Genomic DNA, 112805 nt, shown 5'->3' on the forward strand with positions numbered 1-112805 from the left:
CCTCGTGGCAGGCGCACTCCAGTGTGTACCCGGTGATCACACGCCAGGAAGCGCCGGGCTTCCCGCGCGGCGCCCAGCTGCCGCCGTGGGCGCGCGAGGTCTGACTAGCTGACCGCGCTCGCCGCTGTCAGACAGGCTTCGGCGCCGACGCACGTGGTCATCGCGCGTACCGAAGCTCGCAGCTGGGTGAGGCGGTCGGCCGGCAGCGAGCCGGCCAGATTGCGCAGCTGGTCCGGGTCGGCGCGGCGGTCGTAGTACTCGCGGGTGCCGTCGACGTACTGCACGTAGGTGAAGTCCGCGGTCCGGATCGCGTCGTACGACGGCGGGATGTTGATGCTGTCGTGTTCGTAATCCGGGTCGGCCGGGTCGGTGGCCGGGTCGCGGTGCTCGATCAGCGCCGCGGTGCGCCAGCGCGCCGGTGTCTCGCCGGCGAGCAGCTGCCTGAGGCTCTGCCCGTCCACCTCTGCGGGCGCCGGCTCGCCGGCCAGGTTGGCGAAGGTGGGCCGCAGGTCGGTGTTCTCCACGACGGCCTCGACGTTCTGCCCGGCCTTGACGCCGTGCCCGGCCACGATGAGCGGCACGTTGACGTCGGTGTCGAACGCGGTCTGCTTGCCGGAGGGCAGCGTGTACTCGCCCATGTGGAACCCGTTGTCGGACGCGAAGACCACGAGGGTCTCGTCGGCGACGCCGGCCTTGGTCAGGGTGTCGCGCAGCGCGCCGAGCATCCGGTCCACCGACTGCACCGACTGGGCCCGCTTGCGGAACTCGACGTCCATCCGGGCCTTCTGTTCCGCGTTCAGCCGGGGGTGGCCGGCGAGCCAGGCAGGCGCGTCCGCAGGCAGCCTGTCGTACGCCGCCGTCCGCGGAATCGTCAGCCCCGGGAACAGTTTCGCGTCCCGTGGCGCCGGGGTGAACGGAGCGTGCGGCGCGTACGTCGCGACCTCCAGCATGAACGGTGACCCGGTCGCCGCGGAGGCGGTGATGAAGCCGGTCGCCTTGGCCGACAGCACGTCGGTGAGGTACTCCTGCGGCTTCTTCCCGTACTTCTTGACCGTCCCGTTCTCGTTCAGCGCGTAGATGAAGTTGTCGTACGCGTTCCCGCCGGCGAACCACTGGTCCCAGCCCGGCGGCACATAGGGTTTGCCGCCGTTGAAGCTGGTCGCCGGCAGGTACTCGTTGAGGTACTTGCCGAAGAACCCGGTGCGGTACCCGGCCGCTTTCAGATCGGTCGCGAACGTCGAACTCTCCTGGCCACGGCTGTGGAAGAGCCGGAAACCGCCGTCCGACCCGTGGTTCTTGTAGATCCCGGTGTTGTGCGGGAACTGTCCCTTGAAGAGCGACGCGCGCGACGGGCAGCAGAGCGAGTCGGTCACCGTGTAATTGGTGAACGTGGTGCCGTCCTGCTGCATCTTGCGCAGGTTCGGCATGTACCGCACGAGGTTCTTCGACAGGTCGTCGGTGAGCACCAGCACGATGTTCGGCTGGGTCGACGCCGATTCGATCGCCGCCGGGCCGGGCTGGCTCGACTGGCTCGCCGGGAGGGCGGACGGGCTCGCCGTCGTCGGGGAGGCGGCAGTGGTGGTGCACGCGGTCGCGGCCAGAAGCGCGGCGGCCACGGCGGCGACGGACAGCGCGCGGCGGGAACGAGAAGACATGTGGTGCGGTGACTCCATCCGAGGAAGGGGCGACCACCGGAGGTTAGTCGTCCGGAACGCCCCTATGACCGGTGGTTGCTTACCTCCTGGTGAGATGATCTTTAAGAATCCCTCAACGGAGGCCTTCCCGGCCCGGAATCGATGGATAGTCGCATCCATGTTCGCCATCGTCGCAGTCTGCGCCCAGCCACGCCCGCGCCGCGTCCGCCCGCAACGGCCATCTCGGCCACGGCTGCCGCTGCGGCCACCGCGTACGCCCCGCCGAAGCGGCATCTGAACAGCGGTTTCCTAACAAAAAGGCGGCGGCTTCCCTGAGGCTGGAACGCGAAACACAAGGAAACTGCGTCGAAACGATCCGTGGTTAGCGTCTGCTCCTTCTTGAGGGAAAGTGAGCATCGCGTGACCGCGTACATAAATCGGCGTGCCCTCCTCCGCGGCGGAGCCGGCCTGGCCGGCCTCGGCATCTCCGCTGCCCTGCTCGCCGCGTGCGGCGACAGCGACGAGTCGTCCTCCACCGGCGGAGATTCCGGTGGCGCGAAGGACCTCGGCGCCCTGAACTACCAGCTGTCGTGGATCAAGAACGTCGAGTTCGCCGGCGCCTACATCGCGGACACCAAGGGCTACTACAAGGATGCCGGCTTCAGCTCGGTCAACCTGATGTCCGGTGGACCGACGGTCAGCCAGGACGCCGTGGTCGCCTCCGGCAAGGCGCTTGTCGGGATCTCCTCGCCGGACATCACCGCAGCCGCGATCCTGAAGGGCGCGGACCTGGTGATCCTCGGCGCCCAGTACCAGAAGAACCCGTTCGCGATCGTGAGTCTCAAGGACACTCCGATCAACACGCCGCAGGACATGGTCGGCAAGAAGATCGGTGTGCAGGCGACGAACGAGCCGGTCTGGAACGCGTTCCTCAAGGCCAACAACATCGACCCGGCGAGCGTCACCAAGGTGCCGGCCCAGTTCGACCCGACCCCGCTGGTGTCCAAAGAGGTCGACGGCTGGTTCTCCTTCTTCACCAACGAGCCGAACCTGCTCAAGACCAAGGGGGTCGAGACCGCGGTCATGCTGCTGAACGACCACGGTTACCCGATGGTCTCCGAGGTCTACGTGGTTAAGCGCTCCAGCCTCACCTCGGACCGGGACAAGCTCAAGGCGCTGCTGATCGCCGACATCAAGGGCTGGACCGATTCGCTCGCCGACCCGGCGCTGGGCGCGAACCTGGCCGCCACCAAGTACGGCAAGGACCTCGGCCTCGACGAGAAGGAGCAGGTGCTCGAGTCCGAGGCGCAGAACACCGTCGTGCAGACCGAGGACACCAAGGCGAACGGCCTGTTCACGATCACCGACGCGCACGTCGCGGAGACCATCGCGACGCTGGCGCTGGGCGGTGTGACCATCACCAAGGAGCAGCTCTTCGATCTCTCCGTGATCAAGGAGGTCTACGAGGAGAACCCGAACCTGAAGGCGGCGTCCTGAGCGAGTCCGACCGGGGGATCGTGCTGCGCAAGCTCACCAAGCAGTTCACGATCCGCCGGTCGACTGTCACCGCGCTCGACAACGTCGACCTGGACACTCCGGCCGGCGCGTTCGTGGCGCTGCTCGGGCCGTCCGGGTGCGGCAAGTCCACGATCCTGCGGATCCTCGCCGACCTCGATCGCCCCACCTCGGGTGAGGCCTTCGTGCACGGCGAGGATCCGGCCGCGACCCGGCGCAACCACCACCTCGGCATCGCGTTCCAGGACGCCGCACTGCTGCCGTGGCGGTCGGTGAAAGCCAACATCCGGCTGCCCCTGGAGGTCAGCGGGGTGAAGGTGGACGACGCCACGATCACCGACCTGATCAAGCTGGTCGGTCTGGAGGGCTTCGAGGAGGCCCGCCCGTCCCAGCTCTCCGGTGGCATGCGGCAGCGCGTGGCGATCGCCCGCGCGCTCGTGGTGGAACCGCGGATCCTGCTGCTGGACGAGCCGTTCGGTGCGCTCGACGAGATGACCCGCCAGCGCCTCAACCTGGAACTGCAGCGGATCTGGAGCGAGCGGGCAACGACCACGCTGCTGGTCACCCACTCGATCGCCGAGGCGGTGTTCCTCGCCGACACGGTGGCCGTGATGAGTGCGCGGCCCGGCCGGATCGTGGCGCAGGTGGACATCGACCTGCCCCGTCCGCGTACGCCCGAGATGATGCGCACGGCCCGGTTCCACGAACTTGAGGACCAGCTGAGCGCGCTGCTGTTCGGGAACGGCGAATGAAGTCCCTCAAAGGCGCGGCGGGCCTGCTCGGCCTGCTCGCCGTCTGGGAGCTGCTGGGCCGCACGGTCTTCGCCGACAGCCGTGCGGTGCCACCGCCCACCGCGATCCTGGCCCAGCTCGGCACCGACGGCTTCGGCTTCTACTGGCCGAACGCCGAGGCGACCCTGCGCGAGGCCGGCCTCGGCTGGCTGTGGGGCAACGCCATCGCGATCGTGCTGGCCGTGCTCTTCGTGCAGATACCGCTGATCGAGCGGGCGCTTCTCCAGCTCGCGCTCGTCAGTTACTGCCTGCCGGTGATCGCGATCGGGCCGGTGCTCGCGGTGCTGTTCAGCGGCGACACCTCCAAGGTGATCCTGGCCGCCATCTCGGTCATCTTCACCACCCTGGTCGGCGCGCTGGTCGGGCTGCGCAGTGCGGACGCGACAAGTCTCGACCTGATTCGCGCGTACGGCGGAGGGCGGTGGACGCAGTTATGGCGGGTGCGGCTGCGCGCCTGTCTGCCGAGCCTCTTCGCCGGTCTGCGGATCGCCGCGCCGGCCGCGATGCTCGGCGCGATCATCGGTGAGTACCTGGGCGCGGAGTCCGGACTGGGAGTCGCGATGATCAATTCGCAGCAGAGCCTCGCGGTCGAGCGGACGTGGGGGATCGCCCTGGTGGCGACGGCACTCTCCGGTCTCGCGTACGCGCTGACCGGTCTGGCCGGCCGGCTGCTCACCCCGTGGGCGCCCCGATGAAGGCGGCATGGAAGTTCCTCAAGGGGCTCGGTGGCGCGCTGCTGTCGGTCGCGGTCATCTGCGGTGTCTGGCAGCTGCTGGTCAAGGGCCTGGAGCTGGACCCGTTCCTGACCCGCGGCCCGATCGACGTCTGGAACTTCGTGACCGATCCGGCCAACGGGGCGGAACGCGAGCTGCTGTGGGAGGCCTTCAAGGTCACCGCGGTGGACGCGCTGCTCGGCCTGGCCTTCGGTACGGTGGCGGCCCTGGCGACCGCGATCGCGTTCGCGCTCTGGCAGGGTGTCGAGCAGACGCTGCTGCCGGTCGCGATGGCGCTGCGCGCGGTGCCGCTTGTCGCGATGACCCCGCTGATCGCGCTGATCTTCGGGCGCGGACTGGTCGCGGTCACCGTGATCGCCGGGATCGTGACCTTCTTCCCGGTGCTGGTCAACGTCTCGCTGGCGCTGCGGGCGGTCACCCCGTCGTCGCTGGATCTGATGCGGGCGTACGGCGCTTCGGCTTACAGCACCCTGTTCCGCGTACAGCTGCCCGGCGCTCTGCCGGCGCTCTTCGCGGCGTTGCGGGTGGCCGCGCCGCTGGCCCTGGTCGGCGCCTTGCTGGCCGAGTGGCTCGCCACCGGCAAGGGTCTCGGTTACCTGATGCTCGCCTCGGTGACGACGTTCGAGCTGGACCGGATGTGGACCGGCGTGACGATCGTGACCGTCGCGTCGATCGTGCTCTACACGCTGATCAGCTTCGCCGAGCAGCTCACCCTGGCTCGGTACGCCCCGGAGCGGACGGGACGCACCCTGTAGGTATCGACAGGTATCGTGGTTGGGGTGACACGGGGACTTGAGGTCGACTTCATCGATCCGGAGTTTCAGGCGGACCCGCACCCCACCTACGCGGCGTGGCGCCGGACCGGCCCGGTCCGGCGCACCCGGCTGCCCAGCGGGCTGAGCGCCTGGGTGGTCACGCGTTACGACGACGCCCGCCGGGCGCTGGCCGACCCGCGCCTCTCCAAGCAGTCCGCTTTCTCGGTCGGCTCGTCCGAGGCGGCGAACCGGGCGGCAAGCCCTGCCTCGATCCTTTCCCGGCACATGCTGGCCGCTGATCCGCCCGACCACACCCGGCTGCGCCGCCTGGTCTCGGCCGCCTTCACGGCCCGGCGCATCGAGAGCCTGCGCCCGCGGATCGAGGAGATCACCCGCGATCTGCTGGACGCGATGGAGGGCAAGGACCAGGTCGATCTGATCGACGCGTTCGCGTTCCCACTGCCGATCCAGGTGATCTGCGAGCTGCTCGGTGTGCCACCGGACGACCGGGACGCGTTCCGCGACTGGTCCAATGTGATCGTTGCCGGATCGCAGTCCGGCGACCGGCTGGAACCGGCGATCCGCGCCATGGTCGGTTACATCCTCGCCCTGATCGCCGAGCGCCGCGCGACCCCCGGGACCGACCTTCTCTCCGGGCTGATCCAGGTACGCGACTCCGAGGACCGGCTCACCGAGTCCGAGCTCTCCTCGATGGTCTTCCTGCTGCTCATCGCCGGCCACGAGACAACAGTCAACCTGATCGGCAACGGGACCTACCTGTTGCTCCGCGACCGCGACCAGTGGGAACGGCTGCGTGCCGAGCCGGCGCTGCTGCCCACCGCGATCGAGGAGTTCCTGCGGTTCGAGGGACCGGTCGAGACCTCCACGTTCCGGGTCGCCACCGAGGACCTGGAGATCGGCGGGGTCACCGTGCGCGCCGGCGACCCGGTGATCGTCGTGCTGCTGTCAGCGAACCGTGACGAGGCTCGTTTCCCCGACGCCGGCGTGCTGCGCCTGGACCGCACGCAGAACCCGCACCTGGCGTTCGGCCACGGCATCCACTACTGCCTCGGCGCGCCGCTGGCCCGGATGGAGGCGCAGATCGCCTTCACCCAGCTGATGACCCGCCACCCGGATCTACGGCTGGCGATCGCCGCGGAAGACCTGCGGTGGCGGCCGGGTCTGCTGTTGCGCGGGCTGCACGATCTGCCGGTGTCGCTCTGGACCTGGCATGATGGCGGCCGTGTCCGTCCCTCATGATCCGTACTACTCGCCGACGACCAAGCTGCCCGGGGTCAAGCCGCAGGGCGCGAACCAGCGTCTGAAGATCCTGGGTGCGGTCACGGCGGCGACCGTGCTGTTCGTGACGGTCGCCGTGGCGATCATTTCGTCCGGCGGGGACGACGACCCGGAATCACCGGCCGTGCCGATCGCCGCGCCCAGCGTGGTGATCACCGAGGACGCGCCGCTCGACGAGCCTTCGGCGGCCCCGACGAGCACGTCGCCCACGCCGAAACCCCCGACGGCCGTGCCGGCCGGCCCGGCCGAGCTGGTGACCCAGCTGGCGACCGTGGTGCGAGCGTTGGAGAAGCGCGGCGAGCTGGACCGTAAGGGTGCGGAAGCGCTGAACCGGCGCCTGGAGCAGCTGAAGACCCGGCTTCGTAAGGATCCGGAGAAGGCCTCCCGCAAGCTGGCGGAGTTCGTCAAGAAACTCGCCGACCTGCGCGAGGACGAGGACATCAGCGAGGCCGGCTTCCAGACCCTCGCGGCCGGCGCCACCCAGATCGGCGCGGCCCTGCCGTCAACCAGGGACAACTGATCCCCGGATAAGTTCGGCCTTCATCGGTACGCACAACCGGGCCAGACTGGTCACATGGATCGAGAGCAGCTGGCCGACTTTCTCCGGACTCGCCGTGAGGCGCTCCAGCCGGAGGACGTCGGGCTGCCCCGGGGCGCACGACGGCGGACCGGTGGCCTGCGCCGCGAGGAAGTCGCGTCGCTGGCCGGGATGTCGGCCGACTACTACGGCCGGATCGAGCAGCAGCGCGGCCCGGCCCCGTCCGAGCAGATGCTCGCGGCGCTGGCCCGGGCCCTGCACCTCGGACTGGAGGAGCGGGATCACCTGTTCCGCCTGGGCGGCCACCCGGTGCCGCAGCGGGCGTTGCGCGACGACCACATCAGCCCCGGGGTGATGCGGATCCTGGACCGGCTCGACGACACCGCGGCGATGGTCATCTCCCGGTGGGGCGAGACGCTGGTGCAGACCCCGATGGCGGTGGCGCTCGTCGGCGACGAGACCCGGTTCACCGGCCTGGCGCGCAGCGCGTGGTACCGGTGGTTCGCCGAGCCGGAGTGCCGTCGGATCTACCCCGAGGAGCACCATCCGAGGCACGCGCGGATCCTCACTGCTCAGCTGCGGCGGGCGTACGCGGCCGCGCCGGAGAGCCGGGCCGGCGAGATCGTCGAGGCGTTGCTGGCGGTGAGCCCGGAGTTCACCGAGATCTGGGCCGATCACGAGGTCGGCCTCGCGCACACCGACCGCAAAACGCTGCTGCACCCGCAGCTCGGCCCCCTCGACCTGTACTGCCAGAACCTGCTCGACCCGGACCAGATGCAGACCCTGCTGGTCTTCACCGCGGTGCCCGGCTCAGCGAGTCACGAGAAACTCCAGCTCCTCACCGCGGTAAACGCTTAAATCCGCAATAACAAACAGAAAGGCATCACCATGTCCGAAATCGCCCTGATCACCGGTGGCAACCGCGGACTCGGCCGGGCCACCGCCCTCGCCCTCATCGACGCCGGCGTCGAAGTGATCTACACGTACCGCGGCGACCCCGGCGAGAAGATCGACGCCGTCGCGCTGCCGCTCACCGTCGGCGACCTCGGCGCGTACGACGCGTTCGCCGACTCGCTGCGTCAGGTCCTGGCCGACCGGTTCGGCCGGACGGACTTCGACTTCCTGGTCAACAACGCCGGCGTCGGCGCGGCCGGCTCGATCGCCGAGACCTCGGTCGAGGCCTTCGACGAGATGCTGAACGTGCACTGGCGCGGCATGTTCTTCCTGACCCAGAAGCTGCTGCCGCTGATCGCCGACGGCGGCCGGATCGTCAACCTCTCCACCGGGCTGACCCGCTTCACCGGCGAGGGCGTCTACGCGGCCTACGCCGCGATGAAGGGCGCGGTCGAGGTCTTCACCCGGTACCTGGCGAAGGAGCTCGGCCCGCGCGGCATCACCGCCAACGTGGTGGCGCCCGGGCCGGCCGGCACCGAGTTCGGTGGCGGCGCGCTCCGTGACAACGAGCAGGTGCGCGCCCACATCGGCAGCGTGACCGCGCTGGGCCGGGTTGCCCGGCCCGAGGAGATCGCCGCGGCGATCGCGACGATGCTCGGCGCCGGCGCCGGCTGGATCACCGGCCAGCGCGTCGAGGCCTCGGGCGGCATGCTGCTCTAAGCGATCTCGAGCTGGGCCATCCGCCGGATCTCGGAGATCTGCTCGACCGCCGATTCATTGGCCAATTCGGACAGTCGCTCGTCCACACCACTCTTCAGAAGATCGCCGGCCATCTGCTGTGCGCCCTTGTGATGCTCGGTCATCATGGACACGAAGAGGCGGTCGAATCCGGCGCCGGTGGCCGCCGTGAGAGCCGCGATCTTCTCCGGACTCTGTCCGCCCGGCATCGTCGAGTGGTCGTGGCCGGGATCGGATTCTGGCTGGTTCCGGTCCTTCAACCAGGACTTCAGGTAATCGACTTCGAGTTTCTGGCCGACGCTGATCCGCTCGGCGAGCCGCTTCAGCGCGCTGTTGCCGGCTCGCCCGGGCGCCAGGTCGGCCATCGCCACAGCCTGGTCGTGGTGGGCGATCATCATCTGCACGTACGCCACGTCGATCGAGTTGTACGCCGTCCCGTCGGGCGCCTTCACCTGATCAGAATCGGACACTGCGGCCGATTCTCCCGGACGGCCCGGCAGCAGCACCGGAACCGGCGAGGATGAGACGGCAGACGACTGAGCCACGGGCTTCCTGTCGTCCGCTGAGCAGGCGGCCAGAGCGATCCCGGCGGCGGCGACGGCCGCGAGGGCGACGGCCGCCCGGCTCCGTGTGTGTCGGCGATTCATTGCTTCCTTTTCGGTAAGGGTCCCCAACTCAACATTCGACAGCTATCGTAACGACCGATATCGCTGTCACCGGGGGTGCTCGCGACACGACTCGCGGTGTGTCGTCGGTGGCTCCGTACCCGGAAGGAGCTCCATGAAGCACCCTGCCCCACGAGGGCGGTTCAAGCGCCTGTCCAGTATTGGTGCTGCGGCAGTCCTGCTCAGCTTCCTGGCCGTAGCGCCCGCCCAGGCCGCAGTGGCCGACATTCCGGCGGTTGACGAGATCCGCAGCAGTTCCAACCTCAAGCAGATCGCCAACATCCCGAAGGCCGCCCCGTTCGCGGCCGAGAACTCCCTGAACTCGGACTGGGCGTTCCAGGGCAAATACGCGTACGGCGGTAACTACAACGGGTTCACCGTCTACGACATCAGCAACCCGCGGAAGCCGTCGGTCGCCGCCGTCGTGGTCTGTCCCGGCGCGCAGAACGACATCTCGATCTGGGGAGACCTGCTCTTCCTGGCCACCGACGCGCAGCGTTCCGACGACTCCTGCGCGAGCACCTCGGTGCCCGGCACGTCGCCGGCCGAGACGCCGCGCTGGGAAGGCATCAAGGTCTTCGACATCAGCAACCCGAAGAGCCCGCAGTACGTCGCCGCGGTGAAGACCGACTGCGGTTCGCACACCCAGACGATCGTGCCGGGCAAGGGCCGCGACAAGTCGGTATACCTGTACGTGTCGTCCTACAACCTGTCCGGCGCCAGCGTGCCCAACTGCGCGCTGCCGCACGACAAGATCTCGATCGTCAAGGTTCCGCTGAAGAACCCGGCCGCGGCGGCTGTCGTCGCCACGCCGGTGCTCTTCCCGGACGGAGGTTTCCCCGGTGACGCCGACGGCTACCCGACCACGGGCTGCCACGACATCACGGCGTACCCGGAGAAGGACATCGCGGCCGGCGCGTGCATGGGTGACGGCGCGATCTTCGACATCTCGAACCCGGTGGCGCCGAAGGTGCTCACCACGGTCCGGGACACCGAGAACTTCGCGTTCTGGCACTCGGCCACGTTCAACAACGACGGCACCAAGGTCGTCTTCACCGACGAGCTGGGCGGCGGCGGCCAGGCCACCTGCAACCCGGCGATCGGGCCGAACCGTGGCGCGGACGCGATCTACCACCTCAAGGGCAAGGGCAAGAAGGTCTCGCTCGAGTTCCAGAGCTACTTCAAGATCCCGCGGGAGAACGCCGCGACCGAGAACTGCGTGGCGCACAACGGCTCGCTGATCCCGGTCAAGGGCAAGGACATCATGGTTCAGGCCTGGTACCAGGGCGGCATCTCGATCTGGGACTTCACCAACTCGAAGAACCCCAAGGAGATCGCGTACTGGGAGCGGGGCCCGCTGAGCACCGAGCGCATGATCACCGGTGGTTCGTGGTCGGCGTACTGGTACAACGGCTTCATCTACTCCAACGACATCCAGAAGGGTCTGGACGTCCTGGAGGTGAGCGACCGCCGGATCGACAAGGCCGAGCGTGAGCGCACCTGGCAGTTCAACGCGCAGACCCAGGACAACTACCGTCGCTGGTGATGTGTCGTAGCTAGACCGGGGGGATCGTCCGTGAGGGCGGTCCCCCCGGCTTTTCTGGCCTTCTTCCGCTCGTACATGAGCGCGTCCGCCTCGCGGAGCAGGCCGTCGCCCTCGCCCGGTGTTCCGGTGGCGACACCGACGCTGGCGCCCACGCTCAGCCACTGGCCGGAGACCATCATCGGCTCGGCCACCACCGCGGCGATCTGCTCGGCCAGGTTGGTGGCCTCCGTCTTGGCGGTGCCGGGCAGCAGCACCGCGAACTCGTCGCCGCCCAGCCGTGCGGCCAGCTCGCCGGCGCCGAGCATCCCGGTGAGCCGCTCCGCGACCGTCTGGAGCACGATGTCGCCGGCGTGGTGCCCGTGCCGGTCGTTGACCTGTTTGAAGCCGTCCAGGTCGATCAGCAGCATGCTGACCGTGCCGGCCGCCGACTCCTGAAGCCGGCGGTGCAGCAGCACCCGGTTCGCCAGCCCGGTGAGCGCGTCGTGGCTGGCCTGCCGGCGCAGCTCGTCGTGCAGCGCCCGGGTCTCGGTGGCGTCGCGGGCGTTGAGTACCACCCCGCCGACGCTGGGATTGTGCTGCATGTCGGTGCTGACCACGTCGAGCCACCGGTGTGAGCCGTCCGCGTGCCGCCATCGGACCTGGATCGTGACGCCGTGGCCGGGCCGCGCGATGAGCTGCTTGGAGAGCTCGCTCAGGCCGGCGAGGTCGTCCGGATGCGTACGGTCGTAAAGGTTCGTCTCCAGAAGCTGCTCCGGCGTAAGGCCGAGCACCCGCTCAGCGGCCGGGCTGGCATAGCCGATCTTCCCGAGCGGGTCGACAACGAGCGTCAGGTCGGAGGTGTTCTGCACCAGGGCCCGGAACCGCTCACGCTGCTCGTCGAGCTCGCCGAGCAGGCGCTCGTTGTCCCGGAATGCCACCAGCTGCCGGCCCAGCACCAGCGCGGTGATCACCACGACGCCGATCGCGACGCCCCAGAGCCGGCTGTCGATCGTCCTCTCCCGCAGCGACCAGACCAGCAGAAGCTGGGTCGCGACCACCGCGAGGTACGGCAATCGGCTCGACCGCGGACCGAGAGCGCCGGGCAGCCGTGGCGTCAGCAGCCCGGCCTGGAGCTGCTGCAGGCGCAGCGCCGCGGTGGTGAGCACACACGGCAGCAGCTGCACCACGGTCATCAGCCCGGGCCCGGGGTCGCCGACGAGCCCAGTGGTGATCGGAGCGGCCAGCGCGGTGCCGGCCACGCCGAGCGCCGCCGCGGAGCCTGCCAGCCGGGTGAACGGCGCCGTCCCGCTGAGGATCAGCTTGAGAACTCCGAACGCGATCAGCAGCATCACGCCCGCTGTGGCCGAGGCGGCCCAGCGGTCCGAGTCGTACCGTCCGCCGAGCTCCTCGGCGAGCAGGAAGTACCAGAGGAAGACCGCGACGCCGGTGAGCACGGTGGCGGTGTCGAACCAGAGCCGCAGACGCTGCCGCCCCGCGCCGCCGAGCGGGTGCCGCAGCGTGGCCACGACCACGGTGGCCATCCCTGCGACCACGAACGTCGTCTGCACCAGGCTGATCCGGGTGGTCCCGGGGTTCGCGACGACCATCAGGCACTGGTACGTGTCACCGATCGCGCAGGACGCGCAGGCGATCATCACGACCTGCCAGAACCGCCGGCCGGCCGCGGGCATCTCCGGATGCCGGGCCAGCCGCCACGCGATGTACGCCATCAGCACGTCCAGCGCCGCCTGGATCACCCAGGGCATGGTGGTGCCGCCCGGTCCGGCCAGGAACCACGGGGCGAGCAGCAGACCGGTCGCCAGGAGCGCCAGCAGAACCGGGTCTCTGACCGCGGCGCGCATCTGCATGATCGCTCCTGTCCGAGTGCCCGGATGGCTTCCGGTCGATCTCCACCATCGGCGGGACAGGCGCGAAACTGAGTGATCCTCTCCGCGCGGGATCTATCCGATTCACGTAGCCGGATCGGGTGACCGTCCGGCGCGCCAAGATCGGACTTTTGGGTCTAAATCGGTACTTTCGTCCCATGGCCACGACACACCGCAGCGTTCTGCTCCGGTCGTTGCCTGTTCTGCTGGCGCTCGTTCTGGCCTTCTTCACTGCACCGGCCTCTGCCGTGCAGCGCCCGAGCGCGAACAGCATCTCCGCCTCCTCCACGGCGGATCAAGCGGCGGTTCAAGCGGCCTCCGCCGACGCGTGTGACGCTCCCGCGCGTACTCAGGAAAGTTCGGTTCGCACCTGCTCGGCCATCGCGATCGTGCGCGTTCTGCGCGCTCAGACCGTCGCCGGCGCCGCCGGCTCGCGGGCACCGCCCGCTTCTCTCGCCTGACCCTTTTCGGACAGCGTGCTGCGCTGGCCGTGGGTCGACGCATGCCAGGGGAGAGCGGGAAACGCGAAACGAGCGGACGGAACCGAACCATGAACATCGTTGCTGAGATGCTGACCCAACCGGCCCCGATGGCGATCTGGGCAGCACTGATGCTGCTCACACTGCCGGCTCTGGTGGTGCTGGCCAGCCCGCACAACGTGCGCAACCCGGGGCGCGCCCTGATCGACACGGTGGGCTTCCTGCGCCGCCGCGCCGAGAAGCGCGACGAGCTGCGCCAGCGGCGCCTCGACGAGGCGGTCCAGGCGGTGCGTTATGCCGACGAGATCCAGGTCGCGGCCGATCAGGCCGGGTACGCCGCGCAGCGCTGGCAGGGGCACTGGGAGGCGGCCGACGCGGCGGTGGACGCGACCTGGGAGGCCTGGCAGGCCGCGGACGCGCGCTGGGCCAGGGGGCGGGCCACGGCGGCCTTCGGCACGCCTTACGCGGCCAGGACCACCCATGAGTACGCGTACCGCGAGCGCTTCCTGCACCGTGCCGTTCAGGAGGCCGCCGGCCGTGGCGAGCTGCCCGCCGAGGCGGTCGCCGACGCGCTGAGCGGGCGTAACGGGTGGGATGCCCGGCTGCACCCGGCCGAGCAGGAGCTGGTCGTGCAGCGGGTCAGCGCCGGGTACCTGGCGCGGGTGTACGAGCGTGCCGTGGCCGACGAGCGCGCGGCCTGGCGTGACGCCCTGGGCGCCCGCCGCAACCGGGACAGCCTGGCACATGAGGCAGTGGTCGCGCAGGCCCGGGCCGCGGTGGTCGAACACCTGATCCCGGCGCCGCGTGTCACCACCCGAGGAGCCTTCCGCCCGGCCTTCGCCTGAGCCCTGCCCCCTCGGTGCGTGACCGATTGTCATCATCCGCTGCCGGAGGGTGCGGCAGATATGACGATGCCACGGCGCCTCACGGGGAGACGCCGTGGCATTCCTCAAGTCGCACATCGCGAAAGTCGATCTAGCTGTTCAGGACTTCCATCGGTGCGCGCCTATCGGTAGGCTCTCACGAGTTGATATCGAATTCGCCGTCCTTGGCGGAGTCCACGAAAGCGGTCCACTCCGCTAACGTGAACATGAGAGCCGGGCCCGCCTGGTCCTTGCTGTCACGGACGGCGATTTCCTTGTCGAGGAATGCGACCTCGACACAGTTGCTGCCACCGCTGCCGTTACTGCGACTGCCTTTTTTCCAGACGGCACCGTCGAGTTGGTGCGCGAGCATACTCGAGCACCTCCCTTCGATATGAGATTTCTTCGGGAGCGCTACGCGACGAGCAGACTCTCGATCATCTTTATCGTAGTCCGATGATCGAGCGACTTAGCGCTCATTCGCTCGAACTCCTGTCGGTACCGGGCAACCTCGTCTGGTTGCTCTTCGTAATAGTCTCCCGCAATGCCTTCGAGGTAGACAACATCCAAATGGGTGGTCTCGCGGAACTCCAAAAGTGCTGCTGAGCCGCCTAGGAACGGATGTTCCCCGGCGCTGAACGGCAGGATCTGAAGCATTACATTCGGTAATCTAGCTGTATCGATCAGATGTTGCAGCTGCTCTGCCATGACGTCCTCGCCGCCGATGACGCGGCGCACCACGGATTCGTCGATGACGGCGGAGAGTTCCAGCGGGCGTTCGCCGCCGAGCCGGCTCTGCCGGGTCATGCGCAGCGCGACGCGCCTGTCGATCTGCTGAGCCGTGTCGGATGAACGACCGGTCCTGATCAGTGCCCGCATGTACGACTCGGTCTGCAGCAGGCCCGGGACGATGATCGGTTCCCAGGCGCGCATCGACGAGGCGGCGGCCTCCAGCCCGACGAAGTTGCCGGGACGCAGGATGTCCCGGTAATCGGTCCACCAGGTGCGCTCACGCGAGAGCCGGGCGAGCTCCACCAGCGCCTCGCGATATCCCTGGTCGCGCACGTTGTAAAGGGTCAGCAGGTCCCGCACGTCGCGCGGCGTCACCGCCACCCGTGCGGTCTCGATCCGGGTGACCTTGGCGGCGTGCCATTCGAAGTGCCGGGACACATCCTGTTGCGTCAGGCCGGCTGCTTCCCGGCATCTTTTGAGCTCCGCGCCCAGTCGGCGGCGTCGCAGCGTCGGACCCTCTATATCGGACACCTGGACTCCCTACCGTCCTGATGAAGTCGATATTACGGTCGGTTCCTCGTGGTCGAACAACCCATTCAAGATCACGCTCCTTCATGATCGCGAATATGATGATCCAAATAGGAGTGTGACACTGCGGGGCCTGAATAAGAAGTCTAGTACTTCTTGTATTGACCTTGATGTTGGGTACATGATGCTGCGGACATCGAGTTCTGTCTTCTTTCCTACACATAGAGAAATGATCATTGGAACTGGCGTCTAAGGGGCGTGGCGCAAGTGTTGGCTGACCAGTACTACCTGATCGCACACGAGGACCGTACCGGGCGATCCCGGCTCCATCCCCGTGCGACCGGCCTCGGATTGGCCGCCGCGCTGCTCTCGGAGTTAGTGCTCGAAGGCCGCATCGGCGTGGCCGACAACGAGTTGTTCATCGTCGACCGTCACCCGCCGCGTGACGCGCTGACCCACGATGTTCTGGACCTGCTCAGTGCCCAGTCGCAGCACACCGACGTGCGGACCTGGCTGGCATTCCTGTCCCAGGACGCGGGCCTGCGGGTGGCTGAGCGACTGATGCGGGTGGGCGCCGTCGAGATGGTGACCCGCCGCCGCATGCTGGGTTCGACCCAGACCCTCTACATGCCCAACACCGCGCGGCAGCGCAACGCCGCCGCCTGGGCTTCCACTCGGATCGCGAACATTTTGGTACGCGGAATGGACCTCAACATCGCCGACCGGATGCTCGTCGGTCTGGTGGTCGCGACCGGCCTGACCCGCCACGTCATGTACGGATTCGAGAACTACCCGCACATCTACCATGCCCTGCCCGCCATGATCTCCTCGCTGCCCAACGATCTCCGTGAGATCGTCGAGTGCACCGAGCAGTCGGTGGGCACCGCGCTCGCGGTGGGCCGCCGGTGAGCCCGGCCGGCCGCCACCAGCGCCGGCGCAACAACGTTGATCAGTGGGCCGGCACGATGCTGATGGACCTCCAGAGGAGTTCCGGCACCGGCCCCGACATCGTGAGTCAGGCGCTGGCCAGCAACCGGCTCGGCGTTTCGTCGGTGGTCTTCTTCGGCGTTGCCGGTGCGGCGCCGCTCACCGTGATCATCGGGGCCATCTCGACGATCTACGCGGTGGTCGGCAACACGGCGGTGCCGCTTGTCTACCTCGTTGTCGCGGGCATTCTCTCGATCTTCACGGTCGGGTTCGTCGCGATGAGCCGGCACATCGTCAACTCCGGCGCCTTCTACTCGTACATCAGTCATGGTTTGGGTCGTGAGCTCGGTGTCTCGGCGGCTTTCGTCGCTCTGGTCTCCTATTCGCTCATGCAGATCGGGCTCTTCGGGCTCTTCGGGGTGGTGGCCTCGGCGGTCCTGGAAGCGGTCGGTCTGCAAGCGTCCTGGCTAGCCTGCGCGCTTGTCGCCTGGGCACTGATCGCGGTGCTCGGCATGCTCTGGGTCGACCTGAGCGGCAAGGTGCTCGGCGTGCTGCTGATCGCCGAGATCGCGGTCGTGGTGATCTACGACCTGGTGATGGTCGGCAACCCGGCGGAGGGCTCGGTCAGCTTCGCCTCGCTGGCGCCGGCACAGCTGCTCAGCCCCGAGGTTGTCGCGATGATGATGCTGGCGATCGGCGGGTTCACCGGGTTCGAGGCGACAGTCGTGCTCTCCGAGGAGGCTAAGGACCCGAAACGTACGATCGCCCGGGCCACCCACCTCTGCGTGATCCTTGCGGGCATCCTCTGCTCGGTGTCGGCCTGGGCCATGTCGGTCGCGGCCGGCCCGACCCGGATCGTGGCGGACGCCCGGCGCGAGGAGACGAACCTGGTCTTCAGCCTGGTCGCGCCACATGTGCCGTCGACGCTGATCAGCATCGGTTACCTGCTCTTCATGACGAGTATCTTCGCCGCCCTGCTCGCTTTCCACGCCGCCGTCTCGCGGTACCAGTACGCACTGGGCCGTGAGCGGGTGCTGCCGAGTCGCTGGGGGTACGCGCATCCGCGTACCGGCGCCCCGGTGGTCGGTTCGATCACGCAGAGCGCGCTGGCTCTCGTGGTGCTGCTGGCGTACGGGGCTCTCAAGATCGACCCGCTGGTTCACCTGTTCGCGTGGCTGACCGTCATCGGTGGCCTCGGCATCCTGATCCTGATGTGGGCCGCCTCGGCCGCGGTGATCGCGTTCTTCGTCCAGCACTCCCGCGGCGAGAACATCTGGCGTGGCCGGATCGCACCGATCGTGGCATTCTTCCTGCTCAGCATCATTCTGCTGGCGACTGTGATCGGTCTCGGCGATCTGTTGCAGGTGGAGTCCGGCTCGGTCTTCCACTGGGTGTTCCAGGTCGGATACCTGATCTGCGCGAGCATCGGGTTCATCTGGGCGCTGATCATGCGGCGCACCAGGCCGGATGTGTACGCGGGAATCGGCCGGGGTGCCGACGGCCGCAACGTCGTCGATTACGCGGCGCTGACTCGCCCGCACTCGCACTCGCAAAACCCGCAGAACCCGCAGCACCCTCAGCACCCGCACGAATACCGCGATCACCAACTTCCGTCGATCAAGTAGGGAAGATCCATGACGTACGCCATTCAGGAACTCGTGATCCGGCACGTGTCGCCGTTCGACACGGAAGAGATCACCAATCTTGTGGCCGACGCGATGTGGGACGGCCCGGTGGCCCGCTGGATGCAGCCGGACATGCTGGTACGCCGGAACAACACGTCCCGGTACTTCGAGATCTTTGTGGAGCACGCCCTGCGGCACGGCGAGGTCTACAGCACCGCTGACGCCGACGACGGCCGGATGAGCGGCGTCGCGCTCTGGTTCCCGCTCACCGCGATGATCCCGCCGCCTGTCGATTACGAGCGCCGGCTCAAGGAGGCCAGCGACACGGCGTTCGACCGCGCACAGCAGCTGGACGCGGTACTCGACGAGAACCACCCGCTTGAGCCGCATCATTACCTGGCGTTCCTCGCGGTGCGTCCGGGCGAGCAGAACCGCGGCATCGGCAGCGCCCTGCTCGACCGGCACCACGCCCGGCTGGACCGGGCCGGGCTTCCGGCTTATCTGGAGGCGAACGATCCGCGAAACCGCGACCTCTACCTCCGGCACGGATACCAGGTCCGGTCCGTGATCGAGCTACCCGACGGACCTCCGCTCTGGTGCATGTGGAGGGCGCCGATGGCCTGATCTAAACCGCTCCGTTCACGCAGCCGCTGGGAACTCGTAGATCCAGAATGACTGCTGGTCCATGCACGAGGCTTCCAATGTGCCACCGGAGAGCCGGCGCAACATCAACCGGATCACCTTCGACATGTTGCGTTCGTCGTCGTTGTAACGACAGAAGTCGAGTGCGATGATCCCGTTCCGATCCGTGGCAGTGCGGTACATGGCTTCGACCAGCTCCGCGAATGCCCGGGTGGATCGGGCGTCCTCAGCGACCGCTACGAAACCGCAGTACCAGATCTTGTTCTGTGCGTAGAGGTCGGGCCAGCGGCGTTCGAAGTACTCGGGTGCGATCAGTGGCATCGCATACAGATCATTTGTGTACGTGGACACCCCGCAGAGTTTGCCGCCGTCGTCCAGGCAGAGGTACTTGTCGATGCGGGGATCGAACATCACCTGGTCGAACTCCGCCCGGTACATCAGGTGGCGCTGGACCGCGAGGGCACGAACGTCTTTGAAAGCGCCCTCGTACAGGTCCCATGCGGCGTCGTTCATCTCGTCGGTGATCTGGTCGATGACTTTGACAAGCATGGCAGCTCCCCCGCGGGACCGTGCCGAGCGGTCCCGCTCTCGTACTCAAGTCGATCGATAACAGTTGACCACAGAGTACGAACTGCAATAGGGGCACGACAATGCGTAATCCTCAAAATCATGTGCCAATCCAGTTTGGAGGGATGCCTTTCGATAAACGATCATGCAAGTTGCGTAGTTGCAGGTAGTCGCAGAGATCAACCCGTCCAAGCCCTTGCTGGCAATTCTCGTTGGAGCCGCTGGAATCGGTTTTTAAAGAAGTTCAGTATTTCGTGGATCAGCCTTTCTGCGGAATGCACCGAGTACTAGCCTCCGCGTTATGAGCACGGTGTGCTCGCCCAGGGCGCAGCCTTCGACGACGCGACGGGGTCGCCTTGCGACTGGCTGTCGCGGGCCATCCCGGCGAGGTGCGCATCCCCCTCTCGTCCTCGGGTGGCCCGCCTCCATGCATTCATTGACATAGTTTGACGTCCATACTTAGTCTGCCGTGATCAGAGTGGGAGCGCTCCCGATCTCCCGCACCCACCCGTTCCCGGCAGGAGCGTCATGTCGCGCTTACTCGGCAGACTCGGAGGCCCCGGCCTCGCGTTCGCCTTGGTCATCGGCTCGATCCTCACCTCGCCCGGCCCGGTCCAGGCCGGAGCGCCGTCCGCCCGCACATCCGCCCAGGCCGGCGTGTCATCCGCCGGCGCGTCCGCCCAGGCCGCACGCACCCCGGCTCAGGCGGTCGCCGCCATGCAGCCCGGATGGAACCTCGGCAATACGTTCGACTCCACCGGCGACGACGAGACGTCATGGGGCAACCCGCGGGTGACCCCGCAGCTGCTCGACGGCATCCGGGCGCAGGGCTACAAGAGCATCCGGATCCCGGTCACCTGGGGTCAGCACCAGGGACCCGCGCCGGACTACACGATCGATGAGGCGTACCTCGCCCGGGTGAAGGAGGTCGTCGGCTGGGCCATCGACGGCGGCTTCTACGTGATGCTCGACATCCACCACGACTCCTGGCAGTGGATCAACGGGATGGCGTCCGACCATGACACCGTGCTGGCCCGCTTCACCGCGATCTGGACCCAGGTCGCCGCGACCTTCCGGGATGCCCCGTCGAAGCTGGTGCTGGAGAGCGTCAACGAGCCCCAGTTCGCCGGCGGTGACCCGGCCGCGCTGCTCGCCGAGCTGAACACGAACTTCCACCGGATCGTGCGCGGCTCGGGCGGCGGCAACACCAACCGCCTGCTGGTGCTGCCCACCCTGCACACCTCGGCCGACCAGGTGCACCTGGACAACTTGGCTTCCTCGTTCGATCTTCTGGACGATCCGAATCTGATTGCCACGGTCCACTACTACGGATACTGGCCGTTCAGCGTGAACGTCGCCGGCGGATACCGCTTCGACGCCACCGCCCAGCAGGACCTGCTCGACACGTTCACCCGGATACACACCACGTTCGTCGCCCGCGGCATCCCGGTGATCATCGGTGAGTACGGCCTGCTCGGCTTCGACCGGCACACCGGCACGATCGAACAGGGCGAGAAGCTGAAGTTCTTCGAACTCTTCGGCCACCAGGCCCGCACCCGCGGCGTCACCACGATGCTGTGGGACAACGGCCAGCACTTCGACCGGTTGTCATCCGCCTGGCGCGACCCGGAACTCTTCGCCCAGATCCGGTCCGGCTGGCAGACCCGATCCGGCACCGCCGCGAGCGACCTCGTCTTCGTGCGCCGCGCGACGCCGGCCGCCGCGGCCACGATCAAGCTGAACCCGAACGGCACCGGCTTCACCCAGATCCGTCTCGGCAACAGCACCCTGCGGCGCGGACCCGACTACCAGATCTCCGGCGATCAACTCACCCTCACCGCAGCGTTGCTCACGCGACTGACCAAGCCCCAGGGGTACGGGGTGAAGGCCTCGCTGTCACTGCGCTTCTCCCGCGGCGTGCCGTGGCGCCTCGACGTGGTCTCGTTCGACAAGCCGTCAGCGTCGGCGGTCGCGGGAACGAGCGCCGACTTCCGGGTACCGGTCACCTTCAACGGCGACAGGCTGGCCACCATGACGGCGGTCTACGCGGACGGCTCGAACGCGGGGCCGCACAGCTGGACCGCTTACAAGGAGTTCGACAGGGCCTTCGCCCCGGACTACGCAGCGGGCACAATCCGCCTGACCCCGGACTTCTTCGCCGAGGTCCGCGAGTCCGAGCCGGTGACCGTGACATTCCACTTCTGGAGCGGCGACACAGTGCCCTACACAGTGACCCGCACAGCCACAGAGGTGACTGGAACCCCCAGCGCCTGACATGCCCAGCAGCCCACCGTGCGCTCTGGTCTTGGGTGGATGGCGGCCCACGGTGTGCTCTAGCCTCGGGCAGATGGCGGCCCACGGTGTGCTCCGGCCTCGGGCGGATGGCGGCCCACGGTGTGCTCCGGCCTCGGGCGGATGGCGGCCCACGGTGTGCTCTGGTCTTGGGTGGGCGGATGAGGGCTCACGAGTGCAGCCCAGCGGTGATGGGGGCGCACCTAAGCCGTTCGTGGGCTCCTGGCTCGGCTATAGCGTTGTTGAAGGCGCACGGAACGGTTGTGTGCGACCTCATCCACGTCGCGCGCGCCGGATTCGTCGCATTTTGTAGGTTCCGGGTCCCAGTCCGGGCTTGCTTGGCAGGGCAGCCGGGGTGACAGGCGCACACGGTGTGCTCCGATGGCGGCGGTGAGCGCATGGAAGACGCGTTCGTGTGCGCTTATCACCGTCTCGGGGGCGGCGAACGTACGCAGAACGCTTGCGTGCTTTGATCGTCCGCCTTCATCCACGGCAGAACTCGACGGATCTTGCGCCGCGGCCGGCCACGACTTGCGGAGGCTGGTCCGTCGCCGAGATGCCCGGTTCGTGCGTGTCGAGATCGGGTGCGGATTGAACCCGAACCCGACACTCAGTGGGTGGTCGGGGCACACGGTGGGCTCTGGGTTTGGGTTGGTGAGGGCACACGGTGGGCTCTGGGTTTGGGTTGGTGAGGGCACACGGTGGGCTCTGGGCTTGGGTTGGCGAGGGCACACCGTGGGCTCGCGGCTCGCGGCTCGCGGCTCACGGCTCGCGGCTCGCGGCTCACGGCTCGCGGCTCGCAGCTCGCGCCTTGCGGCTCGCGGCTCGCGGCTCGCGGCTCGCGGCTCGCGGCTCACGGCTCACGGCTCACGGCTCGCAGCTCGCGCCTTGCGGCTCGCGGCTCGCGCCTTGCGGCTCGCGGGCGCGGGGGCCGGTCAGTCGAAGTGGACTGTTGTGGCTGTTATGTGTGGCGCGTTGAACTGGATGAAGACATCGTGGTGGCCTGGGATTCGGGGGATTTCGGCGGACACCTCGGTCAGCTGGTCCAGTTCTGCGGACACCGGCATCGGGAGGATCGCCAGCACCTGCCCGGCGATCGGGTCGTCCAACCGGATGGTGATCAACGCCGATGAGATCTCCGGGGCCTGCCCTCGCACCCTCACTCGCGCCCGGCCCTGGCCGAAATCGACGTCGTCGAAGACCGCCCACGCGTCCGCCGTCAAGCTGCGTAAACCCTCGCCCGAGTCGGTGCCGGGCACCGGGACTGGGGTTGTTCCCGCGTACCCATCGTTGTCGGTCAGGCGCAAGGTGGGGCAGCGGGGTGGGATGGTTTCGGCGCGGACGCGGAGCGGCGCGGTCTGGCGCCAGTCGGTGCTGGAGCGGCCCACCGCGATGGTGACCGTCGCGTCCTCGACCACCCAGCGGGAGCGGGTGACGTCCCAGAAGGCCAGGCTGTTGGCGGGCAGGGTGAACGTCACCGTGGTGCGTTCGCCGGGGAGCAGGTGGATGCGGCGGAAGTCGCGGAGCTGGCGCAGCGGCTGCTTGACCCGGGAGCGCTGCTGGCGGGTGTAGAGCTGGACCACCTCGTCGCCGGGGCGCGAGCCGGTGTTGATCACGTCGATCTCGGCGGTCACCGTGCCGGAGGGGTCGACGGAATCAGAGCTCAAGCGCAGGTTCTCGTAGTGGAACGTGGTGTACCCGAGTCCGTGGCCGAAACCGAACAGTGGGACGCCGCGGAAGTACAGGTAGGTGGCGTCGGACGCGATGATGTCGTAATCGAGCAGGTCCGGCAGGTCGCCGTCGTCGGTGTACCAGGTCTGGGTGAGCCGGCCGGTGGGTTCGGCGCGGCCGAACAGGACGTCGGCGAGGGCGGCGCCGTGTTCCTGGCCGCCGTGCGCGGACCAGAGCACGGCCGGGAGGTTGTCCCGGGCCCAGCCGATCGCGTACGGATAGCTGCTGGTCAGCACCAGCACGGTTCGCGGGTTGGCGGCCCGCACGGCACGCATCAGATCGTCCTGGGTGCCGGGGAGGTCCAGGTCGCGCCGGTCCGCGGTCTCCCGGCCGGCCACCAGCGGATGGTTGCCGAGGGCCAGCAGCACCACGTCCGCCGAGGCCGCCGCCTCAGCGGCCGCGGTCACCCCGTCGACCAGGACGTCCACGGTGAAAACGGTCGGGTCGTCAGCGGAAAAACCAACCAGGCCGTCGTCGCCGGCCTTCAAGAATCGGTCACTCTGGGCGTGTCTCAGGACAACACCCTGGGGTACGGAAATAAGGCGGAACGTTTCCCGGACCTCCCAGCCGTTCGGGCCCGGCCGGTCGGTGACGAGGTGGTCGTCGTCGGCGCCGATGAAGAGGCCGGTCGCCACGGACCGCAGCGAGATGGTTTCCTCGCCCCAGTCCAGCACATCGAACAGGGCTTCGTCGGGGACGACTTCGGCGTCGTTGGGGCGTACCCGCAAATGGGGAGACGCCCAGAGGAAGCCGGACGCGGAGCGCAAGGCGACGCGGTCCACGCCTTCGGCGAAAAGGGTGGCGCCGGAGGCGGCGCGCAACGTCGTACGGTAGGGAAGCGTGCCGCTGTACCAATCGTCGAAGACCTGGTCACCGAGCGGACCGATCACCGCGATCCGGCCTGCGGTGCCCGGATCGAGGGGCAGGATCCCGTCGTTGGTGAGCAGCACGGCCGAGGCTACAGCGGCTTCGTGGGCAAGCTCCCGGTGCTCGGCGCAGTCGATCACCTCGGGACCGATGTGCCGGTACGGGTCCTCGACCGGGTTGAACTCGCCGAGCCGCACCCGGATCGAGAGGATGTGGCGGACGGCGGCGTCGATGTGCGACTCGGTGATCAGGCCACGCTCGTGTGCGGCAGTGAAGTTCGACAGAGTCGCGGGCAGATCCTCGGTGACGCAGTCGATTCCGGCGCGCAGGGCCGCCGCGAAGCCCGCCACGTGATCTTCGTACCAATGCTGGTCGCCGGCGAGATTGTGCACGGCCCACGCGTCACCGACGACCATGATGTCCTCTTCGGACCATGATCGCAGTGTGTCCTCGATCATTGGGCTGAGGTGCGCGGGAAGGCCGTTGACCAGGTTGTACGACGCCATCACGGCGACCGCCGCGCCATCGGCGAGAGCGTGCCGGAACGCGGGCAGCTCGTACTCGTGCAGCACCCGTGGCGGCATGTTGCTCGACGTGAGGCAGCGGTCGGTCTCGTTGTTGTAAGCGAGGAAGTGCTTCAGCGTCGGTGCTGTTCGCAGCCACAGTGGATGGTCGCCGCGAAGGCCCCGTGAGTACGCGGTGCTGAGTGTTCCGGTGAGCCACGGGTCTTCGGCGTACCCCTCCTCGTTGCGGCCCCAGCGCGGGTCGCGGAGCAGGTTGACCACCGGGGCCCAGACGTTCAGGCCGACGTTCTGCGGGTCGCGGTGGTGCATTGCGCGTACCTCGGTGCCGACCGCTTCGCCGACGCGGCGCAGCAGCTCCGGGTTCCAGCTGCTGGCGAGCCCGATCGCCTGGGGGAACGCGGTGGCGACGCCGAGCCAGGCGACGCCGTGCAGCGCTTCGGTACCGGTACGGAACGCGTCGACGCCGAGCCGGGGCACCGCGGCCTGGTGCTGGTTGAGCAGGCCGATCTTCTCGGTGAGGCTCAGCCGGCTCAGCAGATCCAGGACCCGGGCGGCGACCTTGTGGTGCGGGTCCCGAAAGACAGGGGATTCGGTCACGACGCGTTCCTTCGAGGGCCGAGGGGATGGGCCGGCATGTCGAAGCGCTTCGACAACCGAGCGCGCGAGTGGGTTTCGCAAATGTTTCGGTCGGGGTTCCCTGAGGCTCGCATCCCGGTCGGCCGGGGTCAAGGAGTTGCAGTCATCGATCTTAGGCAGTAATCGGCATCGATCTGCCGCTGTCCACCCGCTCCAGATGGGAGATCGCGCCACCCAGTGCGGCGGCGTGCAGGCCCAGTTCGGACGCGATCAGCTCAGCGCCGTCCGGGGCGAGGAGGTGGCCGGCCAGCTCGGATTTCGCCGCCGGGATCAGCCACTCGGCCAGCGAGGCGTAGTGGTCACCGAGAACGATCACCGACGGATCCGCGAGGTTCGCCAGGATCGCCAGGCCCTGCCCCAGATGGCGGCCGGTGTCCCGGAGTGCGGTGAGTACGCCGGCGTCACCGGCGCGGGCCAGGACGATGACCTGCTCGACGGCGGGGCCAAGATCGGTCAGCGACTCCGGGTCGAATCCCTGCAGGGCGCGGCGGACCAGCGGCTCGATGCCGGCCAGGTCGTGCAGGGTGGGCGAACCGGCCGGGCCGAGCGCGAAGCGGCCGATCTGACCGGTGAAGCCGCGGGCGCCGTGCAGGAGTTTTCCGTCGGCGATGATGCCCGCCTCGATGCCGGCCGTGCCGGTCACGAAGATCATGTCGTCGGCTCGTCGTTCGGCTATGGCTGCCAGGCCGGCTTGGTTCGCTGCGGTTACCACGAGTCCGGGCTGTCGCAGGGAGGACGCCACCAACCCTTGGAGGTCCACGTCGGACCAGCCCAGGGCAGGGGAGAGGTGGACCGTGCCGTCCTCACCGACCAGGCCGGGTACCGCGAGGGTCAGGCCCAGGACGGTGCGGCCCTGTTGGCGTACCCGGGTGGCTGCTTTTTGAGCGAGAGTGATGATCGCGCCGGTGGCGCGACCGCCTTCCTGTGCCAGCGCTCGGTGCCAGAGCAGGACTTGCTCGCCGGCGAAGTCGACCGCGAGGGCGATCAGATGGTCGGCGGCGACCTGGATGCCGATCGCTGCAAAGGCGGAACCGTCAAGCGCCAGCGCGGTCCCCGGTCGCCCGATCCGGTTGCCGCTCGATCCGGTCTCGCGCAGCAGCCGGTGGTCGATGAGATCGCTGGTCAGGCTGGAGACGGTCGCCTTGTTGAGCCCGGTTGACGCGGCGATGGCGGCGCGCGAGCTCGGCCCGTTGGTCCGCAGATGACGCAGGACCACGGCGAGGTTCGTGGCCCGGACGTCAGTGAAGCCCATGGTCCTCAAGTCAAGCTCCGCTCTCAGCCGTCTTCACGGTCATCTAACCACTCCGCCGTGGGCGCGCTCCCAGTTCGTTCTTGTCGCCTGCACCACACGTCAGTTAGCTTGTCTTCGATGTACTTAGTTTAGACGCTAACCAAACTTAAGCCATTTCGGAAGGCAGGTGCGTCGTGGGCGCGTCGACGAACAGGCGGAATTTCCTAGGGCTGATCGGCCTCGGCGCGGCCTCCGTGGCCGGCGGTGGGCTGCTCGCCGGATGCAGCAAGGAACCGGGCACCACCGGCTCGGCGACCACCGCCGAGCAGGCGGCCGGCGTGGTGCCGACGTTCAAGGACTCCACGCTCGTTCCGCCGGACATCAAGGGCATCCGCCCGGTGGCCGATGGGTACGCGAAGTACCCGACCACCCTCGCCGACGCGGTCAGCGAGAAGGCGATCACCAGTGGGCAGCCGATCTCGGCCACCACGCCGTGGTGGGGTCCGGCCCCGCCGACCGACAACAAGCTGGTCGGCGCGGTGAACGCCGATCTGGGCGGCACCGTCAACTTCAGCATCCAGGACGGCGTCACCTACGGCGACAAGCTCAACACCATGCTCGGCGCCCGGGACGTGCCCGACCTGACCTGCATCCCGGGCTGGGAGATCAACAAACTGGCCCGGTTCAACGACGCCGTGCACGTGCTCTTCGAGGACCTGACGCCGTACCTGGCCGGGGACAAGGTCAGTGCGTACCCGCTGCTGGCCGGCCTGGATACCAAGGCGTGGTCGGACTCGGTGTGGGGCGGCAAGCTGATGGGCGTCCCGTTCCCGTCGGACAACCCGTTCCCGACCGTGCTCTTCTACCGCAAGGACGTCGCCGACCAGCGCGGCATCGCGGCGCCGACGACCCTCGACGAGGTGTACGACTTCGGCAAGAAGATGACCAACCCGGACAAGGGCGAGTGGGCGTTCGGCGACCTCTTCCAGGAGGTGCTGCAGATCTGCGGCAACACCGGCTCGCAGAACGGCTGGGCCAAGGGCGCCGACGGCAAGGTCTACCACCGGTACGAGACCGAGAACTACAAGCGGGCCGTCGAGTTCATGACCCGGCTGTACGCCGAGAAGCTGATCCACCCGGACATCGCCAGCGGCAAGGGCGGCGACGTGAAGACGCTCTTCAAGGGCGGCAAGATCTTCATGTTCTGGGACGGCGGCGGCGCCTGGAAAGAGGTCTGGCGCCCGGCGATCCAGAGCAACCCGAAGTTCGACATGCAGGCGATCAAGGTGTTCGGCGCCGACGCGAGCACGCCGCCGGTCCGCTGGGCGGGCACTCCGTCGATCATGTGGACGTTCCTGAAGAAGGGCCTGGGCCAGGAGCGGACCCAGGAACTGCTGCGGGTCCTCAACTACGTCGCGGCGCCGTTCGGCACGAAGGAATGGGAACTACAGAACTACGGCGTCGAGGGAACCCACTTCAAGCGCGACGCGAGTGGCGCCCCGGTCACCAACGACCTGTACGTCAAGGAGTTCGCCAACCAGTTCATCTTCCTCGGCGGCCGTCCGCCGGTGATCGTCGGTGGCCCGGACATCCCGAACTACGCCGCGGACTTCGTCGGCTGGGGCAACGACGCCACGAAGTACCTGGAGAAGAACCCCTGGGAGGGCATCAAGGTCGAGGTGCCGACCGAGCAGGCGGCGATCGAGCAGCCCACCCAGGACAAGGTCACTGACATCATGCGTGGCCGGCGTCCCCTCTCCGACCTGGAGAAGGTGGTCACTGAATGGCGCAACGGCGGCGGTGACAAGGCCCGGGAGTTCTACGCCAAGGTGCTGGCAGACAACGGCCGATGAGCGCTCCAACTGTCGTTCGGACCGCGCCGGTTGCCAAGGCGGACAAGTCGGTCAGCAAGCCGTCGGTCGCGGCGCGTTTGCGCCGCGACTGGCCACTCCTGCTCATGTGTCTGCCGGCAACCGCGCTGCTGCTGGTCTTCCACTACATCCCGGCGCTCGGCAACGTCATCGCGTTCCAGGATTACAACCCGTACGTCGGTGACAACCCGTTCGAGGCGTTCCTCTACAGCGAGTGGATCGGGTTCGGGAACTTCGAGTACCTCTTCAAGAACCCGGCCTTCTGGGACGCCGTCGTGAACACGCTGTCGATCACGGCGTTCCAGCTGGTCTTCTATTTCCCGATCCCGATCGCCCTGGCGATCCTGCTCAACAGCATCATGTCGCCGCGCATCCGAGCTCTGGTCCAGGGTGTGGTTTACCTGCCGCACTTCTTCAGCTGGGTGCTGGTGGTCTCGCTGTTCCAGATGATGCTCGGCGGCGCGGGCCTGATCGTGCAGACCGCGACCGAAGCCGGTTTCGCGATGCCGAACTTCATGACCGACCCGGACACGTTCCTCTTCCTGATCACCGCGCAGGCGCTCTGGAAGGACGCCGGCTGGGGCATGATCGTCTTCCTGGCGGCACTCGCGGCGATCGACACCAACCTCTACGAGGCGGCCGCAGCCGACGGCGCCGGTCGCTGGCGCCGGCTCTGGCACATCACGCTGCCGGGTCTGCGCCCGGTCATCGTGCTGCTGCTCATCCTGCGGCTGGGCGACGCGCTCAACGTCGGGTTCGAGCAGTTCGTCCTGCAGCGCGAGGCAGTCGGCCGGGATGCTGCCGAGGTGCTCGACACGTACGTCTACTACCAAGGAATCGCTGTCCAGCAGTGGGGCGTCGGTGCGGCCGCGGGCCTGTTCAAGGCCGTGATCGGGCTGCTGCTCATCGTGGGTGCCAACAAGGTGGCTCACAAGTTCGGCGAGCAAGGGATCTATTCGAAGTCATGAGTGTCAGAGAAGTCTGGGAGGAGAAGCCCAGCGCACTGGGCCGTTTCGGCAAGGGCACCGTGCTGGCCGCGGTGTTGCTGGCCGTGCTGGTGCCACTCTGGGTGGTGCTGGTCACCAGCCTCTCCTCGGAGAAGACCATCAACGAGGCGGGCGGCTATGTCTTCCTGCCGCGCGAGTTCGATCCCTCAGCTTATGTCGTAATTTTTACGGGTGGGCAGATCACTGACGCGGTCGTGGTCAGCACGGTGGTCGCGTTGGCGGGGACGGCGTTGAGCCTGGTGGTGACGGTGCTGGCGGCTTACGGTTTGTCGAGGCCGGGGTCGCTGGCGCACAAGCCCCTGCTCTTCTACTTTTTGCTGACATTTCTGATTTATCCGGGCATGATTCCGAGCTACTTGGTGGTCACCGGGCTCGGGCTGAAGGACAACCTGCTCGCGTTGATCCTGCCGACCGCGATCAGTGCTTTCAACCTGGTGGTGCTCCGGGCATTCTTCATGGGCATCCCGGGTGAGCTGCTGGACAGCGCCCGAATCGACGGCGCCGGCGAGCTGCGGATTCTGATCCGGATCGTGCTGCCGCTGTCCAAAGCGGTCACCGCGGTGGTGGGGTTGTTCTACGCGGTGGGTTATTGGAACGCGTTCTTCAACGCGGTTCTGTATATCGACCGTAATGATCTGCAGCCTGTGCAGCGGGTTCTGCAGCAGTTCATCCTGGCCGGCCAGACGCCGTCGTCGTCGGGCAGCGCGGTCTACGTGCCAGGGCTCGGGTCAGCGATCCCGCCGACGCTGGCGATCAAAATGGCCGTCGTGGTGGTGACGATCGTGCCGGCGCTACTGGTCTACCCGTTCGTCCAGCGCCACTTCACCAAGGGCGTAATCATCGGAGCAGTCAAAGGCTGAGTCGCAGTCGCAGTCGTCCCGCAGCCGTAGTCGAACTGGCCGCGAGTGGCAGTTGATGTCCGTTCTCGGCAAGTGTGAGGGTTTATTTCGTGAATGCCAGTGGCCGTGAATGCCGGCAGCCGTGAGTGGCAGCAGTCGCCGCAGACCTGGGGCCGCGACGGGGGCCCTGGGCGCGATCTCGGCAAGGCTGGTCCGCCGGTCGGCCACTCGATTTTTCGCCATTTGTGGAGCGGTAGCGGGTTCGGGGCGTCGTGGCGGCATGGCGGTTTCTCGGTGCGAGGTGCCGCTCGGAGATCTTGTGCGGTTTGGCCGGCCGATCGACCACGAGTGCACGAGTTTGCGGGACGGCGCAGGTGCTTCACCGCTTCGCCGTGGTGACGCGGTGCTTCGCAGATCTTGTGGATTTCGGCGAACCGTTTGCGCACAACTCCGCAAGATCGGCCAGGCTTTTTCGATCTTGCGGAGTTGTGCGGACACGTCTGCGTGGAAGTCCACAAGATCCAGGCAGAGCCGAGCGGAGCCGAGCAGAGCAGAGCAGAGCTGAGCCGCGCTAGACCAGGCGGGGCAGAGCGGGGCAGAGCTGAGCTGAGCTGAGCTGAGCTGAGCTGAGCTGAGCCAGACCAGGCGGGGCAGAGCGGGGCAGAGCGGGGCGGAGTAGTGCGGAGCCGGGCAGAGCGGGGTAGGGAATAGCCAAGCTGGGTAGAGCGGGCATTGGTGTGTTTCAAGCCTTTTGCCCTGCGGGCGGGTGGCCTTCCTGTCGATCTTGAGCCTTTGTATGCACCCTGGGGTGGACAAAGGCTCAAGATCTGTCGGGGTGCGACGGGTGAAGCGGGCAAAAGTCGTGAAACGCCGATCGTGGGGTGCCGCTGCGGTTGCGTTCTCCGGGCCGAGTGTCCACTTTGGGGCTTGGTTGCGGCATGCGACGCGTGTTCTCCCGCAAACTCGTGAGTTTGTGGTGGAGATGGCGGCGCAAACTCACAAGATCTGTGAAGTTGTGGCTGCCGCGGTGGGTGGTGACTTCTCGGGTGCCCCGAAATGGCGAACCTGAGTGCTCGGTACGGGAGCAAGCGCGCTGCAACACGCAAACTCACCGAGATCTTGGCGAGTTGGTGCTGCTGCAGGGGCCATACTTGCCAAGATCGGCGCTGGGCTGGGCGCGACATAGCGGCGCGACGGTGCGCAGCGAGGCGAGCGATGCGGTGCCCGACGGTGCGGGGCGGCCCGACGGTGCGGGGCCGACCGACGGTGCGGGGCGGCCTGACAGTGCGGCGCGGCCTGACGTGCGATGCGATGCGATGCGATGCGATGCGATGCGGTGATGGTGCGGCTGGGTGGGGTGCTGGGCTCAACCTGCCACGGGGAAACTCAAAGACAGTGGGGCGCCGGCCTGTAAATGGACCACCTCGACCCGCCCTCCCGGGACCACCAACTCCACCCGGCGATCGATCTCGGACCTCAGCACCACCGTCGCCAACTCCGGCCCCCAGGATAAATCGACGCCGATCGGGCCCCGGGCCACCAGGCCGCTGACGCTCCCCGACGGCCACGCCTTGGGTAGCGCCGGCAGCACCCGTACCCGGGGAACCCCGTCGTCACTGCTCTGCAGCAGCATTGCCACCACCAGACCCGGCAACCCGCCGGCCAGGTCCACATTGAACATGTGGTCGCGGTTGTGGGTCGGCACCAGGTTCGGACGCCAGTACGACGCCTCGATTCGCTTCAGCGCCGCGTATGCCTCCGAACCCAGCCCCAAGTGCGCGGCGGCCGCGCCGACCAGGGCCAGCCCGTACCCCATCTCGTCGGACTCCGAGCTCAGCCACCACCGCAACCGTGCCCGGACGGCTCGCACCGCGGCGGTATGCAGGGAAAAGTCGGAGAAGGCCGGATCGCCGGCGTACCAGAACGGGAAAAAGTGGCTGCAGTGCCGATGCGAGTGCCGGTCACCGAAAGCCGGATCGAGCCATTCCGCCAGCTCACCGTCAGCGTTGACCCGATAGGGCGGCAGGGCGGACAGCAACTCCCGCCATCGCGCCGAGTCGTCGAAGCGAACAAGCGTGCGCAGCAGATCACCCAGCACCTGCATGTCCATCGTCGCGTCGAAGCAGGCCTGCGACTCGGCTCCGGCAGGGTGGTTCTCCGGTGAATACGACGGGCTGAACCGCGCCCGCCCGTCCACAATCTCCACGAAACCGGAGTAGAACGACGCTACCTCCCGCAGGAACGGCAGCGCCCGCTCCTGCAAGAACGACTCAGACCCGGTGAACTGCCAGTGATCCACGAACAGCCGGGCCAGCCACGCCGCCCCCGCGGTCCAGAACGTCAGGCACCAGATCGGCCCGAAATGGTTGTGCCTACCGTGGGTGCCCAGATGCGCGGGCACCACAATGCCCGGCATACCGTATAAATCCGAAGCGTTTGCCCGGAAATCGTCGATCATCGAGTCGATCAGGTCGAACAGCGGTGGCATCAGCTCCGGCGTACCCGTCGAGTGCACCGCCAGCAACGCCGCCTGCAGATTGCCGTCCACCGTCCAGCCACTGCGCCACGGCGGCGAATAACTCCCGCTCCACACCCCTTGAAGCGTCGGCGGCCGCGTCCCCGTGCTGCTGATGATCGCGTAGCGCCCGGCGTCGAACAGCCGCTCCACCGCATCGCCGCCCAGGTCGAGCCGGGTTCGCCCGAAGAGATCGCCGTGCACCGCCGCATGCTTGCGCAGCAGGCCGTCGAAGCCGCCATCAGGGAGCGCCGCAAAGGCCGACGCGGGCGACCGCAAGCCAGGCGCGACCCGGGCCACGATCAAAACCCCTTCTTGGGTACGCGTAAAGCGCACCGCAACACTCCACCCCTCAAGAGCAGCCCACGTGACCCCGGGGAATCGTCCGGTGAGAACCAGCCCGTCAGCCACCGTGTCGACCACGGCATCGATCGGCCGCTCCGGGTCACCGTCGGCGAGCCCGAGGGAGATCGTGCCACCGCAGCCCGCCACCCGGATCACCACGACGTCGTCGGGCCGGGACACGAACGTGTCGCAGACCACCCCGCCCCACGATTGCCGGACTACACCCGTTGTGAAGTCGGTGCCCCGGACGTAGTCCGCACTACGGTTGTAGTCCGGTGTGAAAACCAGAGTTCCGGCCGGGATCAACGGGTCCTGCCAGCGCGTTTCCGCGTACCCAGGTTGGCTGGAAACGGCGAGGTCGCAGACCTCCTGTGCGGCGTCGGAGAAGCGTGACGTGGCGATGAACTCGCGCAATCGCGGCAGAGCGGCGGCGGTCGGCGGGGCCGGAAGCGGTTCGGTGACCGGCTGGAAGAGGCCCTCGTGGGCGAGGGTGAAGCGCAGCGCGGCGGGGGATCCATAGCAGAGCGCGCCCTGGCGGCCGTTGCCGGTGATCAGCGCGTGTTCCCAGTCCTCGGTACTTGTCGAGTCGCGGAACGATGGATTGACATGGATCTGCACTCCTCATACTTTGTTTAGACATCAAACTAAAGTCAAGGCGGCAAGATGTTCTTCGGCGGCGACTACAACCCCGAGCAGTGGCCTGAAGAGGTGTGGGACGCCGATGTCGAGCTGATGTGCGAGGCCGGCGTCACGGCGGTGACCGTCGGCGTTTTTGCCTGGTCGCACCTGGAGCCGTCCGAGGGGGAGTACGACTTCGCGTGGCTCGACCGGGTGCTGGACCGGCTGCACGACGGCGGCATCAAGGTCGTTCTGGCGACGCCGACCGCATCGCCGCCGCCGTGGTTCACGCTCGCTCATCCGGAGGCGCTGCCGGTGAATGCCGACGGTGTCCGGCTCACGCACGGTAGCCGGGACACGTACTGCGTCTCGGCGCCGGCTTATCGTCTCGCCGCCCGGCGCATCGCTTCTGAGCTGGGCAGACGTTATGCCGACCATCCGGCGCTCGCGATGTGGCACGTGCACAACGAATATGGCACCGACTGCCGCTGTGACCTCACCGCCGCTGCGTTCCGTGAGTGGCTCCGCGCGCGGCACAGCAGTCTCGACGCACTGAACGAGGCGTGGACCACCGCATTCTGGAGTCAGCGATACTCGGACTGGGCGCAGATCATGCCGCCGCGCGCCACTCAGTATTTGCCGAACCCGGCGCAGGTTCTCGATTTTCGCCGGTTTCTCTCCGACGAGATGCTCAGCGCCTTTGTCGAGCAGCGGGACCTGCTGAGAGGGCTCAATCCATCGACTCCGATCACTACGAACTTCGTGCAGGGCGGCTGGGTGAGTGTTGATCACGCGCGCTGGGCCGGCGAGGTGGATGTCGTGGCGGTGGATCACTACCCTGATTTATCGGATATCTCCGCAGAAGAGCAGACCGCCTTCGCCGGTGATCTCGCTCGAAGCTGGGGTCGCGGCTCCTGGTTGCTGATGGAGACCGCACCGAACCTGATTTTCACGCGCGGCCGGATGCACACCAAGGAACCCGGCCGTCTGGCCAGGCAGAGTCTGTCCTATGTGGCTCGCGGATCGGATGGCGCGATGTATTTCCAGTGGCGGCAACCGCGCGGTGGAGCGGAAGTCTTTCACTCGGCGCTGGTGCCGCACGCCGGCCCGGACAGCCCGATCTTCCGCGAGGTGGTGGATCTCGGCACCCGGCTCGGAGCACTGTCGTCGCAGCTGGAACCCACCGAAATACCTGCCGAAGTCGCGGTGACCTGGGACGCGCCGTCCTGGTGGGCGTTGCAGGGCGCCGGCCTCCCCTCCGCCGGGATCGACTATCTTGCGGCCGTCCAGCAGACGCACCGCGCGCTGTTCCGGGCCGGCATCCCGACCGACTTCGTCTTTCCCGGCACCATGATTGATCTCTCCGCTTACCGGATCGTCGTCGTGCCGCATCTCTATCTCGTGTCCGACGAGGTCGCGGCCGCTCTCCGCGACTTCGTCGCGTCCGGCGGTCATCTGGTGGTGGGTCCGCTGAGCGGCGTCGCCGACCCCTTCGCCCGGGTCGGTCCAGGCGGTTACCCTGCGGCTTTCCGGCACATTCTTGGCGTACGGGTAACCGAATGGCACCCGCAGGACCCCGGTGTCCCGGTGCACCTGGACGACGGCTCCACGGCCTTCGGCTGGGCGGAACGAGTCGAGCTGATCGGCGCGCAGGCCCTGGCCCGGTACACCGAGGGGACGCTGGCGGGCGAGCCGGCGGTGACCAGAAACGGCACCGCCTGGTACGTCTCGGCGGGGCTGGACGACGCCGGCTGGGAGCGGATGCTGCGCACGATCGCGGCCGAGGCGAACGTGCCGCCGGTGCTGGAAGGTCTCCCGCCCGAGGTCGAGGCGGTCCGCCGTGGGCAGCTGCTGTTCGTGTTCAACCACAGCGAGTCGGAGGCGAGCGTGAAGCTTCCTTCGGCAGCCACCGATGCTGTGACCGGCCGATTCTTAGGAACAGAGATCACGATCCGGTCAGCGGAAGCGCTGGTGGCACGGCTGGAAAAGCCCGTCGGTACGCCGACGGCGACGTCCGCATCGTCTGAGTGAAGTGGTGGCGGAACGTCACGGCCGTCTCGAAGCCCACCGACGCCGCCACCTCCTCGATCGGCATCGTGCCGGCCTCCAGCAGCGGCAGGCTCGCGTGCACTCGCTGGGTGATCAGCCAGCGGATCGGTGTGGTGCCGGTCGCCCGGGCGAAATGCCGCAGGTACGTGCGTGACGACATGTGGGCGCGGCGGGCCAACATGTCGACAGTGATGCCGGCCGTCAGGTTCGTCAGGGCCCACTCGATGCTGCGGGCCACCCGGTCGTCGTCCGGATCGGCGGGCACCGGCGCCTCCACGAACTGGGCCTGGCCACCGTCCCGATGCGGCTGCACCACGAGCCGGCGGGCCACCGCGTTCGCCACGGCCGGGCCGTGGTCGAGGCGGATCACGTGCAGGCACAGATCAAGGCCGGCGGCACTGCCGGCACTGGTGAGAATGGGGCTGTCATCGATGTAGAGCACGTCCGCGTCGACCTGGATCGACGGGTGCTTGGCGCGTAGCTCGTCGGCGTACCGCCAGTGGGTGGTCGCCCTGCGTCCGTCCAGCAGGCCCGTGCCGGCCAGGGCGAACGCTCCCGAGCAGATCGACATGACCCGTGCGCCCCGGGCATGAGCCGTACGCAGCGCCTCGACCAGGGCGGGCGACGGATCGGCGTGCACGTCCGGCACACCCGGGACGATCAGGGTGTCGGCGGCGGCGAACGTGTCCAGGCCGTGCTCGGTGTGCAGGGTGGCGCCGCCGACCACCCGAATCGGTCCCGGGGTCTCGGCGCAGATCGTCAGGTCGTACCAGGGGAAGTCGAATTCGGGCCGGGGCAGGCCGAAGGCCTCGGTGACGATGCCGATCTCGAAGACCGACATCCCCTCGAACGCGAGCACCGACACGGTGGGGCCCCGGCGGCTGATCGTCAGCATGGCGGAATCTTAGCGGTCATCGTCGTTCACGCCACTGGGCTGAGATTTTCGCGAGCGGCACGATCAACGGCATGACCAACGCAGATGCTGTCGCCTATTTCTCCGCCCGCCTGACGTTCGAGACCGACGTGAGCGACGTGCACGCCGACCTGGAGGCCGGCACACCCGGCGTCGTCGTGATCGATGCCCGCAACGACGTGTCCTGGCGTCAGGGCCACCTGCCGCACGCCGTCCATCTGCCGCACTCCCAGATCGCCGCCCGGGCCGCCGAGCTGATCCCGCCCGGCAGCCGAGTGGTGACGTACTGCTGGGGCCCGGGCTGCAACGGCGCCACCCGGGCGGCGCTGGAGTTCGCGAAGCTCGGATACCCGGTCCAGGAGATGCTCGGCGGTTTCGAATACTGGGTCCGCGAGGGCTTCCCCACCCGCGACGACCAGGGCGTCAGCACCCACCCGATCGATACCCTGACCGCCCCCGCCACAGCGGGCGCAACCTGCGGCTGCTGAACCCAGCCGGCCCCACAGCGTGTTGACTTAGGGCGCGGATCGAACCCTAAATCAACACACTGGGACGGGGTCAGGCTTTGCCCAGCAGGGCGGACAGCCAGGGGTTGCGGAACTTGCCGTTCGGGTCGAAGCGGTGGGCCAGCTCCGCGAAATCGGCGAAGCGAGGGTACGCGGACCGCAGATCGCCGAGCGGAGTGGTGAAGACCTTGCCCCAGTGCGGACGGGCCGCGAACGGCGCGAGGGCCTGCTCCAGATCGGCGACGACGGGCAGCACCGCCTCGGTGTCGGCGATCCAGGTGAAGTGCAGCGCGAGACTGTCCCGCTGGTGGTTCGGGCTCAGCCACAGCTCGTCGGCGGCGATCGTACGCAGCTCGGAGACCTGAAGAACGGCCGCGACGCGCTCGCGGAGCGCGCCCACCGCCTCGATCGCGGCGAGGGCGTGCTCGCGCGGCACGTGCCACTCGGACTGGAGTTCCTCACCGCTGCTGGGGGTGAACTCCATCCGGAAATGCGGCAGCCGCGCGTGCCACGGGCCGGGCACGCCGCCCTGCTCGGTGCAGTTCTCAGCGGGCATGCCGGGCACCGGGTGGCGCGGTCCGCCGGCGAGCGTGGCGCCGTGGAAGTCGCCGACCGGCATCTCGTCGCGGCGCTTGAGCCAGACCTGGTCGATGGTCGCGCCGGTCCAGCGGGTGAAGAGGCTGACGCTGTATCCCTCGGCGAGGATCTCGGCGAGAGCGTCGCGCACGGCGGCGGCGGGCAGGTTCTCGTAGACGTACTGACGTAGTTCGAACGCGGGCTGCACGTCGAGGGTGAGCGCCGTGACCACGCCGAGTGCGCCGAGGCCGACGACCGCTCCGGCCAGATCGGCGTCGTCTCGGGTCAGGGTGACCAGCTCACCGTCGGCGCGGACGATCTCGAGGCCGGCGACGGCGGTGGCCAGGTTGCCGTTGCGGACGCCGGAGCCGTGGGTGGCGGTGGTGACCGCGCCGGCGACCGAGATGTGCGGCAGCGACGCCATGTTGTGCACGGCCAGACCGGCGGTGGCCAGGGGAGTGGCGAGATCGCCGTAACGCAGGCCGCCGTCGACGCGAACCGACGTGCGATCGGACCCGATGTCGACGGTACGAGGCAGGCCCGCCAGCGAGAGCAGAGCGCCGCCGGTGTCGGCCAGCCGGTTGAACGAGTGACCGCTGCCGAGCACCCGCAGCGAGTCCGCAGCCGCGACGGTTTCCTGCACCTCGGCGATCGTTTTCGGTCGATGCACCTGTTCGGTGCTGAAGACGATGTTGCCGGCCCAGTTGGTCAGTCGTTCGTGCATCGCTTCACCTTAACGTTTTCATTAGATGTATACGCTGGGAAGATGCCTCTGGATGCATCCCGGAACAGCCTGGTGCTCCCCATTCTGGGGTTGCTGGCCGAGCGGCCGGCGCACGCGTACGACCTGGCCGGGCGGCTGCGGGAGCGGTGCGGTCACCTGCCGGTCACCCGCAGTACGGTCGCCACGTTGCTCAAGTCGATGGCGAGGGCCGGGCTGGTCACCGCCCGCGAACCCGGCCGGGTGGGCAACCGGCCGCCCCGGACGGTGTACGAGACCACCCCGGCGGGCGTCACCGGCTTCCACGACAAGGTCGAGGCCGGCCTGCGTGACGCACCGGCGGCGTCGATGGACTTCGTGCTGGCCCTGGGGTACGCGCAGGTACTGGCCGCCGGGCGTGCCGCACTGATCCTGGAGGACCGTGCCGCCCGGCTGCTGTCATCCGGGGACGCACCGGGACGCGGCCCGCTGGAGAACGAGTACTGGCGCGGCATGGTGACCGCCGAGGTCGAGTGGATCACCGGTCTGGCACGGCGGATCAGGGCCGGGGAACTCACCTGGAACGCGGCCGAGAGCAGTGATCAGGAGCGGTCAAACGACTGATCTGCCCGGTGAGGAAGGGTTAGGGTCGTTCTGCCGCACAGGAGGACCGAGCGCGAGGAGGAGCAGCGCATGGCGTCGATCGTCGTCGCGGAGGACGACACCGACGTCGCCGAGCTGCTCGCCACCGTGCTGGGCAACGAGGGGCACGCCGTGCGTACCGCATTCACCGGTCTTGACGCGCTCACCGTCATCGCCGAGACGCTGCCAGACCTGATCATTCTCGACCACCACATGCCGGAACTGAGTGGCCTGGAGGTGGCCGAGCGGCTGCGCGCCAGCGAGCTGACCGCCGCCATCCCGGTGATCATGCTGTCCGCCGCGGCGCCCGCCGGAGCCCGTGGCCTCGTCGACGTGACGATCTCCAAGCCGGTTCGCCCGAAGCACCTCCTCGACGCCATGAGGGACCTGCTCGCCGCCCGCCAGGCCGTCGCCGACGTGGCGAAGCACCTGGTCGATGTCGACCGGCTGCTCGCCGTCTCCGGTTATCTGACCCGGCCCGGCCACCCGGACGAGCTGAACGCCCACGCGGCTGAGCTCGACGGCTTCGCCGAGGAGCTGGCCCGGCTGACCGGTGCCCCGATGGCGGCGATCACCCTGGTTCTCAATGACAGCGTGTCGCTGGCCGGCTCGTTCGGGCTGCCTGCCTGGGTCCAGGAAGCTGGTGGGGTGCCGGTCGAATGGTCACCGGACACCATCGTGGTGGCCGAGGACGTGCCGGTGCTGATCCCCGACAGCCATACCTCCCGGGAACGGCTCGCGGCCACTCCGCTGTTCTCGATCAGCGGCATCAGGTCGTACGCGAGCGTGCCGCTGAACTCGTCGGAGGGCCATGTCGTCGGCACCCTCTGCGTGATGGACGACAAGCCGGGCACCTGCACCGAGGACACCGTGCAGATGTTGCATTCGCGGCGGGCTCCGGCGCTCGCTCTGCTGTCCCGCGCGGACTGAGCGACTTTTACTCCCGTACCGAGGAAAATCCGGCGGCGAATCGCCCAGATGTAACCCAAGGTTATATCAACGCCTACCGCTATATTTTTGTAGCGGCATGGTTACACTCGGACATCTGCCTCTGTATATGCGGATTAGGGTTGTAGCAGCCACAAAACGTTGATCAGCCGATCGGACGAGATCTAAATCGAGATGTGCTGCTCGTTCTCTCGTAACGAAAGGTGCGTCACAATCAGTCACGCCCATGGCGGTGGTGCGGGCAGGATGCAGCCCGGCGGAATGAGAACGCGAGAGGAACAGCGTTATGGCGGAGATCCATCACTTCGACCACGGATGGGTAACTCCGACGGTGAGTTACGTACTGTCCGTGCTCGGCTCACTTCTGGGGCTGACCGCTGCGGTGCGCCTCCGCCAATCGAAGACCGGCGGTGAGCGGGCCTGGTGGCTGACGCTCGCCGCGATCGCCATCGGCGCGACCGCCATCTGGAGCATGCACTTCGTCGCCATGATGGGCTTCAGCGTCACCGGTACGCCGATCCGTTACGACATCGGCCTGACCGTGGCCAGCGCCGTGATCGCGCTCGTCGCGGTCGGCGTCGGGCTCGCCATCGCGCTGCTGGGCACCGCCGCCCCGCGTACCCGCATCCTGATCGGTGGTGTGCTCGCCGGCCTGGGTGTCGCCGCGATGCACTACACCGGTATGGCCGCCATGCGTCTGCGTGGCGAGATCCACTACGCGGGCCGCGAGGTCATCCTCTCCATCGTGATCGCCGTGGTCGCCGCGACCGTCGCGCTCTGGCTGACCCTGAACGTCAGCAAGCCGATCGCCATCTTCGGCGCCGCGCTGGTGATGGGTGTCGCGGTCAACGGCATGCACTTCACCGGTATGGCCGCCATGTCGGTGCTCTCCGAGCAGTCGTTCGGCTCGGTCGAGGGCGCGACCGCGAGCGGTCTGCTCGTGCCGGTCGGCGCCGCGGTGGTCTTCGCGATCCTCGGCATGGTGTACGCGCTGGCCGCGGCCCCGAGCGAGGAGGACCGTGAGGCGGCCGCGTACCTGGCGGCCCGGCTCGACTCCCGCACGGCACCGGCCACCGGCACCCCGCCCGGCCAGCTCTGGGGCCAGCAGCCGCAGGGCCAGCAGGGTGGTCAGCAGGGCCAGTACGGCCAGCAGGGCCAATACGGCCAGCAGGGTCAGGCCGGCCGGTCGACGCTCGGCGGCGGCCAGTGGACCTACCGGGACCGCGACCGCGCACAGTAGATCTTCATAGTCGAAAGGCCCGTCCCGGACCGGGGCGGGCCTTTCGTCATGCGGGCTGTCATGCGGGCTGTCACTTGGGCTGGATCAGCCAGTCCCAGGCCTTCCGCAACGCCGAGACGCGGTTCTCGGCCAGGCCGGCCGGTGTGTCGGCGCTCGGTGTGGCGAGCTTGTCGACCGGCTCGCTGACGATCACGCCGTGCTCGAAGAGGCCGTCCACCTGGTCGCCACCGGCGAACCGGTGACCGTCAGCGGTCTTGACCAGCAGGCCGTGGAAGACGTCCGCACGCTCGTCGGCGAGCACGTGCTCGACCGTGCCGACGGGGCCGCCGGAGCGGTCGTAGACCGGGACGCCCTCCTTCAGGACCAGGTAGGACACGGGTGCGCCGAGGTCTTCACCGTTCTCGCTCATGTCTGTTGCCTTTACCCGGGAACAGGTCGATTCAGCATCGCTAGCCAACATCATCTTTTCGGCTGAGGTGACCTAAACATTTTGTACAACAATGGACTTTTGCCCTGAAACGCGTGGCAAAACATGGCGACATGTCTGCAATTCCCTTAGTGTCCTTTTTGCCCGCCGGATCCCCACGGCGGACATCACAGTCACTGGAGGAAGTCATGCAGAAGACGCGGCGTTTCGGAGCGATGATTGCCCTGGCCACGACGGCTGCCGGGATGGCAGCGGTGTCGGCGGCGGCTCCGGCCGCGGCCATCGGCCGCGGTCCGGCCCCAGTCTCCAACTGGCTGCAAGCGGTCCCGGCGAACACCACCAGCTGGGTCACGATCAACTGGCGTACCGACCGCCCGATCTGCGACGCGCAGATCCGAGTCCGTGGTGAGGCCATCAAGGTCGACTACCTCGGCGCGCGGCGGTTCACGACGTTCTCCCGCGGCGACGCGCTGCGGCCGGGGCGTACCGACTTCACCAAGGTTCGTGTCACGCCGATCGCACGGCGTAACAGCGTGACGAAGCTGTGGGCGACCATCTCGTACGACGAGTGCGGATGGAAGGCCCGCACCCAGACGCGCACCACGGTTCTCTCCCTGCCGGTGGTGGCGCGCAACACCTCGCCGGGTGGCAACGGCGGTCCGGGCGGCCCCGGACACGGCCACTCCGACGGGCCGGGTCAGAACGGCCCCGGCGCTCCGGGGCAGGGTGGCCCGGGCAGCGGCCACGGCGGTGGCCAGGGCGCTCCCGGTGGAAACCAGGGCGGCCAGAGTGGTCCCGGTGGCAGCCAGGGCGGTTCTGGTGGAAACCAGGGCGGCCAGGGCAACAACCAGGGCGGCCAGGGCGGCAACCAGGGCGGTTCTGGTGGAAACCAGGGCGGCAACGGGGGTAGCCAGGGCGGCAACGGTGGTGGCCAGAGTGGTCACGGGAACGGTGGCGGCGGCCACTGATCCTGTCACCGGGAAATAGGACGATGCGCGGCCGGAGTGCAATTCTCCGGCCGCGCGTTGTATTTGATCAAAGCCATCCGGATTTCTTCAATGTGCGATGGACACCGCCACCGATCACGATCATCGCGATGATCGCGCCGGCGAATCCGAACCGGGATCCGAGCCCCGGCATGATCGCGAAGTTCATCCCGAAGATTCCAGCGATCACGGTCGGCACCGCGGCGATCGCGGCCCAAGAAGCGATCTTGCGCATGTCGTGATTCTGATCGACCGAGACCTGTGTGAGCCGAGCCTGGAGAATCGACGTGACCAGCTCGTCGAAGCCGGCCACCCGGTCGGCGGCCCGTGCCAGCTTGCCGCGAACGTCCACCAGGTACGGACGCAGTTCCTCGGGCACCTCGGACAGCTCCAGCAGGCGCGACATCGGCTCGGCCAGCGGCAGCACCGCCCGCTTGAACTCCACCATCTCGCGTTTCAGCTGGTAGATGTGGGTGAACTCGGAGGACCGCTCGGTCGCGAAGGTCTCCTCCTCGATCCGCTCCAGGTCGTGCTCCACGTGTTCGGCCACGTCGAGGTAGCTGTCCACCATCCGGTTGCCGACCGCGTACGCCACCGACCAGGGGCCCTGCCGCAGGACCTCGGCGCGGGACTCCAGCTCCTGGCGTACCTCGCGGAGCGGGCCGACCGGGCCGTGCCGCACCGTGATCACGAATGACGGGCCGACCAGCACCGTGACGTCGCCGGTCTCCACCACCTCGGAGTCGGCGGTGAGCCGGTCGTGCTCGACGTACCGCGCGGTACGCAGAACCAGCCGCGTCACCTCGCCGAACACCTCGACACCCGGCCGGTGCCCACCCGAGACGGCCTGCCGCACGTGCAGCTCGTGCAGGCCGAAGACCTGGGCCACCGCGTTCATCGTGGACAGGCTCGGTTCGTGCAGACCGAGCCAGACGAAAGCGCCCCGCCGGTTTGCCAGGCGGGCCGCCTCCGCGTACGGAATCTGCCGCGACCCGAACCGGCGTGACCCGCCGGCGTAGACCGCACAGTCCACCACCGCGTCCGGGTTGCCGATCCTGGCCGGGGCCACCGGTTTCGGGGGGTGGACGATGTTCTCCAGCAGTCGCCCGAGCGCGCCTCTCATGGGCGAGAACGGTATCGCTCAGTCGGACCGTTGCATGGCTCGCACGCCGATGAGAAGGCCGAACACCGCTACGACAGTGGCCGCGATCACACCTTCCAGGGTGCTGCGGGTCAGTACGTCGCCGTTGAAGAGGGCTCGCTCGGCGTTCACCACGTACGTCATGGGGTTGATGTGGGAGAGCGCCCGCAGCCAGCCGGGCCCGTTGTCGAGCGGCAGCAGAACCCCGGCGAGCAGGAGCAGCGGGAAGATCAGCGTCTGCTGGACGGTCCAGAAGAGCCACTCCTTGTTCTTCGCGGCGAGCGCGAGGGTGTAGGAGAGCGCACCCAGGCCGATGCAGAACGCGGCCAGGATGAAGAGGCCCAGCAGCGCGCCGGGCAGGTGCAGCTCGAAGCCGAACGGGATGCAGACCGCGACGATCAGGACGGCCTGCGCGATCATCGGGACGATCTCCTTGAGCGCCCGGCCGATCAGCAGGGCGGGACGGCGCAGCGGGGTGACGAGCATCCGCTCGTGCGAGCCGGTCTGCATCTCGAAGAGCAGGTTGGAACCGGTCATTGAGGATCCGAAGAGGCAGGACATCACGATGATCCCGGGGACGAACCACTGCAGCGAGTTGTCGCCGGGCAGCAGCGGTGCGAAGAGGCCGAGGAAGAAGAGCGGCTGGATCATCGAAAAGATCACCGAGAACGGGTCACGAATGACCGGGCGCAGTTCACGGCTGAAGACAACGCGGGTGTCGGTGAGCATTTTCAGACCTCCACAAGATCGTCGGTACGGCGGCTGCTGTCTTCGCGAAGGCTTCGGCCGGTGAGGGTGAGGAAGACGTCGTCCAGGGTGGGCCGGGTGACCTCGATGGAGGTCGGCGTGACCGGCAAGGACGCCAAGATCTTCGGAGCTTCGCGGGGTCCGTCCTCGGCGGTAAGCCGGATATATCCGCCTTCGTGCTGGGCGCCGAGCACCGCTGCGGCCTTTGCCGCTTCCTCGGAGCCGGCGAACCCCAAGATCACCCGGTCGCCCACGTGCTTGGCTTTCAGCTGCTGCGGCGAGTCGTCCGCGATGATCCGGCCGTGGTCGATGACGATCACCCGCTCGGCCATCGAGTCCGCCTCGTCGAGGTAATGCGTGGTCAGCACGATCGTGGTGCCGTGCTCGGCGCGCAGGCGCACGATGTGCTCCTGCAGGTTGGCCCGGTTCTGCGGGTCCAGCCCGGTCGACGGTTCGTCGAGGAAAAGCAGCTCAGGCGCGTGGATCAACCCCATCGCGATGTCCAGGCGGCGACGCTGGCCGCCGGAGAGGGTGGAGACGGTACGGTCCGCCACGTCACTGAGTCCTAGTGAGTCGATCAGCTCGGCCGCTCTGGTGCGGGCGGCGCGGACGGTCATTCCGTACGCGCGGCCCTGGCTGATCAGCTCGTCGCGGCCGCGCTGGCTGTGCCCGGCGCCGTTGCCCTGTCCGATGTACCCGATCCGCAGCCGCACGTCGCGCTGCCGGCGGACCACGTCGAAGCCGGCCACCTCAGCGCTGCCCGAGGTCGGCGGGATGAGCGTGGTCAGCATGCGAAGAGTGGTGGACTTGCCGGCGCCGTTCGGGCCGAGCAGCGCGACCAGCTCGCCTCGGGCCACCGTCAGGTTGATGCCGTCGACCGCGCGGACGTCCTTGAAAAGCTTCGTCAGCTCTCGCGTCTCAATCATCATGCTCTCGACGCTAGAGTTCGAAGCGGCCACTTCCTGACCGCAATACGATGGAGTCTGAGGACATGGCGAACACGAGTGCACGGATGCTGCGGCTCCTGTCGCTGCTGCAGACCCATCGTTACTGGCCCGGATCGGAGCTGGCCGATCGGCTCGAGGTCAGTCCGCGTACCCTGCGGCGCGACGTCGACCGGCTCCGCGACCTGGGTTATCCGGTCGACGCGGCCCGGGGCGTGGCCGGTGGTTACCAGCTCCAAGCCGGTGCGGCGATGCCGCCACTCCTGCTCGACGACGAGGAGGCGGTCGCCATCGCGGTCGGGCTCCGCAGCGGCGCTGCCGGCGCCGTCGCCGGTTTCGAGGAGACTTCGGTACGCGCACTCGCCAAGGTCATCCAACTGCTCCCGCCCCGGCTGCGGCGCCGCATCGACGCGTTGCAGGCGGTCACCGCGCCCGGCGTCTTCGGTGGCGGCCCGGTGCTCGACGCGGTCTCGCTGACCACCATCGCGATGGCCTGCCGGGGTGAGGAGCGGCTGCGTTTCGATTACACCCCGCGGGCCGGCGAGGCGATGGTCCGGCACGTCGAGCCGCACCGGCTGGTCTCGCTCGGCCGCCGGTGGTACCTGGTGGCCTGGGATCTGGACCGGGGCGACTGGCGCAGTTTCCGAGTGGACCGGCTCACCTCGCCGGCGCCGACCGGTGCGCGTTTCCGCCCGCGCGAGCTGCCCGGCGGCGACCCGGTGACCTGGATGCGCTCGCGGATGGCGTCCATCCCCAACAGGTACGACGTGTCGGTGCTGATCGAGACGCCGGCCGAGGCGGTCCGGTCGTTCGTCGGGCAGTGGGGAGCGGTGGAGCCGGTGTCCGCGTCGGCGTGCCGGTTACGGATGAGCGTGGACGATCTGAGCTGGCCGACGATGGTGCTCGGGGTGCTCGCGCGGCCTTTCACCATCGAGTCGCCTCAGGAGCTGCGCGACCGGGTCAGGGTGGCCGGGGAGACCCTGATCAGGGGATCGTCCTGATCGGACGGATCGGCGCCCCCGTGGCGCCGATCCGCACGTTCAACGTATCGATGGGGTACGACATTTTCCGTCAGATTTCCCGGCGCAGCCGCAGGGACCAGGCGTCCTCGTCGTCGGTGGAGCCGTAAGCGCGGCGTTTGCCGTGGATCGTGAATCCACGCGCCTCGTAGAACGGCAGCGCCATCTCGTTGCCGACCACCGCGGCGACCCACATCTCGGTCGCGCCCAGCTCGCGGACCTGCTCGGTGACGCGGTCCAGGAGCAGGGAACCGAGGCCGCGGCCGCGCTCGTCCGGCTCCAGATAGATCATGGCGAGCTCGCCGACGCCGGGCGCGGTGAGGCTGCCGGCGGCGACGCCGAGAACGCGGCCGCCGTCCTCGACCACCTGGTATCCGAGCCAGTTCGGCGGCGCCGGGGCGATGTCCTTGGTGATCCGCTCCGGGACGTAGAACTCGGCGAGCATCCGATCGCGGTATCCGGCCGGGAGAATCTCCTGGTAGGTGGCCGCGTAGGCCCGGGCGCAGATGCCGGCGATCGATGTCACGTCGGCTTCGCGGGCCGATCGTACCTTAGGCATTTTGGGATGATAATTCCCGTTGGCGGATGTGGTCGTCATGCCACTCGGAGCCGACCAGGAACCGTTTCACGCCGACGATCTCGAACCCGTGCTTCGCGTAGAACCTCGCCGCCCGGACGTTCTTCTGGTTGACGCCGAGCCAGCAGCTCGCCGCCCCGGTCCGCGCCGCGCTGGACAGCGTCTCGGTCATCAGCGCCTGCGCCGCGCCCGACCCGTGCCGCTCCGCCGCCAGGTAGAACTTGCTCAGCTCGATGCTCGTCGCCTCGTCGACCACGGCGGCCACATCGGCGTCGGTGATCCGGTCGCGGATCAGCATGGCGTAACCCACCGGCTGATCATCCTCGGACACCAGCACGATGATCCGGTTCGGGTCGCCGAGATAGCGGACGAAGCTGTCCTCCGACAAATTCTTCGCGATGAACTCGTCGATGTCCGTCTGGGCGGTCCCCGGCGGGCAGGCCAGCCCGAACGTGCGAGCCGCAAGATCATGCAGGATCTGCTCATCGCCAAGGACGCCGTGACGCGTGGTGATCGTCATGGAGAAACAGTTTAGAGTCTTCAGAGTGCGCGCTTTCACGAAGCAACTCGGCGATGTGATCCCTCGCCCGGCCTCGGTGCGGCCCGTCCCGGCCGCATCATTCACGATCATTCCCGGTACGGGAGTGAGCGCGACCGGCGAGGCGTCCGGTGTCGCCGGATTCCTGGCGCAGGCGCTGACGAAGGCTGTCGATGGCCCGATCCCGATCGGTCCGGGCGGGGCGATCCGGTTGTCGGTGGATCCGTCGCTGGAGGCCGAGGGTTACACGCTGGAGATCACCGATGCGGGCGTGGAACTGCACGGCGGGAGTCCGCAGGGGCTGTTCTGGGGCGTTCAGACGCTGCTGCAGCTGGGCACGTCGCTGCCCGGCGGGTTGATCTCGGACGCGCCTCGGTACGAGTATCGCGGCGCCATGCTGGACATCGCGCGGCACTTCTTCACCGCTGACGAGATCAAGGCGCACATCGACCTGCTCGTCCAATTCAAGATCAATCACCTGCACCTGCACCTCACCGATGACCAGGGCTGGCGGATCGAGATCCCGGGATGGCCGCTGCTCACCGAGGTCAGCGGTGGCGCCGGCACCGGTGTCGACGGGGCCGGGCCGGGGTTCCTCACGCTGGCTGCCTACAGCGACGTCGTTGCTTATGCCGCGGCCCGATTCGTGACGATCGTTCCGGAGATCGACATGCCGGGACATGTGAATGCTGTGCATCACGCGTACCCGTCGCTGACCGCTGACGGGCAGCCGGTTCCGCAGCGGGTCGACGCCGAGGTCGGGTACAGCTCACTGGTCGCCGGCAAGGAGGAGACGTACGCCTTCGTCGAGGACGTGATCCGGACCCTGTCCGACGTGACGCCCGGGCCCTATCTGCACATCGGCGGTGACGAGTGCCTGTCGACGCCGCCGGAGGACTATCGGACGTTCCTGGCGCGGGTGCTTCCGCTGCCGGGCAAATACGGCAAGCGGGCGATCGGCTGGCACGAGATGGCCGCTGTCGACCTGCCGGAGACCGCGGTCGTGCAGTACTGGCGCATCGAAGCCGCTGACGAGGACACGGCCCGCGCCGCGACCGAGGGCCGGCGCGTCATCATGTCCCCGGCAGACCGGGCCTATCTCGACATGAAGTACGACTCGGACACCGTTCTGGGGCTGGACTGGGCCGGGTTCGTGGATGTGCGCCGCGCTTACGACTGGGACCCCGCGGACCGGTTGCCCGGTGTCCCGGAAGAGGCGTTGCTGGGGGTTGAGGCACCCCTGTGGTCGGAGACGCTGCGAAGCGTGGCGGACGTGCAGTTCCTGACGCTGCCCCGGCTGCCGGCTATCGCCGAGGTCGGCTGGTCCCGGCGCGAGGTCCGGGACTGGGAATCGTTCCGGGCGCGGGTCGCGGCGTTCGGCCCCCGGTGGGAGGCGGAAGGCGTGTCGTACTACAGGTCTCCGGAGATCCCCTGGCCGTAAGCGACGGCTGTACCTCGTGAGGGCGATCGCGCGGCACTGATCGGGGACGGCGGTGGCGGCCGTACAACTCCCTGCGGGACCGTGAGGCGTGTCCGGCAACGAATTGGCCCTAGTCTGGGCCCGGTTCGAAGGAGGAACACGGTCTTGAGCAACAGTGCGCGATCAGCGGCGGCCCCGGTTGCGGCCCTCGCCGGATTTCTGCTGATCGTGGCGGCGCAGCTGGCCCTCGTCCTGGTGATCCTCTGGGCGGTGCTGTCGATTCTGCCGAGCACCGTCGCGGTGCGCGCGGGGGTTCCGCTGAGCATTGCCACATTCGGAGCTTTTGGGTACGCGACCTGGCGCGCCCTTCAGACCAGGAGGCGACTGCCGGCCGGCGTGGAGGTGACCCGGGACCGCGCGCCGAAGCTGTGGGAACTGGTCGACGGCGCGGCCAAGGCTGCTTCCGTCGCTTCACCGGACCGTCTGATCGTGGTGGCCGAAGCCACCGTCACGGTCGGCGAACGGACCCGCCTGCTCGGGATCGTCGGCGGGCCCCGCGATCTCTACCTGGGGCTTCCGCTTCTTCAGGCGTGGGAACCCGCACTGCTGCGGGCCGGTGTCGCGCACGAGCTGGCGCATTTCTCGCCGCGCCTCAGCCGGTGGGCGCCTGTCGCGTACCGGGGCCGGGTCGCGGTCGGGCGGGTGGTTCCGCGGATTCATCGGCGCAATCCGGCCGGGGTGGCGTTGCGTGCTTACGCCGGGTTCTATCGGAGGATCGATGCGCCGTTCAGCCGGGCGCAGGAGTTCGCCGCGGACCGGATCGCGGCCGAGCACGCCGGTGCGGAGGCGGTCGTCGCGGTGCTGCGTGACCTACCGGCGCTGGCCGGGATGCAGCGGTTGTTCCACGCCGAATATGTAGCACCCGGCTGGCAGGCCGGTCTGGTGCCGGATGACGTCTTCGGCGGGTTGCTGCGAGTGCTTGCCGCCCGGTCAGCGGAGATGGCACAGCTGCGCGGCCAGGAGCCCGAGCCGGCCGGCCCGTCGGACAACCACCCGCCGGTCGCGGAGCGGATCGCCGAGATGGAGAAGCTGAAGCCGGCCACCGCCACGACGCCGGAACCCGAATCCGACACGGCCAGCACGGCACCTGAATCCACGGAAGCGCCCGGATCCATATCAAAAACCACGTCCGAGGAACCACTCGCGGCGGAACCTGACCCTGAGCTTGTGCCGGATCTTCCACGGCTCGGGCGGGCGCTTCAGGACGTCGCGTACCCGGCCGGTGGGCGTACCGTCGTGTCCTGGGATGAATTTCTCAGCCTGGCTCGCACCGCTGAGATGGAGCGGGAGGCCGAGGCCGCGCTCGCGACCGTGTCCCGCGCTGCCGGAAGTGAGGTGACCGGCCCGGCCCAGGTGCTGGAGCTTGCCGCCGACGGCCGGTTGCGTGCCGCGGCGCAGGTGTTGTTCGCCGGGAACTCGCCGGAGGAGACCACCGAGCGGATGATCGATCTGCTCGGGCTGATGCTGGCGCTCGCCGCGCTGCGCAGCGGTGTCGTGCGGTGGCGGCACAGCTGGACCGGGGCGGCCGAGGTGGTGGGTGTCGACGGCTCCTACCTCAACCTCGCTGAGCTCGCCCGGGCGGCGGCCGAGCCGGGGATGGTCCAGGACGTGCGCGAGTACCTGGAGAAGATCGGTGTTGATCTCGCAGCGACGGCTGGTGACGGCGTACCCGCGCGCAGCCAGATTCTCGGTGGGCTGGTCAATCTCACGGCCGACGGTGTTCGCACCGATCTGTTGATCACGGATCTGGGGTTGCTGCTGGTGCCCGGCCTGCCTCGGGGCCGGGGGCACGAGGCGAAGCGGCGGCTCACGAAGTTCGCGGCTGACGGCGTGTCGGCGGGTGGAGTAACCACAAGGGCGACAAATCCGCTAAATCCGGTGGGGGAGCGATTTCTCTCCTACGCCGACGTGACCGGCGTGACCACCCTCCCCGGTCGCCGGAAAGGCTGGACCATCGACCTCCGCGACAACACAACGGTTAATTTTCGCCAGGCTCTCGACGCCGACGAACTCCCCGGCGGCTGGAAAGCCTGGGACGATGCAGTGACATTCCTCACCGGGACCCGGCCGGTGATCCCGGATCAGCGCTCCTCGATCGAAACATCGACTGAACCCTCTGAGCCGGACCTGCGTACCCAGGGCCAGACAGTCTCATCCCCGACGGATGAGCAACCGTTACGTCACTTTGGGTCACAATAACCTCAGGAGATGTTCGCTTCACCGTCGGCTGAATTGGGTAGCAGGGTCAGCGGTCGAGGCGCGACGATCGTCTCCATACCGGGGGAGGGCGCTCATGGAACGCGGTCCACTGACGCTCTTCGGGGCCATCGTCTCGGTCGGGCTCGGTCCGGCCCTCTGGCTCGGTGCCCAGCTGGGCACCGTCAACGTCGCGCCGAACGAGCGTCCCGCTCCCGTCGGCGAGGAGCAGTACCCCGCCACGGACATGGACTTCGGTGGCGTCGGCGCCGGTGAGACACCGGACCAGGCGGACTGGATCCAGGTCTACCCCGACCCGGCGGTCTCCGCGACCTCGCCGAGCCCGTCTCCCGCGCAGTCGTCGAGCTCCGCGGCCGCGATCGTCGTGACGCCCAGCTCCTCGTCGCCGTCGCCGTCGTTCAGCCCGTCGGCCGCGCCGTCCACCAGCGAAAGCATCGAAACCAGCGCACCCGTCGTCTCGCCGAGCCCGTCGCTCGACGAGGAGCCCTCACTCGAGCCGTCCGAGGAGCCGACCGACGAGGTCAGCGAGGACCCGGAGCCGTCCGGCTCGCCGTCCGAGGACACCGGCGGCGGCGCACCGCTGTCGAGCTTCACACTCAACTGACCTGGACAAACATCAAGGGAGGGGAGCCGATGGCTCCCCTCCCTTTCTGCCTTGCGAGATCTACAGGCCGAGGAGCCGGTCCAGGATGTCTCGGTACGCACGAAGCTCCACCCGCAACGACTCGGTGTCATCGGTGCCCTTGGCAAGGGAACCGCGGTGATCACGCAGTGCCGTGGTGAGCTTGTCGACGGCCTCGTCGACCAGCGTGGCGGCCTCGCCGGTGGCGCCCTTCGGGTCGTCGACGAAACGCAGCTGCACGTCACGCCAGCGGTCCTTCAGTGCCTGGGTCTCACCGGTGGGGAAGAACGCCACGGGACCGTCGGTGACGGCGGCGACGACGGGCTCAGGCTCGGGCTCGGTCACGACCTCGGGGTCGGTCACGACCTCGGGTTCGGTGACGGTCTCGGGCTCGTCGGCCACCGCGGCCTTGTCATCGAGAATCGTGTCGTCGTCCCGCTTCAACGCGTCGGCGTCCTTCTCCTCGTAGGCGTCCACGGGCTCGTAGGCATCGGCGGGCTCGTAGACATCGGCACGCCTGTCGGCGGGCTCGGCGTCGGCGGGCTCGTCGATCGCCGTGGCCTTGTCCTCAAGGGGCAGGTCGACCGTTTCGTCCGGCGTGTGCCGTCCCGGCTCGTCCGAGAAATCGGATTTGTCGGTTCGGGCGCCGATCGGAACAGTCTTGTCCTGGTCGGTGGTGTCGAGCGCGACGGTCCGGTCGGCATCCGACTCCGGCAGGCGGTCATCGAGCGAATCGCGGGCGTCGAGCGAGTCGCGGGCGTCGCGAGAGTCGATGGAGTCGTAGGAATCGAACGAGTCGTGCGAATCGCGAGAATCGCGGGTGTCGACGTCGTCCGCCGCGGCGGGCGCCGGCGTTCCGAACGCGGCCGGCTCGGTCACCTGCGTCCGGTCGGTGTCGGCCGGGCCGTGCTGCCACGGTGATCCGGCCCGCTGCTGGGGAACCTCCGCCGCGGGCGTGTCCTGCCCGGTCCGGTCGGCGGTGTCCTGGTCCTCGACGTTGTCCTTGGCATCGTTGGAGAAGAAGCGCATCGTTGGTGCTCCTCAGCGGCTGGTGGCGTCGGGGCGGGAGCGCGCGACGCCGGGTTCGGGGGCGGTGTCCTCAGTGTCGGTCACGGTGCGAGCCGGCGCATCGTCCGTGATCGTGTCGTCGGCCGGAGTGCGAGGGGCCGGGGCGCTGGTGCCGGTGCTGGTGCTGGTGCCGGCGATGGAGCTGCTGCCGGCGACCGGCTCTTCGCCGAGCAGGTCGGCGAACAGGGCGCGGTAATGGACCAGGGCCTGCCGCAGGTCCTCGGTCTCGGTCTCGTCGTTCTTGCTGCGCACGCTGATGTCGTGAGCGGACCGGTAGTGCTCAAGCGTGGAGGCGTGCTCGACCGACAGGTTGGCGAGGTGCTCGTCGTAATCGCCGGTCGGGTACCCGCGCTCGGTGATCAGCTTGGTGACCAGCTCATCGGCGGTGGAGACCGCTTGCTTCGGGTCGTCCACGAAACGGATCTGGACTTCTTCCCACGCGGCGGAGTACTTCGACCGTGACTCCGGCGACAGTGGACTCAGCTCGAACTGGGCGTGCCGCTTGGTGCGCTCGTTCAGCTCTCGTTCCGCCTCGGTGCGGTTGCCGGTGTCGGCGACCACACGGTCGTACTCGGGGCCGAAGGTCTGCTGTAGCCGGCGGCGCCGCATTGCCGGGATGCCGAAGGCGAGCGCTGCCAGGACCAGCAGGACCACAACGATCAGGACGATGGTGAGGGTGGCGGACATCAGTTCCTCCTTCTTCCCAAGGAGGTATTCCCACCTGATACCGGGCGCCAACCCTCAGGTTCACGTTCTGCCTGAGGCGCACTGTCGTAACCCCGACGATCTCTTTAAAAAGATCGCACGCCGATCTGGCTGGACAAACGGGACGGATGCTCAGCATCCGGGAGACCGGGGAGCTAGCTGAGACGCACGTCATTACGTATTCTTCCGGAGCGCGTGCGCCCGAGCATGACGGTCGTCCCATTCTGATCGGCCGCCAGGGGAGGCAGGCGCATTGATCGTTTCCTACCGAACCCCTCGGGCGGAGCCTGATGAGAAGCCGTAACTGGTCTATCCGTTCGAAGATCACCGCGATGGTCGCGGTGCCTCTCGTCGCGCTGCTCGCGCTCTGGGTGTTCGCGACCGTGGTGACCGCCGGACCGGCTCTCAACCTGCTCGAAGCACGCGACGCGGTGCACAAGCTCGGTAACCCGGGACTGCAATTGATCGCTCAGCTTCAGCGCGAGCGGCACTTCTCCACGATCTACGTGTCCGCTGCCAAACCGTCCGCAGCCGACCTCAACTACGAGCGTGCCGCGACCGATCAGGCGGTCAGCGTGCTCCGTGAGGCCATCGGCGACGCGGATCTGACCGAGACGGTGACCGCCCGGGTCGACGAGCTGCTCGTCCTGCTGGACGGCCTGCCGGCGGCCCGCAACCGGGTCGACGACCGGGTGGAGAAGGACGCTCTCCCGGTCGTGCGTGACTTCAGCAACATGATCGACGCCGCGTTCGAGGTGTCCACCTCCGCGGCGATCTTCTTCCACGAGCGGGTCGACCGTGAGGTCCGTGGCCTGATCAACGCGCTGCGCGGCCTGGAGCGCCTGAGCCGCGTCGACGCGATGCTGGCCGGGGCGAACACGGCGGGCTTCATCAACGCGATCAACCGCAGCATCCTGATCGAGGACATCGCCAACTCGCGTTACCTGCTCAAGTCCGGTGTCGACGACATGCCGGAGGCGTCCCGCGGTGAGTACGCGCGGGTCGTCACCAGTTCGGCCTTCGTCGACCTCGACATCATGCAGAACAAGCTGATCGGCGACAGCTACGCGGGCGGGCCGCCGCCGGTCTCCGGCGAGGACTGGCAGCCGACCTACGACCGGACGAACGCCGAACTCAGCGACTTCGTGCTGCGCCAGGTGGACAAGGTCGCCCAGGACGCCACGCCGCTGGCTGCCAGCGTGCTGCTCTGGCTCGGCGTGGCCGGCCTGCTCGGCCTGGCCGCCCTGGTCCTCTCGATCCTCGTCTCGGTCCGGTTCGGACGGTCGATCGTCGGCCGCCTGATCCGGCTGCGGCGTGAGGCCCTGGAGATGGCGTCGGAGCGGCTGCCCGCGGTGGTCCGGCGGCTTCAGCGCGGCGAGGCCGTCGACGTCGAGGTGGAGACGCCCCCGCTGGAGTACGGCGGCGACGAGATCGGCCAGCTCGGCCACGCGTTCAACGAGGTGCAGCGCACCGCCGTGCAGTCGGCGGTCGACGAGGCGAACGTCCGCCGCGGCATCAACGAGGTCTTCCTCAACATCGCCCGGCGCAGCCAGACCCTGCTGCACCGCCAGCTCTCGCTGCTGGACCGGATGGAGCGCCGCGAGACCGAGCCGCAGGAACTCGAAGATCTGTACCGGGTCGACCACCTCGCCACCCGGATGCGGCGGCACGCCGAGGACCTGGTCATCCTCGCCGGTGCGGCGCCCGGCCGCGGCTGGCGCAACCCGGTCCCGGTGATCGACGTCGTCCGTGGCGCGATCAGTGAGGTGGAGGACTACAAGCGGGTCGACATCCGGGCCATCACCTCCTCGGCGGTCTACGGCCGCGCGGTCGGCGACGTGATCCACCTGCTCGCCGAGCTGATCGAGAACGCGGCGTCGTTCTCCCCGCCGCACGCCCGCGTCCAGGTCGTCGGCCAGGTGCTGCCGAACGGGTACGCCCTCGAGATCGAGGACCGTGGTCTGGGCATGAGCCCTGAGGCGATCGAGGAGGCGAACCGCCGCCTCGCCGAGCCGCCGGACTTCGACCCGACCGACAGCGCCCGCCTCGGCCTCTTCGTGGTGGCCCAGCTCGCCGGCCGGCATCAGATCCGGGTGTCGCTGCGCGCTTCCGCGTACGGCGGCATCACCGCGATCGTGCTGATCCCCGGTGACCTGGTGACAAGCGCGCCCGCACTGCCGGCCGGACCGGGCGGCGGATCGTCCGGTGGCTGGAACGCGCCACTTGTCGGTTCGGGCGACGAGGACCCGCTGCGGAAGTCGCTGGCAGAGCTCCAGTGGCAGGGCGGCGAAGAGTTGCGCGAGGTGACCGCCCCCGGGCGCCGGGCGTCCACCAGCGAGCTTCCGCAACCCGGCACCGCTGACCCGGGCGGCCCGGCGCCGAGCCTCGTCGCCGAGGAGCTGAGCGTCGAGGGTCTGGTCCAGCGCCGGCGGGTGCGCCGCAAGCCCAGCGAGACTCTGGAGATGCCCGCCGAGCTGACGGCGGCGCCGCGTTCCGTACCCAGGAATTCCGCTCCGGCGGTGAGCGAGATCGAGACCGAGGCCGAGACGGCGCCGCAGGCGCCGCGGGTTCCCGCCCAGCGGGGACCATCTCCTTTGGAGACCCTCGACGAGGAGCCGACCGGCGAGATCGGCCTCGACGGACTGCCGAAGCGGGTACGCCAGGCCAGCCTCGCGCCGCAGCTGCGCAAACCGGTCGTGGAGCGGGAATCCACCGCGCCAGAACGCAGCCCGGAGCAGGTCCGTACGCTCATGAGCGCCTTGCAGCTCGGCACCACCCGTGGCCGTGACGCTGCGGCCCGTACCGAATCCGAAGGCACCGAACTTCCGGTGAATCCGGACGATACCGTCAGCTTCCCGGCCCTCGTCGATGTTGCGGCGGCTCGGGACAATGCAGCATCCGGGACCGAGACAGCGGATGGCGACCGCGCGCACGGCACCGGTGAGAACCTCAGGCTGGAGAAGGACGCATAGTGGCACAGACGAAGCAGAGCGCGAACCTCACTTGGCTCCTCGACGACCTCGTCGAACGGGTGCCAACCGCGCAGCAGGCCGTGGTGCTCTCGGCCGACGGGCTGATGCTCGGCGCCTCGGCGGCGATGAGTCGTGAGGACGCCGAACACCTTTCTGCCATGGCGGCCGGCTTCCAGAGCCTCGCCAAGGGAGCAAGCCGGCATTTCCGCGCCGGTCAGGTACGCCAGACCGTTGTCGAGATGGAGGAGGCGTTCCTCTTCGTGACGGCCGCCGGCCAGGGAGCGTGCCTGGCCGTGCTCGCCTCCGCCGACGCGGATCTGGGCCTGATCGCGTACGAGATGGCGATGCTGGTGACCCGGGTGGGTCAGATCATGAGCGCGCCGGATCGGTCGGTTCTGGCACCGTCCGATGCCCTCTGAGCAGCCGCGTGTGACACACGACTGGCTGGACTCCGACGCGGGACCGGTAGTCCGGCCGTACGCGATGACAGGTGGACGGGTCGCGCCCTCGGGTGGCGACTTCGACCTGGTCGCGTTCGTCGTCGCCACCGTTCCCGACCTGCCGATCGGTCCGCAGCTCCAGCCGGAGCACCACGCCATCGTCGCCGCGGCATGGGAGCCGATCTCGGTTGTCGAGCTGGCGTCCCAACTGGACCTCTCCATCGGTGTGGTCCGGGTGTTCCTCGGTGATCTACGCTCAGCGGGCCTCATCGCGCTGTACGAACCTCCGGCGGCGACTGCGCCGCACGACGTCGACGTTCTCAAGGCGGTTGTCAATGGACTCCGTGCGCTCTGACCGCAACGGCGGCTCGTCGCGCATTCCCACCGCGCTCAAGATCCTCATAGCCGGAGGTTTCGGGGCGGGTAAGACGACGATGGTCGGCTCGGTCAGCGAGATCCGGCCACTACAGACCGAAGAGGTCCTGACCGGTGCCGAGGGCGCCGACGACGTCTCCGGCGTGGAGGGTAAGACCACCACCACGGTGACCATGGACTTCGGCCGGATCAGCATCACCGAGGACCTCCAGCTCTACCTTTTCGGCACCCCGGGGCAGGACCGGTTCTGGTTCCTCTGGGACGAGTTGTCGCAGGGTGCGCTGGGTGCCGTGGTGCTGGCCGACACGCGGCGGCTGGCCGACTGCTTCCCGTCGATCGATTACTTCGAGCAGCGGGGCACACCGTTCGTGGTGGCGGTGAACTGCTTCGACACCCACCAGCGCTTCGCGCCTGACGCGGTGAGCCGTGCGCTCGACCTGGACCCGGGTGTCCCGGTCGTGCTCTTCGACGCCCGCGACCAGGCCGCTGCCCGCAACGTGCTGATCGAGCTGGTGGAATACGTGGCCCGCCGACAGCTGACCGCAGCCGGACGCAGGTAAAACCCCTCAGCCCGGCGGCACGCAGATCAGCCACGGCTCGATCCGCCGCAGCGTCGCCGGGGCCAGCAGCCCTCGGGTCACCAGATCCGAGATCTGCCGGTACGGGCCGCGCTGATAACGGTCCTGGACGATCCGCTGTGCCTCGGCCGGCCCGACACCACGCAGCCGGGCGATCTCCTGTGCCGGCGCGTGGTTGAGGTCGAGCAGCCCGCCGTCGTCGAACGCGCGCAGCAGGTCCGGTCGTCCGATGCCGGCCTGCCGGGCGCCGGCCGGGTCGACCGCCGCGAACTGGCGGGCCAGTTGCCGCCGTGCCCGCGCCTGCCGGTTGTCGCCGCCGTGTGAGGCGAGGATCGCGCCGTGCACCGAGGCGGTCAGCGACAGGATCGCCGCGAGCAGCAGACCGGCGTCCTCGGCGCTGCTGAGATCGTCGCTCTCCAGCGGGGCCGGGTTGATCGCGAGCAGGACGATCACCGCGATGAACCCGGCGAAGTACGCGATCGCCGCGACCATCTCGTGCCGTGTCTTGCGCTGTGCCGCCGCCCAGGCGAACCAGATCCAGCTGCCGAAGGTGCAGACGACGATCGGCAGAGCCGCGGCGGCCAGGACCTCGAACCAGCGAACCTCGGACCGATGCGGCGGCGACAACACGAAAGGAACCGGCGCAGCAAAAGGAGCCGGCGCAGCAAAAGGAGCCGGCGCCGCCAAAGGCGCAGGCGCGGCGAAAGGAGCGAAAGGGGGAGCCGGCGACGACGGCGGCGGGAAAGCCGGCACCACCGTCACCTGCGGCGTCACGTCCCGCCCGGCCCACGGGTCGACCGCCTCGACGTAGACCGCCTCGTCCCGCAGGATCCGCCGGTGCGCCTCCTGCATGCGTTCGCCCGGCTCCGCGCCGAGCTGATCGAGGAAGTACTCCCGGGCGTCACGAAAAGCCGCGAGCGCCTCGGCCTGCCGCCCGGCGCGCTGCAACGCGATCATCAGCTGCGCGCGCAGCCCCTCGCGCAGCGGGAACTCCTCGACCAGGCGGCCCAGTTCGGAGAGCAGGCCGCTGTCGGTGCCCTGGCTGAGCTCGATCTCGGCCCACAGCTCCCAGGCGCTGGCCTGCTCCTCGGCGAGCCGGTTGCGGGCCGTCTCGAATACCGGGCCGGTCAGCCCGCCGAGCGCCTCGCCGTGCCACAGATCGAGCGCGTCGTGTGCGATCCCGGCTGCCTCGGTCACGTTGCCGGCCTGACGTTCGGCGTCGGCGCGGGCCAGCCGGGCCCGGAAGTCGTCCGCGTCGAGGGCGACGGCGCGGAGCACGTACCCACCGTCGGTGAGCGCGAGCAACTCGCCGGGCGTACGCGGCACGCGGTCCGGGTCGAGCACGCGGCGCAGTCCGGCCACGTACTTCTGCACCACGTTGGGGCCGTTCTCCGGCGGGTCGTCGCCCCAGACCGCGTCGATGATCCGGTGCACGGGCACCGGTTTACCGGGGCTGAGCAGCAGAACGGCGAGGACGGCACGTTGTTTGGCCGGGCCGAGGTCGACGCGCTCGGCACCCCGGAAGGCCCGCACCGGACCGAGGATCTCGAACCGCAGCGGGACGGCAGCGAGGCTGTCACTCACCCCGGCGACCCTCCTGTTGAGCAGCGCTTTTGTCGACGGCAGCAGAACCGCAGCCGGCAGCAGCATAGCCGCAGCACATCGGCAGTCGTGCTGTGGAGTCTTCTCGGCAGCTACCCCCGACGTAGGAGACAGCCATGATCCGCAATCGCATCACCGCCGCCGGAACCCTCTTGCTGGCAGGCACCACGCTGGCCGCCTGTGCGGCCACCGGCACCGAGAGCGCGACCGAGACGACGACCGCGGCGCAGAGCCCCGCGCCGACCGTGAGCGAGACGCTGCTCGACGCGGTGCCGGACGAGTCCTCGCCGGCGTTCCGTTACACGGTCAAGGGCGGCGAGTCGCCGTTCAGCGGTGTGATCGACCCGGCCGGCAAGGCGCTGACCGCCGACATCACGCAGAAGGTGCCGGACACCCCGATCACCCTGTCGATGAAGTTCCTGGTCATCGAGGAGAAGGTCTGGACCAAGATCGCTTTCAAGGGCGCGACGGCGGACATGGGCCTGCCGAAGCTGCCCAAGAAGTGGATGTCCTTGGACTCGGCCAAGACCGCCGACTCCTTCGTCACCGACATGAAGTACAGCGAGGCCGAGGTCGACCCGGGCTCGGTCGCCGCGCTGGTGTCCTCGGCCGACGCTCTGACGGAGACCACCCCCGGCCACTACGCCGGCACGACCGACCTGACGAAGTCGAGCGAGGCGGAGATCGTCTCGGAGGACACGCTCACCGCGCTCGGTGAGAAGGCCAAGGCCGTACCGCTCGAGGTGGTCGTGGACGGCGAGGGACGGATCTCCACGGCGACCGTGAAGATCCCAGCCGCCGGAAAGACCAAGGCGAGCACCTACAAGGTCACCTACGACCAGTACGGCTCGGCCGGCTCGCTGAAGGTGCCGGCCGACGCGGTGAAGGCTTCCGCGGATGTCTACGACCTTCTGAAGGGCTGAGACAGACCAGGGAAACACAGCGGTCCGGCGCCACGGGTCAGACGGGGGTCCGTGGCGCCGGCCCGCTGCTGCCGCGTACCACCAGCTCGGTGGGCAGAACAACGTGTGACACCGGCGCCGTCGCGCCGGCTCGGGATCCGCGGATGGCCTCGGTCAGCGCCGCCGCGGCCGCGCGACCTTTCTCCACCACGTCCTGCCGGACGGTGGTCAGCGCCGGCTGCATCCGGACCGCGACCGGGCCGTCGTCGAACCCGACGATCGACAGGTCCTCCGGGATCCGCAGGCCCAGGTCCTCGGCGGCCTGCCGGACACCGACCGCGGTGGTGTCCGAGAAGCACAGGAACGCGGTCGGCCGATCGGCCGCGGACAGCAGCAGGCGGGCGTCCCGGCGTACATCCTCGGTCTGCTCCAGAGGGTGACGGATGAACGCGGGCTTGAGGCCCGCGGGTTCCAGGGCGTCGAACCAGCCGAGCCGGCGCTGGCGTGACGCGTGACCTTCGACCAGAGCCGACGGGTCCGCGATGAAGCCGTGCCGGCCGTTCTCACCGTTCATCGCGATGGCGAACCGCCGGTGGCCCAGGTCGACGAGGTGCTGTGCGGCGGCGCGGGCACCCTCGCGGTCGGCGATGTTGACACTGGACACGTCGTCCACCTGGTCCTGATCGACGAAGACCATCGGCAGGTGCCGGCGACGCAGCCAGGACACCGCCGGCGAGGTGGGGTCGCAGGAGTAGACCACCGCGCCGTCGATCGCGACGTCACGGGCGGGAACCACGTCGCCGGAGCCGGACGAGGTGAGCAGGGTGATCGCCAGCCCGGTCGGCGCCAGCTCCGCGGCGATGGCAGCGAGGAAACCGCCGGCCACCAGGTCGGTGAACGCGTACCGCAGTGAGTCGGTGAGAAGGATGCCGACCGCGCCGGTGGTGCCCTTGGCGAGGGCCCGCGCGGTCGGGTCGGGCCCGGCGTAACCGAGCTCCTGCGCGGCGGCCAGAACTCGTTCGCGAAGGGCGGGTGAGAGCTGGTCGGGGCGGGAGAACGCGTTCGACACGGTCATCCGGCTCACGCCGACCCGGTCGGCGATGGTTTGCAGCGTCACCCGGGGCATGTCCACACGGTAGCGCCGGGAACCGGGATCGCCTTCCATCGGACGGTGAGGGAAGGCGATCCCGGCCCATGAACCGAGCAAAGATCAGGCCGGGCGATGGCCGGCGGGTGCCACCGCGCACGACGCACGGTAGAGAACACGCGAGAGTGCCAGCCGCACCCGTGGTGTGCGGACACGAGTTTTCGCAGGTGGCACGACCGGGGCGTCGGGCCGGGCGCTCAGAACCTCAGTCGTCACGTCCTGGACGCCACGGATGTACGCGGCAGGTAGTTCCATGACTTACCTCCAGATCCAGTCTGTACCGGTACAGTAACCGCGTCATCTGTACCGGTCAAGAAGGCGAGGCGAACTTGCGGAGACATCCTGATGTGGTGGGATCAGGGCATGGGTTCGAGCGCTGAGTACGTCTTCGTCGGCTGTTACACCGGTGACAAGGGAGGCGAGGGTGACGGCATCACGCTGCTCCGCCGCGACCCGGCCACCGGCGATCTGACCCGGCTCGGGCTTGCCGCCCGCACCTCGTCACCATCCTTCCTCGCCCAGCACCCGGCCCTGCCGGTGCTCTATGCGGTGAACGAACTGGACCAGGGCACGATCACCGCCTTCTCGGTGGCGCCGGACTGCTCGCTGAGCCCGCTGGCGACCCGGCCGACCGGCGGCTCCGACCCCTGCCACCTCGCGGTGACCGGGGACGGCAGGCATCTGGTGGTGGCGAACTACGGCAGCGGATCGGTCGCGGTCTTCCCGCTCGACGCCGAGGGTGTGCCGGCCGAGCGAAGTGATCTCCTGCAGCTCTCCGGTTCCGGCCCGAACACGGAGCGTCAGGCCACGCCGCACGCCCACCAGGTCGTGCCGGATCCGAACGGCCCTGAGGTGCTCATCTCCGACCTGGGTTCGGACCGCGTGTGGCGGGCGAGACTGGACCCGATCTCCGGCCGGCTGGGGCTTGGCGACCCGGCGGTGGAGGCGAAGCCCGGCACCGGCCCGCGGCACATGGCGCGGGGCGCTCGCGGAACGCTGCTGCTCGCCGGCGAGCTGACCGGCGACGTGACCTGGTACCGGCCGGCGGGTGGTCCGACGCTTGAACAGGCCGGTTCGGTCGCGGCGAGCCGGCTGCCCGGCCCGGTCTATCCCTCGGAGCTCGCCATTCGTACCGATGGCAGGTTCGTCTATGTGGCTAACCGGGGACCAGACACCGTTTCTGCGTTTTCCTGGGATGGGGAGACGGCCGAGCTGATCGCCGAGGTGCCTACCGGCGGGGTGTGGCCGCGGCACATGATCTTGCTCGGGGATCACCTCTACGTAGCCAATCAGCGTTCACACAACGTGACGGTTTTCCGTATCGATCCGGACACCGGAATTCCCGGTGTGCAGGGAGAGCCAACCGGTGAACCGAGTCCGACGTGCCTGCTCCGCTGGAATCCCCCGATGATCAGGCCATAGGCGAGATCGGTCAGCCGGGCATGTCGGTGATCTTTTGGGCCAAATCCGGCGTGGTAGAGCCAAAAGTTGATACCGATTGAAGCTGAGTCGTCACGGAGAGTGTTTCTTAGATCGGGAAGCGCCAATCTGAGTAATTTTCGTCCGAACGTATATGGCATTCAGCTTCCGAGATCGACACTATAGAGCGCGTGTCTGGCCGCCATCGTAGAAACTTCAACGCAAAGGGAGCGGGCGTCGTCGGAGGTGCGATGGCGATAGTCGTCGTAATTGCGGGGACGTGGCTCGGTTATCAGCAGTTGGCGGACTCCGGTTGTACCGGGTCCGTGCGCCTGTCTGTCGCCGCTGCTCCCGAAATCGCGCCTGCTGTCCAACAGGTCGCCCAACAGTGGACGGCGAGTGGTGCCGAGGTCTCCGGGACGTGCGTCGCGGTCGATGTGACCTCTGCGAACCCCGCCGACATCGCCGGTGCTGTCTCCCGTGATCACGACGTGGCCCTCGCCGGCCTGGGCACCGCGCCCGAGTCGGTGACGGTTCCCGACGTGTGGCTCCCGGATTCGTCGACCTGGCTCCTGCGTCTCCAGCAGGAGGCGTCCGGCTTCAAGCCAACCAAGATCGCTTCGGTCGCGCAGAGCCCGATCGTGCTCGCGATGCCCGAGCCGGTGGCGAAGAACTTCGGCTGGCCGGAGAAAGAGATGGGCTGGGCGCAGCTTCTCGCCCAGTTCGGCACGGAGAGCACGCTTCAGGTCGGCATCGTCGACCCGACCCGCGACGCTGCCGGCCTGACGAGCCTGCTCGCGATCGGTGCGATCGCCGGCAGCAGCCAGGAAGGCAAGCTGAAGAAGGTCCAGGCACTCACCGCGCTCTCCGAGAACCGCTCGTCGCTGCGTGAGGAGCTGCTCCAGCAGTTCCCGAAGTCGAACGACGCCAACGACCTGGGCAACAGCCTGCAGGCCGCGCCGCTGTCCGAGGAGGACGTGGTGGCGTTCAACGCCCAGCGCCCGGCCGTGCAGCTCAGCGCGATCTACATGCAGCCGGCGCCGACGCCGCTCGACTACCCGTACGCGGTGATGCCGCAGGGTGTCGACTCGCTGAAGGCCGCCGCGTCCGACGGTTTGCTCGCCCAGCTGTCCAGCGGCGCCTTCAAGGAGACGCTCGCCTCGGTCGGCCTGCGTGCGCCGGACGGCACCTACGGCGCCAGCTTCCAGGCTCCGGTCGGCGCGCCTGCCGCGTCGCCCGCAGTGAAGAGCTCGGGCGCCTCCGAGGGTGGCAAGGCCGCCTCCGGGATCAGCGGCCAGGTGCTGAGCCAGGCGGTCGGTTCCTGGGTGGCGACCACGCTGCCCGGCCGGGTGCTCGCGGTCTTCGACGTGTCCGGCTCGATGTCCAAGGCCGTGCCGACTGCCGGTGGCGCCACGCGTGCCCAGGTGACGCAGGAAGCGGCAGCGGGCGGTCTGGCTCTGTTCAACAACAAGTGGGCGGTCGGTGTCTGGAGGTTCTCCACGAACCTGGACGGCACCAAGCCCTATAAGGAACTGGTCCCGATCACGCCGCTCACCGCGGGGCGTCAGGAGCTCCAGGAGTCGATCGGCAAGCTCAACCCGGTGCCGGACGGCGCGACCGGTCTCTACGACACGGTTCTCGCCGCTTACGGGGAGGTTCAGAACGGCTGGAAGGCCGGCCGGAGCAACTCGGTCATCCTCTTCACCGACGGCGAGAACCTGAACCCCGACGGCCTCAGCCAGGACGAGTTCCTGGAAAAGCTGAAAAAGGCGGTCGACCCGAAGAAGCCGGTCCGCCTCGTGCTGATCGGTATCGGTAACGAGGTCAACAAGGCCGAGCTCGACAAGATCTCTGCTGTGGTCAAGGGCAGCGGCGTCTTCATCGCCCCTGACCCGGCCCGCATCAGCGACATCTTCCTTGAGGCGATCGGAACGCGCACCGGCGCCAGCTGATCGGTGCTTGCGCTCAGCGGCCGCCGTCCCTCTCGGGACGGCGGTCGCTCTTCATTGCGTGGGTACGCACAAACGACCCCGTGGGTACGCACAAACGACCCCGTGGGTACGCGCAGCGACGGTCAGCGCCGCAGCCATGCCGCCGGATCGTCGCGGACCGCCCGGATCACGGTGTCGGCAGCCCCGCGCATCGCCGCGTCGGCGCCCAGCGCGGCGGGCCGCAACGCGACATCGGCAAGCCCCGAGGTCAGCACCCGCCGGCTGAGCTCCTCGGCGATCCCGGCCCGTAGCTCGGCGAAGAGTGGCGCGTACGCCCCGCCGAGCACGATCACCGGCACGTCGAGCAGGTTGACCACGGCGGCCAGTGCGATGCCGAGGGACGCCGCGGCCAGGGGCAGGTCGCCGGCCAGAGCTTCCTGTCCGGCGTACTGCTCCAGGCAGCCGCGGGCGCCGCACCGGCAGGGCCGGCCGTCCGGATAGACGGTGACGTGCCCGATCTCGCCGCTCCACCCGCGCACACCCCGGTAGAGCTGGCCGTCGAGCACCAGTCCCGCGCCGATGCCGACCTCGCCGGACACGTACAGAAACGTGGGGTCACCCCCGGCGACCCGGAGCTCGCCGAGCGCTGCCAGGTTTGCCTCGTTGTCCACGCTGATCGGCAGGTCGGCCAGCTCGGGCACGGCGCGCAGCAGCGCCGGGGCGTCGACGTCCTGCCAATCGAGGTTGGGCGCGACCCGCACCGAGCCGTTCCCGGCGACCAGGCCGGGCACGGCGAGCGCGGCACCGGCCACGGTGAGGCCCTCGGCCTCGGCGGCGAGCCGGGCCCGGGCGGCGAGCCGGCCCAGTGCTTCCAGAGATTGTGCGGCGCCGGAGGGGCGCTGGTCGGCGTGCTCGACGAAGCGCTGCCGGACCGTGCCGGTCAGATCAACAACGCAGGCGGCCAGATAGTCGACGTTGATCTCGCAGCCGAGACCGGCCGGACCGGTCGAGCTGAGCGCGAGACCAACCGCAGGACGCCCGGCACCGGTACGCGGAGGCGGGTCCAGCTCCGTGATCAGACCACCGGCGACCAGGTCGTCAACGAGTGCCGAGACGGTGGCCCGGGTGAGCCCGGTCGCGGCGGCGACGGCCGCCCGCGAGGGCCGATCTGTGCTGTTTGCCACGGTATGCAGCACGAGCGCGAGATTATGGGCTCGCACGCTCGACTGCCGGACGGGTGCGCTGGAACGAGAAGTCAGGCGGGCCGTCACGCCCTTGACAATGCCATACCCCCGGCAAATAATTCAACCAATAAACAAATCAACCGCGTTTCCCGGAGGTAACCGTGTCGGTCCAGGCCACACGCGATGACAAGTTCTCCTTCGGTCTCTGGACCGTTGGCTGGCAGGCTCGTGACGCGTTCGGTGACGCCACCCGCGCGGCACTCGACCCGGTGGAGGCGGTGCACAAGCTCGCCGAGATCGGCGCCTACGGCATCACCTTCCACGACGACGACCTGGTGCCCTTCGGCGCGGACGCCCAGACCCGCGACGGGATCATCGCGGGCTTCAAGAAGGCGCTCGACGAGACCGGCCTTGTCGTCCCGATGGTGACCACCAACCTGTTCACCCACCCGGTGTTCAAGGACGGCGGCTTCACCAGCAACGACCGCTCCGTGCGGCGTTACGCGATCCGCAAGGTGCTGCGCCAGATGGACCTCGGCGCCGAGCTGGGCGCCAAGACCCTGGTGCTCTGGGGCGGCCGCGAGGGCGCTGAGTACGACTCGGCCAAGGACGTCAGTGCCGCCCTCGACCGTTACCGCGAGGCGCTCAACCTGCTCGCGCAGTACTCCGAGGACCGTGGTTACGGCCTGCGCTTCGCCATCGAGCCGAAGCCGAACGAGCCCCGCGGCGACATTCTGCTCCCGACCGCCGGCCACGCCATCGCGTTCGTGCAGGAGCTGGAGCGTTCCGAGCTGTTCGGCATCAACCCGGAGACCGGGCACGAGCAGATGTCGAACCTGAACTTCACCCAGGGCATCGCCCAGGCGCTGTGGCACAAGAAGCTCTTCCACATCGACCTGAACGGTCAGCACGGCCCGAAGTTCGACCAGGACCTGGTCTTCGGCCACGGTGACCTGCTCAACGCGTTCTCCCTGGTCGACCTCCTGGAGAACGGCCCCGGCGGCGCCCCGGCGTACGACGGACCGCGTCACTTCGACTACAAGCCGTCCCGCACCGAGGACTACGACGGCGTCTGGGAGTCGGCCAAGGCCAACATCCGAATGTACCTGCTGCTCAAGGAGCGGGCCAAGGCGTTCCGCGCCGATCCCGAGGTGCAGGAGGCACTCGCCGCCAGCAAGGTCGCCGAGCTCGGCAAGCCGACTCTGAACCCGGGTGAGGGTTACGCCGAGCTGCTCGCCGACCGCAGCGCGTTCGAGGACTACGACGCCGACGCCGTCGGCGCCAAGGGCTTCGGCTTCGTGAAGCTGAACCAGCTCGCGATCGACCACCTCCTCGGAGCCCGCTGACCATGGCATTGGTTGCCGGGATCGACAGCTCGACCCAGTCCTGCAAGGTCGTGATCCGCGACGCCGAGACCGGCGCGCTGGTCCGGCAGGGACGGGCGAGCCATCCGGAGGGCACCGAGGTGCATCCGGATGCCTGGTGGGCCGCGCTGCAGCAGGCGATCGAGGAAGCCGGCGGTCTCGACGACGTCGTCGCCGCCTCGGTCGCCGGCCAGCAGCACGGCATGGTCGTGCTGGACGAGAACGGTGAGGTGGTCCGCCCGGCGCTGCTGTGGAACGACACACGCAGCGCCGGCGCGGCCGCCGATCTGATCGAGGAACTCGGCGGCGGCGAGAAGTGGGCGGAGGCCGTGGGCATCGTCCCGGTCGCCAGCTTCACGCTGACCAAGCTGCGCTGGCTGGCCCGCAACGAGCCGGAGAACGCGGCTCGGGTCGCCCTGGTCTGCCTGCCGCACGACTGGCTGACCTGGAAACTCTCCGGCTCGACCGACATCGCGGACATCAAGACCGACCGCAGCGACGCCAGCGGCACGCTCTACTGGTCCGCGAAGACCAACGAGTACCGTCTCGATCTGCTCGAACTTGGTTTCGGACGGCGGATCCGGGTCCCCGAGGTGCTGGAACCGACAGGTATCGCCGGGCACCTTCCCAACGGTGCGCCGCTCGGTCCCGGCGCCGGCGACAACGCGGCGGCCGCTCTCGGCACCGGCGCGCTACCCGGCGACGTGATCGTCTCGATCGGCACGTCCGGCACGGTCTTCGTCTCCTCCGACGTGGCCCCGATCGACGGACGCGGCACGGTGGCCGGCTTCGCCGATACCACCGGGCGGTTCCTGCCGATCGTGGTGACGCTCAACGCGGCCCGGGTGCTCGATGCGGCCTCCAAGCTGCTCGGCGTCGACCACGACGAGCTGTCCAAGCTGGCGTTGTCGGCTCCGGCGGGCGCCGACGGCCTGGTCCTGGTGCCGTACCTGGAAGGGGAACGGACGCCGAACCGGCCGGACGCCACCGGCGCGATCCACGGGCTCACGCTCAAGACCTCGGACCCGGCACACTTGGCCCGGGCCGCCGTCGAGGGGATGCTCTGCGCCCTCGCGGCCGGCCTGGACGCCCTGGTCGCGCACGGCGCCGTGGCCAACCGGATCGTGCTTGTCGGCGGCGGGGCACGCAGCGAGGCGGTCCGCCGCATCGCGCCGGCGCTCTTCGGCAAGCCGGTCCTGGTCCCGCCGCCCGGTGAGTACGTCGCCGACGGCGCGGCCCGTCAGGCCGCCTGGGTCGCGCTCGGCGGGGACAACCCGCCCGCGTGGTCGGCGGCCACCCCCGAGATCTACGAGGACGCACCCGTCCCGCTGATCCGGGAGCAGTACGCGGCAGCACAGAACGCGGTGATCGACCGCACCCGCTGACAAGATTTCGGCCGGCTCGAGCACGTGACCAAAAGAGCCGGCCGAAAACTTGTTGTCCTCTCGCCACAGCGGCATCTACATGCACGGAACCTCCCGGCTGTCCCCGGCCGGCATCCCCGCATGTAGGAAGGACCCGCAATGGCAGAGAGAAGATCTCGCAGGCGGAAACTGCTCGGTTTCGCGACCGCGCTGCTCGTACCCGCCGGACTCATCGGCTGGGCCGTGCTCCCGTCGAACGCCGCGGCCGCCCCCGCCGCCGGCAGCACGTACCAGCTGGTCGTGAAGAAGAGTGGTAAGTGCATCGATGTGCCGGCCGCGTCGAAGGACAACGGTGCTCTGCTTCAGCAGTGGGGTTGCACCACGGGTTCGGCCTGGCAGCAGTTCAAGCTGGTCGCGTCGGGTAACAATTTCTTGTTGCAGAACGTAAACAGCGGTAAGTGTGTCGATGTGCCGTCGGGTGCGGCGACCTCGGGTCTGCGGTTGCAGCAGTGGGGTTGTGTCGGTTCGCAGACGAACCAGCAGTGGAAGGCTGTCGCGAGTGGTACCGACACGTTCCAGATCGTGAACATCGCCTCCGGCCTGTGCATCTCCGACCAGGGCGCGTCCACGGCGAACGGCGCGTCGATCATCCAGGAGACGTGCACCGCCAACAGCAACAAGCAGTGGGCGTTCAACCTGGTGTCCGGCGGAAGTACCGGCACCTTCACGGTGGCCGCGGACGGCACCGGAACGTACAAGACCGTGCAGGCCGCCGTCGACGCGGTCGCCGCGAACAACACCAGCCGTAAGACGATCACCATCAAGCCCGGCACGTACCGGGAGATCGTGACCATTCCGTCGAACAAGCCGTACATCACGCTGCAGGGCGGCGGTGACTCGTCCGACGACGTGGTGATCGTCAACAACCGCAGCAACGCCGGCGGTTACGGCACCTCGGGCAGCGCGACCTTCTTCGCCAACGGCAAGGAGACCAACGCCACCAACCTGACGATCTCCAACGATTACGGCGAAGGCAGCCAGGCCGTGGCCGCGAACCTCAACGCCGACCGGCTGATCTTCGACAACGTCCGGTTCCTCGGCGCGCAGGACACCCTGCTGCTCAACAGCGGCCGTTCGTACATCAAGAACTCGTACGTCGAGGGCACCGTCGACTTCATCTTCGGCGGCGGCACCACGGTGATCAACGCGACGAAGATCTACCAGAAGCGCAGCACCGGTGGCCCGATCACGGCGGCCCGGACCGACGCGGCCAACGCGTACGGATTCCTGATCTACAAGTCCACGGTGACCGGTCTGACCAACAACACCACCCAGCTCGGCCGCCCGTGGGGCCAGGACGCGCAGGTGCTGTTCCGGGAGACGAGCCTGAGCGCCACCATGAAGACCGCGCAGCCGTGGATCGACATGTCCGGCAACACCTGGCAGACCGCCCGGTTCTTCGAGTACGCGAACACCGGCTCCGGCGCCACCACGAACAGCAACCGCCCGCAGATGAGCGCGTCGACGGCGGCGAACTACACCCCGCAGAAGTACCTCGCGGGCTCGGACAACTGGAACCCGGTGGGTTGATCATGAAAATCGCCAAGAAGCGCGCAGCCCTGACGGCCGTCGTGATCGCGGTACCCGCTGCGATCATCGGCTGGGCGGTCCTGCCCTCCAACGCGGCCGCCGCACCGGCAGCCGGCAGCACCTATCAGCTGGTCGTGAAGAAGAGTGGTAAGTGCATCGATGTGCCGGCCGCGTCGAAGGACAACGGTGCTCTGCTTCAGCAGTGGGGTTGCACCACGGGTTCGGCCTGGCAGCAGTTCAAGCTGGTCGCGTCGGGTAGCAATTTCTTGTTGCAGAACGTGAACAGCGGTAAGTGTGTCGATGTGCCGTCGGGTGCGGCGACCTCGGGTCTGCGGTTGCAGCAGTGGGGTTGTGTCGGTTCGCAGACGAACCAGCAGTGGAAGGCTGTCGCGAGTGGCACTGACACGTTCCAGATCGTGAACATCGCCTCCGGCCTGTGCATCTCCGACCAGGCAGCTTCGACCGCGAACGGCGCGTCGATCATCCAGGAGACGTGTACCGCCAACAGCAACAAGCAGTGGGCGTTCACCCCGGTCACCGGCGCCACCGCGGCGCCGACCGCCAGTTCGAGCGGCCGGACCTGGGCGTCCACCCCGGACGGTTTCGCGTCCACCGGCGGCGGCACGACCGGCGGCGCGGCCGGCGCCACGGTCACCGTGTCGACCCTCGCCGACCTGACGAAGTACGTCACCGCCACCGAGCCCTACGTTATCAAGGTGGCCAAGGCCATCACGATCACCCCGAAGGGCACCGAGCTGAAGGTGACGTCGAACAAGACCATCGTCGGTGCCGGCACCAGCGGTGAGATCGTTGGCGGCGGGTTCTTCCTCGGTACGGGCGTCAAGAACGTCATCATCCGCAACCTCACCATCCGGGACACCCAGATGACCGAGGACGACCCGGACGACAAGACGTACGACTACGACGGCATCCAGATGGACACGGCCGACCACATCTGGATCGACCACAACAAGATCACCCGGATGAACGACGGCATGATCGACAGCCGGAAGGACACCACGTACCTGACCGTGTCCTGGAACCTGCTGGACACCGGCAACAAAGCGTTCGGCATCGGCTGGACCGAGAACGTGACAGCGCGGATGACGATCCACCACAACTGGATCAAGAACACCAACCAGCGGAACCCCAGCACCGACAACGTGGCGTACGCCCACCTCTACAACAACTACCTGCAGAACATCACCTCGTACGGCAACCTGTCGCGGGGCAGCACCAAGATGGTTCTGGAGAACAGCTACTTCGACAACGTGGCCAACCCGTACAACGTCGACGACCTCACGAAGGGCCAGCTCAAGCAGAGCGGCAGCATCGTGAAGAACTCGTCCGGCAAGCAGGTCACCAACGGCTCGGCCTTCACGCCGAGCAGCTTCTACGCGTACACCCTGGACGCGGCGGCGGACGTACCCGCCCTGCTCGCCAAGTACGCCGGTCCGCAGGCCAACATCGGGGGTTGAGGGAACGCGGCGCCGTCTGCGAAGGCGGCGCCGCTTCCGTTTCCGCTCCTCCGGAGTTCACGCCGTGTCCAGGTGCCGAACCTAAATTGACACGCATGATTGGTTCAGCTCTGACGTCCCTGGTACTCGTCGCGTCGCTGGCAACCGGCGGCCACGGCCACGGGCATGAACGATTCGACCTGCAGGCACACCGCGGCGGCATCGGCCTGACCACCGAAAGCACTCTGCAGGGGTTCGCCAAGGCGCTCCGGCTCGGTGTCAGCACCCTGGAGCTCGACACCCAGGTGACGAAGGACTCGAAGGTCGTCGTCACCCATGACCGGCAGGTGAGCGCCCAGAAGTGCCGGGGCGACTTTGTCGGCCGGTACATCAAGGACCTCACGCTCGCGCAGATCAAGACGCTCGACTGCGGCTTCCAGCAATTGCCCGGATTCGGAGAGCAGGAGCAGATCGCCGGCGCCCGGATCGTCGAGCTCAAGGACGTGCTCAACCTGGTGAAGCGTTACCGGGCCAAGGACGTCACGCTCAACATCGAGACGAAGGTGGAGGCCGGCGCGCCGGAGCAGACCGCGCCGCGCGAGCTCTTCGTCCGCCGGGTGTTCGAGGAGATCCGGAAATCCGGCATCGAGCGCCAGGTCACCATTCAATCGTTCGACTGGGGTGCGCTCAAGGCGATGCACCTGCTCGCGCCGCGCTGGCCGCTCGTGGCGCTGACCAATGACGACTTCCTGCAGGTCGGCAAGCCGGGCGCGTCACCCTGGCTGGGCGGGATCGACGCCGACGACTTCGGTGGCGACTTCGTCCGGGCCGCCGCCTCGATCCGGGGCGTCACCACGCTCTCCCCGGTCTACGGTTTCCCGCAGAACGGCACGGTCGCCGACCCGGCCTTCCGGTTCTACGTGGACAAGCAGATGATCGCGGACGCGCATGCTCGCGGGCTCAAGGTCGTGCCGTGGACCTGTGATGACCCGGCGACCGTCAGAGCCCTGATGGATCTCGGCATCGACGGGATCATCACCAACTACCCGGACCGGGTGCGGCAGATCATGAAGGAACGGGGTCTGCGCCTGCCGAAGGCGTACCCGGGCCATTGACCTTGACCGGAATCCTCGCCGCGCCATGCGCGGCGAGGAACCCATCCACCGACCGGGACCAGGGATAACGCTCGGCCTGTGCGCGTGCCGCCGCCCGGCGCTCGCTCTCCGGCCGGGCGAGCAGCTCACTCACTGCCGTCGCGAAGCCGGCCGGGTTGCCCGCCGCGGCCACCCCGGCCAGGCCGACCACCTCGGGCAACGCGCTCTCCGAACGCACCACGACCGGTGTGCCGCTCGCCAGCGCCTCCAGTGCGGCCAGCCCGAACGTCTCGATCGGGCCGGGCGCCAGAACCACGTCGGAGGTGGCGAGCAGCGCACGCGGGTCACGCACGTACCCGAGGAACCGGGCCGGCAACTTCCGCTCGGTGGCCTCGGACTCCAGCGCCTCCCGCAGCGGACCGTCACCGGCCACCACCAGTTCGGCGTCGATCCCGGCGGCCCGCAGCCCGGCGAGCGTGTTCAGGGAGAGATGCGGGTGCTTCTCCGCCGACAGCCGTCCACAGTGCAACAGCATGACCTCAGCGGTCCCGCGCCGGCCGGCATCACGATGCCCGGGCGAAAACCTTTCAAGATCAACTCCCAGGGGTACGCGTACCGGAGCCCCGCCGAATCGGGTGAACTCCCGTGCTGCCCAGCCGGTCGTGCAGACCACGGTGTCGAAGGCCGCCACGGTCCGCCGGTTCAGCGCCCCGGCAATCCACGGGCCGACCGGACCCGGCCCGAAGAGCCGCAGCAGCCCGTCCAGGCTCTCGTGCGACACCATCAGCGACGGCACCCCGGCCCGCCGTGCCCAGGCCCCGGCCCAGCGCAGCGTCGACCGGTCGTGCACCTCGATCCGATCCGGCTCCAGCCGCCGCAGCAGCCCGGCCAGCGCGATCCGGTTCAGCAGAACCCGGTATCCGCCCAGTCCCGGCACCATCGGACCGGGGACCGTGATGACCCGCCCGTAATCGGTCTGCTCGTCGGACGCCATCGCACCCGGCACGATCAGCACCGCCTCGTGACCGGCTTCGAGGTACCCCCGGCCCAGCTCCCGAAGGGCGGTACGAAGCCCACCCGACGTTGCGTGCACGAAGTTGGCGATGCGGGCGATCAGCATGCCAATAGGTGAACCGCGACCGTGGTCCGGCAGGCAACACACCGCTGACGCCCTCCCTAACGATCAACAACAACCTGGGACGGCCACCGTGCGGGGCGCTGGCGGGTATCGGGTGCGGATAGCCTCAGCGGGTGATGGGCAGGGGCGGGACTGTGCACCGCGTGTACAGCGTGGTGGTCTTCGTGATCCTTGCCGCCCTCGACAACGTGGCGATCGGCATCGTTCCGCCGCTGTACGGCAGCATCGGCGACGATCTGGGTGTCGGCGAGGGGCATATCGCGCTGGCCACCACGGCGATGTTCCTGATCAGTGCGGTCGCGGCGATCGGTTTCGCGTACGTGGGTGATCGCACCGACCGCAAGCCGGTCCTGGTGGCCGGCACCACGATCTGGGTGATCGGCACCGCCTGGTCCGGTCTCGCTGAGAGTTATCCGTCGTTCCTGTCCGCGCAGGTGGTCGCGGCGTTCGGGCTCGGCGGGGTGGCCTCGGTCAGCTTCGCCGTGGTCAGCGACCTGATCTCGCCGCGGCGGCGTGGGCTGGTGATGAGCTTCTGGGGTCTGTCGCAGGGGGTCGGCACGCTGGCCGGCACCCTGGTCGGCGGGCTTCTCGGGCACGCCGACTGGCGGCAGCCGTTCCTGGTGACCGCGGCGGCCGGGGTGATCGCCACATGCGCGTACCTGCTGACCTACAACGTGCCGCGCGGCGACAGCCAGCCTGAACTGGCCGGTGTCGAGTACGACGAGCGGATTCACCATCAGGACATCCCGGTGATCCTGAAAAGGCGTACCAATGTCTGGTTGATCCTCCAGGGTGGCACCGCGCAGATCGCGTTCGGATCGCTTGTCTGGTTGCCGATCCTGTTCCGGGCCCGGGCCGAGGATCAGGGGTACTCGGCGGGCACCGCGGTGCTGGTCGGCAGCATCTTCGCGACGATCTTCCAGCTGGGTGCGGCGCTGTCGATCCTCGGCGGGCTCGCCGGTGACCGGCTGCAGCGGCGCACCCCGAGGGGCCGGGCGCTTGTCGCCTCGGTCGGTGTCCTGGCCGCCGTGCCGTTCTACGTAGTGCTGTTCTTCGTACCCATGAAGATCACCGTTCCGGACGGCGGGAGCACCGGTGAGCTGATCCGTGCGGTGCTGGCCAACGTGGTGACCGAGCCGACCGTCGCGGCCTGCCTGGCGATCGCGGTCTTCGCGCTGATGCTGACGTCGGCGAACTCACCGAACTGGTTCGCCATGATCGCGGACGTGAACCCGCCGCAGCACCGTGGCACCGTCTACAGCCTCGGCAACCTGATCAACGGGGTCGGCCGGGCCGGCGGCAACGCGCTGGTCGGCATCGCTTTCCGGGGGCTGGCCGGGGCGTTCCCGCCGCCGCTGAACTACGCGGTCGGGCTGGCCGCGTTCCAGTTCTTCTTCATCCCGACCGGGATCATGTACTGGCTGGCCAGCAGGACGGTGGCGGCGGACATGGCCGAAACGCACACCGCCCTGCTGGCTGTTGCCTCAGACAACCGCCCAGACGGTGACGTCGGTGGGGACCCGGCCGTCGGCGTCCAGGGGTTCGCTGGTCAGCAGGATCCGGGCGCCGGACGGTAATCCGACCGGCTCGTCGCCGAAGTTGGTGAGCGCCAGCAGCTCGCCGTTGCGGAACGAGAGCACCTGGGCGCCCGCGTCCGACCAGCTCAGCGTGCCGGAGCCGAGCCCGTGCTCACGCCGGGCGGCCAGCGCCGAGCGGTACAGCTCGTACGTCGAGCCGGGCACGTCGACCTGGCGGTCCAGCGCGTACTCGGACCAGACCGCCGGCTGCGGCAGCCAGCTCGCGTCCGCCGGGCCGAAACCGTACGACGGGGCGTCCGCCTCCCACGGGATCGGCACCCGGCAGCCGTCGCGGCCTTTCTCGGCGTGCCCGGAGCGTTCCCACGCCGGGTCCTCGCGGTACTCGTCGGCGAGCGTGGTGTGCTCCGGAAGACCGAGCTCCTCACCCTGGTACAGGTACGCGGAGCCGGGCAGCGCCAGCATCAGCAGCGTCGCGGCGCGGGCCCGGCGCAGGCCCAGCCCGGTGTCCGGCTGCGGGTCGTCGGCGCCGATGCCGGGCTTGCGCGGCTCGCCGATCGGGAATCCGAGGCGGGACGCGTGCCGCACCACGTCGTGGTTCGACAGCACCCAGGTGGTGGTCGCGCCGACCGAGCTGTTCGCGGCGAGCGAGGAGTCGATCACCGCGCGAAGCTCAGCCGGTTTCCACGGCGTCTCCAGGTACGGGAAGTTGAACGCCTGGTGCATCTCGTCCGGGCGTACGTAACGGGCCAGGCGCTCCTCGGGCTGCACCCACGCCTCGGCGACCAGGATGCGCCCGCCCGGGTAACCGTCGAGGACGGCACGCCACTGCCGGTAGATCTCGTGCACGCCTTCCTGGTCCCACATCGGCGGCGGCGGGCCGGCCGGCTCAAGGCCGCCGAGCACGGTGGCCTGGCTGGTCCAGTCGGTCAGCTCGGCGTCCTTGATCAGGCCGTGCGCGACGTCGACCCGGAAACCGTCGACACCCCGGTCCAGCCAGAACCGCAGGATGTCGAGGAACTCGGCACGGACCTCGGGGTGATCCCAATTCAGGTCCGGCTGGGAGACGTCGAACAGGTGCAGGAACCACTGGCCGCCGGGCAACCGCTCCCAGGCGGAGCCGCCGAAGACGCTCTGCCACGAGTTGGGCGGCTCGTTTCCGCCGGCGCCCTTGCCGTCACGGAAGATGTAGCGCTCACGCTCCGGGCTGCCCGGCTCGGCGTTCAGCGCGGCCTGGAACCAGACGTGGTCGCTGGAGGTGTGGTTCGGCACCAGATCCACGATGATCTTGAGGCCGAGCTCGTGTGCGGTGGCGATGAGCTTGTCGGCGTCGCCCAGCGAGCCGAACCGCGGGTCGACGCCCCGGTAGTCGGCCACGTCGTAACCCGCGTCGTGCTGCGGGCTCGGGTAGAACGGGGACAGCCACACGGCGTCGACGCCGAGCCGGCGGAGCTGGGGCAGGCGTGCGGTGATGCCGGGCAGATCGCCCATGCCGTCACCGTTGGAGTCGGCGAACGAGCGTGGGTAGATCTGGTAGATGACGGCGTCACGCCACCAGGCTTCTGTGGAGGGCATGCGTCAAAGGTTAGGCCGCGCCCTGGCTCAGACGTCCAGAATGGCCGCGAATCGCTCCTCGGCCAGGTCGAGCTGATCGAGGATGTGTTCCTTGGCCTGGGTGGAGAGCGGAGTGTCCGGCCGCCCGACGAGTTCGCGCAGCGTAGGGACCAGCGGACGGTACTTCGTGGCCGACCGGAAAGCCTTGTCCATCGTCGTGTGGATGACCCCGACACCGTTGTCGGTGAAGTCCGAGATCTTGATCACCCGCGCCCACGGATCCCGTTCCAGGCTCTCCGCGACGTGTTCCCGGTACTGCTCGTGCCGGTCCCGTCCCGGGTCGTACTCCGGGTTGGTGACCGAGCTGACCAGGTCGGCGACCCGGCAGTTGAAACGCCGGCCCAGCTCGGCCAGGGCCGCCTCGACGGCCTCCGGGTACGGGGTCTGCTCGGGCACGCCACCGAGCTCGGCCGGATGGTCCTCGACGGCGTCGTGCAGCAGCGCCGCGACGAGCACGTCGATGTCGCGTACCCCGTAGTACTTGATGATCCGGATGGCGACCCGGAGCAGATGGTTCAGGTACGGCTCGCGGACCCGCCGGTCCTCGGCGTGCAGGGCGGCGGCGAGGTCGAGCGCCTCGGTCAGCTGCTTGCGGTCGGGGTCGGGGAAGGACTCCAGCTCCAGGGCGAACCGGTCACGTAACCCGGCCTCGCCGTACACCTCCGTGATCGCGTGAAGTGGCATCGAGAGCAGCATCCGTGGTGCCATGCCGATCAGATATACCCGATCACGGCGGCTTGTGGGTTTCTCTCAGCCACCCGAGGTGGCCGGTGGTGCGGCGGGCGTGGCGGCCGGGGCCGCCGGAACGGGCCGGGGCGACGGCCGTGGGCCGGGGGAGGGCCGGTTGGCGGAGGTGCGTCCGGCCACCACGGCACGGGCTGCGGGGGTGAGGCGTACCGCGCCCATCGAGGAGTTCTTGAGCGACCAGGGCGGCGGGTTCTCCGCGTGCACACCACGTTTCGGTGTGCCGGCGCCGTCGGTGAACTCCTCCTCGGTCATCGCCTGCAACGCGCTCAGGGCCACCCCGATGATGGTGGCCGCGGTGATCACCGTGATCGGCACGAGCATGGTGAGCGGGCGGATGCCGCCGGGCGGGGTGCCGGCCGGGTCCAGCTCGACCGACATGGCGGCCATCCCGGTGTAGTGCATGCCGCAGACCGCAACGGCCATCACGGCGGCGGCGCCGATGATTTTCAGCCAGCCACGAACCGAGACGGCGAACCAGAGCGCGACAGTGCTGGCCGCGAGCGCGATCGCCGCCGAGGCGACGACAAGCGCGGGGGAGTAGTGGATGGTGGCCGAGATCCGCATGGCCGCCATGCCGGTGTAGTGCATGGCGACGACGCCGCTGCCGGTCAGCGCGCCGGCCGTGAGGATCCGGGCGGTGCTGCGTTTGCCGTGCCCCACCACCATCAGCCCGATGCCGACGGTCAGCACCGAGAACAGAAGGCTGAGCAGGGTCAGCGTGAAGTCGTACCGAACCGGGCTGTCCGGGACGTCGAAACCGAGCATCGCCGAGAAATGCATCAGCCAGATGCCGCCTCCACCGATCGCGAACGCCGCGATCACCAGCCATCGGTTGCGCCGGCCGCGACTGTGCGCGTCGCGCGCCCGTCCGGTGCAGAGCAGGCCGAGGAACGAACCGAGAAACGCCAGGAGATAGGCGGCTATCGGGTTGAACGCCCCATAGGTGAAGTGATGCACGTGAGCCACTGGTTACCTCGCGGGAGTCGGCGATCGTCCGCGGGGGATTCAGTCAGAAATCAGCGACCGTACATCGCACCTCATGTGCGTCGGCAGGCCAAAGAGAACCGGGACCACCGTCACCCCGCCCGAGTCTTTTCGATCTCGGACGAAGCGGCGGCGACCCCGGTTGACGCTAAGGCCGTGGATGGGTCACGGCGTCATACGTTGAAGATGCTGACTCCACCGGGGCCGACGAGGAGGCCGACGATGATCAGCACAACCCCCCAGAGGACCTGCCTGCGGAACAGCGCGAGGATGCCGGAGACGACGAGGATGACGGCGAGAATCCAGAGTAGAAGAGCCATGGCCTTCGATTACCCGGAGCCCGGAAATTGAAAACCTGTGATCAATCAGGCAGACAACAGTTCGGTATCAACGGTTTCAGACAGCAGTTGGTACACGTTGTACGCCTGCTTGATGACCGGATGTGCCACGTTGCGGACCGGAACGCCGCCGGGCGTACGGCCGCGTTCCGAGCCGTGGTGCGCGTGCCCGTGCAGGGCCAGCGCGGTCGGCGCCGAGTCGATGGCCTGGCCGAGCTGATAACAGCCGAGGAACGGGTAGATCTCCAGCGGCTCGCCGATCAGGGTTTCCGGCACCGGGGCGTAATGGGTGAGCGCTACCAGGGCGTCGCACTCGACCGACCGCAGCGCCTCGCCGAGCCGGGCCGCGAACTCCTCGGTGGTGCCGACGAAGTTCTTCATCTCCCGCTCGCCGAAGTTGCTGGCGCAGGCCCCGGCGAATCCTCCGCCGAACCCCTTGCTGCCGGCAATGCCGAGCCGATGGCCGTTGATCTCCAGGACCGTCGCCGAACCCTCCAGCACGGTGATGCCCGCGTCGGTGAGCGTCCCGGTGACGGCGTCCTGAAGGTCGCTCTGATGATCGTGATTGCCGAGCACCACCACGACCGGTACGCCGAGCCCGCCGAATTCCTGAGCGAAGCAGCGGGCCTCCTCGACGGTGCCGTGCCGGGTGAGGTCACCGGCGATCAGCAGCGCGTCGGCCCGATCGGGGAGCTCCTCCAGGGCAGGCCGGTAACGGCCCAGAACGTCCTTGTCCACGTGGACGTCGCCCACGGCGGCGATCCGGATCATGAAATCTCCTCCACCTCGATGGGCGCCTGTGCGCGGGTGATGCCGATGTCGCAGGTGATCTCGATCTCCGGGAAGCGGTCGGTGATCTGCCGGCAGATCTCGTCGCGCCGCTGAGCGCTCTCCACCTCCCCGCCGAGGACTATCGCGTGCTCCCGGCGCTGGATCGTGATTCCCTGCTCGGCGATCCGGTCGTGCTCGGTGAGCAGCCGCTGGATCTCGGCTTCCAGGTCGATCTGGTTGGTCATCTCATCCCCCTACCTTCAGCTCGTGGGCCGGGAACGACGCCACGTCCAGCCGGTCGAGGAGCACGAAGAACGCGTCCGCGTACGGCGACTTGGCGGTTTCCCGGCGTACCCGGTCCCAGTCGATCTGCTCCCGCAGCGAGCGGGCAACCGGAAGCCCGGTGGCGAAATCGCAGTAGTGCTGGCTGTAGCTGAGCAGCTTGTGGACCATCAGCTGGCTCGCGGAGAGAACCGGCATGTAGATCGCCTCGACCGAGATCTGGTCGGTGTCCTGAAGCGTCTCGTCGGTCACCGGTGACTCCACCGGCCGGTAGATGAGGTCCGCCATCCGGCCCTCGTCGTATACCTTGACCAGCCAGTCTTCCGGTGGCTGTTCGGTCTCGAAACCGACGGCCGCGAGCTCCTGCAGAGCCCGGTCCTTGTCCTGTTCGCGGATCAGAAAATCCACGTCATGGTCGCTGGAGTACCCGCCGCGCGCGTACACAGCGAAGCTCCCGCCCAGCGCGAAGGGGATGTCCGCGCCCTTGAGCGTGGACGCTACGCGCTTCAAGGTGACGGCCAATCCCTCATCCACACGGTGTGGCATGGCGACCTCCTGGTCCGTGTCCGGTCTGTGAACGACTACCCGGAGTCGTCCCACCTTGAACCCCCGGGGCCATTCTCGCCCGGCCGGGGCACCCTTCGGTGCGGAACGGAACGTGCAGGCCGGCGCTACCGTAAGTTGGTATGGCTCCCCAGCAGAAGTCCCCGGCCGTCCGGACGGTCGCCCTCATCGGCATCGACGGCTCCGGAAAGACGACCCAGGCACACCGGCTGGCCGATGAGCTGACCGCCGCCGGCATCGCGGCCGGTTACCGCCGCAATGCCGGCGGCCGTCACTGGGTCGGCCGGGTCGCGGGCTTCTTCGGACGTGCCGACGCCGAGGAACTGGTGGGCCGCCGGGCGATGCTCGGCATCGAGTCGGTGCTGCGCTGGCTCGCCATTCTGCGCACGATCCTGCGCCGAGCCTTCGCCCGGGACATCGCGGTGATGGATCGGTACGCGTACTGCCAGTACGCGAGCCTGCGGGCCCGGGGTGCGAAGCCGGTCGCCGAGCGCCGGGCACGGCTTGCCTACCGGCTGTTCCCGGCGCCCGACGTCACGTTCCTGCTCGCTGTCGACCCTGCCGTGGCCCAGCTGCGGATCGACCGCCGTGGTTACGACCACGAGGAGATGGACTATCTGCGGGCCGCCGATGCCGCGTACCGCTCGCTGCCGGAGTTCCCCAGTTTCGTGGTGATCGACGCGAACGGCACCCCGGACGAGGTGGCCGCCGCCATCCAGACCGAGCTCAAGGCCCGGATGGCAGCCCGGCCGGTGATCGTGCCCACGCCGCGGCACCGGCCGGCGACGCGCACGCTGGTGCTCGCCGCCGCGCCGCTGCTGGCCGCGTTCGCAATGCTCGGACTGCAGCTCGCGGAGTCGCTCTGAGAGCTGGAGTCGCTCTGAGAGCTGGAGTCGCTCTGCCGGCTGGAGTCGCTCAGCCAGCCGCAGTAGCTCAGGCGGCGCCGTAAACCGGGACCCGGGCGCCGCTGGTCGGCGCGGACGCGTCCGACGCCAGGAACAGGATCACCGCGGCGATCTCCTCGGGGCTGACCCAGCGGCTGACGTCGGCGTCCGGCTGGGCGGCCCGGTTGGCCGGGGTGTCGATGATGCTGGGCAGCACCGTGTTGCAGCGCACGTGCTGCTTCTTGTACTCGACCGCGACCGTCTCGGCGAACGCCAGCACGGCGGCCTTGGAGGTCACGTATCCGGCCGCTCCGGGGAACGGCGACACCGCGGCACGGGAGGAGACACAGATGACCGAGCCCCCGCCCGCGGCCACCAGGTGCGGCAGGGCAGCCGCCGTGGTCAGGTACGTCGGCCGCAGGTTCGCCGTGAACATCGCCTCGAACTCCTCGACCGGTGTGTCAGCGATCAGCCCGCTTCCCGCGTACCCACCGGCGAGATTGACCACCGCCTTGAGTGGGGCGCGCTGATCGCCTGCCGCCGACTCGGCCGCGGCTCTGACCTGAGCCGCATCGGTGAGATCCGCATCGACGGCGATTGCGCCGGCCGGCAACCGGTCGGCCGTTCCGGGGCGGGCCGGCGCGACCACCCGCCATCCCGCCGCGAGGAATGCAGAGATCGTCGCGGTGCCCAATCCGCCGGTGCCGCCCGTCACGAGCGCGGTACGCGTGTCCGTCATGCGGCGAAGCTTGTCACACGACGGTGTCTGTGCTGTTGCTCACTTGGAGGCCCCACCTGGCTACCACCTGGGAATGTTCGACCCGAAAGCGGCGTCACTCTGATGGGCGAGTGATCTGCGGCGCGGCGTGGCGCATTGTGACCGGTGGTCCCGTTCGCGCCCGAGGTGCGGGGTTCTTTTGCCCGAGGCGTTTGTTTCAGGCCTGTCATCGGACGGCCGATGCTGCACATGAACCCGCCGAGCGCGATTTCCGTACTCCGGGGTGACGAGCATCGCGTAGCCCAGGGTGATGCCCGTCGCTGTGATCGATGAGAGGCCGATGGTGTTATGAGAGACGCGCGACGGGTATCCGGCTGTCCACAGGACAGACCGCAAGAGACCGCACTCAGCTTCCCCGCACTGGGTTCTCAGCTATCACCCAGGCGTTCGTGACACTTTCGATCCGCCAGCCGGAATCAGTGCAGGCTGCAATTTGTTATGTGGATGTCAGCAACCGCAATGCACGAGCTGCGGACGTTACGGGAGAGGGCTGATGGACGCAGGTAATGCCCGTAACAGGGTTAGTGACGGCAATGAGGGGACCGTGGGCAACGTGGAGAAGAGCACCGTGATGCGTACCGATCAGGTCGCCGAGGAACGCGACCTCGTCGGAGTCTACCTGCACGAAATCTCCCGGACGCCGCTGTTGGACGCCGAGCGAGAGGTTCAGCTCTCCCGTGCGATCGAGGCGGGCCTCTACGCACAGCACCTGCTCGATCAGGGCGAGGAACGGCGTGGTGTGAGCCGGGAAGAGCTGGAGCGGATCGTCTCCGACGGCCAGCACTCGAAGGACCTGTTCATCCGGGCCAACCTGCGGCTGGTCGTCTCGATCGCCCGCCGGTACGTCCGCTCCGGCATGCCGATGCTCGACCTGATCCAGGAGGGCAACACCGGCCTGGTCCGCGCCGTGGAGAAGTTCGACTACGAAAAGGGCTTCAAGTTCTCGACGTACGCCACCTGGTGGGTTCGCCAGGCGATCAGCCGGGCCATCGCTCAGCAGGAGCGCACCGTCCGTCTCCCCGTGCACCTGGTCGAGGACGTCAACCGGATGCGCAACGTCACCCGTCAGCTCGTCCGTGAGCTGGGCGGTGACCCCGAGCCGGAGCAGATCGCCGCGGCGCTCGGTGTGACAGTGGAGCGGGTCAACGAGCTCACCCGCTGGGCTCAGGACACCGTCTCGCTGGACACCCCCGTCGGCGACGACGGCGACACCAACCTCGGCGACCTGGTCGCCGACAGCGACGCCCCCTCCCCGGAGGAGATCGTGCTGAGCGCCCTGGAGCGCCAGCGCATCGAGGGCCTGCTGAACCACCTGGACGACCGGTCGGCCGGCATCATGCGGGCGCGTTACGGCCTCGAGGACGGCCGTGAGCACTCGCTGACCGAGGTGGCCTCGCGCTTCTCGCTGAGCCGCGAGCGCATCCGCCAGCTGGAGATCCAGGCGCTCGGCCGGCTGCGTGAGCTGGCCCGGGCCGAGGGCCTCCAGGCCGCCTGAGAGTAAACAAAAGGCCGGCACCCTTCAGGGGCGCCGGCCTTTTCGTGCTGGTGTTACTTGACCCGGCCGTATCCGTTCGGGGTCATGATGTTCATTCCGCGGTACAGCACGTCCCGGCCTGCCGATGGCGCGTCGATGATCTTGCCGTCGCCGACGTAGAGCGCGACGTGCCCGTTCGACCGGTAGAAGATCAGGTCACCCGGCTTGAGGTCGGCCTTGCTGATCCTTGCGGTGGCGCTGTACTGCGCTGCCGCGTTGTGTGGCAGTGACTTGCCCGCCGCCGCCCACGCCGCCGAGGTCAGCCCCGAGCAGTCGTAGGAGCTGGGACCGTCGTCGCCGTAGCCGTACGGCTTGCCGATGGCGTTGAAGGCGTAGGTGACCGCCTTACCCGCCGAGCCGGCGATGCTCGGGATCTTGCCGGTGTAGGACCCGGAGTCCTCGGTGGCGCTGCCGTACGCTGCCTCGCGCATGTCGTACAGGTCGTCGAGGTCGCCCTCGATCTTGTCCTTGCGCTGGGAGAGCTCCTTGACCTGCGCGGTCTGCTTGGCCTGAGTGGTCTTGAGAGCGGCCTTGCGTTCCGCGTACGTCTGAGTGGTCTCGGTGTACGTGTCGATGTTCTGCTGGTTCGTCCGGGAGATCTGCTCAAGGAACGTCAGACGCTCCAGGAGGCTGCCCTGGTCGCCGGCGACCAGGACGGTCATCCCGCCGGGACGGCCCTGCATGTACGTCGTGGTGGCGATCGTCTGTACCTTGGCGGTGGCCGCGGCGAGCGCGATCTCGGTCGGCTTCAGCGAAGATTCGAGCTGCTTCGACTCGGCCTTGGTTTCCTTGAGTTCGAGCCGCATCTTGTTGTACGACTCGGTGACGTCTTCCAGCTTCTCCTCGGCCGCCTTGATCTTCTTCTTGAGCTCGGCGGACGGCGCCGCATGCGCGGCACTGGCTCCCGACAGGGTGATCGCGAACGTGGTGAGTGCGACCACGAGCGCCCGGAGCCGGGTACGGGGGTGTGGCACTGGTCAGAGGGCCTTTCTTCCGCTGCGCCGCCTACCAGGTGCGTCCGACGGGCGTGGGCGGGAAGAAGGCCCAGCCGCCACCCGGTTCGGTTCGCGGTTGCCGGCACCGTAGGGGGAGAAGGCGCCGGATGGCCGCGATTGATTCGGCGGCGTTGGCCGGCGCCACAGGAGGGTTTGTGGCTGCGGACCGAACCAACCGCATCAACTTATCGGCGGGAGAAAAGAAATCAAGGCCTGGCCGAGTGAATTATGCCAATAGTCGCTGTTGTGCGATTAATCCCGATAACGGACTGTCATTCCACAACAGCTAAGCGTGAATTGTCGGCGACCGGAACCCAGTTCTTGGTGACCTTGCGCTCGGCCCAGAACGAGAGGAACGGAATGGTGCCGGACAGCATGACGAGCAGCATTCGGCTGAACGGCCACTGCGCCCGGCGCGACAGGTCGAACGTCAGCACCAGATAGACCATGTAGAGAAAGCCGTGGAAGGGCCCGACGGTCTCGACGACGATCGGGTTGTCGCCCAGGTACTTCAGCGGCATGCCGATCACGACCAGGACGATGAGGACGACGCCGACGATCCAGGCGATGGTCCGGTAACGGGTCAGGGCTCCCTGCACGGCGGGTGTCTCCTACTTCTCTGCTTGGGTGCGGCCGGGGTAATCGATGTGCCGGGCGCCCGGGTGGGCAGCGAGCCAGGCCAGGTAGTCGTTGTACGCGTCCAGCTCCGGGTCGTCGGCGTCCGCTGCGGACGGACGGGCGTCGACGCGCACCGGGCGGCCGAAGGTGACCGGGGCGCCGGGCGCGCGCGGCGTCTCCGGAGCGGGGGCGGCGGGCTCCTCCAGCGGCTCGCCGGCGGCCTTGCGTTTGGCCAGCTGGACCTCGCGGAGCCAGATGAAGACCACGAAACCGCCGAAGACCGGCCACTGGAACATGTAGCCCCAGCTGATCGAGTTGCCGGAGGCCGCACGGCTGAACTGCCACCAGCCCAGGCCGAGACAGCCCGCGGTCAGCACGATCGCGAGCAGATGACGGGCCATCCATGCGGGTGTCCACAGCCCTCTCATGCCCCGAGCGTACCGGCGGGGGTTTGGTGCCGGACGGGTCGGGCAACGGTGCTTCACGGACGGAACCCGAAAGATCGGAGGTGCACGATGACCCAAGCGCGTTTGGCCCGGGCGTACTCGCCGCACGAGCACCGGCCGCTTGACGGCTATGTCGTGACGATGGGTGCCTTCGGTGTCCTGTCCGCGAGCCTGGTGGCCGCCGCCAAGCTGACCGGCGCCCCGGTTCCGCAGCGTCCGGCTCTCGCCGACGTGGCGCTGATCTCCATCGCCACCCACAAGCTCAGCCGGCTGATCGCCAAGGACTCGGTGACCAGCCCGCTGCGGGCGCCCTTCACCCGGTACGCCGAACCGGCCGGCGCCGCGGAGCTCAACGAGGAGGTCCGGGACGAGGGCAGCAGCGTCCGGCACGGCATCGGCGAGCTGGTCACCTGCCCGTTCTGCCTGGCTGTCTGGGTGGCGACCGGGCTCACCGGCGGCCTCGTACTCGTTCCCCGGTTCACCCGGCTCGCCGCAACGGTGCTCACCGCCACCGCGGTTTCCGACTTCCTCCAGATGGCGTACTCGATCGCGAAGGAGAAGGCGGAAGGTTGAGCCTAGTGTGATCCAGGTCACAACCACTGCAGGAATCGTGCGGGGCGACCGACAGTTGAGAACGAATGCTGGTGTGCCCAGTGTCCCCGGGCCTCACCCTTTGCCTGCACGGAATACCAGTTCGGCTGGAGCCGTGTTGAGCCTTTCGCCGCGAGGCGACCTGCACACCGGCACTCAGCGCCGTCTCCCGGTTCGCCGGGGGGCGGCGTACTAATTTTCACCTAATTTCTCGTCTTCGGCGGGCGAGAAGGTTTATCGGGACAGGACCCCTCGAACGGGGCACCTCGACCACCCAGATTTCTCATCGACGTGGCAGGATCCTGGCGTGTCCGTTCCGCAGCGTCGCGTCCCGGCAGCCTCCACAGGCGGCCGCTCGCTCCGACGCACCCTCAGTTCCCGCAGGTCACGGCGTTCCCCGTCGGGCCTTTTCGCCGGTGACATCCCCGCCGGCGCCGGTCCACACCCGGTCGAGCTCGCCGGGATGCTGCACGAGCTGACGGTCCGACTGCTCTCCGCGGACACGCTGCCGCGTGCCCTTGATCGCCTCACCGCGTTCGCGGTTGGCTCCCTGCCCGGTGCGATCCGTTGCTCGGTCGCGCTCATCGGTGAGGGCGGCCCGCTCACCGAGGCCGCCTCCGGCTCCGCGGGCGAGATCTTCGACCGGCGACAGTACGAGATGAGCACCGGACCCGGGCTCGAAGCAGCACGGACCCGCACCCTGGTGACCTCCGGCGACCTGACCGTCGACGAGCGGTGGCCGCAGCTGCGTGAGGCCGCGACGTCGAGCGGGGTGCGCGCGGTCGCGGCGATCCCGCTCGACGTGCGGCGCACCGCGGTCGGCGGGCTCAGCGTGTACCTGGAGGAGGCCGGCGACCCCGGCCCCGAGCTGCTGGTCACCGCGATGGCCATCGGCGGGCAGGCCGAGGTGCTGCTCGGCGAGCTGGGCCGGCGTGCGGCGCTCACCGAGGGCGCCGAGGTCGACCGGGCGGTCGGCGTGATAATCGCTCAGCGCGGCTGCGGCGTGCAGGAGGCGTACGCGATCCTCCAGGAGAGCGCCCAGCGCCTTGGCCTGGATCGACGCGTCGTCGCCGAGCGCCTGGTGGCCGCCGCGGCCCGCAAGTCCGGCGGGTGAACCGGGCGCCTGCCCTCATGCGCGTCCGGTTGCTCCCAGCCAGGCGCAGTAGCGTGACGGCATGGCTGTTGTGAAGATCAACGCGATTGAGGTTCCCGAGGGCGCCGGCCCCGAGCTGGAGAAGCGGTTCGCCGCCCGGCAGGGCGCCGTGGAGAACTCCCCGGGCTTCCTCGGGTTCGAGCTGCTGCGCCCGGTGTCCGGCGACAACCGGTACTTCGTCTACACCCGCTGGGAGTCCGAGGAAGCGTTCCAGGCGTGGTCCAGTGGCGGCGCCAAGGAGGCGCACTCGGGCGAGCGGGCCAAGCCGGTCGCCAGTGGTGCCAGTCTCCTGGAGTTCGAGGTCGTCCAGTCGGTCCAGAAATAAGTTTTCCGAGGGTACGGGGTGCTTCGCCCGTACCCTCGGAATTTGATCTTGATCTTGTCAGGCCTCGGCCTTGAGGGCGTCCTCGGCGCGGGCCTGTTGCGCGGAGCGCTGCTGGAGCGGCAGCTCCGGCAGGAAGAGCACCACGATCAGGCCGACAAGCATGATGAAGAACGCCATCAGGTAAACCACGTGCACGCTGTCCGAGAAGCCGACCTTGAATGGGTGGGCGACCACGTCGGTCAGCTTGGTGATGAACGAGGTGTCGGTGAGCGCGTCGCCGCCCTGTGCCTGCGCGAGCAGCGCCTGTTGCGCTGGATCGGCGGCGGCCTGCTGGAAGGCCGGGTCCTTCGCCGCCTCCTGGTACGAGCTGGCGATGTTGCCGGGCAGGACGTTGAAGAGCACCGAGAGGAAGACCGCGGTGCCGAGCGTGCCGCCCATCGAGCGGAAGAACGTCACCGCGCCGGTCGCCACACCGATCTCCCGGGGTGAGACGGCGTTCTGCACCGCGGTGATCATCGGCTGCATGTTGCTGCCCAGGCCAAGGCCCATCAGCACCATGACCAGCATGGTCTGCCACAGCGGGGTGTCCGCGCCGACCCGGGAGAAGAGGAAGAGCGCGACCACCATGAACGAGCTGCCGATGATCGGGAAGATCCGGTAACGGCCGGTCCGGGAGATCAGCTGACCGGAGGTGATCGAGCCGGCCATGATGCCGAACACGAACGGGATCATCTGGAGGCCGGCCATCGTGGCGGTGGAGCCCTTCACGATCTGCAGGTACAGCGGGACGGTCATCAGGCCGCCGAACATCGCCATGCCGAGGATCGTGCTGGACGCGGCGCCGACCGCGACCGTGCGGTTGCTGAAGAGCCGCAGGGGCAGCAGGGCCTCGTGCTTGTACGCCCTCTCGGCCAGGATGAATCCGATGATGCCGATCACGCCGACCACATAACAGGCGATCGAGCGGCCGGAGCCCCAGCCCCAGTCACGGCCCTGCTCGGCGACGGTCAGCAGCGGCACCAGACCGAGGATCAGGGTGAGCGCGCCGGGCCAGTCGATCCGGTGGTTGACCCGCTGGTGCGGCAGGTGCAGCACCTTCGCGACGACGGCCATCGCGGCGAGACCGATCGGCACGTTGATGAAGAACACCCAGCGCCAGCCGGACATCCAGAGCAGCTCGTCGGCACCGGCGAAGAAGCCGCCGAGGATCGGGCCGAGGACGCTCGCGGTGCCGAAGACGGCCAGGAAGAAGCCCTGATATTTAGCGCGCTCACGGGGCGGCACGATGTCGCCGATGATGGCCAGCGCCAGCGACATGAGACCGCCGGCGCCGATGCCCTGGATCGCCCGGAACCCGGCCAGCTGCCACATGTTGTCGGAGAGGCCGCAGAGGAACGAACCGACGATGAAGATGCCGATGGCGAGGAGGAAGAACGGGCGCCGTCCGTAGATGTCGGACAACTTGCCGTACAGCGGCGTGGAGATCGTCGAGGTGATCAGGAACGCCGTGGTCGCCCACGCCTGAAGGTCGAAGCCTTGCAGGTCGTCGGCGATGGTCCGGGTCGCGGTCGCCATGATCGTCTGATCGAGGGCGGCCAGGAACATGCCCATCATCAGGCCGCCGAGGATCGTCAGGATCTGGCGGTGGGTGAATTCCACCGGTGCGGTGGCCGGTGGGCTCGGGTGACTCACGGATTCTCCCGTGGGGGTGCGGTGGGATCGAGCCGGAGATGCGTCTCGATCAAGCTGTTGAATTCTTCGAACATGTCGGTGAAGGCGGCGACCCGCTCGGCCGGCCACTCGTGCAGCGCGCTGGCGAGCAGCGCCACCCGGGCGTCCCGGAGCCGATCGCAGGCGGCCACGCCGGACTCGGTGACCGCGAGGCGCGACGCACGGCCGTCCACCGGGTCGGCCTCACGGCGAGCCAGCCCGGCTTTCACCAGTTGCGCGACCTGCCGGCTGATCGTCGACGGGTCGGCCTGCTTGATCTCGGCCAGGTCGGTGACCCGCATCGGGCCCTGCTCGCGCAGCGGCCGCAGCAGCATGAGCGCGGAGAACTCGGCACCAAGGTCTCCGACTTTGAGCATGCCCCGGAAACGAGCGCCCAATCGGATGAATCGGGCGATCTCATCGGCCAGTTGGCCGGTGTCATGGTCGTGAGGCAAGCGTCCGCCGTCTCCCTCGAGGTTTTGCTTGCAGTCTACAAGTGGTTGCGTGATGAACGCATTCTCATTTCATCTTCCAGATGCCGCAGACCAGGGACTCGGCCTCCTCGAGAGCGGCCGGCACCGGGACGGTGTACTCAGCCACCCGTTCGAAGAGGCGACCGGGGAAGTACCCGCGTCCGGGATCGCCAACCAGAACCGTGGCACCCGCTTTGCGGGCCGCACGCAGGAACGATGTCATCTGCGGGGCGACCGACGGGCTGTAGAAGACGTCGCCGGCCAGGACCAGATCAGGGGCGTCCTCGGTCTCGGCCAGGTTCACGCCGTTCGCGGCGGCGTTGCGGCGCGCGGCCGCCACCGCGTCCGGGTCGATGTCGGTGGCGCAGACGCTTGCCGCGCCACAGCGGGCGGCCGCGATCGAGGCCACCCCGGAACCGCAGGCGACCTCGAGGACGCGTTTGCCGGCCGCCTGAGCGGGGTTGTCGAGCAGATAGCGGGCCAGGGACTGGCCGCCGGCCCAGACGAAAGCCCAGAACGGGGGAGGCTGATCGCTGTGGAAGTCGCCGCTGAACAGGCCCTGATGATCGTCAGCCAGATGCAGGCTGATCTCCGGGGTGAGCGGGACCGGTTTCAGTTGGGTGGAAAACACCCCACCGATCTTTTCAGCTCCGGATGGGTTGTGCGCTCATCATGAGCTTCGCCCGGTATTCGCCCCGCGCCTCGGCGGCCCACGGCGTGTCGACGTCCTCCAGCAGCGGGCGGGCCGCCACGTACGCGGCGGCGGTCAGCGGGCGGGCGGCGCGCTCGGCGGTCCGGCCGGCGGCGGCGGCGATCAGCTCGTCGAAGGTGGCGACGTCGACGCGGACCCGCTCGGGGACCAGGAACAGCCGGTTGCGGCGGCCGGCGATCACCGAGTCGCGGCTGCGGACGCCCGGCTCGAGGCGGTCGCGCAGCACCGCGAGGTCGTCCTTCAGCGTCACGGCCGGCACGCCCACCAGGTACGCCAGATCCACAAGCGACCGCTCCCCGCGCAGCGCCAGGAGGGCGAGCAGGTGACGGGGACGCTCGCCGCCGAAGTCGTCGCCGGAGAGGCTGATGCCCCGGGTGCGGACCTCGAGACGGCCGAAGAGCTGGATCTCGAACATGATCACAAACTCTGCGCTTCGACGGCCGGGGCAGCAAGGCCCCAAAGCGAGGGGGACACTCGGCCGAAAGACTGGTTATCGCATCCGCTCGGAGGCAACCCGGCGTCGGGTGTACCGGGTGTGTCAGGCTCGGTGCCGCATTGGCCGTCTGTTGGTAGGGCCGCCAGCGAGGCGGGTAATCCTTAGACTGCGCGGAGCCCAGACGGGCGGATAGAGGAAGGTGACGTATGGACAACGGCGAGACGATACGAGTCCTCGTCGTCGACGGTCACCAGACCTTCGCAGAGCTGCTCGGACATGCTTTGGCTGGTCAACCCGATCTTCGGTGGGTGGGCCACGCGCGTACCGGGCAGGAGGCGCTGAGCCTTGCGGCGGAACTGACGCCCGACGTCATCCTGCTCGATCCGGAACTGTCCGATGCCGACGGCATCGCGATCGCCGAGTTGATCAGGGTGCGCCAGCCCGATTCGCGTGTGGTGATCCTCACTGCGAGCGAGGAGCAGGCATTGGTACGCCGGGCGACCGCCGCCGGGTTCGCCGGGTTCCTGTCCAAGAACGGTGCGCTCGGCGATGTGCTGAACGCGTTGCGTACCGCGCACGTGGGTGGCATGACCGTCTCCACCGACATCCTGGCTCGGCTGCTACGCAGCACGTCGCCGGTGAGCGTGCCCCGGGCCAGCGGTCTCACCGCTCGTGAGGACGAGGTGTTGCAGCTGATGGCGGCCGGTCTGGACGCTCGTGCGGTGGCCCGGCGGCTCGGGATCAGCGTGCACACGTGCCGCGGATATCAGAAAGCCGTGCTCGCCAAACTGGGCGCGCACAGCCAGCTCGAGGCGGTCGCGATCGCCAATCGTCGCGGTCTCGTCCGACCTGACCCGCGGTAAATCGCCGGTCACTCATCCGACAGGCGATTCCTTCCGTACTCCATTCGGGGGCCTTACCCGAGAGGCGTCGCAGGGAGGTATCGCAGTGGACCGTACCGCTGTCGGCACGCCGTCCGATCCGGCCGTGACCGACACCGATCTGCCTCAGCGTCGTCCGGGGGCGACGATGCCAGAGGCGAAACAGTCCGAAGCCCCAGAGGGCGGATGGTTCGGCGCGGGGGCGCCGGGGTCGTCTGAGGTGCCCGTTGTGGCAGATGACGAGTCGTTCATGCCCAAGCCGTTCGTGCCGGCCAGGAAAGCCGCCGAGAAGAAGGCGCCTGAGGAGTCACGTGGCGCGTCGACCGGGCTGCCCGCCCGGACGTCGGCGCGGCTGGCCTCGGGACTCACGCCCCGGTCCTCGTCACGGTCGTCCAGCGGATTCTCGTCCCTGTCAGCGTCGAGTCCTGCTCCGGGCTCGGCCTCAGGTTTTGCTTCCAGTTCGGCGTCAGGCTCTGGTTCGGCGTCAAGCTCTGGTTTCGCCTCCCGCTCCGGGGACGCGGACCCGGTGCCCGCACCCACAGTCAAACCGGCTCCCGCAGTCAAACCGGCTCCCGCAGTCAAACCGGCTCCCGCAGTCAAACCGGCTCCTGCAGCCGTGCCGGCACCCGCGAGGCCGCTGCCCGCGAAGCCGGCGCCCGATTTTGGGCCGGCCTCGCCCAGTGGGCCTGGGCGGGCCTCGTTCGGATTCAGTGACGGACCGATCGGTGGCGGCCGGCGCAGTAGTGGCGCCTCCGGCTCGCTGCCTGTCGTCACGCCGGAACAGAGCCCGTGGAACACCGCTCCTGCTCCGCGGCCCGCTGAAGCGCCTTGGCCGCCCGTTCCCGGCCCTGCTCAGGCCGGCTCCGAGCCGGCACCCATCCTGGACCCGCCCGTCGAACACTGGGCGACCAGCTCCTGGGCGCCGATCACCTTCGAACCCGCCAACCGGCCGGCGTCCTCGGTGGACGCTTTCGACGCCCCGCCGCCGTGGTCCGGGAACAACGAGGGCCGGCTGGCACCTGTCTGGGACGAGCCGGTCGTGTGGTCCGACACGGCGCCGGCTCCGGTCGTACCCCCGCAAAGGCCGCGGCAGTCGCGGGCCGTGACGGTCGGGATGGCGGTGCTCGGCGTGGTGGCGCTGGCAGCGATCGCGTTGACCGGGATCGTCTACTACTCCGGGCCGGACTCCAAGATTCCGGAGATGCTCCAGCTCGGCAACGGCGGTGGCAGCACCAGTCAGGCGGTGGTCAGCGCGCCGCTCGACGGGCGGACCATCGGATCGTTCGAGCTGCTGGCGGCGACCGACCGGGTACGCGTGCGAATCGCCGACCTCGGTACCGACCTGTACCGGATCAGCGCGGCCGAGGGCGCCGGCATCTACCCGAACGCGGAGCTGCGCGACGACGCGGTACGCGTCGACCTGTCCCGTGACACCGACACCGCAACCGGCGGGGAGATCGAGGTCCTGCTCGCCGCCGAGGTGCGCTGGACGCTGCGATTCTCCGGGTACGCGGCCGAACGCGTCCTGGATCTCAGTGAGGGCCGGGTCAGCGGGATCGAAGTGGTGGGCGGAACCCGCCGGGCCGAGGTGACCCTTGCGAAGGCCACCGGAACCGTGCCCATGAAGATCACCGGCGGGGTGGAGGAGCTGCTGCTGCGGGCTCCGGCCAGCAGCCCGGTGCGGGTCAAGGTGGGCGGTGGCGCGGCAACCGTCACGGCGGGTGCTCGTACTCTCCGGGATGTTCCGCCCGGCTCCACGCTCACGCCGAAGGACTGGCAGAACGCCGACCGTTACGACGTCGACGCGGTCGCGCCGATAACCCTGCTGACTGTCGAGAACGCCAAATGAAAGATGCCGCCGGGGAGCACCCCGGCGGCATCTTTCCCCAACTCAGTCCAGAACGCGCAGGCGGACCGTCTGCTCCATGGCGCGGAGCTGAACGAGCACCTCGTCGGCGTAACCGGCGGCGATGTCGGTGATCAGGTACCCGTACTCGCCGCGGGTGCTGAGCATCTGACCCTCGACGTTGACGTTGTGCTCCGCCATGATCCGGTTGACCTGGGCGAGCACACCCGGCGTGTTGTTGTGGACGTGCACGATGCGGTGCAGTCCGGGCGACTCCGGCAGGGAGACGCCGGGCAGGTTCACGCTGAGCGTGGTGTTGCCCTCGGTCACGAATTTCGCCAGCTTGTTCGCCACGAAACCGCCGATGTCGGACTGTGCTTCCTCGGTCGAGCCACCGATGTGCGGCGTGAGGATCACGTTCGGCAGGCCGCGGAGCTCGGAGATGAACTCGTCACCCCGGCCCTTCGGCTCCTTCGGGAAGACGTCGACGGCGGCGCCGGCCAGGTGGCCGCTCTTCAGCGCGTCACGCAGCGCCAGGTGGTCGACCACGATGCCGCGGGACAGGTTGAGGAAGAGGCTGCCGGGGCGCATCTTCGCGAACTGCTCGGCGCCGAAGAAGCCGGCGTTGCCGGGGCGGCCGTCCACGTGCATGGTGACGATGTCGCTGGTCTCGAGCAGTTCCTCGAGGCTGGCGCAGCGGTGCGCGTTGCTCAGCGCCAGCTTGTCGGCGGTGTCGTAGAACGAGACCGACATGCCGAGGTTCTCGGCGAGCACCGACAGCTGGGTGCCGATGTTGCCGTACCCGATGATGCCGAGGCGGCGGCCGCGGATCTCGTGCGACCCGTCCGCCGACTTGTCCCACACGCCCTGGTGCATCAGCGTGTTCTTCTCGGTGAGCCGGCGGGTCAGCGCGATGATCTCGGCGATCGCCAGCTCGACGACCGAACGGGTGTTGGAGAACGGGGCGTTGAAGACGGCCACGCCGGACGCCGACGCGTGCGTCAGGTCGATCTGGTCGGTGCCGATGCAGAACGCGCCGATGCCCACCAGGCTGTCGGCGGCCTCCAGCACCTTCGCCGTCACCTGGGTCTTGGAGCGGATGCCGAGAAGGTGCACCCCGGGAATACGCTCGATCAGCTCAGCCTCGTCGAAGGCGTTGCGCAGGGACTCGACCTGGAAACCGTCCTCCTCGAGCCGGGAAACCGCGTCGGGGTGGATGCTCTCCAGAAGAAGGACTCGCACCTTGGCCTGATCGATCATCATCTTCCGTTCCATGTTTCGGTGGGCTGCTTCCGGGCCGCCACGCCGAAGCCCAGTTCACGGTGGTCAAGCCTAGTCCGGGAGGCGGGGCGGTCCGGCGCGGTGTGCTTGAGGTCCCACCTGCCGGTCAATGCGGTAACTGTTACGGCCCGGCAGCGGGTGTGGTTCAGTCGTGTTTCTGTGTTTTGTGGGTCAGCGCGTCAGCCTGGCGCGTAGCCACGGCACCAGGGCGTCACCCTGGAATCTCTGGAACGCCCGCACGGTCGGCAGGCCCGCAGGCGGCGGCAGCCGGGACTGCCAGTGGAAGTAACCGGTGAAACCGGCGATCACCCCGGTCCGAGCTGCCCCAGGGCCAGTCGACGATGACTATGCGGCCGTCCGTGCGTACCAAGAGGTTGTCGGCCCGGATGTCGCAGTGAGCGAGCGTGTCGCCGTGCGAGATCGCGGCGAGGCCGTGTTCGGAGGCCGCGCGCAGCGCGCCGAGGTTGTACGTCAGCCAGGGGTCGAGGTCGGTGGGCGGATCGGCGGCGAGCTTGGCCCAGCAGGCGAAATCGGACGCCACGTAATCGGTCACCCGAGGAAGATCAAGATCAGGCGCCGGCGTGAGTGCCCGGGCAAGCTGAGCGAGCGCGGCCGCGGCCGCCTCGATCTCGCTCTCCACCCACGGGGTACGCGGATGCGAGCCGGCGACGTCCTCCAGGATGAGTACGACCCAATTGTCCTGTTCGAAGGTTCCGAGCATCCGAGGGGCCGGTGCGTGTTCCGGCAGCAGCGCGGCGATCCGGGCCTCGCGGCGGGCCATCCTCGCGGAGTCCGGGTTCTGGGCGGGGGAGACGGCCTTCACGAAAGCGCGGCGGCCGTCGGCGGTGCGGACCCGATCGGCGGTGCCGGGGGAGAAGCCGCCGGTCTGTGAAAGCGCCTCGACCACCGGGTCGCCGCCGATGATCTGCTCGACCCGGTCGCGAATGTGGCCGGGTAGATCCGCCCAGCTGATGCGCACGCCACTCGCCATCACCATGCGGGCGATGCTGGCAGGTTGCGGGTGGTCGGCGAAACGGAATTTCCCAGGTGGGTGTTTCGTCCGGTTGTGCGGGGTAACCGGTGGGCGGCGCTCGGTATGGTCGATGGAGCGAGGGGTCCTTGCCGGTCTTCGCTGGCGGTCGGGGGTGGGTCATGGGGGCGCTGGGCTGGGCTGTGGGTCTTTCGCTGCTCTCGGCCGCCAGTTATGCGATCGCCGCCGTCGCGCAGGAACGTCTCGCCGAGCGCGGGCATCGCGGCCTGTCCCGCTGGGCTGTCGCGCTGCTGCTGACTGGCGCCGGTGTCGCGCTGCACGTGGTGGCGCTCAACTTCGGGACCGTCGCCGTCGTCCAGGCGCTCGGCACCCTGACCCTGATCTTCGCGCTGCCGATCCAGGTGATTCGATACCGAACCCCGGTCAGCCGGGCGTCCTGGATCGACGCAGGCCTGACCGTTTTCGGACTAGCGGTGATTCTCTTGCTGTCCGTGGAGGCGTCCGGCCCGGCGTTGCTGGGTTCGGGGGACGTGCGAGTGCTCGGCATGATCACCGCGGGCGTGGTCTTCGTGTGCGCGCTGGCTGCCCGGTGGGTGGGCCCTCGCCCGGACCGGTGGGCCGGGCCTCGCGCGCGGGCGATGCTGCTCGCCGGGGCGGCCGGTGTGGCTTTCGGGATCGCGTCGGTGCTGTCCAAGGCGGTGCTGGCGTCGTTCACGAGCGGCGGGTTTTCGGCTGTGTCGACGCTGGCGCTGGCGATGGTGGTGGCGTTTTCGATCAGTGGTTACCTGTTCGGCCAGTTGTCGTACAAGGGCGCCGGACTGGCCGCGCCGCTCGCCACGGTCAGCGTCAGCAATCCGCTGGTGGCGGCGCTGGCCGGGGTGGTGCTGTTCGACGAGCGGGTGCGGTTCGGGGCTTTCGGGATGGTCGCGGTGGGCGTGGCGGCAGTGGTGATGGGCTGGGGAGTGGTGGGCCTGGCCCGCCGAACCACAGCGCCAGCCGAGAACCGCCCCGACGACGGGGCCGACGCCCGGGCCGGCGGCCAGGCCGGCGATCGGGCCGGCGATCGTCGGGAGGTCGTGGCTGCGCCTGGTGAGGGGCCTGCCGTTCCGGGGCCGGCGGATGGCAACGAGGTTGACGACAGGGCTACCGAGCGAGGCGTCAAAGCTCCGGAGGCGGCAGGCCCCTGAGCTTGTCGTTTAACCAGTTCGGCGGGGCTTGGTGCCCTTCTTGTGATGGCTCGGCCGTTGATGCGCCTGGCCGGTGACCAGCATCAGTCCCACGTCGTGACGGGTAGCGGCGTGCCGGTTGTGGGAGCCGGACGGGCGTCCCGGACCGGGCCGGCTCGGTTTAGGCGCACGAGCTGGCGAGGCGCTGGTCGCACACAGGTTCCGAAACCCCCGCCTTACCCGGGGCGGGGTGAGCCGTTCCGCCGGCACCGGGCGCTCCCAGGGCCGGCGCAAGTCCTCGGCGAAGGGTCGGGCGAGGCGCAGCTGAGTATGCGCGGCTAGCACCAGCCACGTCCACCGGTCCGCGGCGGCAGGTTCCCGGAGCTGCGGGGCGGTCCATCCCAGCGTCTGTTTCAGCAGGCGGAAGGTGTGCTCAATATCGAAGCGGCGCAAAAACGACTGCCAGCAGCGGTCCACGTCAGCATCGGTGGCATCGACCTTGGACCACCACAGCCAGAGCGGCTTCGGTTCGCCGCGGCTGGGCAGGTGGTCGACGGTGAGCCGGATGACCGTGCCCGCGATGATCGGCAATGCCTCGTCGTGGCCGACCCAGGCCGCTCGACGGGTCAGCCGCGGATGCAGCCGGTCCCAGGCCTGCGCCTTCACCTGGCCGTACAGCCGGGTGTCTGTGACCGTGACCGCCTGCTCGACGCCCCACGTGGCGGAGTCACCGAAGACGAACTCACCACCATGCTTGGCCGGCCGACCACCCTCAGGGTTGTAGACCCGCGGCGGGGTCGCGCGGCGCAACACCCGGTCCGAGCGCATCCGGCCCAGGATCTCCACCGGCAGATCACGCAGCAGCCAGGCGATACGCGGCGCCTCGTAGCCGGCGTCCAGCACGATCAGAATGTCGCGGTCCCCGGGCTTCCACTGACCGGCCTCGGTGAGGCGGTCGACGAGCTGCCGGACCTGCGCACAGGTGATGGTGGTGATGTCCGCTCCGGGCGGCAGGCGGATCGCGTCGAGCAGGGCGGTCCAGGAGGTCCGTCCGGTTTCCAGGGCGGCGACGATCGAGTACGGCCAGCCCGGAATCATCCGGTGTTCGTCCTTGCCGCGGCCGTAGGTGTGGCAGAACGAGCGCTGCGGACTGCAGTTCCCGTCCGGGCGCAGCCACGGCGAGACGTCCACCGCCAGGACCAGGCGGCCGTCCGCCGCCCGCGGCAACGGCAGACCTGCCACCTGCCGGCGCAGCGATTCGACGTCGATGCGCCCCGCGTTGAGCGCGTCATACATGGCGCCGTGGCCACGCCGGTGCTCCGGAGCCAGCGATAACCCGACCAAGGTCTTGACCGGCCCGTCAGTGCACAGCAGTGCGTCGGCCAGCTCGAACAAGGCATCAGCCCGCCGGGTCAAGCATCGGTAGAGCTGCTCACGGAATCCCGTCAGCACATCGACTGCTTCTGCCCGGTAAGCCATGACCGCCACAACGAGCGTCGATAGGTGCGGGACGCGCCCCACCCGCACCGGATGACGCTGCATCACCGCCTGTCGGGTCGAAGGCGGGCCCTACGAACGCGCGGATTTGCCGAAAATGGTGAGCCAGTCAGAAGGGTATATTCAAGGTTGTTAAGGGTGAGTGGGCGTCGATGTGTCGTGTCCTTCCCGCGGGCCCGGTACCGGCGCTGGAGTGGCAGGCCTTGTCGTGTTCCGATGCCGTCGGCGACGCAAGACGGCGATAGCAAGGCTGATCCACAGCAGTACGGCAATCGCTCCCTTTCCCGCCCGCTCGAACGGGGGACGTCCTTCACCCGCTGCCGCGTCGCCCGTCCACATGAGCAGCACTAGGAGCAGCGGCCAGTATGTACCCGGACTCGGCAGACGGCTGGCGCGAGTGCGGATGGCGGCGGCGAGCAGACCGCCACTCCCCACCACCGTCAGTAGAACGGCTAGCCCGTAATGCCATGTCTCAGGACGAAGGTTCACATCCCCAGTATCAACTGGCTTGCCATGCAGTCTTGCTTGCTCCCGGGCCGCATTCGCCCGCGCTTCGCATGGCCAGATACATTGATCTGACGCAAAGAAGGCGCGCTTGGTCCCGTCTCTGCCCGTACCCCGGCGCATCGGCCGGCACTCGCTGCAGTCGCCGTTGATGACGCGACGGGCTGGCCTACCGCGGCGCTGGGTTCGAGCCGGAGGTTAAACGGCAAGCTGAGCGGCTGTCTCTCAACCTGTTATCGGCGGGTGGACATCGAGGCGCCGACTTGACCTGAAGCTCGCTTCAACCATGACGATCAGCACATGACTGCTGATGAGGCATGGCTCGTCGAGTTACAGGAGCGTTCTTTCGACCGGGCCGGAGCAGCGACGACATCGTCCTTCCCGGTGGAGAACCGCATGAGTGGAGCTCAGATTGCTGCTCTGCTCGGCCCGGGCGCGTATGGAGTGTTGGCCACACGCGGGCGGATGGGCGTCCCCATGCCGCGCCGACGAGTCTGGTCTTGCAGGAGCGGGCCGTATGGTTCCCGACGATCAGCGGTGCGGTCCGGCTGGCCAACCTTGCTGCGCATCCGTGGGCATCGCTGGTGGTCATGCGGGGTGACGGACCGGATCATGTGATGGTGATGCTGGAGGGACCTACCGAAGTGATGGACGGCGCGGCCGCCGAGGTCGCGAGCGCTGCGGCTCGGTATGGGCGGGAGCCGGCGTGGGCCACGGCCTGGATCCGGATGACGCAGGAGAAGATCTTCAGCTATGCCGGTGATGGCGCCCGCCAATGACTCGGCTCATTGCGGACCCGCATTGCGGGCACCTCACCCTCTGGTCTTCGCGGGCCACGACGATCCGGGCCCGGCTCCGCCGAACCGCATGCCACAGCTCGATCTTGGAGTAGCGAGACAGGCACTGATCGGGCTCGGTAATCGGGGCGGATGGAGTCGCACACAACGGCTCCGTGTTCTCGCGTCCACGCCCTGGCCGGATGAGGTCACACAAACGCCAACCGTGCGCCCTCAACCACTCGAATGCCGGCGATCGTGTGCTTCCATCCACGTTTCTTGCCTGAGGTGTGCTTTCGAGCCGCGCTGATCGGCACAAGTCGATCAGCGCGGGAGCGCGACCCGCTTCCACGCCGAATGGGTTGCCCGCCCTGCGACCAACGGGCTTCGAATCCGTCGGTCGCAGGTTCGAATCCTGCCGGGCGCGCCCTCAAGAAGCGGCTTTGACCTTGCAATCTTTGGCGGTTGCAGGGTCCCGCTTGATCGTTTCCCTGCTGCAGTGAGCCCGGCGGTGTGCTTGCTCCCCTGACGCGCGTTCAGTCGGGCAGCAGCTCATCGCGGTCACCCCATTTTGTTACCTCTCGGGTTTCGCCGTTTGTGGAGCTGTAGCGGGTTCGGGGCGGTGGGGCGGTTTCTCGGGTGCGAGGTGCCAGACGCGTCGTGCCGCTCGAATCGCTGAGCGCGTTCGGCGATCTTGTGCGGTTTGGCCGTCCGATCGACCACGAGTGCACGAGTTTGCGAGACGGTCATCCGTGGCATTTCGGTTTCGGGTATTTGGTGAGTTTTGTGATGGCGCTCTGCCACCGCAACGGGGGACGTGCCGGATCTTGGAGACTCGTGGGTGTTCTATGCCCCAGCGGTCTCCGCGGTTCGGCCAACGCGGTGCTGCATAGTTTCGACGTGGTGCACGCGGTGCTGCACAGTTTCGACGTGGTAAATGCCGGTGTTTCACGGATCTTGTGGAGTTCGGCGAACCGTTTGCGCGCAACTCCGCAAGATCGGCCGGGCCTGTTCGATCTTGCGGAGTTGTGCGGTCACGTCTGCGGGGAATTCCACAAGATCCAGGCGGCGCGGGGAGGCGCCAGGCGGCGCGGGGCGGCGCGGGGCGGCGCGGGGAGGCGCCAGGCGGCGCGGTGCGGCGCGGGGAGGCGCGGCGCGGGGCAGCGGGGGCGGGGTGCCTGCGGCGGAGGGCAAAGCGGGACAGAGCGCCCGGCGGATCCCCTACTCCGTCGGTCGCGGGTTCGACGGCAGCCGGCGCGCCCAACCAGCATCACCGATTGAGATCGACTTGAACCCCTCCTGGGTGCGCGGCGTGTACCAGGCAAGAAGGTCGCTGCGATCGATGCCCGTTGGTTTGCGGGACGGTGATCTTAGCGGGTCAGTTGCTAGCCTCCGATGCCAGGCCGCCGCCGGAAGGGACGCCTTGTGGTCAATCCTCGACTGGAGATGCAGCGCAGTGCGGGCAAGTTCGCCTTCTTCTTGACGGGCGTCTACCTGCTTGTTGTCTTCGGCCTGGTGGTGAGCACGACGACGGGTTACCCCATTCCGATAATCGGGTGGCCGATCGTGCTCCTGCCTGGTGCGGCCTTCGTCTACTCGTTCATCGACGCGGTCAAGCTGCACCGGACCACTGATGAGACCGCGACCGCCCGGCTCTGGCGGCGCAGCCTGCTGTTGGCGGCAATCGGGATGGCACTGTTGGTCGCTGCCGTCATCATCGTCAACAGGATCACGCCGGTATGACTTTCCGGGTGGAGCCGATGGCGCTGCGGGACTACGCGCGGCAGCTAGGCGACGTTGACCAGGTGGCTGAAGAGGCCGATCGCTACATCTCGACGTACGGAGAACTCACTCTCCACGAGCAGGGCTTGATGGGTTTCGCGGCGCCGGGACACCGGGTGATCGTCGCCGAGCTGCACAGCTTGCTGGCCCATCTCAAGACTCTGGGCATCGAGTCTCAGCGGGCTGTTCGCAACGCCGCGGACGAGTACGAGCGGACCGACACCCGATCCGCTGCCGAGATCGACGCGACCTATCCGGGGGTGCCGCGAGGCGGGTCCTGGGAGTACGAGACCGAGCCGACACGGGGGATGGGGCATGCCCGAGCCGACTAGTCACCTCACAGCGCCGTCCCTGCCGGATGAGAGCTGGAGCCAGGGCTTCGTCAACCCGGTCGATCTCTTCAACTACGTGAGTCCCGCGGCCTGGATCAACAAGGGCGTGGAGGCCGCTACCGGCTTCGACGTCTTCGGGTACTTCACCGATGCTCTGACCGGCGAGTGGGACGCGATCTGGAAGTTCGGCGAGGCCGTGGGGCAGCTTGCCGCGTGCCTCGATGAACTCGGCATCAACGTCCGCAACGGCGTGATCGAGCTGGATGAGCACTGGGATGGCAACGCCGCTGATGCCGCCCGTCAGTATTTTCTCGACTTCGCCGCTGCGCTGAACGGTCAGCAGATCGACCTCAAAGAGATCGAGCAGGGTTACCAGAAGGCCGCCCTCGGAGCGTGGCAGCTGTCGAATCAGCTGGGGAACATTCTTCAGGCCATCGCGGACAGATTCCTCATCGGTGCCATCGCGGCTGCGGCGGGTGCGGCTACCGGCGTCGGTGCGGGGGTCGGCTACGGCGTTGCGGCCCTGCAGGTCGTTGAGATTCTGGCGAAGTTGAACAAGGCCTCGATCATCATCAACACGGCAGGCAGCATGATCCTGGGCATCTTCGGCACCGGGATGACCCTCGGTTACCGGGGTGGGAACCTGACCACCATGCCGCTGCCCGCGGGCGCCTACGCCAAGCCGGGAGCATGAGTTGACCGACGACGCGGTGGAGCAGGAGCTGGAAGCGATGACCGGCAACAGCCGGCTCGCCAGGGAACTGCGCCGGAACCTCGAAACGCTCCGGGACGGCGTGGCCGGTCCTGCCCTGGCGGAGATGGCACGCGACGTGCTCGGCGGTCGCATCAGCCTGCGAGACGTCACCCGCACGTCGGCCTACTCGGGACCGCTGCTGCAAGCCATGGAGACCTTCCAGGAGCATCAAGCGGGGCTCAGCGACGAGGAGCGCGCAGAAGCGATCACCGAGGCCACGCAGCGGCTAGATGACATCAAAAGAGATGACATCTGAGCCCAGTGCTCAGGGTGCCCGGGGCAGCAGCACCGTAACTATCAGGCCGCCTTCGTCTCGGGCGTCGGCTCGGACCTCTCCCCCGTGTGCCCTCGCCACCGCTCGCACGATCGACAAACCCAGCCCGGCCCCCGGGGACGCGAGTCTCTCCGTGCCATAGCGATGGAACGGCTCGAACAGGCCCGGCACCTCGTACCGCGGCACCACCGGACCCGTGTTGCCCACCTGCAGCTCCACCCAGCCGTCCAGGCGCGTCCGGGACGTCACCCTGACCCAGCCGTTGGCCGGGACGTTGTGGCGGATGCCGTTTTCCACAAGGTTCTCCACCAGGCGTTCCAGCAGCACCGGGTCGCCCAGGACCGCCGCTTCACCGGGATCCGTCACGACCTTCACGGTGTCCGACACCGCCACGTGATCGACGATGTCGGCGAGGTCCACGTACGACCTCTCGGTCACCTCGCGGTCCGAGCGTGCCAACAGGAGCAGGCCGTCGATCAGCCGGCCGTGGCGGTCGTTGATGGACAGCAGTGTGGTGCCGAGCTGGCGTATCTCCGGGGAGGCCGTCTCCGGTTCCAGGGTCACTTCGAGCAGGGTTCGGTTCAGGGTCAGCGGGGTGCGCAGCTCGTGGGACGCGCTCGCGATGAATCGTCGCTGGCCGTCGAACGACTGGTCGAGCCTGGACAGCATCAGGTCGAACGTGTCGGCCAGCCGCTTCACCTCGTCGTCCGGGCCGTCCAGGGCGATCCGCTCGTGCAGGCCGCGGTCGGCGGCCGGGGACTCGGCGATGCGGCGGGCCGTCGCGGTGATCTGGTGCAACGGTTGCAGCATCCGGCCGGCGATCAGCCAGCCGAGGGCGATCGTTGCCGCACTGACCAGGGCAAAAGCGATAGCGCCCCGGGTCAGGATGGTGTGCAGGGTGCTCGCCTGGGTGCCTTCGACCACCTTCTGCAAATAGCGTTCGCCTTCGTCGGGTGGTGTCACCAGACGGTCTGTCAGCACCGCGCCGCCGGCCGACGGAGCCCTCTGGTCGACCAGGACGTAGATCGCTCCGAGCAGCACGAGCCCGGCGATGACGAAGAGCCCGCCGTACACGAGGGTGAGCCGGCCGCGCACGGTGAGTTTCATCGGATCTTGTACCCCACTCCGGGTTCGGTCAGCACCACCGGCGGGTCACCGAGCTTGCGCCGGAGCTTCAAGATCGTCATGCGTACGGCGTGGGTGAACGGATCCGCGTTCTCGTCCCACGCCTTCTCCAGCAGCGTCTCGGCGGAGACCGCGATGCCGTCGGCTCGCAGCAGTTCGGCGAGCACGGCGAACTCCTTGCGCGAGAGCGGCACGTACCGGCCGTCGCGGTGCACCTCGCGGCGGTACGGGTCGAGGCTGATCCCGGCCCGGCGCAGGACCGGCGGTGCGGCCGGCCGGGCGCGGCGTCCGAGGGCGGCGACCCGGGCCGACAGCTCCCGGAAGGCGAACGGTTTCGGCAGGTAGTCGTCGGCGCCCAGTGCCAGACCGGTGACCCGGTCGTCGATCCCGGCGGCGGCGGTCAGCATCAGGATTCGGATGTCCGCCTTGCGTTCGGCGAGGACCGCGCACACCTTGTCGCCGTGCACCACCGGCACGTCGCGGTCCAGCACCACCACGTCGTAGTCGTTGACGTCGATCCGTTCCAGGGCCGAGCCGCCGTCGTAGACGACGTCCACGGCGTGCGCCTGCTGCCGCAGGCCGAGCGCCACCGCGTCGGCGAGCAGCGGCTCGTCCTCCACCACCAGGATCCGCATGTCTCCATAGTGGCCCGGCCGCGTGTCAATTCGCCGTCATCGTTTTCCGTGACGCCCGGGAAACCAGGCCGGGACTTCACTGCCAGACATGAGACCTACGACGATGAGGACCACGATGGTGCTCGCGGCGAGCGCGCTGGTAACGGCGATGGTGAGCGGCTGTGCCCCGAACGAGACGGGCAGCCCGGATGTGGCGACGGCCCAGAGCGGGCCCGCCGCCGCGAGCTCATCACCCAGCGCGGCCACGAGCGACGACTCGGACGCACCCCTCAAGTACGCGAAATGCATGCGCGAGAACGGGATGACCTGGTTCCCCGACCCGAATCCGGACAGCAAGGGCCGGATCACCATCAATCTGCCGGCCGGTGTGACGCCGGAAGACATGCAGAAGGCCGAGCAGGCCTGCCGCGAGTGGGCGCCGAACGGCGGGGAGAAGCAGCCGATGAGCGCCGAAGACCTGGAGATGGCCCGGCAGATGGCGAAGTGCATGAGGGAGAACGGCGTGCCTGAATTCCCGGATCCGAACCCGGATGGCGGCATTCAGATCGACGGCAGCAAGGTCGGTGGTCCCGGCGACCCGGCGTTCGACAAGGCCGAGCAGAAGTGCTCGCAGTACATGCCGAAGGGCAGTGACGAGCGCGGCACCGGAGTTCAGGGTGGTGGTGGGGAATGAGCCGGCGGGGACGGACCACGGCGGCGGTCGCCGCGGTGCTGACGGCGGGAGCGGCGGCCGCTGCCGTGTTCGTGGCCGGCCTGCCCGAGGGCGAGGCCGGCGCGCAGCCGGAGAGCGACCTGCCTGCGGCGACCGCGGACATCCGCAAGGAGACGCTTGTCGACAAGGAGAGCCACAACGGCTCGCTCGGGTACGGCGACCCGGTCGCGGTCGCCACCCGGCTCAACGGGACGGTGACGTCGCTGGCGGCGCACGGTTCGACGGTCAAACGGGGCAAGCCGCTGTACGCCCTCGACAACGATCCGGTGGTGCTGCTCTACGGCAAGCTGCCCGCGTACCGAAATCTGTCGTCCGGGGTCGAGGGCGCTGATGTGTTGCAGTTCGAGAAGAACCTGTGGGCGCTCGGATACCGCGGCTTCACCGTCGACGACGAGTACACCTCGGCGACCGCCGGCGCGGTCGAGGACTGGCAGGACGACCTGGGTCTGCCCGAGACCGGCACGGTCGAGCTGGGCCGGGTTGTCTATCAGCCGGCCGCGGTACGCGTCGACTCCGTCACGGCCGGGAAAGGCGACGCGGCCCAGCCCGGCACCGAGATCCTCCGGGTCGCCGGGGTTCGTCAGGTCGCCACGGTCGAGCTCGAGGTCGACGATCAGCGGCTGGCCAGGAAGGGCGCGAAGGTCGACGTGACCCTGCCCGACGGCAAGACGGTGACCGGCCGGATCGCCGGCATCGTGAGCACCATCGAGACCGCCGAGAACCCGTCCGAGGAAGACCGGACCGTACTCACCCTGACGATCAGTTTCGACAAGGCGCCGAGCGGCCTTGACGACGCCGGTGTGACGGTGGACTTCACGTCCTCCCAGCGTGAGAACGTGCTGACGGTTCCGGTCAGCGCGCTTCTCGCGCTTTCCGAGGGAGGGTACGGGCTACAGGTCGTCGACGGCACCACCACCCGGATCGTGGCCGTCGAGACGGGGCTGTTCGCCGACGGCCGGGTCGAGGTCAGCGGCACCGGCCTCACCGAGGGCATGAAGGTCGGTGTACCGGAATGACCGGCCCGGTGATCCACCTCGAAGGCGTCACGAAGCAGTACGCCGGTGGTGTGACGGCTCTGCGAGACGTCGACCTGACCGTCGAGCACGGCGAACTCATCGCGATCGTCGGCCCGTCCGGCTCCGGCAAGTCCACGATGCTGCACCTGATCGGCACACTGGACCGGCCCTCCACCGGAACCGTGCGGATCGACGGGTACGACGTGGCCCGCCTCTCCGACCGGCAACTGTCCGCGCTGCGAGCCCGCAAGATCGGCTTCGTGTTCCAGTCGTTCCACCTGGCGCCGGGACGGGACGCGGTCGCCAACGTGGCTGACGGTTTGCTCTACATGGGCGTACCCAAGAAGGAGCGGGAGCGGCGCGCTGAGGCCGCGCTCGTCAGGGTGGGTCTTGGTGATCGTCTGCGGCATCGGCCGCATCAGCTCTCCGGTGGGGAGAAGCAGCGTGTCGCGGTGGCGCGGGCGGTGGCCGGGGAACCTGCGGTGCTGCTGGCCGACGAACCCACCGGCAACCTCGACTCGCACGCCGGCGCCGGGGTGGTCGAGCTGTTGCGGGAGTTGCACGCGGCCGGGACCACCGTCCTGGTGATCACTCACGATCACGAGATCGCCGGTTCGATGCCGCGGCAGGTGCCGATGCTCGACGGGCAGGTGATCTAGATGGCCCTGCGACCGGCGCCTCTAGGCGCGGCTGACCTGGTCAGGCTGGGTGGGTACGGTCTTCGCTCCCGGCCGCTGCGTGCGGTGCTGTCCGCGCTCGGCATCGCGATCGGCATCGCCGCGATGATCGCCGTGGTCGGCATCTCGGAGTCCAGCCGGGCCGAGCTGGACCGGCAGCTCGACGCGCTCGGCACCAACATGCTGCGGGTCTCGCCGGGCCAGACGATGTTCGGCGAGGACGCCAGCCTGCCCGACGAAGCCCTCTCGATGATCAAGCGAATCGGCCCGGTGACCTCGGCGACCGCGACCGGCACGGTCTCCGGCACGCCGGTGTACCGCACCGATCGGATCCCCGCGGGTGAGACCAGCGGCATCGCCTTGATGGCCACCCAGCTCGACCTGCTGGAAACGGTCGGCGCCGAACTGGCCGGCGGCACCTGGCTCAACGCCGCCACCGCGAAATACCCGGCCGTGGTGCTCGGCGCCACCGCGGCGAAACGGCTCGGTGACGTGCCGGCCGTCTACATCGACGGGCGGCGTTACCCGGTCGTCGGTGTGCTGAAGAACGTGCCGCTCGCGTCGGAACTCGACACCGCCGTGCTGATCGGCTGGGCCGCCGCCGAGTCCTACCTGGACTTCGACGGGCATGCCACAACGGTTTACACCCGGGCCGTCGAGGCGAAGGTGGAGGCGGTCCGGTCGGTTCTCGCGGCCACCGCCAACCCGCAGAGCCCCGACGAGGTGGACGTCTCCAACCCGTCCGACGCGCTGTTCGCACAGCGCGCCGCCAGCCAGACGTTCACCGCGCTGCTGCTCGGACTCGGCGCGGTCGCGTTGCTGGTCGGCGGCATCGGCGTCGCCAACACCATGGTCATCTCGGTGCTGGAACGCCGCGCCGAAATCGGCCTGCGCCGCTCGCTGGGCGCCACCCGGGGCCAGATCCGCACCCAGTTCGTCGCCGAGTCACTGCTGCTGTCACTGCTCGGCGGCGCCGCCGGGGTGCTGGGCGGATTCGCGGTCACGCTTATCTACGCCAGCACTCAGTCCTGGCCGATGGTGGTGCCGCTCTGGGCGATCGGTGGTGGCCTCGCGGCCACCCTGCTGATCGGCGCGATAGCCGGCCTCTATCCCGCGATCCGAGCCGCTCGGCTTGCGCCGACCGAGGCACTCGCTGCCGCATGACCTTCTTGGGTACGGGAGATGCGCTTTCTCCCGTACCCAAAAAGGGTTTTAGTCGGCCTGACCGACCGGACGGGTGAGAGAGACTCCGGTGCCCATGCAGAGGCCTGGCTCCTTGCCGAGTTTCTCGGCGATCTGCAGGCAGCGAGCCACCTGGTCGACGCTCGCATCGGTCCGGGTGATTTCGGCGCGGGTCTTCGCGTTCGCCTTGTCGATCTCCAGGTTGCGGGCTTCGAGAATCTTCTGACCGTACGCGGCGATGGCCTGCGTCGTCGGGTCGTCATAACGCGGCGACTCGAACGCCACCGACTTCACCACGATCTCGTCACCGAGCTCACCGGTGAGCGCGGTGATCAGCGGCTCCTTGTAGGTCTTGTTCAGATCCGGCGCCGGCGCGTCACCGCTTGTCACATCAACCGCGCCGAGCGGATCGAACGAGGCGAAAATCGATGTCATCGCTCCGTTGATCTGCGGATTGACCCGGCGCTCGACGAACACCTCGAACCGCGATTTGCCATCGACCTCGCGGTAGGCAGCCCAGTTCTCCGGCGCCTTCTCCGCCTTGGCCGACCACTCGATCTGTACCGGAATGCAGGCCCGGCGCTGCGCCGCGATCGTCACCCAGACACAGCCCTCACCGAGGTGGGCGTAGGTCTGCCCGGACGCGTCCCACTCGTCGACGTCCTGCCACGGCGCGGTCCACTGGAGGCCGGCGCCGGTGGTCCGGCCGGTCGGCTTGTTCCAGCTGGTGACGATGCCGACGTTCCGGGTCGGCACGACCGTGATGCAGGAGGCGATGAGGAACCCGACGGCGGCGACGAGGCTGGCGGTGAAGGTCAGCCAGGCGGTGCGAGGTTTGGGGAGTTTGCCACTGACGGCGGCGAGAAGGGCGATGAGTGCGACGGCGGCAAGCACGAGGCCGAAGACGAACAAAGGGGGATCCTCACGGTGGGGGTGCGTCTATCCCCCACGGTAGGGCAGCTGATCCACCATGCCGCCAACCTGGCGAACCCGATCAAACACGCGCTGGCGCGGCGTTGTTCAAAGATCTTGTGCCGTTTGGCCGTCCGATCGACCGCGAACTCACGAGTTGCCGGGACCGCCGGACGGCGTGTCGACCTCCGGCTGTCTGGGAGCACCTTTGGTGACGCGCTGCCACCGCAAAGTGGAAAGTGCTGGCTTTGCGGAGACCTGTGGTGGTCTGGGCACCCACAGGTCTCCAAGATCTGGACGGAACGGTCAAGCGGCACCCTGCAACCGCCGTGGATTGCAAGGTCAAAGCCGCTTGTGAGAGGCGCGCCCGGCAGGATTCGAACCTGCGACCGACGGATTAGAAGTCCGTTGCTCTATCCGCTGAGCTACGAGCGCTGGCCTGCACATACTAGGCGGTCGTGCCGGATCTGTCGTCCGCCTCGTCTGCTGCGGCGTGCTCGACTGCGGCCTCGGCTGCTTCCAGGACCTTTGCTACGTCTGCCTGGTCCTCGGGTGCGGTCGGGACCTCGACCTCCGGAGTGCCCGGCGCCGGGAGGAAGGCGTCGGTCCAGCGGGCCAGCTCACGGAACACCTCGGTGCGTACTTCCTTGCCCGAGAGGGTCAGGTCGTGCATGCCGCCGTCGAAGCGGGCGATCGTCACGCGCGGGCCCAGGCCGGGTGACCAGCGAGTGATGTGATCCACGTCAAGGACGGCGTCGGTGACGCGTACGTCGTCGTGCCATTCCTTGCCGCGGAAGGTGCGGTCGGAGCAGGCCACGAAGATCGGGGCGTCGATCGACAGGCCGGCGCGCAGCCGTTGCTGGCCGCGGCGGATGGCTTCCAGCCAGCCCATCGTGACCGGGAAGCCGGTGATCGGTTTCCAGGTGAGGTCGTAGCTCCACTCGCCGTGGTGCTCGTTGTGCAGGCTTTGCCCGTACAGGCCCAGCGACGAGGTCGGCATCTTTCGGTACGGGGACCGGCCGTTGACCGCCAGGATCATCGACAGCATCGGCCGGCGCATGAACCACGGCATGTTGAAGTCGAAGAACGGGCTGTTCAGGAACAGGCCGTCGACCAGGCCCTGACCGTTGCGCGCGTGCGCCCACAGCGAGGTGATCAGGCCGCCCGTCGAGTGGCCGGTGACCAGCAGCTGGTCGTGTCCGTCCTGCTCGCGGATGATCCGGGTCGCCTCATCCAGCTCCGGGAAGTACTCGGTGAGGGTGCGGGTGAAGTTCGGCGTCTGGTGCGGCAGCAGGCTGCGGCCGTACTTACGCAGGTCCAGTGCGTAGAAATCCCAGCCTCGCTCGGCGAAGAAGTCGGCCAGATGGGTCTGGAAGAAATAGTCGACGAAACCGTGGACGTGCAGCACGGCCCGCCGGGTCGGCTGCTCGGCCCGGCGCCGGACCAGGGTCGCCACGACCGGTCCCTCGTCGTCGCGGCCCAGGTCAATCGTGTGCCGCTCGTACGGCCATCCCAGAACATCGGTCTCCACGAACTCAGGCTACCCACCAGTACGCGGCGACGCGCCGTAACAGATCGACCTCCGTATCGGCGCGTCGTCCACAGTTCGGCGTTGTCCACAGGCCGCGACCGCAAGATCCGCCGGCTCGGCCCGGAACCGGCCAAGCTGGCCGCCGTCCGATGCGCTCGACGTCCTGAGGAGGAAACGTGAACGAGACCAACATCGTGATCGTCGGCAACGTGCTCACCGCGCCGGAATGGCGGCGCACCACCAATTCCCAGCAGCTCGTGGCGAACTTCAGGGTCGCTTCGACGGTACGCCGTTACGACCGGGATGCCGCCCGCTGGGTCGACGGCAACACGATGCGCCTGCGCGTCACTGCCTGGCGCAAACTCGCCGAGGGTGTGGCGTCGTCGGTCCACGTCGGCGATCCGGTGATCGTCTACGGCCGGATCTTCACCCGGGACTGGGTGGACGAGGAGAAGAAGAACCGAGTCTCGTACGAAATGGAGGCTTTCGCCGTCGGTCACGACCTGAGCCGGGGCCGGGGCAAGTTCTATCGCAACAAGCCGGCGGCGTCGCTCGCCATGGTCGAGGACTCCGAAGCTGACGCGCAGGTGCTCGGTGAGCACTCGGTCACGCTGGACGGGTCGGAGGCGCCGGTGACGTACGGAGAAGGAATCCCCGACGAGGTGCCGCCCGGTTTCCTGGAGGTCGTGGCCGGTCTGGCCGAACCCGAGGATGACGAGACCGGCGACACGCCCGAGATGCCGCCGATTCCGGCGGACGAACCGCGGCGTGGCCGGCGTGGCGCCAAGCGGGAGCCGGTCGCGGCCTGAGGCATTCCCGGATAGCCGCCGCCCGGAGGACTGTCTCCCGCATGTCTCCGGCGCGGTGGCGCCCGGCGGCCCGGCCCGGTAGGGGTCATCGGGCCGGGCCGCCGGTTGCGGATTTACCTCATCGAAAAGCAGGTCGGTATGCCGACTTTGCCCTCGTGGACAGGTTCCGTCGATAGGGATGGGCCGATCGTGCCGACGCTTCCGCCCACGAGTCGGA

105 protein-coding genes, 1 tRNA gene and 1 pseudogene (1 of these 107 cut by a window edge) are annotated in these 112805 nt (G+C 68.3%); 60 read left to right on the forward strand and 47 right to left on the reverse strand.

Annotated features, from left to right (window positions below; all coding sequences use genetic code 11):
• Positions 1–104, forward strand: partial view of an NADPH-dependent FMN reductase gene (locus tag ACQP2E_RS04975; protein ID WP_433828690.1) — the end only. 544 nt of this gene lie to the left of the window's left edge; 104 of the gene's 648 nt are visible here — the last part of the coding sequence; the start codon falls outside the window, past its left edge; it ends in the stop codon at positions 102–104.
• Here ACQP2E_RS04975 and ACQP2E_RS04980 read toward each other — a convergent pair whose 3' ends face one another.
• Positions 105–1655, reverse strand: a complete 1551-nt coding sequence (locus ACQP2E_RS04980) for a sulfatase family protein (protein ID WP_433828691.1) — start codon at positions 1653–1655, stop codon at positions 105–107.
• A gap of 399 nt (positions 1656–2054) precedes the next feature.
• On the opposite strand from ACQP2E_RS04980, the gene ACQP2E_RS04985 reads away from it, so the two are divergent.
• The 8 genes from ACQP2E_RS04985 to ACQP2E_RS05020 are packed head-to-tail and all read left to right on the forward strand — an operon-like array spanning position 2055 to position 8880.
• On the forward strand, positions 2055–3131 hold the full coding sequence (locus ACQP2E_RS04985; protein ID WP_433828692.1) for an ABC transporter substrate-binding protein: 1077 nt from the start codon (positions 2055–2057) through the stop codon (positions 3129–3131).
• A gap of 20 nt (positions 3132–3151) precedes the next feature.
• The gene (locus ACQP2E_RS04990) at positions 3152–3901 is read left to right on the forward strand and encodes an ABC transporter ATP-binding protein (RefSeq protein WP_433828693.1); all 750 of its coding nucleotides are present in this window, start codon (positions 3152–3154) and stop codon (positions 3899–3901) included.
• Positions 3898–4635, forward strand: coding sequence for an ABC transporter permease (locus tag ACQP2E_RS04995; RefSeq protein WP_433828694.1), 738 nt, complete (start codon positions 3898–3900; stop codon positions 4633–4635). Before ACQP2E_RS04990 ends, ACQP2E_RS04995 begins: the two co-directional genes overlap by 4 nt.
• A complete protein-coding gene (locus tag ACQP2E_RS05000) occupies positions 4632–5429 on the forward strand; it encodes an ABC transporter permease (RefSeq protein WP_433828695.1) in 798 nt (265 codons plus the stop codon). The genes ACQP2E_RS04995 and ACQP2E_RS05000 overlap by 4 nt, the downstream gene beginning before the upstream one ends.
• Before the next feature lie 24 nt (positions 5430–5453).
• Positions 5454–6689, forward strand: coding sequence for a cytochrome P450 family protein (locus ACQP2E_RS05005; protein WP_433828696.1), 1236 nt, complete (start codon positions 5454–5456; stop codon positions 6687–6689).
• The gene (locus ACQP2E_RS05010) at positions 6673–7248 is read left to right on the forward strand and encodes an FIMAH domain-containing protein (protein ID WP_433828697.1); all 576 of its coding nucleotides are present in this window, start codon (positions 6673–6675) and stop codon (positions 7246–7248) included. The genes ACQP2E_RS05005 and ACQP2E_RS05010 overlap by 17 nt, the downstream gene beginning before the upstream one ends.
• 54 nt (positions 7249–7302) lie before the next feature.
• Positions 7303–8124: a helix-turn-helix transcriptional regulator gene (locus tag ACQP2E_RS05015; RefSeq protein ID WP_433828698.1), complete on the forward strand. Its 822-nt coding sequence runs from the start codon at positions 7303–7305 to the stop codon at positions 8122–8124.
• Positions 8125–8154: 30 nt separating this feature from the next.
• The gene (locus ACQP2E_RS05020) at positions 8155–8880 is read left to right on the forward strand and encodes an SDR family NAD(P)-dependent oxidoreductase (protein ID WP_433828699.1); all 726 of its coding nucleotides are present in this window, start codon (positions 8155–8157) and stop codon (positions 8878–8880) included.
• Here ACQP2E_RS05020 and ACQP2E_RS05025 read toward each other — a convergent pair.
• Entirely contained in the window at positions 8877–9368 is a 492-nt protein-coding gene (locus tag ACQP2E_RS05025; RefSeq protein ID WP_433828700.1) for a DUF305 domain-containing protein, read from the reverse strand. The genes ACQP2E_RS05020 and ACQP2E_RS05025 overlap by 4 nt on opposite strands.
• A gap of 310 nt (positions 9369–9678) precedes the next feature.
• Here ACQP2E_RS05025 and ACQP2E_RS05030 point away from each other — a divergent pair, with 310 nt between their 5' ends.
• Positions 9679–11109, forward strand: a complete 1431-nt coding sequence (locus ACQP2E_RS05030; RefSeq protein ID WP_433828701.1) for an LVIVD repeat-containing protein — start codon at positions 9679–9681, stop codon at positions 11107–11109.
• On the opposite strand, the gene ACQP2E_RS05035 is transcribed toward ACQP2E_RS05030, so the two are convergent.
• Positions 11094–12956 (reverse strand): diguanylate cyclase domain-containing protein, encoded by a 1863-nt coding sequence (locus ACQP2E_RS05035; protein WP_433828702.1) that lies wholly within the window; start codon positions 12954–12956, stop codon positions 11094–11096. The genes ACQP2E_RS05030 and ACQP2E_RS05035 overlap by 16 nt on opposite strands.
• A gap of 176 nt (positions 12957–13132) precedes the next feature.
• Between ACQP2E_RS05035 and ACQP2E_RS05040 the strand changes: the two genes are divergently transcribed.
• Together ACQP2E_RS05040 and ACQP2E_RS05045 are read left to right on the forward strand one after the other, a co-directional pair.
• Positions 13133–13435, forward strand: a complete 303-nt coding sequence (locus ACQP2E_RS05040) for a hypothetical protein (RefSeq protein WP_433828703.1) — start codon at positions 13133–13135, stop codon at positions 13433–13435.
• Between the two features lie 89 nt (positions 13436–13524).
• Positions 13525–14298: a hypothetical protein gene (locus ACQP2E_RS05045; RefSeq protein ID WP_433828704.1), complete on the forward strand. Its 774-nt coding sequence runs from the start codon at positions 13525–13527 to the stop codon at positions 14296–14298.
• Positions 14299–14473: 175 nt separating this feature from the next.
• Here the strand turns inward: ACQP2E_RS05045 and ACQP2E_RS05050 are convergent, their stop codons facing one another.
• The gene (locus tag ACQP2E_RS05050; RefSeq protein WP_111648192.1) at positions 14474–14689 is read right to left on the reverse strand and encodes a DUF397 domain-containing protein; all 216 of its coding nucleotides are present in this window, start codon (positions 14687–14689) and stop codon (positions 14474–14476) included.
• 41 nt (positions 14690–14730) lie between these two features.
• The gene (locus tag ACQP2E_RS05055) at positions 14731–15579 is read right to left on the reverse strand and encodes a helix-turn-helix domain-containing protein (protein WP_111648191.1); all 849 of its coding nucleotides are present in this window, start codon (positions 15577–15579) and stop codon (positions 14731–14733) included.
• A 255-nt stretch (positions 15580–15834) separates the two neighbouring features.
• Between ACQP2E_RS05055 and ACQP2E_RS05060 the strand changes: the two genes are divergently transcribed.
• The 3 genes from ACQP2E_RS05060 to ACQP2E_RS05070 all read left to right on the forward strand — a co-directional run bounded on the left by ACQP2E_RS05060 (position 15835) and on the right by ACQP2E_RS05070 (position 18752).
• A complete protein-coding gene (locus ACQP2E_RS05060; RefSeq protein WP_433828705.1) occupies positions 15835–16485 on the forward strand; it encodes a GOLPH3/VPS74 family protein in 651 nt (216 codons plus the stop codon).
• A 62-nt stretch (positions 16486–16547) separates the two neighbouring features.
• Positions 16548–18128, forward strand: a complete 1581-nt coding sequence (locus ACQP2E_RS05065) for an APC family permease (protein WP_433833770.1) — start codon at positions 16548–16550, stop codon at positions 18126–18128.
• A 9-nt stretch (positions 18129–18137) separates the two neighbouring features.
• On the forward strand, positions 18138–18752 hold the full coding sequence (locus ACQP2E_RS05070; protein ID WP_111648189.1) for a GNAT family N-acetyltransferase: 615 nt from the start codon (positions 18138–18140) through the stop codon (positions 18750–18752).
• 15 nt (positions 18753–18767) lie between these two features.
• On the opposite strand, the gene ACQP2E_RS05075 is transcribed toward ACQP2E_RS05070, so the two are convergent.
• Entirely contained in the window at positions 18768–19319 is a 552-nt protein-coding gene (locus ACQP2E_RS05075; RefSeq protein WP_433828706.1) for a hypothetical protein, read from the reverse strand.
• A gap of 546 nt (positions 19320–19865) precedes the next feature.
• Between ACQP2E_RS05075 and ACQP2E_RS05080 the strand changes: the two genes are divergently transcribed.
• Positions 19866–21611: a cellulase family glycosylhydrolase gene (locus ACQP2E_RS05080; RefSeq protein WP_433828707.1), complete on the forward strand. Its 1746-nt coding sequence runs from the start codon at positions 19866–19868 to the stop codon at positions 21609–21611.
• A 953-nt stretch (positions 21612–22564) separates the two neighbouring features.
• Here the strand turns inward: ACQP2E_RS05080 and ACQP2E_RS05085 are convergent.
• Both ACQP2E_RS05085 and ACQP2E_RS05090 read right to left on the reverse strand, forming a co-directional pair.
• A complete protein-coding gene (locus ACQP2E_RS05085) occupies positions 22565–25348 on the reverse strand; it encodes a glycoside hydrolase family 3 C-terminal domain-containing protein (RefSeq protein ID WP_433828708.1) in 2784 nt (927 codons plus the stop codon).
• A gap of 151 nt (positions 25349–25499) precedes the next feature.
• Positions 25500–26639 (reverse strand): ROK family transcriptional regulator, encoded by a 1140-nt coding sequence (locus ACQP2E_RS05090; RefSeq protein ID WP_433828709.1) that lies wholly within the window; start codon positions 26637–26639, stop codon positions 25500–25502.
• A 173-nt stretch (positions 26640–26812) separates the two neighbouring features.
• Here ACQP2E_RS05090 and ACQP2E_RS05095 point away from each other — a divergent pair, with 173 nt between their 5' ends.
• Genes ACQP2E_RS05095 through ACQP2E_RS05105 form a run of 3 tightly spaced genes read left to right on the forward strand, consistent with a single transcriptional unit; the run spans position 26813 to position 30356 of the window.
• On the forward strand, positions 26813–28471 hold the full coding sequence (locus tag ACQP2E_RS05095) for an extracellular solute-binding protein (protein WP_433828710.1): 1659 nt from the start codon (positions 26813–26815) through the stop codon (positions 28469–28471).
• Positions 28468–29457 (forward strand): ABC transporter permease, encoded by a 990-nt coding sequence (locus ACQP2E_RS05100; RefSeq protein WP_433828711.1) that lies wholly within the window; start codon positions 28468–28470, stop codon positions 29455–29457. The genes ACQP2E_RS05095 and ACQP2E_RS05100 overlap by 4 nt, the downstream gene beginning before the upstream one ends.
• A complete protein-coding gene (locus ACQP2E_RS05105) occupies positions 29454–30356 on the forward strand; it encodes a carbohydrate ABC transporter permease (RefSeq protein WP_433828712.1) in 903 nt (300 codons plus the stop codon). The genes ACQP2E_RS05100 and ACQP2E_RS05105 overlap by 4 nt, the downstream gene beginning before the upstream one ends.
• Positions 30357–31701: 1345 nt before the next feature.
• Here the strand turns inward: ACQP2E_RS05105 and ACQP2E_RS05110 are convergent.
• A complete protein-coding gene (locus tag ACQP2E_RS05110; protein ID WP_433828713.1) occupies positions 31702–33813 on the reverse strand; it encodes a glycosyl hydrolase family 95 catalytic domain-containing protein in 2112 nt (703 codons plus the stop codon).
• A 45-nt stretch (positions 33814–33858) separates the two neighbouring features.
• Between ACQP2E_RS05110 and ACQP2E_RS05115 the strand changes: the two genes are divergently transcribed.
• Complete coding sequence (locus tag ACQP2E_RS05115; protein WP_433828714.1) at positions 33859–35844, forward strand: beta-galactosidase; 1986 nt, start codon at positions 33859–33861, stop codon at positions 35842–35844.
• Here ACQP2E_RS05115 and ACQP2E_RS05120 read toward each other — a convergent pair.
• Entirely contained in the window at positions 35759–36757 is a 999-nt protein-coding gene (locus tag ACQP2E_RS05120) for a helix-turn-helix domain-containing protein (protein ID WP_433828715.1), read from the reverse strand. The two genes, ACQP2E_RS05115 and ACQP2E_RS05120, sit on opposite strands and share 86 nt — an antisense overlap.
• A 71-nt stretch (positions 36758–36828) precedes the next feature.
• On the opposite strand from ACQP2E_RS05120, the gene ACQP2E_RS05125 reads away from it, so the two are divergent.
• Positions 36829–37263: a rhodanese-like domain-containing protein gene (locus tag ACQP2E_RS05125; RefSeq protein WP_433828716.1), complete on the forward strand. Its 435-nt coding sequence runs from the start codon at positions 36829–36831 to the stop codon at positions 37261–37263.
• A 70-nt stretch (positions 37264–37333) separates the two neighbouring features.
• Here the strand turns inward: ACQP2E_RS05125 and ACQP2E_RS05130 are convergent, their stop codons facing one another.
• Positions 37334–38581 carry a D-arabinono-1,4-lactone oxidase gene (locus ACQP2E_RS05130; RefSeq protein WP_433828717.1) on the reverse strand — a complete coding sequence of 416 codons (1248 nt, stop codon included), beginning with the start codon at positions 38579–38581 and terminating at the stop codon, positions 37334–37336.
• Between the two features lie 42 nt (positions 38582–38623).
• Between ACQP2E_RS05130 and ACQP2E_RS05135 the strand changes: the two genes are divergently transcribed.
• From ACQP2E_RS05135 to ACQP2E_RS05145, 3 genes are all read left to right on the forward strand, one after another.
• The gene (locus ACQP2E_RS05135; RefSeq protein WP_433828718.1) at positions 38624–39181 is read left to right on the forward strand and encodes a PadR family transcriptional regulator; all 558 of its coding nucleotides are present in this window, start codon (positions 38624–38626) and stop codon (positions 39179–39181) included.
• Between the two features lie 69 nt (positions 39182–39250).
• On the forward strand, positions 39251–40129 hold the full coding sequence (locus ACQP2E_RS05140; protein ID WP_433828719.1) for a response regulator: 879 nt from the start codon (positions 39251–39253) through the stop codon (positions 40127–40129).
• Positions 40130–40478: 349 nt separating this feature from the next.
• Positions 40479–41387 (forward strand): MHYT domain-containing protein, encoded by a 909-nt coding sequence (locus ACQP2E_RS05145; protein WP_433828720.1) that lies wholly within the window; start codon positions 40479–40481, stop codon positions 41385–41387.
• A 70-nt stretch (positions 41388–41457) separates the two neighbouring features.
• Here ACQP2E_RS05145 and ACQP2E_RS05150 read toward each other — a convergent pair whose 3' ends face one another.
• On the reverse strand, positions 41458–41796 hold the full coding sequence (locus tag ACQP2E_RS05150) for a PRC-barrel domain-containing protein (protein WP_433828721.1): 339 nt from the start codon (positions 41794–41796) through the stop codon (positions 41458–41460).
• Between the two features lie 206 nt (positions 41797–42002).
• Here ACQP2E_RS05150 and ACQP2E_RS05155 point away from each other — a divergent pair, with 206 nt between their 5' ends.
• Complete coding sequence (locus ACQP2E_RS05155; protein WP_433828722.1) at positions 42003–42782, forward strand: hypothetical protein; 780 nt, start codon at positions 42003–42005, stop codon at positions 42780–42782.
• 67 nt (positions 42783–42849) lie between these two features.
• Here ACQP2E_RS05155 and ACQP2E_RS05160 read toward each other — a convergent pair whose 3' ends face one another.
• The 3 genes from ACQP2E_RS05160 to ACQP2E_RS05170 are packed head-to-tail and all read right to left on the reverse strand — an operon-like array spanning position 42850 to position 45614.
• A complete protein-coding gene (locus ACQP2E_RS05160) occupies positions 42850–43923 on the reverse strand; it encodes a magnesium and cobalt transport protein CorA (RefSeq protein WP_433828723.1) in 1074 nt (357 codons plus the stop codon).
• 18 nt (positions 43924–43941) lie between these two features.
• Positions 43942–44670, reverse strand: coding sequence for an ABC transporter permease (locus ACQP2E_RS05165; protein ID WP_433828724.1), 729 nt, complete (start codon positions 44668–44670; stop codon positions 43942–43944).
• Positions 44671–44672: 2 nt separating this feature from the next.
• Entirely contained in the window at positions 44673–45614 is a 942-nt protein-coding gene (locus ACQP2E_RS05170; RefSeq protein ID WP_433833771.1) for an ABC transporter ATP-binding protein, read from the reverse strand.
• Between the two features lie 65 nt (positions 45615–45679).
• On the opposite strand from ACQP2E_RS05170, the gene ACQP2E_RS05175 reads away from it, so the two are divergent.
• Positions 45680–46633 carry a helix-turn-helix transcriptional regulator gene (locus tag ACQP2E_RS05175; protein WP_433828725.1) on the forward strand — a complete coding sequence of 318 codons (954 nt, stop codon included), beginning with the start codon at positions 45680–45682 and terminating at the stop codon, positions 46631–46633.
• Between the two features lie 70 nt (positions 46634–46703).
• Here ACQP2E_RS05175 and ACQP2E_RS05180 read toward each other — a convergent pair whose 3' ends face one another.
• Together ACQP2E_RS05180 and ACQP2E_RS05185 are read right to left on the reverse strand one after the other, a co-directional pair.
• Positions 46704–47210, reverse strand: coding sequence for an N-acetyltransferase family protein (locus ACQP2E_RS05180; RefSeq protein WP_433828726.1), 507 nt, complete (start codon positions 47208–47210; stop codon positions 46704–46706).
• A complete protein-coding gene (locus ACQP2E_RS05185) occupies positions 47203–47748 on the reverse strand; it encodes an N-acetyltransferase family protein (protein ID WP_433828727.1) in 546 nt (181 codons plus the stop codon). The genes ACQP2E_RS05180 and ACQP2E_RS05185 overlap by 8 nt, the downstream gene beginning before the upstream one ends.
• A 25-nt stretch (positions 47749–47773) precedes the next feature.
• Between ACQP2E_RS05185 and ACQP2E_RS05190 the strand changes: the two genes are divergently transcribed.
• The 3 genes from ACQP2E_RS05190 (at position 47774) to ACQP2E_RS05200 (ending at position 52067) form a co-directional block, all read left to right on the forward strand.
• On the forward strand, positions 47774–49207 hold the full coding sequence (locus ACQP2E_RS05190) for a beta-N-acetylhexosaminidase (protein WP_433828728.1): 1434 nt from the start codon (positions 47774–47776) through the stop codon (positions 49205–49207).
• Between the two features lie 144 nt (positions 49208–49351).
• On the forward strand, positions 49352–51445 hold the full coding sequence (locus tag ACQP2E_RS05195; protein ID WP_433828729.1) for a M48 family metallopeptidase: 2094 nt from the start codon (positions 49352–49354) through the stop codon (positions 51443–51445).
• 94 nt (positions 51446–51539) lie between these two features.
• Positions 51540–52067 carry a hypothetical protein gene (locus ACQP2E_RS05200; protein WP_433828730.1) on the forward strand — a complete coding sequence of 176 codons (528 nt, stop codon included), beginning with the start codon at positions 51540–51542 and terminating at the stop codon, positions 52065–52067.
• 60 nt (positions 52068–52127) lie between these two features.
• Here ACQP2E_RS05200 and ACQP2E_RS05205 read toward each other — a convergent pair whose 3' ends face one another.
• Together ACQP2E_RS05205 and ACQP2E_RS05210 are read right to left on the reverse strand one after the other, a co-directional pair.
• Positions 52128–53114 carry a hypothetical protein gene (locus tag ACQP2E_RS05205; protein WP_433828731.1) on the reverse strand — a complete coding sequence of 329 codons (987 nt, stop codon included), beginning with the start codon at positions 53112–53114 and terminating at the stop codon, positions 52128–52130.
• Positions 53115–53126: 12 nt separating this feature from the next.
• On the reverse strand, positions 53127–53840 hold the full coding sequence (locus ACQP2E_RS05210) for a hypothetical protein (RefSeq protein ID WP_433828732.1): 714 nt from the start codon (positions 53838–53840) through the stop codon (positions 53127–53129).
• A gap of 350 nt (positions 53841–54190) precedes the next feature.
• On the opposite strand from ACQP2E_RS05210, the gene ACQP2E_RS05215 reads away from it, so the two are divergent.
• From ACQP2E_RS05215 to ACQP2E_RS05230, 4 genes are read left to right on the forward strand one after another with little or no spacing between them, the layout of a single operon-like run.
• Positions 54191–56830, forward strand: a complete 2640-nt coding sequence (locus ACQP2E_RS05215; RefSeq protein WP_433828733.1) for a sensor histidine kinase — start codon at positions 54191–54193, stop codon at positions 56828–56830.
• Positions 56827–57249 (forward strand): roadblock/LC7 domain-containing protein, encoded by a 423-nt coding sequence (locus ACQP2E_RS05220; protein ID WP_111648160.1) that lies wholly within the window; start codon positions 56827–56829, stop codon positions 57247–57249. Before ACQP2E_RS05215 ends, ACQP2E_RS05220 begins: the two co-directional genes overlap by 4 nt.
• Entirely contained in the window at positions 57239–57625 is a 387-nt protein-coding gene (locus tag ACQP2E_RS05225) for a DUF742 domain-containing protein (RefSeq protein ID WP_433828734.1), read from the forward strand. The genes ACQP2E_RS05220 and ACQP2E_RS05225 overlap by 11 nt, the downstream gene beginning before the upstream one ends.
• Positions 57606–58205 carry a GTP-binding protein gene (locus ACQP2E_RS05230; protein ID WP_111648158.1) on the forward strand — a complete coding sequence of 200 codons (600 nt, stop codon included), beginning with the start codon at positions 57606–57608 and terminating at the stop codon, positions 58203–58205. The genes ACQP2E_RS05225 and ACQP2E_RS05230 overlap by 20 nt, the downstream gene beginning before the upstream one ends.
• Positions 58206–58211: 6 nt before the next feature.
• Here the strand turns inward: ACQP2E_RS05230 and ACQP2E_RS05235 are convergent, their stop codons facing one another.
• Positions 58212–59873, reverse strand: coding sequence for a BTAD domain-containing putative transcriptional regulator (locus tag ACQP2E_RS05235; RefSeq protein WP_433828735.1), 1662 nt, complete (start codon positions 59871–59873; stop codon positions 58212–58214).
• A gap of 68 nt (positions 59874–59941) precedes the next feature.
• On the opposite strand from ACQP2E_RS05235, the gene ACQP2E_RS05240 reads away from it, so the two are divergent.
• Positions 59942–60748, forward strand: a complete 807-nt coding sequence (locus tag ACQP2E_RS05240) for a hypothetical protein (protein WP_433828736.1) — start codon at positions 59942–59944, stop codon at positions 60746–60748.
• Between the two features lie 37 nt (positions 60749–60785).
• Here the strand turns inward: ACQP2E_RS05240 and ACQP2E_RS05245 are convergent, their stop codons facing one another.
• On the reverse strand, positions 60786–61853 hold the full coding sequence (locus tag ACQP2E_RS05245) for a LacI family DNA-binding transcriptional regulator (protein ID WP_433828737.1): 1068 nt from the start codon (positions 61851–61853) through the stop codon (positions 60786–60788).
• 384 nt (positions 61854–62237) lie between these two features.
• Between ACQP2E_RS05245 and ACQP2E_RS05250 the strand changes: the two genes are divergently transcribed.
• Together ACQP2E_RS05250 and ACQP2E_RS05255 are read left to right on the forward strand one after the other, a co-directional pair.
• Positions 62238–63296, forward strand: a complete 1059-nt coding sequence (locus tag ACQP2E_RS05250; RefSeq protein ID WP_433828738.1) for a lactonase family protein — start codon at positions 62238–62240, stop codon at positions 63294–63296.
• A gap of 434 nt (positions 63297–63730) precedes the next feature.
• On the forward strand, positions 63731–65245 hold the full coding sequence (locus tag ACQP2E_RS05255) for a substrate-binding domain-containing protein (protein WP_433828739.1): 1515 nt from the start codon (positions 63731–63733) through the stop codon (positions 65243–65245).
• Positions 65246–65367: 122 nt separating this feature from the next.
• Here the strand turns inward: ACQP2E_RS05255 and ACQP2E_RS05260 are convergent, their stop codons facing one another.
• On the reverse strand, positions 65368–66495 hold the full coding sequence (locus ACQP2E_RS05260; RefSeq protein ID WP_433828740.1) for an ROK family transcriptional regulator: 1128 nt from the start codon (positions 66493–66495) through the stop codon (positions 65368–65370).
• Between the two features lie 74 nt (positions 66496–66569).
• Here ACQP2E_RS05260 and xylA point away from each other — a divergent pair, with 74 nt between their 5' ends.
• The 5 genes from xylA (at position 66570) to ACQP2E_RS05285 (ending at position 73298) form a co-directional block, all read left to right on the forward strand.
• Positions 66570–67754 (forward strand): xylose isomerase, encoded by a 1185-nt coding sequence (gene xylA, locus ACQP2E_RS05265; protein ID WP_433828741.1) that lies wholly within the window; start codon positions 66570–66572, stop codon positions 67752–67754.
• A 2-nt stretch (positions 67755–67756) separates the two neighbouring features.
• A complete protein-coding gene (xylB, locus tag ACQP2E_RS05270) occupies positions 67757–69157 on the forward strand; it encodes a xylulokinase (protein WP_433828742.1) in 1401 nt (466 codons plus the stop codon).
• Positions 69158–69295: 138 nt separating this feature from the next.
• The gene (locus tag ACQP2E_RS05275; protein WP_433828743.1) at positions 69296–70726 is read left to right on the forward strand and encodes a pectinesterase family protein; all 1431 of its coding nucleotides are present in this window, start codon (positions 69296–69298) and stop codon (positions 70724–70726) included.
• A gap of 2 nt (positions 70727–70728) precedes the next feature.
• Positions 70729–72204, forward strand: coding sequence for an RICIN domain-containing protein (locus ACQP2E_RS05280; protein ID WP_433828744.1), 1476 nt, complete (start codon positions 70729–70731; stop codon positions 72202–72204).
• Positions 72205–72299: 95 nt separating this feature from the next.
• Entirely contained in the window at positions 72300–73298 is a 999-nt protein-coding gene (locus ACQP2E_RS05285; RefSeq protein WP_433828745.1) for a glycerophosphodiester phosphodiesterase family protein, read from the forward strand.
• Here ACQP2E_RS05285 and ACQP2E_RS05290 read toward each other — a convergent pair.
• Positions 73249–74397 (reverse strand): glycosyltransferase, encoded by a 1149-nt coding sequence (locus ACQP2E_RS05290; RefSeq protein WP_433828746.1) that lies wholly within the window; start codon positions 74395–74397, stop codon positions 73249–73251. The two genes, ACQP2E_RS05285 and ACQP2E_RS05290, sit on opposite strands and share 50 nt — an antisense overlap.
• 134 nt (positions 74398–74531) lie before the next feature.
• Between ACQP2E_RS05290 and ACQP2E_RS05295 the strand changes: the two genes are divergently transcribed.
• On the forward strand, positions 74532–75992 hold the full coding sequence (locus ACQP2E_RS05295) for an MFS transporter (RefSeq protein WP_433833774.1): 1461 nt from the start codon (positions 74532–74534) through the stop codon (positions 75990–75992).
• Here the strand turns inward: ACQP2E_RS05295 and ACQP2E_RS05300 are convergent.
• The 7 genes from ACQP2E_RS05300 to ACQP2E_RS05330 form a co-directional block, all read right to left on the reverse strand.
• Positions 75900–77525: a glycoside hydrolase family 13 protein gene (locus ACQP2E_RS05300; protein ID WP_433828747.1), complete on the reverse strand. Its 1626-nt coding sequence runs from the start codon at positions 77523–77525 to the stop codon at positions 75900–75902. The two genes, ACQP2E_RS05295 and ACQP2E_RS05300, sit on opposite strands and share 93 nt — an antisense overlap.
• 27 nt (positions 77526–77552) lie before the next feature.
• Positions 77553–78248 carry an HD domain-containing protein gene (locus tag ACQP2E_RS05305; protein ID WP_433828748.1) on the reverse strand — a complete coding sequence of 232 codons (696 nt, stop codon included), beginning with the start codon at positions 78246–78248 and terminating at the stop codon, positions 77553–77555.
• Positions 78249–78314: 66 nt separating this feature from the next.
• Positions 78315–79277: an MHYT domain-containing protein gene (locus tag ACQP2E_RS05310; protein WP_433828749.1), complete on the reverse strand. Its 963-nt coding sequence runs from the start codon at positions 79275–79277 to the stop codon at positions 78315–78317.
• 191 nt (positions 79278–79468) lie between these two features.
• The gene (locus ACQP2E_RS05315; protein WP_181557729.1) at positions 79469–79615 is read right to left on the reverse strand and encodes a GPGG-motif small membrane protein; all 147 of its coding nucleotides are present in this window, start codon (positions 79613–79615) and stop codon (positions 79469–79471) included.
• Positions 79616–79660: 45 nt separating this feature from the next.
• Positions 79661–80404, reverse strand: a complete 744-nt coding sequence (locus ACQP2E_RS05320; RefSeq protein WP_433828750.1) for a metallophosphoesterase family protein — start codon at positions 80402–80404, stop codon at positions 79661–79663.
• The gene (locus tag ACQP2E_RS05325; RefSeq protein WP_433828751.1) at positions 80401–80649 is read right to left on the reverse strand and encodes a hypothetical protein; all 249 of its coding nucleotides are present in this window, start codon (positions 80647–80649) and stop codon (positions 80401–80403) included. Before ACQP2E_RS05325 ends, ACQP2E_RS05320 begins: the two co-directional genes overlap by 4 nt.
• A gap of 1 nt (position 80650) precedes the next feature.
• Entirely contained in the window at positions 80651–81232 is a 582-nt protein-coding gene (locus ACQP2E_RS05330; protein WP_433828752.1) for a nucleotidyltransferase family protein, read from the reverse strand.
• A 140-nt stretch (positions 81233–81372) separates the two neighbouring features.
• Here ACQP2E_RS05330 and ACQP2E_RS05335 point away from each other — a divergent pair, with 140 nt between their 5' ends.
• Positions 81373–82116, forward strand: a complete 744-nt coding sequence (locus ACQP2E_RS05335) for a dTMP kinase (protein WP_433828753.1) — start codon at positions 81373–81375, stop codon at positions 82114–82116.
• Positions 82117–82183: 67 nt separating this feature from the next.
• Here the strand turns inward: ACQP2E_RS05335 and ACQP2E_RS05340 are convergent, their stop codons facing one another.
• Positions 82184–82873 carry an SDR family NAD(P)-dependent oxidoreductase gene (locus tag ACQP2E_RS05340; RefSeq protein ID WP_433828754.1) on the reverse strand — a complete coding sequence of 230 codons (690 nt, stop codon included), beginning with the start codon at positions 82871–82873 and terminating at the stop codon, positions 82184–82186.
• 532 nt (positions 82874–83405) lie between these two features.
• Between ACQP2E_RS05340 and ACQP2E_RS05345 the strand changes: the two genes are divergently transcribed.
• Positions 83406–84407, forward strand: coding sequence for a sigma-70 family RNA polymerase sigma factor (locus ACQP2E_RS05345; protein ID WP_433828755.1), 1002 nt, complete (start codon positions 83406–83408; stop codon positions 84405–84407).
• Positions 84408–84460: 53 nt separating this feature from the next.
• On the opposite strand, the gene ACQP2E_RS05350 is transcribed toward ACQP2E_RS05345, so the two are convergent.
• The 3 genes from ACQP2E_RS05350 to ACQP2E_RS05360 all read right to left on the reverse strand — a co-directional run bounded on the left by ACQP2E_RS05350 (position 84461) and on the right by ACQP2E_RS05360 (position 86487).
• Positions 84461–85420, reverse strand: coding sequence for an NlpC/P60 family protein (locus tag ACQP2E_RS05350; protein WP_433828756.1), 960 nt, complete (start codon positions 85418–85420; stop codon positions 84461–84463).
• A 293-nt stretch (positions 85421–85713) separates the two neighbouring features.
• A complete protein-coding gene (locus ACQP2E_RS05355) occupies positions 85714–86040 on the reverse strand; it encodes a DUF3817 domain-containing protein (RefSeq protein ID WP_433828757.1) in 327 nt (108 codons plus the stop codon).
• 12 nt (positions 86041–86052) lie between these two features.
• Complete coding sequence (locus ACQP2E_RS05360; protein WP_433828758.1) at positions 86053–86487, reverse strand: hypothetical protein; 435 nt, start codon at positions 86485–86487, stop codon at positions 86053–86055.
• Positions 86488–86574: 87 nt separating this feature from the next.
• Between ACQP2E_RS05360 and ACQP2E_RS05365 the strand changes: the two genes are divergently transcribed.
• The 3 genes from ACQP2E_RS05365 (at position 86575) to ACQP2E_RS05375 (ending at position 88574) form a co-directional block, all read left to right on the forward strand.
• The gene (locus tag ACQP2E_RS05365; RefSeq protein ID WP_433828759.1) at positions 86575–87078 is read left to right on the forward strand and encodes a DUF1360 domain-containing protein; all 504 of its coding nucleotides are present in this window, start codon (positions 86575–86577) and stop codon (positions 87076–87078) included.
• A 325-nt stretch (positions 87079–87403) separates the two neighbouring features.
• Positions 87404–88210 (forward strand): ANTAR domain-containing protein, encoded by an 807-nt coding sequence (locus ACQP2E_RS05370; protein WP_433828760.1) that lies wholly within the window; start codon positions 87404–87406, stop codon positions 88208–88210.
• Between the two features lie 61 nt (positions 88211–88271).
• Positions 88272–88574, forward strand: a complete 303-nt coding sequence (locus tag ACQP2E_RS05375) for an antibiotic biosynthesis monooxygenase family protein (RefSeq protein ID WP_433828761.1) — start codon at positions 88272–88274, stop codon at positions 88572–88574.
• Between the two features lie 57 nt (positions 88575–88631).
• Here the strand turns inward: ACQP2E_RS05375 and ACQP2E_RS05380 are convergent, their stop codons facing one another.
• From ACQP2E_RS05380 to ACQP2E_RS05395, 4 genes are all read right to left on the reverse strand, one after another.
• Positions 88632–90266: an MDR family MFS transporter gene (locus ACQP2E_RS05380; protein ID WP_433828762.1), complete on the reverse strand. Its 1635-nt coding sequence runs from the start codon at positions 90264–90266 to the stop codon at positions 88632–88634.
• Positions 90263–90661 carry a MarR family winged helix-turn-helix transcriptional regulator gene (locus tag ACQP2E_RS05385; RefSeq protein ID WP_433828763.1) on the reverse strand — a complete coding sequence of 133 codons (399 nt, stop codon included), beginning with the start codon at positions 90659–90661 and terminating at the stop codon, positions 90263–90265. Before ACQP2E_RS05385 ends, ACQP2E_RS05380 begins: the two co-directional genes overlap by 4 nt.
• A gap of 142 nt (positions 90662–90803) precedes the next feature.
• Positions 90804–91388, reverse strand: a complete 585-nt coding sequence (locus tag ACQP2E_RS05390) for a class I SAM-dependent methyltransferase (RefSeq protein ID WP_433828764.1) — start codon at positions 91386–91388, stop codon at positions 90804–90806.
• 13 nt (positions 91389–91401) lie between these two features.
• Complete coding sequence (locus tag ACQP2E_RS05395; RefSeq protein ID WP_433828765.1) at positions 91402–91884, reverse strand: hypothetical protein; 483 nt, start codon at positions 91882–91884, stop codon at positions 91402–91404.
• Between the two features lie 227 nt (positions 91885–92111).
• On the opposite strand from ACQP2E_RS05395, the gene ACQP2E_RS05400 reads away from it, so the two are divergent.
• Complete coding sequence (locus ACQP2E_RS05400; protein ID WP_111648129.1) at positions 92112–92768, forward strand: response regulator; 657 nt, start codon at positions 92112–92114, stop codon at positions 92766–92768.
• Between the two features lie 144 nt (positions 92769–92912).
• Here ACQP2E_RS05400 and ACQP2E_RS05405 read toward each other — a convergent pair whose 3' ends face one another.
• Positions 92913–93332, reverse strand: a complete 420-nt coding sequence (locus ACQP2E_RS05405; protein ID WP_433828766.1) for a hypothetical protein — start codon at positions 93330–93332, stop codon at positions 92913–92915.
• Between the two features lie 70 nt (positions 93333–93402).
• Here ACQP2E_RS05405 and ACQP2E_RS05410 point away from each other — a divergent pair, with 70 nt between their 5' ends.
• Positions 93403–94635, forward strand: a complete 1233-nt coding sequence (locus tag ACQP2E_RS05410; RefSeq protein ID WP_433828767.1) for a hypothetical protein — start codon at positions 93403–93405, stop codon at positions 94633–94635.
• A 42-nt stretch (positions 94636–94677) separates the two neighbouring features.
• Here the strand turns inward: ACQP2E_RS05410 and serA are convergent, their stop codons facing one another.
• A complete protein-coding gene (gene serA, locus ACQP2E_RS05415; RefSeq protein ID WP_433828768.1) occupies positions 94678–95907 on the reverse strand; it encodes a phosphoglycerate dehydrogenase in 1230 nt (409 codons plus the stop codon).
• Between the two features lie 177 nt (positions 95908–96084).
• Positions 96085–96910, reverse strand: a pseudogene (locus ACQP2E_RS05420) (phosphotransferase).
• Positions 96911–97065: 155 nt separating this feature from the next.
• Between ACQP2E_RS05420 and ACQP2E_RS05425 the strand changes: the two are divergent.
• Positions 97066–98091: a DMT family transporter gene (locus ACQP2E_RS05425; protein ID WP_433828769.1), complete on the forward strand. Its 1026-nt coding sequence runs from the start codon at positions 97066–97068 to the stop codon at positions 98089–98091.
• Positions 98092–98100: 9 nt separating this feature from the next.
• Here ACQP2E_RS05425 and ACQP2E_RS05430 read toward each other — a convergent pair whose 3' ends face one another.
• On the reverse strand, positions 98101–99549 hold the full coding sequence (locus ACQP2E_RS05430; RefSeq protein WP_433828770.1) for an NF041680 family putative transposase: 1449 nt from the start codon (positions 99547–99549) through the stop codon (positions 98101–98103).
• Positions 99550–100571: 1022 nt separating this feature from the next.
• Here ACQP2E_RS05430 and ACQP2E_RS05435 point away from each other — a divergent pair.
• The 5 genes from ACQP2E_RS05435 (at position 100572) to ACQP2E_RS05455 (ending at position 103971) form a co-directional block, all read left to right on the forward strand.
• On the forward strand, positions 100572–100850 hold the full coding sequence (locus tag ACQP2E_RS05435; protein WP_433828771.1) for a hypothetical protein: 279 nt from the start codon (positions 100572–100574) through the stop codon (positions 100848–100850).
• Between the two features lie 1422 nt (positions 100851–102272).
• On the forward strand, positions 102273–102590 hold the full coding sequence (locus ACQP2E_RS05440) for a hypothetical protein (protein ID WP_433828772.1): 318 nt from the start codon (positions 102273–102275) through the stop codon (positions 102588–102590).
• Positions 102587–102961, forward strand: a complete 375-nt coding sequence (locus tag ACQP2E_RS05445) for a hypothetical protein (RefSeq protein ID WP_433828773.1) — start codon at positions 102587–102589, stop codon at positions 102959–102961. Before ACQP2E_RS05440 ends, ACQP2E_RS05445 begins: the two co-directional genes overlap by 4 nt.
• The gene (locus ACQP2E_RS05450; RefSeq protein ID WP_433828774.1) at positions 102945–103655 is read left to right on the forward strand and encodes a hypothetical protein; all 711 of its coding nucleotides are present in this window, start codon (positions 102945–102947) and stop codon (positions 103653–103655) included. The genes ACQP2E_RS05445 and ACQP2E_RS05450 overlap by 17 nt, the downstream gene beginning before the upstream one ends.
• Position 103656: 1 nt before the next feature.
• Positions 103657–103971: a hypothetical protein gene (locus tag ACQP2E_RS05455; RefSeq protein WP_433828775.1), complete on the forward strand. Its 315-nt coding sequence runs from the start codon at positions 103657–103659 to the stop codon at positions 103969–103971.
• Between the two features lie 9 nt (positions 103972–103980).
• Here ACQP2E_RS05455 and ACQP2E_RS05460 read toward each other — a convergent pair whose 3' ends face one another.
• Together ACQP2E_RS05460 and ACQP2E_RS05465 are read right to left on the reverse strand one after the other, a co-directional pair.
• On the reverse strand, positions 103981–105096 hold the full coding sequence (locus tag ACQP2E_RS05460; RefSeq protein ID WP_433828776.1) for a sensor histidine kinase: 1116 nt from the start codon (positions 105094–105096) through the stop codon (positions 103981–103983).
• On the reverse strand, positions 105093–105749 hold the full coding sequence (locus ACQP2E_RS05465; RefSeq protein WP_111648120.1) for a response regulator transcription factor: 657 nt from the start codon (positions 105747–105749) through the stop codon (positions 105093–105095). Before ACQP2E_RS05465 ends, ACQP2E_RS05460 begins: the two co-directional genes overlap by 4 nt.
• A gap of 88 nt (positions 105750–105837) precedes the next feature.
• On the opposite strand from ACQP2E_RS05465, the gene ACQP2E_RS05470 reads away from it, so the two are divergent.
• Genes ACQP2E_RS05470 through ACQP2E_RS05485 form a run of 4 tightly spaced genes read left to right on the forward strand, consistent with a single transcriptional unit; the run spans position 105838 to position 109318 of the window.
• Positions 105838–106422 carry a hypothetical protein gene (locus ACQP2E_RS05470; RefSeq protein ID WP_433828777.1) on the forward strand — a complete coding sequence of 195 codons (585 nt, stop codon included), beginning with the start codon at positions 105838–105840 and terminating at the stop codon, positions 106420–106422.
• Complete coding sequence (locus ACQP2E_RS05475) at positions 106419–107477, forward strand: efflux RND transporter periplasmic adaptor subunit (protein ID WP_433828778.1); 1059 nt, start codon at positions 106419–106421, stop codon at positions 107475–107477. The genes ACQP2E_RS05470 and ACQP2E_RS05475 overlap by 4 nt, the downstream gene beginning before the upstream one ends.
• Positions 107474–108136 (forward strand): ABC transporter ATP-binding protein, encoded by a 663-nt coding sequence (locus ACQP2E_RS05480; protein ID WP_433828779.1) that lies wholly within the window; start codon positions 107474–107476, stop codon positions 108134–108136. The genes ACQP2E_RS05475 and ACQP2E_RS05480 overlap by 4 nt, the downstream gene beginning before the upstream one ends.
• Positions 108137–109318: an ABC transporter permease gene (locus ACQP2E_RS05485; RefSeq protein WP_433828780.1), complete on the forward strand. Its 1182-nt coding sequence runs from the start codon at positions 108137–108139 to the stop codon at positions 109316–109318.
• Positions 109319–109366: 48 nt separating this feature from the next.
• On the opposite strand, the gene ACQP2E_RS05490 is transcribed toward ACQP2E_RS05485, so the two are convergent.
• From ACQP2E_RS05490 to ACQP2E_RS05500, 3 genes are all read right to left on the reverse strand, one after another.
• On the reverse strand, positions 109367–110248 hold the full coding sequence (locus ACQP2E_RS05490; protein WP_433828781.1) for an SPFH domain-containing protein: 882 nt from the start codon (positions 110246–110248) through the stop codon (positions 109367–109369).
• 362 nt (positions 110249–110610) lie between these two features.
• Positions 110611–110683, reverse strand: a tRNA-Arg gene (locus ACQP2E_RS05495).
• A 13-nt stretch (positions 110684–110696) separates the two neighbouring features.
• Positions 110697–111779, reverse strand: coding sequence for an alpha/beta hydrolase (locus ACQP2E_RS05500; RefSeq protein ID WP_433828782.1), 1083 nt, complete (start codon positions 111777–111779; stop codon positions 110697–110699).
• 176 nt (positions 111780–111955) lie between these two features.
• Between ACQP2E_RS05500 and ACQP2E_RS05505 the strand changes: the two genes are divergently transcribed.
• Positions 111956–112588 (forward strand): single-stranded DNA-binding protein, encoded by a 633-nt coding sequence (locus ACQP2E_RS05505; protein ID WP_433828783.1) that lies wholly within the window; start codon positions 111956–111958, stop codon positions 112586–112588.
• Positions 112589–112805 lie beyond the last annotated feature (217 nt).

It is taken from the genome of Actinoplanes sp. CA-015351 (genome assembly GCF_050955685.1).
Lineage (GTDB): Bacteria > Actinomycetota > Actinomycetes > Mycobacteriales > Micromonosporaceae > Actinoplanes.

Coding starts and splice junctions, on each gene's coding strand:
- ACQP2E_RS05230 (WP_111648158.1), top strand. CDS start 57,606: ATGGACTCCGTGCGCTCTGACCGCAACGGCGGCTCGTCGCGCATTCCC.
- ACQP2E_RS05375 (WP_433828761.1), top strand. CDS start 88,272: ATGGCTGTTGTGAAGATCAACGCGATTGAGGTTCCCGAGGGCGCCGGC.
- ACQP2E_RS05170 (WP_433833771.1), bottom strand. CDS start 45,614: ATGATTGAGACGCGAGAGCTGACGAAGCTTTTCAAGGACGTCCGCGCG.
- ACQP2E_RS05130 (WP_433828717.1), bottom strand. CDS start 38,581: ATGCACGAACGACTGACCAACTGGGCCGGCAACATCGTCTTCAGCACC.
- ACQP2E_RS05065 (WP_433833770.1), top strand. CDS start 16,548: ATGGACCTCCAGAGGAGTTCCGGCACCGGCCCCGACATCGTGAGTCAG.
- ACQP2E_RS05485 (WP_433828780.1), top strand. CDS start 108,137: ATGGCCCTGCGACCGGCGCCTCTAGGCGCGGCTGACCTGGTCAGGCTG.
- ACQP2E_RS05445 (WP_433828773.1), top strand. CDS start 102,587: ATGACTTTCCGGGTGGAGCCGATGGCGCTGCGGGACTACGCGCGGCAG.
- ACQP2E_RS05470 (WP_433828777.1), top strand. CDS start 105,838: ATGAGACCTACGACGATGAGGACCACGATGGTGCTCGCGGCGAGCGCG.
- ACQP2E_RS05235 (WP_433828735.1), bottom strand. CDS start 59,873: ATGCTGCTGCCGGCTGCGGTTCTGCTGCCGTCGACAAAAGCGCTGCTC.
- ACQP2E_RS05210 (WP_433828732.1), bottom strand. CDS start 53,840: ATGTCCGCCACCCTCACCATCGTCCTGATCGTTGTGGTCCTGCTGGTC.
- ACQP2E_RS05105 (WP_433828712.1), top strand. CDS start 29,454: ATGAGTGTCAGAGAAGTCTGGGAGGAGAAGCCCAGCGCACTGGGCCGT.
- xylB (WP_433828742.1), top strand. CDS start 67,757: ATGGCATTGGTTGCCGGGATCGACAGCTCGACCCAGTCCTGCAAGGTC.
- ACQP2E_RS05150 (WP_433828721.1), bottom strand. CDS start 41,796: ATGAGCGAGAACGGTGAAGACCTCGGCGCACCCGTGTCCTACCTGGTC.
- ACQP2E_RS05180 (WP_433828726.1), bottom strand. CDS start 47,210: ATGCCTAAGGTACGATCGGCCCGCGAAGCCGACGTGACATCGATCGCC.
- ACQP2E_RS05135 (WP_433828718.1), top strand. CDS start 38,624: ATGCCTCTGGATGCATCCCGGAACAGCCTGGTGCTCCCCATTCTGGGG.
- ACQP2E_RS05090 (WP_433828709.1), bottom strand. CDS start 26,639: ATGGGCTTCACTGACGTCCGGGCCACGAACCTCGCCGTGGTCCTGCGT.
- ACQP2E_RS05250 (WP_433828738.1), top strand. CDS start 62,238: ATGGGTTCGAGCGCTGAGTACGTCTTCGTCGGCTGTTACACCGGTGAC.
- ACQP2E_RS05330 (WP_433828752.1), bottom strand. CDS start 81,232: ATGCCACACCGTGTGGATGAGGGATTGGCCGTCACCTTGAAGCGCGTA.
- ACQP2E_RS05165 (WP_433828724.1), bottom strand. CDS start 44,670: ATGCTCACCGACACCCGCGTTGTCTTCAGCCGTGAACTGCGCCCGGTC.
- ACQP2E_RS05015 (WP_433828698.1), top strand. CDS start 7,303: ATGGATCGAGAGCAGCTGGCCGACTTTCTCCGGACTCGCCGTGAGGCG.
- ACQP2E_RS04980 (WP_433828691.1), bottom strand. CDS start 1,655: ATGTCTTCTCGTTCCCGCCGCGCGCTGTCCGTCGCCGCCGTGGCCGCC.
- ACQP2E_RS05295 (WP_433833774.1), top strand. CDS start 74,532: ATGGGCAGGGGCGGGACTGTGCACCGCGTGTACAGCGTGGTGGTCTTC.
- ACQP2E_RS05285 (WP_433828745.1), top strand. CDS start 72,300: ATGATTGGTTCAGCTCTGACGTCCCTGGTACTCGTCGCGTCGCTGGCA.
- ACQP2E_RS05425 (WP_433828769.1), top strand. CDS start 97,066: ATGGGGGCGCTGGGCTGGGCTGTGGGTCTTTCGCTGCTCTCGGCCGCC.
- ACQP2E_RS05430 (WP_433828770.1), bottom strand. CDS start 99,549: ATGGCTTACCGGGCAGAAGCAGTCGATGTGCTGACGGGATTCCGTGAG.
- ACQP2E_RS05155 (WP_433828722.1), top strand. CDS start 42,003: ATGCAGAAGACGCGGCGTTTCGGAGCGATGATTGCCCTGGCCACGACG.
- ACQP2E_RS05020 (WP_433828699.1), top strand. CDS start 8,155: ATGTCCGAAATCGCCCTGATCACCGGTGGCAACCGCGGACTCGGCCGG.
- ACQP2E_RS05460 (WP_433828776.1), bottom strand. CDS start 105,096: ATGAAACTCACCGTGCGCGGCCGGCTCACCCTCGTGTACGGCGGGCTC.
- ACQP2E_RS05315 (WP_181557729.1), bottom strand. CDS start 79,615: ATGGCTCTTCTACTCTGGATTCTCGCCGTCATCCTCGTCGTCTCCGGC.
- ACQP2E_RS05140 (WP_433828719.1), top strand. CDS start 39,251: ATGGCGTCGATCGTCGTCGCGGAGGACGACACCGACGTCGCCGAGCTG.
- ACQP2E_RS05160 (WP_433828723.1), bottom strand. CDS start 43,923: ATGAGAGGCGCGCTCGGGCGACTGCTGGAGAACATCGTCCACCCCCCG.
- ACQP2E_RS05475 (WP_433828778.1), top strand. CDS start 106,419: ATGAGCCGGCGGGGACGGACCACGGCGGCGGTCGCCGCGGTGCTGACG.
- ACQP2E_RS05120 (WP_433828715.1), bottom strand. CDS start 36,757: ATGCTGACGATCAGCCGCCGGGGCCCCACCGTGTCGGTGCTCGCGTTC.
- ACQP2E_RS05225 (WP_433828734.1), top strand. CDS start 57,239: ATGCCCTCTGAGCAGCCGCGTGTGACACACGACTGGCTGGACTCCGAC.
- ACQP2E_RS05335 (WP_433828753.1), top strand. CDS start 81,373: ATGGCTCCCCAGCAGAAGTCCCCGGCCGTCCGGACGGTCGCCCTCATC.
- ACQP2E_RS05040 (WP_433828703.1), top strand. CDS start 13,133: ATGGCCACGACACACCGCAGCGTTCTGCTCCGGTCGTTGCCTGTTCTG.
- ACQP2E_RS05345 (WP_433828755.1), top strand. CDS start 83,406: ATGGACGCAGGTAATGCCCGTAACAGGGTTAGTGACGGCAATGAGGGG.
- ACQP2E_RS05045 (WP_433828704.1), top strand. CDS start 13,525: ATGAACATCGTTGCTGAGATGCTGACCCAACCGGCCCCGATGGCGATC.
- ACQP2E_RS05050 (WP_111648192.1), bottom strand. CDS start 14,689: ATGCTCGCGCACCAACTCGACGGTGCCGTCTGGAAAAAAGGCAGTCGC.
- ACQP2E_RS05200 (WP_433828730.1), top strand. CDS start 51,540: ATGGAACGCGGTCCACTGACGCTCTTCGGGGCCATCGTCTCGGTCGGG.
- ACQP2E_RS05035 (WP_433828702.1), bottom strand. CDS start 12,956: ATGCAGATGCGCGCCGCGGTCAGAGACCCGGTTCTGCTGGCGCTCCTG.
- ACQP2E_RS05205 (WP_433828731.1), bottom strand. CDS start 53,114: ATGCGCTTCTTCTCCAACGATGCCAAGGACAACGTCGAGGACCAGGAC.
- ACQP2E_RS05395 (WP_433828765.1), bottom strand. CDS start 91,884: ATGTTCGAGATCCAGCTCTTCGGCCGTCTCGAGGTCCGCACCCGGGGC.
- ACQP2E_RS05115 (WP_433828714.1), top strand. CDS start 33,859: ATGTTCTTCGGCGGCGACTACAACCCCGAGCAGTGGCCTGAAGAGGTG.
- ACQP2E_RS05215 (WP_433828733.1), top strand. CDS start 54,191: ATGGTCGCGGTGCCTCTCGTCGCGCTGCTCGCGCTCTGGGTGTTCGCG.
- ACQP2E_RS05240 (WP_433828736.1), top strand. CDS start 59,942: ATGATCCGCAATCGCATCACCGCCGCCGGAACCCTCTTGCTGGCAGGC.
- ACQP2E_RS05365 (WP_433828759.1), top strand. CDS start 86,575: ATGACCCAAGCGCGTTTGGCCCGGGCGTACTCGCCGCACGAGCACCGG.
- ACQP2E_RS05305 (WP_433828748.1), bottom strand. CDS start 78,248: ATGCCACTTCACGCGATCACGGAGGTGTACGGCGAGGCCGGGTTACGT.
- ACQP2E_RS05280 (WP_433828744.1), top strand. CDS start 70,729: ATGAAAATCGCCAAGAAGCGCGCAGCCCTGACGGCCGTCGTGATCGCG.
- ACQP2E_RS05275 (WP_433828743.1), top strand. CDS start 69,296: ATGGCAGAGAGAAGATCTCGCAGGCGGAAACTGCTCGGTTTCGCGACC.
- ACQP2E_RS05385 (WP_433828763.1), bottom strand. CDS start 90,661: ATGCTCAAAGTCGGAGACCTTGGTGCCGAGTTCTCCGCGCTCATGCTG.
- ACQP2E_RS05080 (WP_433828707.1), top strand. CDS start 19,866: ATGTCGCGCTTACTCGGCAGACTCGGAGGCCCCGGCCTCGCGTTCGCC.
- ACQP2E_RS05100 (WP_433828711.1), top strand. CDS start 28,468: ATGAGCGCTCCAACTGTCGTTCGGACCGCGCCGGTTGCCAAGGCGGAC.
- ACQP2E_RS04995 (WP_433828694.1), top strand. CDS start 3,898: ATGAAGTCCCTCAAAGGCGCGGCGGGCCTGCTCGGCCTGCTCGCCGTC.
- ACQP2E_RS05360 (WP_433828758.1), bottom strand. CDS start 86,487: ATGAGAGGGCTGTGGACACCCGCATGGATGGCCCGTCATCTGCTCGCG.
- serA (WP_433828768.1), bottom strand. CDS start 95,907: ATGGAACGGAAGATGATGATCGATCAGGCCAAGGTGCGAGTCCTTCTT.
- ACQP2E_RS05290 (WP_433828746.1), bottom strand. CDS start 74,397: ATGCTGATCGCCCGCATCGCCAACTTCGTGCACGCAACGTCGGGTGGG.
- ACQP2E_RS05075 (WP_433828706.1), bottom strand. CDS start 19,319: ATGCTTGTCAAAGTCATCGACCAGATCACCGACGAGATGAACGACGCC.
- ACQP2E_RS05125 (WP_433828716.1), top strand. CDS start 36,829: ATGACCAACGCAGATGCTGTCGCCTATTTCTCCGCCCGCCTGACGTTC.
- ACQP2E_RS05030 (WP_433828701.1), top strand. CDS start 9,679: ATGAAGCACCCTGCCCCACGAGGGCGGTTCAAGCGCCTGTCCAGTATT.
- ACQP2E_RS05480 (WP_433828779.1), top strand. CDS start 107,474: ATGACCGGCCCGGTGATCCACCTCGAAGGCGTCACGAAGCAGTACGCC.
- ACQP2E_RS05175 (WP_433828725.1), top strand. CDS start 45,680: ATGGCGAACACGAGTGCACGGATGCTGCGGCTCCTGTCGCTGCTGCAG.
- ACQP2E_RS05465 (WP_111648120.1), bottom strand. CDS start 105,749: ATGCGGATCCTGGTGGTGGAGGACGAGCCGCTGCTCGCCGACGCGGTG.
- ACQP2E_RS05300 (WP_433828747.1), bottom strand. CDS start 77,525: ATGCCCTCCACAGAAGCCTGGTGGCGTGACGCCGTCATCTACCAGATC.
- ACQP2E_RS05450 (WP_433828774.1), top strand. CDS start 102,945: ATGCCCGAGCCGACTAGTCACCTCACAGCGCCGTCCCTGCCGGATGAG.
- ACQP2E_RS05320 (WP_433828750.1), bottom strand. CDS start 80,404: ATGATCCGGATCGCCGCCGTGGGCGACGTCCACGTGGACAAGGACGTT.
- ACQP2E_RS05185 (WP_433828727.1), bottom strand. CDS start 47,748: ATGACGATCACCACGCGTCACGGCGTCCTTGGCGATGAGCAGATCCTG.
- ACQP2E_RS05070 (WP_111648189.1), top strand. CDS start 18,138: ATGACGTACGCCATTCAGGAACTCGTGATCCGGCACGTGTCGCCGTTC.
- ACQP2E_RS05245 (WP_433828737.1), bottom strand. CDS start 61,853: ATGCCCCGGGTGACGCTGCAAACCATCGCCGACCGGGTCGGCGTGAGC.
- ACQP2E_RS05325 (WP_433828751.1), bottom strand. CDS start 80,649: ATGACCAACCAGATCGACCTGGAAGCCGAGATCCAGCGGCTGCTCACC.
- ACQP2E_RS05000 (WP_433828695.1), top strand. CDS start 4,632: ATGAAGGCGGCATGGAAGTTCCTCAAGGGGCTCGGTGGCGCGCTGCTG.
- ACQP2E_RS05340 (WP_433828754.1), bottom strand. CDS start 82,873: ATGACGGACACGCGTACCGCGCTCGTGACGGGCGGCACCGGCGGATTG.
- ACQP2E_RS05400 (WP_111648129.1), top strand. CDS start 92,112: ATGGACAACGGCGAGACGATACGAGTCCTCGTCGTCGACGGTCACCAG.